Below are 115,343 nucleotides of genomic sequence, written 5' to 3' on the forward strand. Positions count from 1 at the left end.
TTGCTACTTTTGGTAGAGATCAACAGAGTAGTTCTCTTAAAACACTCATTGAAGGCGCCTTGGCAGAGTGGCTATGCAGCGGATTGCAAATCCGTGGACCTCGGTTCGACTCCGGGAGGCGCCTCCATTCTCTTTCTTCTTTTTGTCTAGGCAAAGGGAAGAGTAGAAGAATGACAATGCGATACTAGCTCAGTTGGTAGAGCGCAACCTTGCCAAGGTTGAGGTCATCGGTTCGAACCCGATGTATCGCTCCAAATTATTCAGATATGGTAATTACGATATCTCAGTGTAAAAAGCATCAACTCAAAACCAGCGAAAGCTGGTTTTTTTGTATCTGAAAATTGATAAGTTTATTAATCTTTCTATCTTCAATGGGTTATATCAGTCACTTTTAGGTATGGGGCTAGCCTTGATAGCATCGAAATATGTTATCAAGGCTTAGCTATTTGAGGGAGTGTCGTAGTATTGATAACAGCTAAAAAGATCGTACTGCCGCTGCGGCAATGATTCCTGCTGCGATTGCTGGTAGAGGTTTTTTGACGACGAACATGACGAGTGCTGTAGAAAATAGTGCCGCTCTAGCTCCGTTGTCACCTTCTACGGCAAGAGGTGTTAGAAGGGCGACTAATACAGAACCTGACATCGCTGTAATAAAACGTTGAACACGCTCGCTAATTGGAACAAATGACATGACATACACACCACCCCAGCGTGTTGCTAATGTGACTAATGCCATTGCAATGATTATCAATAATGTACCACCAACATTTGTTTCGATATTCATGATTTCTTCTCCTTCCAACAAGCTCCCAAGATTCCACCTGAGATAGCACCAACTACAACATGGCTGTTTTCAGGTAAATACCAATATGCCAACATTGAAGATGCTGCTGCTGAGGTCCAAATAGTAAAAATTCTTAAACTTTTAGGTCCAACGACGACCATGGAAAGTAAAAAACAACCCATAACCATATCGAGACCAAGGCCGACAGGATCTTGGATTGCGCTACCAAAGTATATGCCAACCCAAGTGCCAATGATCCAAAACGACCAAAGTGCTAAACCACCACCAACGAGCAATCCAAAACCGGGCTCCTTCCTCCCAAATGCATGGAGTGCCATTGCCCAGTTTGCGTCCGAAGCTATCAACATCACACCATATCGTTTTGTCGGAGGAAGTTGACGTAACCAAGGATATAGTGTCGCCCCCATCAAAAGATGACGAGCATTGATCGCGAATACGGTAATAAGAACTGGAATAAGGGGTACTTCTGCTCCCCACATATCCAACGTAGCAAACTGTGAAGCACCTGCAAAAACAAGTGTGCTCATTAACATAGTTGGAAATGCATCTAGTCCAGTCTGTACAGCAGCAACACCGAATGCGAGGCCAAATACGATCACAAACATAGAAAGAGGAAGAAGCTGTGTGAAGCCGTTCCAGACGTCGATACGTGTAAACTCGTGTAACTCAGTCGAGGAGCGTTGAAGGTGTTGAGTATTTTTTGTCATAGAGGTACCTAGCCAGCAGGCAATGGGGCAGATCCATTGAAAGATCTTGTTGTTATTTTGTAAACTGCATGTTTAACATCAATTGGTTAGGCTTTCAAACGTTATGTCGTAGATAAAATACCTGATCGGTGGCGAAGGCCGAATCTAGAAAGCTTAATTTAATCAATAACATGTCCAAACTATTAAATAAGAAATCGAGCACGCGGCTCCCTGTTTCATTCTTCTAGGAAGATCGAATAGTTTTCTTTACCTATACATGAGGGTTTGCACTGTCACAAATTGTGTATAACTCAGGGAAGGCAGTATCTGAGTACGTGATTTAGACCAGATCAAGCTTAGTTTGAAGCGACTCATTACATCTTTGGAAATAGGCAACTGACCTAGATCACGGCAAGTTTGATTCGTTGTTTCAGAACCTTGTGATGCGTCTTGAGTTGTAAAATGTCTCTTCTCAATGTCTACGGTTACTAAGCAAACAAATACACCTGTTAACTGACCGAGATGTATGTAAATGGAGTGGGGGGAGTGTTGGAAAACAGCGGTTGTGATTCGAATCATTAAGTTATTCATATTTATACATAGTTGATCATGAAGCTGTAACCCTTTCATACCATATTACACTTCTTGTGCAATTAAATGAAAATGATTGTCATTCAATTATGTTGTTGCTAATCTATTGTGAAAATTTACAACACAATGATTGATGCACTAAAGTGTATATAAAACCCCGCTAAACCCTATCGAAACTACGGTTATTCGTTTGCTTTGCGTTAAAATTAAGCACATCTACCTCTTTTGTTCTACCCCTTTCGGGTAGTTCGATTTCGTAATTGATTTACATCATATTTTCATTTTCTTTCATAATTCATTATTCGGTTAGTTAAGAAATATATAACCTTCAGGAATTCTTATGAGCAAGATGAAGCTAGTCGTAATCGGTAATGGGATGGTAGGTCATCGCTATATCGAAGATTTAGTCGAGAAGACAGATGTTGCGAACATGGACATTACTGTGTTCTGTGAAGAGCCACGTGTTGCGTACGATCGTGTACACCTTTCTTCTTATTTTTCACACCATACTGCGGATGAACTTTCTTTAGTTAAAGAAGGTTTCTACGAGAAACACGGCATTAACATGCTGATCGGTGAGCGTGCAATTAACGTTAATCGTGAGAAAAAAACAGTTTACTCGAGCACTGGCCGTGAAATTCAATACGACAAACTTGTTCTTGCTACTGGCTCTTTCCCTTTCGTTCCGCCAATTAAAGGCAACGAAGGTAAAGACTGCTTTGTTTACCGTACCATCGAAGATCTGAAAGCTATTGAAGCAACCGCTAAGAATTCAAAATCTGGTGTTGTTGTTGGTGGTGGTTTACTTGGTCTTGAAGCAGCAGGCGCTCTAAAAGCACTTGGCGTGACAACACATGTGGTTGAGTTTGCTCCTAAGTTGATGGCTGAGCAACTTGACCTAGCTGGTGGTAACCAACTTCGTCAAAAAATCGAACGTATGGGCGTAAACGTACATACAAGCAAGAACACGCTTGAAATTGCTCCTGAAGGCACTGAAGCTCGTAACGTAATGCGTTTTGCTGACGGAACAGAACTTGAAACAGATTTCATCGTATTTTCTGCTGGTATTCGTCCACAGGACAAACTTGCTCGTCAAATGGGTTTGGGTATTGCACCTCGTGGCGGTATCGAGATCAACGATCACTGTCAAACAACGGATAAAGATATCTATGCCATCGGCGAGTGTGCGTCTTGGAACCAAACTTTCTATGGCCTAGTGGCTCCAGGTTACAAAATGGCGACTGTTGCAGTCGATCACATTGTAGGTAACGAAAGCACATTTGAAGGTGCTGACATGTCTGCGAAGCTTAAGCTTCTGGGCGTAAAAGTAGGTTCAATCGGCGATGCAAATGGTCGAACTCCAGGTTGTAAGAGCTACGTTTATCAAAACGAAGAGCAGGAAATTTACAAACGCCTAATCGTTTCTGAAGACAACAAGAAGCTTCTTGGTGCAGTAATGGTAGGGGATACTTCTGATTATGGTGATCTTCTTCAACTTATGTTGAACGAAATCGATCTACCAGAACACCCAGATGCATTGATTCTTCCTGCTCATGCGGGTGCAGAAAAACCAACCCTTGGCGCGGATTCTCTACCTGAAACTGCAGTTATCTGTTCTTGTTTCGATGTAACCAAAGGCAAGATTGCACAAGCGGTTGCTGAAGGTCATCACACAATTGGTGATATTAAAGCAGTAACAGGCGCAGGTACTGGCTGTGGTGGTTGTATCCCGTTAGTAACTTCAGTACTAAATGCTGAACTTGCTAAAGCAGGTGTTGAAGTAAAAAATGACGTTTGTGAGCACTTTGCTTACTCTCGCCAAGAGCTTTTCCATCTGATCCGTATAGAAGAAATCAAAACATTCGATGAACTACTAGAAAAATACGGTAAAGGCTACGGCTGTGAGGTGTGCAAACCTCTAGTGGGTTCTATTCTTGCTTCTTGCTGGGGTGAACACATCCTTAAGCCAGAGCTAGTGAAACTGCATGATACCAATGACAATTTCCTGGGTAACATCCAGAAAGACGGTACTTACTCAGTTATTCCTCGCATGGCGGGTGGTGAAGTAACGCCTCAAGCTCTAAGTGTTTTGGCTGATGTTGCGGCTGAGTACAACCTGTATACCAAGATCACAGGTGCACAGCGTATCGGTCTATTTGGTGCTCAGAAAGATGACTTACCAGCAATCTGGAAGAAGCTAATTGCTGCAGGTTACGAAACGGGTCAAGCTTACGCAAAAGCACTACGTATGGCTAAGACGTGTGTAGGCTCAACGTGGTGTCGTTACGGCGTTCAAGATTCAGTTGGCCTAGGCGTGATGATCGAGAACCGTTACAAAGGTATCCGTACGCCTCATAAGATGAAGTTTGGTGTATCTGGCTGTACTCGTGAGTGTGCCGAAGCGCAAGGTAAAGACTTAGGTATCATCGCAACGGATGCTGGTTGGAACATGTATGTATGTGGTAACGGTGGTATGAAGCCTCGTCACGCAGACCTACTAGCAAGCGACCTAGACCAAGAAACGCTGATCAAATACATCGATCGTTTCATGATGTTCTACATCCGCACGGCTGCGCCACTGCAACGTACTTCGGTATGGATGGATAACCTAGAAGGTGGTGTTGAATATTTACGTGAAGTCATTGTTGACGACAAACTTGGCCTTAACGATCAACTTGAAGCTGACATCGCTGGCCTAGTTGATAACTTTGCTTGTGAGTGGACTGATACTATCAACGACGAAGCTCAACTTAAGCGCTTTGCCCACTTCATCAATGCCGATGACCGTGATGAGAACGTTGTATTCGTTGATGATGGCCGTGAACAACACCGCCCAGCAACATTCACAGAAAAACACCCAGAAGCGAAGGGCGACATCCTTCACGTTGAACTGGTTTAATTGGGAGACGACATCATGGCATTTACCAAAGTTTGTAAGATCGAAGATATTATTCCAGGTACCGGTGTTTGTGCATTGGTTGGTGGTGAGCAAGTTGCTATTTTCCGCCCAACTAAAGCCGAAGAAGTGTTTGCTATTAGTAATACTGATCCGTTTTTCCAATCAAACGTTTTATCTCGTGGTTTAACGGTTGAGCACAAAGGTGAGCTTTGGGTGGCGAGCCCACTTAAGAAGCAACGCTTTAATCTCACAACTGGCGTGTGTATGGAAGATGAGAGCTTCAGCGTAAAAGCGTACAAAGTTCGCGTAACTAAAGGTGCGGTTGAAATCGCTGCTTAGTTTAACATCGACCTAGTCAGTTAAATCGCAAGATTCGATAGATCAAGGGTTCTAGTTCCCGGTATTGCCTTAATTCGGCAACTAGAACCTTTTCCTATCCAATTTTTACTTTTAACTTTTTAAGGACAACCTTATGTCTCCTGATTTCAAACCAGCTGAATTCGTTCAAACGATGATCGATGTGGGTGAAGCTAAAACAAAGACAAGTACGCGTGATCTTCTGATTCGAAGTACAATGGCAGGTATCATTCTATCTCTTGCTGTTGTTGTTGCTATTACAACTATCGTACAAACAGGTATTGGTATTGTTGGCGCACTAGTGTTCCCAGTCGGATTTGTTATTTTAAGTGTGATGGGTTACGACTTGGTTACTGGCGTATTTGGCTTGGCACCTCTAGCGAAATTCGACAATCGCCCTGGCATTACTTGGGGTCGTGTTTTACGTTGTTGGGGCCTTGTTGGCCTTGGGAACCTAATCGGTTCTCTAATTGTCGCTTTCCTTGTTGCAGTATCACTAACGGGTAATTTCTCCCTTGAACCAAACGCAGTTGCTCAAAAGTTCATTGCTGCTTCTACTGGTCGTAGCTTAGGTTTTGAAAACATGGGCATGGACGGGTGGATCACGTGTTTCGTGCGCGGCATCTTCTGTAACCTAATGGTATGCCTAGGTGTGATCGGTAACATGACTGCGCGCACAGTGTCTGGCCGTGTAGCGATGATGTGGTTCCCAATCTTCATCTTCTTCGCACTAGTCTTTGAGCACACAGTAGTAAATATGTTCCTATTCCCACTAGGTATGATTCTTGGCGCTGACTTCGGTATCGCAACTTGGTTGAACTTCAACCTTATCCCAACCATCCTAGGTAACATCGTTGGTGGTCTTTTCTTAGCATGTGTTCCTTTGTTCCTAACACACGCTAGAACTGCTCCTTCTCTAGGTGCTAAGTAATTGACTACCTCTGTTGAATAGAGCTAGCAGTTAAAACAAAATTAATCAGCCCCTCGCATCATGTTTGGGGCTTTTTTGATCGTATTTCGAAGTTAAGACTTAGCCTATTGGGAGGCCTAATAACCATCGATGTTAAGGGAATCGATGATCTATTAGGGCCGTAATAGATTGTTTTGTTATATAAACTTCTATCTTGTTTAGAATTAATCGTGAAGTTTTATCGAAACAACTGGTAGTCTAGAGGTAGGGATATTGGTAACTCATAGAATTTTGCTGTGGGTGGCTAAACAGAATTAAGCTTGAAATATAACAAGCTAACTTTCGGAGCAAAGCATGTCAGAAGTATCGCCATCGAATGTTAATACAGGAAACAAAGGATTTGTTTCATTAGTGGGTGCGGGTCCAGGTGATCCCGATTTATTAACGGTTAAAGCGGCGCGTGTTATTCAACAAGCCGATGTTTTGGTTTACGACCGTTTGGTATCAAAAGATATCTTGGCTATGGCAAACTCAGAGGCAGAAATGCTGTATGTGGGCAAAAAGCTAGATCACCACTGTGTACCACAAGATCAGATCAACCAACTACTTGTTACTAAAGCGCAAGAAAATAAGCACGTAGTGCGCCTTAAAGGTGGAGATTCGTTTATCTTTGGGCGTGGTGGTGAGGAGTGTGAAACACTTGCCGAAAATGACGTAAAATTTGAAGTCATTCCTGGCATTACCGCTGCAGCTGGTGCCACTGCCTATGCTGGTATTCCACTGACGCATCGAGATCATGCGCAAAGCGTTCAGTTTATTACGGGCCACCTGAAGAAGGATGGCGAAGATATTGACTGGCGTTCACTTGCTCAACACAACCACACCATCGTGTTTTACATGGGCTTAAAAGAGAGCCCTAATATTCAAAAGAATCTGTTTGAGAATGGTATGCGTGCTGATATGCCTGTTGCCATTATTGAAAATGGTACACGTAAGGAACAGAAGGTGTTTCGCGGTGGGCTAAGTGACTTGGCGAATTTAGCTAGTCAGGCAAAAAGCCCAGCTTTGATTGTTGTAGGCAGTGTCGCTCAACTTCATGAAAAGCTAGCTTGGTTTAAAGAACAAGTTTAGCGTGTAACTGGTAACTGGTAACTGGTAACTGGCTCAATGCTTAATCAAGTCAATAGATAGCCGACTTGCTCTCAGGTTGACTAAAAGCGGATTAAATACTGCAGCGGCTATTTTGTCGCTGCATTTCTTGCTGTCTCATTGGCATCTCGTCAATGAGGTTGGTAAGCAAATTCCAATCTGTTTTTCCATTCCATCTATGTTTTTCTTTTCCGTCTTTTCCTATTAAAACAGCCGTATGTGACCCTTTAGGGATCTGATAGCTGCTGGTAACGGCCTTTAGATTGAACTCTTCATTTAGCCAAGTCGGAACGGTGTAACCACTTTCTGCAATTACCATGACGACGACATCTCGCTCGTCCAATTGACAATTATTAATTAGAACTTCGTTTAAAAAGTCTTTAACCACTGAGTCTTCAGTGGGAGCAAAATAAATCACACTTCGATGTGGTAAAACTTTTGAATGAGAGTAGGCAGGATAAGCAAAGGCCGAGTTGATCGTTAAGCTCATAATTAATACCGTACTGATAGTCAGTAGTGTTAGTAGCGAAAACCACCAACTTGTGTTGTATGAATCGCTTGTTCCTCGCCATCGGCTTGGTAGGACGATGTTTGAGAATGATTTGAGTATCTGTCGTTGTTGCATAGCCAAACTCCATTTAATAAGCCTTTGCTCAAGAGCGAACTAACAACTCTCTCTATAAAGTGTAGAATCCAACACCACTACATTCCAATTCTATCGGGGAACATCGAGCATAGATCGCTTTGGTATAGGTGAACTTACGTTAACGATAGCCAACAGGTTCATTTTATTAAATAAAGCGACTCGCATTTCACAATTGAATAGAATAGGGTATACGGAAAATCTAAAGGTATGAATTTATGGAAAATATAGCAATTTTGGTCGACGTTCAGAACGTTTACTATACGACACGCGATAAATACCGTTCTAACTTCGACTATAACCAGTTTTGGTATGTTGCCACGGAAGGACGTAACGTAATTGCAGCCAATGCCTACGCTATCTCTAGTCAAGATCCTAAACAGCGTCAATTTCACCATATTCTTCGCGGTGTTGGCTTTAATGTGAAGTTAAAACCGTTTATCCAGCGCCGAGACGGCAGCGCAAAAGGGGATTGGGATGTAGGCATTGCGTTAGATGCGATAGAACTTGCCGAGACGGTTGATACAATTGTTTTGGTATCAGGTGATGGTGATTTCGAAATCTTGGTTGAACGAATTAAAGAGCGCTTTGGTAAACCTGTTGAAGTATACGGCGTTCCCGGATTAACGGCTCAAAATCTTATCGATTCTGCCTCAAAATTTGTACCGATTGAAAAAGATTTCTTACTATAAGAGAAATCTCGCATTTTATAATTGAAATCAATAATAACGATAATTAGAATGCAAACTATTATTATTTATCGGTTTGTATGATGTCGCGCGTTTTAGTTGTTGATGATGATATTCAGTTATGTGAATTGTTGGGTGAAGTGTTGGAGAATGAAGGGTATCACGTCGATACCGTTCATTGTGGTGAGTCTGCGCTTGAGTTTATCCAATCTCATCCCGTTGATTTAGTCTTGCTTGATGTAATGCTACCTAACCTCAGTGGGATACAAGTGGCAAGACGCATTTGTCAGCGTTTCGCAACGCCCATTCTCATGTTGACGGCTCTTAATGATGACGCTTCAATGTTAGATGGTTATCAAGCTGGCGCAGACCAATACATAGCCAAACCTTTCAACGTTCCTGAGTTGTTGACTCGCATTAAGGTTATCTTACGAAGAGTAGGATTTGAACGTCAGAGGCAATCTTTGGCTTCATCCAATCAGGGATTAGGCGAGCAGTTGGCTCGTTTACCGTTAACCGGTACTGAAAAAGACTTGCTCGATTATCTCGTTAAAAATGATGGCATCGTTGTCTCCAAATCTGATCTCCAAATCCATGTACTTAAGAAAGAACTGTGTCCTTTTGATCGTAATTTGGACATGCATATCAGCAATATACGCCGAAAGCTTGTGCAGGCGGGCTTGTCAAAACAACATATTAAAACTGTTCGTGGTAAAGGTTACAGTTACCTAGAGTCGTTAGGAGCATGAGTAAAAAACTGCTGCGTTGTCCTGACTTTATCGCCAAGCGTAAAGATGGTTTAACATTCCAACTTTTCTCGTACCTGACGATTATCATTATCAGCATTTTTATTTTCCAAGCTGTAGCTGAGAAGGCCTTGATGAAGGCATTACTAAAAGTCCCAGACTCTGTGAAGCACGAGATGCTAGACCTCGCATATCAAGCTAATGTGTTAATCGAAGAAGGGGACATGGATGAACTTGCCGACTGGGCAAACGCTCAGCAGTATTACCTATTTGTTTTGGGAAAAGACAATCACCCGATCACACATAGGCACATGCACCCACACTTTGAATTCAAGTTGCGTTTCTTAAGAACGTTAGATCATCAATTGGATGCCGTTGTGAATCGGCCGATATTTGGCCTACCTTTAAATGACGGTAAAAGCCTAGTTATCCAATTACCGCACCGGTTCCATCCCGCTAAGTCGTTTGGTTTGTACTCGTCCTTAATGAAGGTCTTTATCGCTTTCATCATCCTGTCTTTGTTCTCTTTAATTATGGCGCGTAGGCTACAACAACCTTTGGATCGTTTGCGAGAAGCGAGTCGACGTTTAGCGGAAGGTGACTTCTCGGTACAAGTCGTCTCTGAATTGAAATCAAATACACGAGAATTTAATGAATTAGCAGTGGATTTTGATCACATGACGTTTGAGATCAAATCTCTCGCAGAGAAGCAGCGTCGATTAATACGAGATGTCTCTCATGAACTCAGGACTCCATTAGCAAGGCAGAACCTCGCATTGCACTTATTGCGTAATAAAGTTGATGAGAAGAGTATAGGCTTACTAGATCGTATGGAAAGCGAAACAGAAGAGATGAATAAGCTGGTGGGCGAAATACTCGAGTTTAGCCGCTTAGAAACCTCTCGTTATGATTCTAAATTTAGCCTGATGCACCTCGAGCACTATTGCTCGATGTTGATCGCGCAGATGCAAAACGACTTAAAACCGAATCAAACTTTGGTTAGTGATCTAACGATGCCTACGCCGATGGTTAACGTTGATGAGCGACTGCTTTTAAGAGTTATTGGAAATTTGGTTGGTAATGCTATTAAGTACGCTGGCGAGAATGCTCATATCGTTATATCAACGCGCGAACTCGTTATCGATAAAAGTTACAGTGTCATATGTGTCGAAGATGATGGCGAAGGCATTCCTCATAGCAAGATTGCAGGCATTTTTGACCCGTTTACACGGATAGAGTCAGCCAGAGATAAACAATCCGGTGGTTACGGCTTAGGCCTTGCGATTGTTAAAGAAGCAATGGGCGTGATGAATGGGCACGTTACTGCTGAGAATAGAGACAGTGGAGGCCTTAGAGTAAACCTGATGTTCCCAATCGCCGATTAGCTGCCCGTCCCTGTAAAACAATACACAATAAAAAACGCCACTGCAGATGCAGTGGCGCTTTATTTTTATCAGCTAAGGCATAGCCATTAATTACGCCTTAACTTAAAAGCAAGAGCATCAAAGAAGCTAGATTATGCCTGTTGGCGTGCTAGTTTAACTTCTTCTTCTTTCTCGCCAGCTGCTGGGTCGTTAAAGCGAGCTTCGTCGAAAGAACCTTCAGACTTCGCAACGATGATCGTTACGGCACTATCACCTGTGATGTTTACTGCTGTACGAATCATGTCAAGAAGACGGTCAACACCCATGATAAGCGCGATACCTTCAAGCGGTAGGCCTACTTGGTTCAATACCATCGCCAGCATAACAAGGCCAACACCTGGAACACCCGCTGTACCAACAGACGCTAATGTCGCCGTTAGGATAACCATCAGGTAGTCACCCATAGTAAGGTCAATGTTGTATGCCTGTGCGATAAACGCTGTCGCAACACCTTGCATGATAGCCGTACCATCCATGTTCACAGTTGCACCTAGGGGTACAGTGAATGATGCTACTTTATTGTCTACACCCATGCGGTTCTTAGCTGTTTCCATTGTTACTGGAATGGTTGCGTTCGAAGAAGCCGTTGAGAATGCAAACATGATTGCATCTTCCATCTTACGTAAGAACGTAATAGGACTTAAACCGGTGAAACCTTTCAACATCGCACTGTAGGTAACCAAACCGTGCAGAAGTAGGGTACCAGCAAGCACTAAGAAGTATTCTGCTAAGTTCCAAATTGCACCTAAGCCAAGACCTGAAAACAGTTTTGCCATTAAGAAGAACACACCGTAAGGAGCTAGGTTCATTAGTAGCGCTACTAGCTTCATGATAACTTCATTCAGATCTGAGAAAACCGCAGCGATACGTTCGCCTGGCTTACCTGCAGCACTAATAGCAATACCAAACAACACGGCAAAAACGATAACTTGCAGTGTTTTTCCTTCAGCCATCGCCTGGATAGGGTTAGTAGGGAACATGTCGATGATGACTTGACCCAAAGATGGTGCGTCCGCTGACTTGAAAGAGCTTGCAGCAGTAAGATCTGCACCTGCTCCTGGCTGGAATAAGTTACCGATAGTCAGAGCCAGTGTGATAGCAACGGCAGTCGTACCGATATAAAGTGCTAACGTCTTACCGCCCATACGACCAAGAGTTGATAGGTCTTTCAGTGAGCTTGTACCACACACTAGTGAAACGAAGACTAGTGGAACAACAAGCATTTTCAAACTGGCGACAAAGATTTGTCCGCCTACTTCAAAGAGTCCGTTAACGATGTAGTTGTTAACAAATCCGCTGTCTGCAAAAAGAGATTGAATGGCAAATCCCGTAAATATACCTACGACCATACCGAGGATAACTCGTCCAGTCAGAGACATAGGTTTCTTGGTATTCATTTAGAACACTCCTTATTATTTATAACTTTGACACCTTTTCAAAGTGAGCAGGAGATTAGCAGTCGGTTGATTAAATCGAAAAACAAAAAATTGCTTAGGCATTATAGATGTGATCAAAATCACTGATAAATTTGTAAAATAAACAAGTGTAATCAAACTTATTCACTATTTATTTACATTTATCGAGGCTTTTATACATAAAAACATCGTTTCAAAGGTAGTAAATAAGATAGAAGGTTTTCTTATCGGTTTTGGGGTTGGATTGATGGAGCAAATAACCTTGTAATAAAGTGTTGTGCACTTATTTGTGAATGAATCATTAAGTCAGAGGATCAAATGATGTGTTGAACGACAATTTCTGGTGGAGAGGACAAAGTCTTTCTAAGCGCTTTACAAAACTTTACGAATGCAAAGAATGTAAATTTAATGCAAATGGTAATAATTATCACTTATATTCACCTCCGAAATGACTCAGTGGTACCGGAAACGGGACAACAACGGACACAACAAAATAAAAAGTGTTCGAATAAAAGAATAAATCGGAGTAAAGGACATGTTTTCAAAGAGCCCATTGGCTTTAGTGATCGGCGCGGTACTAGCTTCACCGGCAGTACTGGCAGAAACAGTAAAAACAGATGAACATATGGTTGTTGAAGGTCGAGATTACGGCTACAAAGCCGACACGAACACAACAGCAATGCGCATGGAGGCGACTCAATTAGAGACTCCGGGACAAGTTTCAGTAATTGATGAGCAAATCATCGATGAACAGCGTGCAACAACCTTAGGTGACGTTCTTAAGAATGACGCGAGTGTCAGTGCTGGTGGTACTAGTCGTAACCGTGAGCGTTTTTCTCTGCGTGGTTTCTCGGTAGAGAGCTCTTCAGGCTTCCTGAAAAATGGCCAACAACACTGGTCTCACTACCGCCAACCAATCGAACTGTTAGAGCGTGTTGAAGTACTTAAAGGACCATCTGGCCTTCTTTACGGTATTTCTGCGCCAGGTGGTTTGATCAACATGGTAAGCAAGAAGCCAACTTACGATACACAAGTAAGTCTTAGCCAAGACATCGGTTCTAATGATCACACTCGCACGACTCTAGATGTAAGTGGCGCATTAAACGATGCTGAAACGTTACGCGGCCGCGCAATTCTATCTAAAGAAAGTTACGGTTCTTGGAGAAAGTACGGAGATGGTACTGAGCCACAAACAGAACGTTTTGTTGGTGGTGTATATGTTGATTACGATGTTACTGAAGACGTAACGGTTTCCGTTCATTACGATAAGACGAACGACGAAGGTAGCGTAGATTCTGGTGCACTATACACACTGGATGGTAACCGAGTTGGTAACGATAAACAGATCTGGGATGCGCAGTGGTCACAGATTGAAAATGATGTTGAAAACGTAGGTTTTGATATTGCTGCTAATCTAACTGATACATGGTCAGTGAAAACAGGTTTCAACTACCAAGATTTCGAACGTATCGATATGGAAAGCTACCCAAGCTTTTCAAATATGAACCCTGACGGTACGGGTACCGTTACTCAAGGCGGTAACTACCGTCATGACAAATGGCGTTTTAGAACGGCTTACGTAGATCTAACGACAACCGCCGATCTTGCGGGCACAGAACACCAATTACTATTCGGTGCTAACTGGTTAGGTTACAGCTACTACCGTGGTATGGATCGCTTCAGCAGTGGTGAATATGCACCAGATGCAACAGTACCAGTACCTTCAGTAGGAGCAACATCGCTAGGTAAGATGAGCACTTACGATACTTGGGGCTTCTACATTCAAGATCTAATTACTATCAACGACGAATGGCAAGTCCTTGCAGGCGCCCGTTTCGATCGTAAAGTAAGTTCTGGCGTTGCAGAAGAAAACGTAGCACCTAAGCTTGGCGTGATTTACCACCCAGTATCAAACGGTAGCATCTACGCTTCATATTCTGAAAGCTTCGAACCACAAGGTGTTGTTTCTAGCGGAAGCCGTAACTACACCAACGATGGTCAACTTCTTGATGCAGCAACAGGTGTATCATATGAAGTAGGTACTAAGTGGGAGCTAATGGATGAGCGTCTATTCGTATCCGGCGCAGTATTCGATATTACGCAAGAAAATATCTCGATGGATGTAGAAGACACTGCATCAGGTGATTGGACTAAGACACAAGGCGGCGAACAACTTCACCGTGGTGCTGAACTAGCTGCACAAGGCTTTATTTCAGAGCGCTTCTCAATGTCTGGTTCTGCAATGTACTTAGATGCGGAAATTGCTAATCATGAAACATACGCGGGCAATCGTCCAGTAGATGTACCTGAATTTGCAGCAAGTGTTTGGTCTACTTATGCCGCAACAAATGAAGTTGATGTAAACCTTGGTCTTATCTATGAAGGCTCTCGTTACGGTGATGATGCGAATACTTTCAAGAAAGATGGTTACGCTCGTGTTGATATGGGCGCAGCATACACACTTAAGTACGACGACTCTCTTGATTTCGTAGCGCGTCTAACAGTAGAGAACGTATTTGATAAAGAATACCTAGCGGGTGGTGGTTCTACTTCTTCAAGTCACCAATTTGCTGAGGACGTAGTTATTGGCGAAGGCCGCAACTACATGGCAACGTTGCAGGTAAAATACTAATTTGTTAGTAGGGTACTATTGTTAGCCTAAATATTAAGGGGAGGGTTTCTACTTTCCCCTTTCGTGATTCTGCTATTTCGTAAAATATCCCTAGTAATGTGAGTGACTTTTAATGATAATGAGACTGCTTATCAATAAAACTCATTTGACCTTCTTCTATAGTAAATGACTACAATTATGAATCTTTTAAAAACTAGCCTAGCACTTGCCATCAGTTTGATTGCAACGTCCTCTATGGCAAACAGCTTGGATCAAGCTCAATCAATTCAAAATAAGACCAATAACGCGTCGGCTTCAAGCCAAAAGGTTATTGATAAAAGTTCGCAAGCGACCTTGATGCTGCAAGCTGAGATTGAGCGTCTGCAAGAAGAAGTGAAGAATCTAGAAATCTATCACGACCATCTTGCAGCATTGGTTGATAGCCAAAACAAAGAAGCTCAGAGCATTGAAGCGCAGATCGACGAAATCAAATACACACGTCAAGGTGTTGTACCTTTGATGTATCAAATGATCGATGGCCTTCAACAGTTAGTCGAGCAAGATATTCCGATTAAGAAAGAGCAGCGTCTAGAAAGAGTTGAAAAGCTACAAGCAATGATGACTCGTGCTGATGTCAGTGATGCAGAGAAATACCGTCGCATCCTAGAGGCATACCAAATCGAGATGGACTACGGCATCAAGCTTGGTGTGTACCAAGGTCGTGTCGCATTGGCGAGTGATAAAACGATCGAGGCAGATGTTCTGCACTTAGGTCGTATCTCTTTGGTTGCTCGTAACCTAAATGGCAGCCAGTACTGGGCTTGGAATCAAACAGATGCTCAGTGGCAAGAACTTGATTCTTCTATGAAATCTGAGCTCGATAAAGCGTATGATATTGCTAGCCAACAAGCAGCCCCAAGCTTGATTACTTTACCTGTTTCTTTAACTGTTGCGGAGGTTAAGTAATGAACTTAAAACCATTAGCAGCATTGCTTTGCATTACGTCACTTTCATTTTCTGCTTTCTCAGCTTCCGACTCAACGGCTCAGCTCGTTAACAAAGCAAAATCAGAGAACCGTACTCAAGCTTCTCACAACGTAGTTCGTGAAGCTGACTTTAAAAAGACTGAACAAGAACTTAAAGCGATCAAAGCGGAGCTTGAAGCGAAACGTACATCGGTTCAAAATGCGACAGACGTTCTTACTCAAACCTTCAGCGACAACGAAAACAAGCTTGCTCGTTTAGAAGAAAAATTGCGTTTAGAAACGGGTAGCCTTGGTGAGTTGTTCGGTGTCGTTCGTCAAAACGCGAAAGAACTAGGTGCAGAGCTTAGTTCAACAGTAAATAGCGTTGATCGCGCTGAGCACACAGCGACCGTTGACCAAATTATCGATGCTAAATCCCTGCCATCAATGCCACAACTTTCTGGTTTGTGGATGAGCATGGTGGAACAGATCCAAGCAAGCTCAGAGCTTAGCAAATCTCAAATTGCATTCATCAATGGCGAAGGCAACACACAGTCTGTCGACGCTTATCGTTTAGGTTCAATTGGCTTAGTGACAGACCAAGGCTATGTTAGCTGGAACACTCAGCGTGAAGATGCAATTGCGTATCTGAAACAGCCATCAAATGGTCCAACGTTAGCGTCACTTTCTTCACTTGCGAATGGTGACATATCTAATGTCGTTGTCGATCCTTCTCGCGGGTTCATGCTCGAGCAATTAGCACTGACGCCAAGCCTAACTGACCGTCTACAAGCGGGTGGTGTGGTTGGTAAAGTGATTCTTGGCCTGCTGGCAATTGGTTTAATCATCGCATTGGTTCGAGGTATTTCTTTGGTTATCGCTCGCCAGAAAATTCGCGCTCAACTTAAGAACCCAGAGCAAGCGGGTGACAACCCACTAGGCCGTGTTCTTGCGGTTTACAACAAAGAACAAAACCAAACGGTTGAAGCTCTAGAGCTGCGACTTTTAGAAGCGGTTGTTGATGAACAGACTCACTTAGAGAAAGGCTTATCGATGCTCAAGCTATTGGCGGCACTAGCACCAATGTTGGGTCTTTTAGGTACAGTAACTGGCATGATCGAAACATTCCAAGTGATCACACAGTTTGGTAATGGTGACCCTAAAGTAATGGCGGGTGGTATTTCGATGGCACTTGTAACTACGGTACTTGGTCTGGTTGCGGCAATGCCTCTTCTACTGGCACATAACATTCTTAGCACTCAAGCAGAAAACATTCGCAATATTCTTGAGAAACAAGGTATTGGTCTTGTTGCTGAGCAGGCTGAAAAGACCGTTGAATCAAACGCTGTTGTTTCACCAGTTGGGACTGCTGCGTAATGGATATTTTGTCGGGTTCTCTATTACCAGCGAGTTGGTTAACGAGTGACTGGCTGCTGTCTTTATCAAGCTTTATGGAGCAGGGCGGTTTCGTCTTGTGGTGGCTAGCGGCTGTTGTCCTAGTGTATTGGGTGCTTGTGGTTGAACGTGTGCTTTATCTTGCGTTCTACTTTCCTAAGCAACGCCAAGCTTGGATAGCGAAATGGCATGAAAGAGAAGATCACTCTTCTTGGCATGCCAAAGCCATTCGTGAAGGTTGGTTAGGGCAAGCGAGTATCTTGCTTAACCAAAACTTGAATTTTATTAAGCTGTTAGTCGCTATTTGTCCAATGTTGGGTTTGCTAGGCACTGTAACCGGTATGATCTCTGTTTTTGATGTTATGGCGACACAAGGCAGCAGTGACCCTAAATTGATGGCTTCAGGTATCTCGTTAGCAACGCTGCCAACCATGGCAGGTATGGTTGCTGCATTAGCGGGCATGTTTGTCCATGCACGTTTAGCGAAAGTGTGTAACCGCTTAGAATTAAAATTAGAAAAATCTTTAAGGAGTCAACGATGAGACTCGGTCGACGTCATTCTAAAAACGAAGAGGCTCAAATAGACCTTACTTCGATGCTTGATATTGTCTTTATCATGCTTATTTTCTTTATTGTGACCAGTTCATTTGTTCGTGAATCAGGGGTAGAAGTCAATCGCCCACAAGCTTCTAACGTAGTTAGCCAAAAGGATGCGGGCATCTTTGTCGCGATTACATCTGCAAATGACATTTTCATTGATAAGCGTGTCGTTGATGTTGAACGTGTACAAGCGACGTTAGAGCACTTGTTGCTAGAACAACCTGATGCTTCTTTGGTTATTCAAGCGGATGAACACGCTTACAACGGTACTGTTGTTAAAGTGATGGATGCCGCGAAAGGTGCAGGTGTTAAAAACATTGCGCTTGCTGCTGATAAGCGATGATCTTGGAGGATCTTCATAAATGATTCGCCTATTTCTTGCTTTACCGTTAGCGGGTGCATTGGGCTTAGCTCTGTTTTCTTTTATGGCCTGGATGGTCGACAATGGCCATCAACGTTCACCAGACGATAGCGAGACGTTAAGTTTCAACATGGTAATGGTGGAACAAGAACAAGAAGTCCAAAGACGACAACGCGCAATCCCTGAAAAACCAGAAATGCCAGAGCCACCACCGGAAGCGCAAACGTCTCAGTCACAGGCTGAAGTTACGCCTCTGAATTCGATGTCTTCGCTGCCTTCATTGGATTTGAATACATCGATTGACGGCCTAGCGATTAACGCACCGACATTTTCTGATTTTGGGTCGAACCAACAGGCAATGCCTCTGTATCGAGTAGAACCTCGTTACCCAGCTAAAGCGTTGAAGCGCGGCGCTGAAGGTTTTGTCAGTTTGTCGTTTACCATAGATGAAACAGGACGCCCAATCGATATTGAAGTGATTGAAGCCAACCCACGTCGCATGTTTGAACGTGAAGCGATACGTGCACTGAAAAAATACAAGTATCAGCCTAAGGTTGTGGATGGAAAATCAACCCCTCAATTTGGTCAAACATTTACCTTTGAATTCAAGTTGGATAAATGATGAAACAGATATGGATATTAATGGGCTTGTTATTATTGCCCCTTACGACACAGGCGCAAGAGCTATCCCAATATACTGCTATTCGTGTTCAAAAAGCGCATAAGCTTGCTCAAGATGAACAGGTTAAACAGGCGATTGAAGTACTTGCAGGTTTAGAGCTTTCTAAAGGATACGACAAAGCATATGTAGCTCGCATGCTGGGGGTGTTTTATTGGCAAGATGGTAAAACTGATAAGGCGATTCAGCAGCTGACTTATGCCGTCGATACTAATTTACTGGTGGATGAACAAGCTTGGGTAACGAAGCGTATGCTTGCTGATTTGTTGCTGAATGATCAGCAGTTCAAACAAGCACTTCCGCACTATTACGAGTTAGTGAAAACAGCGCCAGAAAAGGAAAAGAAAGGCACACTGTGGATGCGAATTGCCCAAGCTGAATACCAAATTGAAAACTGGTCAAAAACCCTAGTTGCAATTGGTAATCGAGACAAATTCAATTCGAAAGTAGAGTTGTCACCTCTATCGTTGAAGTTGGGCGCGCAGCTTCAGTTAAAACAGTGGAAACAGTCTATTCCAACACTAGAAAGCCTCATTGAACTTCAACCAGAGAAAGATAACTGGTGGCGTCAGCTTGTTGGTATCCAGTTAAGACTGGAGCGTAATCGTGATGCATTGAATACGCTGGCGTTGGCTGATCTGCATGGTGTTGAGCTAAAAGATTCAGACCGCAGGCTGCTTGCTCAATTATATGCGAAACGAGGCATTCCTGAGCGTGCTGCTCAAGAGATCGCTAAGTTAGATGGTGCGAACAGTGATGTTCAACTTCTGGCGGAGCAAGCAACTTACTGGCAGCTAGCGAAAGAGTGGGACAACGCGATTGAAGTGTGGACGTTAGCGTCTAAAAAAGACACTCGATACCACTGGAATGTAGCTCAGCTTTTGGTTCAGCAGGGTTATTATGATCGAGCGTTGGTTGTTTTAGACAAAGTGAAAGACAAAAATAAACAGGCCGACGTAGCATTGGCAAAAGTGCGTTCTTGGTATAAGTTGAAAAACTTAGATAACGCACTCGCTCAAGCTAAGCGTGCGAATAACATTGAACCCTCTTCTGAAGCAAAAGGTTGGATTAAATATCTAACTCAACTACGAACAGTAACCGACAATGGAAATGTCTAATAGCTGTAAGCAGAAGATAAGAGATAGTACATAAAAATGAGAAAAGCAAAAGGGTGCCATTTGAACGTTCAAATGCCACCCTTTTTGATATCTTGCGTTAAACTTTTGCGCGCTTGACTGTCCGGGAGGGCAAACAGCGAAAACTAAGTTCTAAGCGTGAGCATTCTAAGCTCAAGGATTGCACATCGTACCGATTGGAATTGCACTTTGAATCACACCACTTTTATCAGCGATCCAGTTTATAGTGCAATCACGATACGGGTCTTTAAAGGCGTGCAAAGTATTGCCATTATCTAAAGGCTTTTTAGTCTCAACCCAAGCATAGTTTCGCGATTCCCAAAAACTGATAGGGCGCGAACGTTCAGTTAGGTACAGTGCTTGTATATCGGTTATGTTTGAGCCGATGTGTTTTTGGAGGCGGTCTTGCTTGCTTGCTATTTGGCTGGTACAAGCCGTCACCAACATGGCAAAAGCTAAAATAATAATACGCATTTTAAAATCCTTTTAAACTTGTGTAACTGTACCTAATTTATAATCAATAAGTTTAATCTACTCTAAACCGCATCACATCAATCGCTGAACACATACACACCTCAATGATGTCTATAGTGATCTCAGTGCAAAACCTCGTAAGTACTCATCCATGCACACTGCGTCCTTTGTCTTAAAGTTGCTCAATCCACCTGTTTAGCTCTTGTTGACCTTCAGCTTTTGTCGAACTTTAAACGGCGACTAAGCACCATGAATACAAGTTAGCAAGAATATGCATACAGTTCGATTACTTCCCGTGTAATGTTATGTAAATTTTCTTCTACCGCTCGGTAAACGTAAACAATGTAAATTGAATGCCAATACGAATGATTATCAACTAAATTGTCGCCATAAAATTTATAGGTATTGGTTTGTATGTCGTTAAAAAGTAGGGCGGTTCAATCATGGGCTCGTCGACTTCATGTTTATATTTCAATGGCGCTTCTGTTCGTTGTTCTTTTCTTTTCAGTGACAGGTATCACCCTGAACCGGCCTGAGTTATTTGAATCAACGCAACCCAATATCCAACGATCGACGTTAACGCTTCCTACTAATTTATTCATGATACAAGAAGGACGATTAAAAGCCGATGAAACGGCCTTTGAAACGTTTCTGTTTAAAGAAGCCAACTTATCTGGCGTTCCTTCAGGTTTAGATATCTACGCAGAGATTGAAGACGGTGAGTTGCTCATCGGCGAAGTGTCTATGGACTTCAAAGGACCAGGCTACAACGCCTCTGTGTTCGTTGACGTGACGTCTGAAATGGTAGAAATCGAAACCACCAATTACGGCGTTATCGCACTGTTGAACGACCTACACAAGGGACGCAACAGCGGTGAAGTATGGAAGTGGTTCATCGATATCACTGCACTGTTGATGATCTTCTTTGTGCTTACTGGCGTGTGCTTATTGTTACCTAAGAAAAAAACACTCAACACCTCCATCAAATGGACGGTATTTGGCTCTGCAATCTCACTTGCTATCTATTTTGTCGCCGTACCTTAATCGCTTGATTCAATTGATGGATTGGATTGAGCAACGAATGAAAGGTTAAACGGATTTAAAAGGTTGTTAAACATGAAAAAAATGAACTGGAGCAAGGCGCTTCTTGCTTTATCTCTTTTGCCAAGTCTCGGTATGGCACAAGCGATTCCTGATACGGCAAAACTTGATGTGAGCTTCGAACTTCCAAAGATCGATACCTCTATGTACGCACGCCCTTATGTGGCGGTTTGGGTAGAGAACAGTGAACGAAAGTCAGTGAAAACTATTGAGCTTTGGATCGGTAAAGACGAATGGCTTAAAGATTTACGCAGCTGGTGGCGAAAGGTTGGTCGTTATGACCGTGAATTGGTTGATGCTGTGACTTCGGCAACGCGTCCTGCTGGCAAATATCGTTTTGCTTGGGATGGTAAAAGCGATGACGGTCAAGTTTTAGAACAAGGTGATTACACGGTTCATATCGAAGTTGTTCGTGAACACGGTGGTCGTAATTATCTTCGTCAAAAAGTATCGCTAACGGATTCAAACGCTTCTTATCAGTTAAAGGCTACAGAAGAGACGGGTGAAATTACTCTGAACTACATCGCTAACTAGTAAGTGAGAACAGTAAAACCAAGCTGAACAGAATAAACAGTCGTCATCGTAGGCTCAGATAGAGCGACACGGCTAACAATTATAAATAATGGAATTGAACATGATGAAACAGACAAAAATCAAAGCACTTGCTCTAGCGGGTGTGATGGCATTCGGCCTAGCAGCAACGACAACGGCACAAGCTCACCCACGTTGGATTTTGCCATCTCACTTCACTGTATCTAAAGAAGGTGGTGATTGGCTAACGTTCGACGTTACTGCGTCTCATGGTACGTTTGTTTTTGATAAGCCTGCTGGTAGCGAAAATGCTCATGTCATCATGCCTGATGGTCGCAGCGAGCGTCCTAACTTTGTTATTCGCGGGAAGCGTCGTTCAATCTTCGATTTCTATTTTGAAGAAGAAGGTACGCACAAAGTTGCGATTAACAACGAGCCTTCTTACTACACGCAATACAAAGCTGGCCGTCGTGATACCGTGAAGTGGATTAAAGCGAACAAGGCTGAACGTGACTCTGTACTTCCTAAAGAATCACGTGACGTGGTAACTCGAATCAGTTTCACTCGTGCAGAGAGCTACATCACTGTTGGTAAACCATCGGATTCAGTGTTCAAAATCGAAGGCAAACTTCTTGAAATGAAGCCAGTAACACACCCTTCGGACATTATTGAGGGTGAACCAGTAACATTCCAATTTTTCTACAACGGTGAAATTCAGAAAGACGTAAAAGCGGAGATCACTCGTGAAGGCACGCTTTACCGTAACCATCAAGAACAGATTGATGTTGTGAGCAATGAAAACGGCGAAATCACTTTCACTCCAACGGTTGCAGGTCGTTATGTAATGAAAGCGAACTACAAAGGTGAGTTGATTGACAACCCATTGGCAGATAAAGCAAGTGCGAACGTTCACCTAACGTTCGAAGCTCTGCTTCAATAATCTGTGATATCGGGGGCTAGCTCCCTGATTAAGCAATCAAATACTTAAGGGCTCATTTGAGCCCTTTATCGCTCAGTTTACTTCTGAGGATTTGCACTGTGGCTAGGGTACGAACCATGACAATAAAAACAAAACTAAAATTAATAATTACTCCATACTTGGCATTGGCGCTTGGTTTCGCTGCATTACCTGCGCAAGCACACTTTCCACTGATGAGCTGCTGGTTCGAAGGCAAAACCGTGGCCTGTGAAGCGGGTTACTCTGATGGTAGTAAAGCGATTGATTACGCGGTTGAGATGTACGATTACGAAGACAACTTGATTGCAAAAGAGATGACAGATAAACGTTCTATCGTTGAATTTCCCAATCCTGGCACTGAGTTTTATCTTGTATTTGATTCAGGCCATGAGTTTCCGGTTGAAGTCGACGTTGTTGAGATCAGCGATAAATGATGATTCAAGGCGTACGTGCTGACACGGGTGGCAGAGAAGGAAAATGGGTAGGGCTGATCATTGTTTTCATTCTGAGCTTTGCCACGGTCACTATCCCGTTTCATCAGGCAGAATCCCACGTAAAAACGGTACTTGATCATCAAATTTTGGTGACGGATGTTGAGCAAGAAAACTTGGCGATGTTGTCAGAGCTACGTTTGGCTCATGAAGAGATTCGCGACCTGCGTATGGACTCAGATGGTGAATGGCCCAGTGTTGTGTCACTTAAAGATGAATGGGTCGCGCCTTTTGTTGAAGACCAGAGTTGGAAGCGAAAAGGTTCTCATGCTTGGTTATTGGACGAACGTGGTTACTACTTTTCTACGCCAAGCGAATACGATGCATCAAGTGAACATGGCTTTGCAGACTCGTTTATTTTGAATGCAAACAGCGTCTCTCCGGAAATCTGGATTTTTCTTGGAGGTGTAACAAGCCAGCCGACTCAGTTTGATGAACAAACTCTAGAATCAACAGGTTGGAAACTGGTTGTGAATGAATCAGAAATTACTGTTCAGCACGATGTTTCTTCTCATTAAGCAATCCGGCTTATAAAAACGCTCACTAATAATAAGAGATTGACTATGCGAATTATGACTCTGTTCATGTCGTTAATGGCGGTGCTATCAACACCCAATGCATTGGCAAAAGAGTACACAGTCGACAGCGAGAAGCTGACGGTTGGTATTACCCTACAACCCTACTACAGCTATGTAAAAGCAGTAGTGGGTGACAAAGTGAACATTCTTCCATTGGTTGATGCTGGGTTTAATCCGCATAACTACTTACCGCAACCCAATGATTTGAAGCGATTGAGCCAGATGGATGCGATCGTGGTAAACGGTATTGGCCATGACGACTTCGCACTAAAAGTAATCTCAGCCGCGCAACGTGATGACTTAGTGGTGATCGAAGCGAACAAAGAAGTGCCCTTACTTCCCGCATTAGGACAGTCTGTGGGTCAAGGCGCCGTGAACCCGCACACGTTTGTTGGACTTTCTACAACCATCCAAAAGGTTTACACCATCGCGAGTGAAGTATCTAAGCTCGACCCAGACAACGCGGCGTTTTATCGTAAAAATGCTCGTAAATATGCAAAAAAATTCCGCTTTATGAAGCGTGATGCGATGTTGTCATTAGGCGAACTCGATACATCAGGTATGAAAGTGGCGACCACGCACAATGCTTATGGTTACATTCTTCAAGAGTTTGGTGTTGATGTGGCGGCAGTAATCGAGCCAGCACACGGCGTTGAACCAAGTGCTAGCCAACTGCAAGAGACGATCGAAAAAATCCGCGCATCGGATATCGATATTCTTTTCTACGAGCTAAACATGCCAAACCGTTTCGTTGACACCATTGAAGCTGAAACAGGTGTACAGCTTTACCGATTTTCTCACATGACGCACGGCGAGTATGAAGACGACAAGGTGGAAGTAGAAATGAAGAAAAACCTAGAAACGTTAATCGAAGCGATGAAATTTGCGGCGGCTAACCAAGCTGAAAGCGGGAATGCATAATGCTAGGTCCATCAATCTCAATTAATAATCTCGGTCTGCAATACGACAATAACGTCATTCTTGATGATATTTCGCTAGAACTTAAAGCAGGTGACTGCCATGTGATCATGGGACCAAACGGTGGTGGAAAAACTTCATTATTACGCTCTGTACTTGGCCTTACCCCTTTTTCTGGGCAAATCGATATTCATTGGCCTGAAAAGCCAAGTATTGGTTACGTTCCTCAAAAAGCGACCTTCGAATCAAGCTTACCTCTAACGGTAATGGATTTCGTGTTGCTTAACCAAACTCGAATTCCTCTATTTTGGCGTCGTAAATCCAAACAGCTGGATCTTGCATTAGCGCAATTGGATCGTGTGGGGATGGCGACTCGTAGCGATCGCCGTATGGGGCAGTTATCGGGCGGTGAGCAGCAACGTGTGTTGTTTGCTCAAGCGTTGTTGGATAACCCAAGCCTATTGGTGTTGGATGAACCGACTACCGGTATGGACGATCAGGGTGTTCGTTATCTTGAATCGCTCATTCGTGAATGTGTTGATGAAGGCCGTACGATTCTTGCGGTACATCACGATGTCACTGCAGTGCGCCGTCTTGAAGCCAATGTACATGTTGTGAATCGATTCTTGGTTGATAGTGGCCCGCACGAACAAGTACTGCACCCAAGTCAAATTGAAAGCTTATTCCAACATTACAGTAGTGGTTCAGCGATGAACAAATCGAAGGAGGTTGCGTAATGGATTGGTTACGACAACTTGCCATAAGTGGCGTTGAAGCGGGTTGGTTATCAGACAGTTTCATGTACGCATTCATGGTGAATGCTTTGGTCGCGGCACTATTGCTTGGCCCTTTGCTAGGTGGCCTGGGTACTTTGGTCATTGCAAAGCGTCTGGCTTTCTTCTCTGAAGCAGTTGGTCACGCGGCTTTGACCGGTATTGCTATTGGTGTTTTACTTGGCGAACCACCAGAGAACCCAATCATTGGTCTGTTCAGCTTCTGTATGATCTTTGCTTTGCTACTTCACTTTGTAAGAAACAGAACCAACGTGCCATACGATACATTAGTGGGCGTTTTCCTTGCGCTCGCTTTAGCGGTTGGTGCGGCATTGCTGATGTACGTGGCACGTAAAATTAATATTCATATGCTTGAGAACGTTCTGTTTGGCTCGATTCTCACGGTAACAGACCAAGATTTAGCAATTCTCGCAGGCAGCTGCGCACTCATCATTTTGCTCTTGATACCAACGTTTAACCGTATTCTGCTAACTTGTATCAGCCCTGATATTGCCAAGGTTCGTGGTTACAACACCAGCTTTTACGATTACTTGTTTGTTATGATGATCACCTTAGTGACAATTGCAGCCGTAAAGATCGTGGGCGCGGTTTTAGTCGGTGCGTTATTGCTTATCCCAGGTGCGACAGCTCGATTGCTGACCAAACGTATGGGAAGCTTTGTATTGCTTTCGGCATTACTTGCAACCATCGCATGTTTGGTTGGAACCGTGTTGCCAATGGAACTTAAATTGCCAGTGCCATCGGGCGCGTCAATCATCATCGTTTCTGCAACGTTTTTCCTAGCAGCAACGCTATACCGAATTGTAAGAAAGGCGTAATCATGACTTGTTTAATGAATCGTATCGCTAGATCAATAAAAGCAACGGCTCAATTGAGTGTGCTTGGTAGTTTGTTAATGGCTGGTTCTGTGCTGTCACTGAACGTGAATGCAGAAGATATTCTAACCAGTACACCTGTGACTTATGCATTGGCGACAGAGCTAACCAAAGGCACCGACATTACGACTGAATACCTTCCACCAAAACGATACGGTATTGATCGCTTGCCTAACTGGTTTGGAACGAAGGGCGAAAGCATAGTCCTTAAGTCAGGAGAGAAGGCGACAGTTGCATTGACGCTGACATCGATTTGGCAAGCTGATCCTACGTTCGTATACGCGAGACAAGGTAACATCCGCTTGGTTGAGGTTGATGTCGCTCAAGCGATTACACCGCGCGCGCAAGGTGTTGCAGCGCTGACGTTATCGAATGGTGAAGTGTCTAAATATGCCTGGTTAAACCCGACTAACCTAACGCGTATGGCGGCAATTGTGGCTGATGACTTTAAGTTATTGTGGCCGGCGCAAGCAGATACGATTGATAGCAACTTACAGCGTGTGATGCTTGATGTTCGAGAACTGATTAACAAGCAACAGGCGGTATTACTGGATAATGATGTAGATTCAGTGTTATTGCTTTCAGAAAGCTTGGAAGATTTTGCTTCGGGTAGCCAGCTGTTTGTTGAAGAACGGATGTTCAAGGCAGAGCTCGAATGGACAGAGCAAGACAAAGCGAAGCTCAAAGCGATGTTTTCGGAAGACGATGCTCTCTGGTTAGTGACCGCAAAGAAGCCAACTAACTTGATTAAGTCGCTGGTACCGAGTGAGCGTATCTTAGTGGTTGATTCTGTTGATCGTTGGGGTAGAGCTGGGATTAACCCAAAAGCGCCGTTTGCCCGTTGGGAAGTACAGCCATTTAAAGGCTAATCAGCGCGATTAAAATGGTAGGATCAAAAAAGCAGCCCAATTTGAGGCTGCTTTTTTTGTTCTTGTCCATTGTCTCTGTTTGGTGAGCTAGACGGGAGGACTGCGAGTTTTAACTTACTCTGCAGCTTTTGTCTCTTCAGCTTCAACAGTTGCTTCGACTGCACCTTTAGCTTGTTCTTCAGCTTCCATTTTTGCGCGGTCAGCTTTAGAAATATAGCGAGGCTTGTTGCTACCATGCAGTTTTGAATTCGCCTGTTTTTGCTTCTTCTTTAGAATTTGATTGATTTTTTTCTTACGGTTCATTGCTGCATAGCCTTGTATTTAGTTTAGGCGGTGGAGGATAATCATTTTAGCTCTAGAACTCAATATTTACATGGTACTCAGCAAGGAAAATATCACTATGCAGGCTATCGAGACCCGACGTTTACGATTAAGAATGATCACGCCTCAAGATGCGGAGTTCATTCAACGATTATATAGCTCAGAAGATTTCCTGCGTTACATTGGAGACAAGGAGATCAGCGATCCAGCCAAGGCCGTTGAATACATCGAAAACAACATTCTTAAGATGCATAAAGAGAAAGGTGTTTGTCTATTGATTGTCGAAATTAAGGACTTCTTAACGCCAATTGGTGTATGCGGATTAATTAAGCGAGATACGCTAGAGTCACATGATATTGGTTATGGTTTTGTCCCTGAAGTCTATGGGCAAGGTTTTGCATTGGAAGCGGCACAAGCGATAATTGAAGAAGCCAAGCATAATGCTGATATTGATCATTTAGTTGCCATCACTACCTCTGATAATATTCGAAGTATCGCATTGCTGACTAAATTAGGTTTTTTGTTCGAGCGAGTCGAAGACGTATTAAGTGAAAGTGTTAATCTCAATCTGTACGGTTTGTCACTGGGTAATTAAACATGTTCAAACATAACAACATTCTAAGAGGTGAGCTCGCGACGGAGTACAAAACTGTTATTGCGATGGTACACATCTACTGTAAAAATCATCACAGTGCACTTCGTCAGAATAACGCGTTATGTGAAGAGTGTGCGCAGTTGTTACGTTATGCCGAAACACGACTCGATAGATGCCCTTATGGCGAAGCAAAACCGACCTGTAATAAGTGTCCGATTCATTGCTATAAACCGGATCCGAAAGAGCAAATGCGATTGGTGATGCGCTATGCCGGGCCAAGAATGCTACTTAAGCATCCTATTTTAGCTATTCGACATCTGATTCATGAAAAACGAAAATTGCCAGAGAAGCCGCTGCCGAATGTGTCGAATCGCCATATCCGTATGAATAAGAAGTAACTGGCGCTTAAAAGTAAGTTCGAAAGAAACGAAAAAAGGTCTGATTTCTCAGACCTTTTTTGATGTAGATACGTTTCTGTATAAGCTTCAATATAGCTAGGTAACTGTAACTTACGCTGCTTGCGGCTCGTCGTAGGTCACCGTCAGGTTGTTGATCCAGCGTCGGCTTAGGTAACGATGGGAACAAATTGCTAGTTTCACCACTTCTTCCACCAACATCAAACCATAGATGTATTTGAAATCCCATCCAGCGACAAACGCGCCGTAAACACATACTGGAATGCCCACCATCCACATCGCGATGAAATCCATACGCAAGCAGAACGCATTATCGCCACCAGCGCGAATGATACCGTTGATGATCACCATGTTCAGCATGCGAATCACGACAGCAAAGCACATGATCATCATTGCAGGTGAAGCGAGCGGGTAGAGCGCATCTGTAGAAAGGTTCAGCCATGTTAAAACATGCTCTTTACTCATAAACAGTAGCAGCCCGACAACTGCGCCGAAGCCAATGACGGCTTTAATGAATGTTAGTCCCATGCTCATAGCGTCATCAAACTCATCACGACCGAGTGAGTGACCAAGCAGCACAGAACACGCGACCGATATACCAAAGAATATTGAGTAACACAGCGACTCAAACGGTGCGAGCATTGAGAACACGGCAAGTTCCGTTGTGCCCATGTGACCGAAGATCATTTGGTACGCCATGGTACCCATTGCCCACAGCACGGCATTCATCGTTAGGGGCAACGCAATACGACGGTAAGACAGCCACAGCGACGGACGATGTGGTGAGCTTGGCGTAGTTAATAACCAGTGCTTACGTATACGCATGTAGCTATACATCAAACCCACTTGAATCAATCGCGCTAAAGTTGTTGCTAGTGCAGCACCAGCAACGCCCATTGCTGGAATACCAAATGCACCCTTAATGAGAACAAAATTAAGTGCAATATTGAGGGCAATAGTCACACCACCAAGCAACAGCGGAGTTACTGTGTCACCAGAGGAACGCATGCTCGCTTCTACCACCACGACTATATGAGTGAGAAGTAGAACAGGGAATCCATACCACAAGTACGTAGCACCAAGCTCAATCACGGTGTGATCGCTGGTTTGCAACATCATTAAAAATTGAGAACCAAGAGTGATGATTGCAGTAACTGGCAGCAGAACTTTTAAGCCAAATACCATCGCGATGGATGATACTGTGCGCGCGCTTTTAGGGTCATTCTTTCCCCAGTATTGAGCGACTAGTGTTCCGTTTGCTGAGGCCAACCCTGCCATAATCATAATGGCGACGAAGTGCCATTTTGATGCAATTCCCACAGCAGCAGCTGCTTCCATGCCAAAATCGCTGACCATTAAGACGTCAGCAAGGGCAAGAATAGCAACAAGCGCACTTTGCAAAGCAACAGGCAAACCAAGTTTGATGATTCGAGGTAAGATGCTCTCTGGCTTGTTATTCATAGATGCGTTAGGGTTGATGTTAGTTGTCATAAGCTCTCCGATTTATGGCAGAACTATAGTGATTTGAGTGACGTAACAACATGTTTAAAAAACAACAAAACCTGTGCGAATCTGTCATTGATTCAATGAATCCAAAATCAACGTGGCAAGATGATGTTTTTCTCGCAGAGCATTGCAAAGAACGTTTTTTGACCGTTGAAGAAATCCCAGAGATGAAAAGTTGTGGTGTCTACATGGGTGGTATGGCGAAGCTGTATGACGCGTATTGGGTTGAACGCGAATCTGTGAATGTCCATACGCTGATTTTTACTCAAGAAGGGGGCGGTATATTGACGACCGAAACCTTCGTACAAGCGATTACGCCATGCACGCTGGTGGTTCTTCCTGCGGAAACGCCATTTCGTTTCGAGCTTGACCCTCAGTACAACTATTGGAAAATGGCTTGGATGCTGACGCCCGATACCTCGCAATGGCAACATATTGCGAGCTTAGGGCAGAGTATTGTACCTTTCGGAGAGTGTGAACAAATTTGGTCCTTGATGAATTTAGTTCATTTTGAAATTGGAGGTCGAGGCAGTTTTAGAAAATTGCTGATGAGCGAGATTATTCGAACTTTGACTGGCTTTGAACCTAAGTCGACTAGCACCACAGCACGTGTTCAAGCGCTCTATAATGAGATTGAAAGTAGTCTGCACCTGCCGTGGACTGTTTCTGGTATGGCATCGCGCGTGTTTATCAGTGAAGAACAGCTAAATCGAGTGACCAAGTCGCTGTTTAACGTTTCTCCTCGCAGCAAATTGATTCAGTTAAGAATGGACAAAGCGACCAGTTTGTTGAAACAGCAAGATTGGTCGGTATCTATGATTGCCAACCGTTTAGGTTATAAAGATCCCTACAACTTCTCACATCGTTTTAAAAAGCACTTTGGTTTATCGCCAAGTCAATATCGCAAGCGTAATCAAACCTCGGATTAGACCTTTGGTCTGCAGTTTCGGGTCTTGGAATCTAAATCAGACATTTGTGCGACTACTATTTTACCCGAGGATATAAGACGGTGTTCAGTATCAGCGTGTAATAATTGATCTAAGCAGTAAAAGTACGGTATTGAGATGTTTATCAGTTTAGTATTTTCACTCTATTATGTAATATCGTAAACATTGAAGGATACGTCTACTTATGCAATACGAGGTATATATGGAACAACTTACCAACGAATTAGGTGATTTTGTGCTGCCGTCCAAACTTGTTTTAAATAATAGAGAGTTTCAATCAGGTACTAAGATTGTTAGAAAACAGGGTTGCGGGTCGATTATTAGGACGCTCTCAGAACCTCACCGTAAAGTATTGTTCTATCTATACCAAAATAAAGGGCAAGTGGTCAGCAAGCAAATTTTGAAGAGTGTTGGTTGGGCTGGTAAAGCTGTCACGTGTGCCTCAGTGCTTGTCGCTATTTATGAGATCAGAAGGATTCTCGATTGTCGCTGCATTCAAACTGTTTCAAATGAAGGTTATGTTATGGAGCAAAGAAATAATCCTCTATTGATATCCTGTTAATATTTTAATAATAAAAATTTAATCTCTTTACCGTACGAGTTCCATTGATTATCGTCATTTTTAAAACGTCCACTTATAAGCGACGTTATATTAAAAATACCGAATCTGACTTTGTCGCTGGCTATATAGTAAGGGAATTATATAAAAATGGACTCTTATCCTGCATTAGAAACGAACCACTCTGAAAATAACGTAGTAATTGAACTCAATGGTAAGATAGTTGAACTCCACACCAAGCTCATTCGAAACGTAGAAAATGGATATGTGTTAGCAACGCTGCCGTTAGCCTATCGAAAAATTATTCTATTTATGAATCGACATCGTGGTGAATTATTCAGCGTTGGCCAATTAAAAAAGATTGGTTGGGAGAACGAAAAAGTGACTAACTCGTCTGTGATTGTCGCAATATCTGAAATTAGATCGTTATTCGGAGACGGTTTGATCATTACGATTACAGGTGAAGGATACGTATTCCAACCTTAACTTTGTTCTATTTTATGATCTTGGTAGTCGATCTTTCCGCCAGATGACCAACGACAAAGGGCCCTTAGTTTAGACGAAAAGTCATAACTCAGAGCCCCAAATTTCACTGTTAATCAACGATGTTTTTTCATACCGAGTTGTCGATTTTATTTCTTATATACAGGGGTTACTCTCCTGCGATCTGAAGTGGAGAACGCTTTAGGCTCGCAATTAACATGTAAATTGTTGTCGCTAACAGAGACGCAAATAGATAAGTGAATAACCCTGCTTGTGAACTCATGAAGGTGTCAGCAATCAATGGGCCAGCAACAGAACCGATGCTGTAGCAAAGCAGCATGATTTGAGTTACGGAAACCAAGTAGCTTGGATCTAAGTTACGACAGCCTAAGTTAATCGCAATAGGGTACAGTGCAAATGTTGCCATGCCCAAAACGAATAGGCTCATACCTAATACGTAGAAATCACGATTCAAAGTTAGCACTGCAATACTTGCTACTCCTAGCAAGCAGAACAAAGCCATCAATAATACTTGTCCGATGTGGTGAGATAACCAAGTCACCATTGGCTGTACAGCCATGCCACCCATGATTACCAAAGCCATCAAACCTCCGATGTCTTCGTGCGCAATGTTACGCTGCGCTAATTCTACTGGCATCAAACCGTAAATAGCACCTAGAGTAAGCCCTGATACGATGCAACCAATTAAAGCGCTGTGGCTCAATTTGCTGATCTGTTTTAAAGACAAAGACTTTGCATCGTGGATCTGTGGAGGTGTCGCTTGGCCGTACATTAATACAATGACCGCACCGAATAAAAGAGTGAACATTGCAATGAACGGCACGCCACCTGTAATTCCAAGGTATCCAATACCAAGCTGACCAACTGCAGAACCGCCGTATAGCGAACACATGTAAACCCCTAAACGTTTCGCACGTTGGGATTCGTCCCCGCTCATTAGCCAAGACTCTACAATCACAAAGATCCCTGCGACAGACACACCCGCAACAAAACGCGCAAGTAGCCATACGGCTTGATGTGGGAGCAATGGCAACACAAGGATCGTTGCGATAAATACGCTAAGCGCCATAACGAATGCATCTTTATGGCCAACACGAGCAATCGTACGTTCGATCAATAGCGTACCCGCGAGAAGACCCGCATAAAAGGCACTCGCCAACCAACTCGATAGGTTACTGTCTAAGCCATACTCAGACAGCATTAATGGTAATGAACTCATTAAGTAGCCTGAAGCGATCGCGTAAAAAGACAATGCAATAACAGGAACAGTTATGCGAGTTGTTGGTTGGATGTTGTCCAATGCAGGAGCCTCTAAATAGTGAAAGAAACGATGAATTTTCCGCGACTATGGGGGAGAAACTGGATTGGGTAAAACGAATAAAAATGGTCGTGAAGATAAAAGAAATTTATCGTGTTTGTTGGCTAAAATACCGTTGTGATATTTCATGTTTTCGCGATATTTTCTGCGGTTAAATAGCCGATAAAGCGTTGTTCAAACGACTATTTAATTTGAAAGACGGAGAGAGGTTCGTTGTATTCATCAGATTTTAATTTAGGGCGTTTAATCGTGTTAGACCACTTCTTTTCGGTATTGTCTGGGCGAGCTTCCACTCCACTTACGAAAGGCATGTCGAAAGTTAGCGCTGTCTGAAAACCCAACGCGCTCAGATATCTCTTCAATGCTCATTTGAGTTGAAGAAAGGTAGTGTCGAGAAAGGTGAAAACGAACGTGGTCAAGTATCTTCTGGTAACTCGTATCGACGGCTTTGAGGTGTCGGCGCAGTGTTCGAGAAGACATCCCCAATTCTGATGAAATAGATTCTATCGAAGGGTAGCATCCGGGTCTCTCTAATAGCATTTGAGAGACTTTTTCTTTTAGGCTGGTGGACGCACTGACTTTTGCCAACATGTCGTCACATGATTTCAGGCACATCTGCAGCGTGATGGTATTGGCGGTAGGAAGAGGCGAGTACAAACTTGTTGCATCAAACTGCCATTCAAGGCGATCACTATTGAATTCAACGGGGCAACGGAAAATCTCTGTGTAGAGGTCGCCGTATTCTGGCTTCGGGTAAGGGAAGCGGATCACTTGGGATGGGAATGGCTGTTGCAGTACTTCTTCACACAGACTTTGAATTGCGGTGAACCAGTATTCACAGCAAAAAGGCAGCAGCGAATCTAAATCGATAAGTTGTTCTGCGCGAAAGTGCCCCACGTTGTCTTCAACAGACATGGTTTTTCTTAGTACTGGGCCTGCAAGCTGTAGGTATTTAAACCCAATCAATAACGCATCTAATAGTGTTTCACTGCTGAACACCGCATAACCCAAAACACCGAAATCACTGAAACGTGCTTGTTGGCCGACTCTGAGCCCGAGACATTCTTCGTTGGTATTTGCTAACGCATTGCTGAATACCGCCAACTTTTGCGCCAAGGTAATGTGCGTGTCTGGCGTGTTGAGTTGAAGATCATTGATGTTACTGCCTTCTAGCAGTTCTTCGATACTGAGAGCGGGCGACATGTAACGATGAAGCAATTGAAGATCAAGAATACCGAATGCTTGCATATCGGGTTCGTAGACTGCGGTGTATTCCATAAGCTGCCTCTTGTTGAATATCGTTATCTTAACCGAACTTTTTACATTTACGCCTGTTGCTTGTTCTCACTTTCCCAAGCTTGTTCAAACTTTTGGTTTATGTTTGCAAGGTTTTACAAGGCCTTATAGATACGTGTCCGAATATCACCGGTTTTTGTCTTTTTGAAACCTGTTCGAAATGTTATCGAAATGTTGTAATTTAGTGAGCTGAACATTGGATCGTCACAAACATTTTGCTCAATAACTACTCTTATCTACATGACACACCAATGTGCAGGCTCTGATAGCAATAAAGACAAAGCTTATTACAACGATTAAAACGGCTAAGGCGAATCTGACCGTTAGGTTTAGCCGAATAAGGAGATCATGGATGCACAATCTTGCTGTTAACTTGGAGCGCAGCGCTTCGCTTTTCCCAAATAAAGTCGCACTGCGAATGGGGACGGAAGAAGTCAGCTTTTCTCAGTTGGAACAACTTTCTGGAAACGTCGCCGCTAATTTAAAGAGGCTGGAGCTCAAGAAAGGCGATAAGGTCGCGTTGTCGTGTCCGAATGTCACGTATTTCCCGATTGCCTATTATGGGATTCTGAAAGCAGGCTGCGTCGTGGTGCCTTTGAACGTGTTATTTAAAGCAAGAGAGATCGCTTACCACCTTAATGACTCGGATGCGAAAGCCTATTTATGCTTTGAGGGTAGTGAAGAGCTGCCCATCGGTCGCTATGGCTTACAAGGTTTCGAACAGGCAAACCATTGTGAACACTTTGTCGAGATGCCCATCCCAACCGGCGCAGACACGACTTCAGTAAGAAACGAGCAGCATGAATCAATCGCTGACTGGTTAGAACAACCTTTGATTCCTTTTGAGTCTATGGCTTGCCATGGTGATGATACCGCTGTGATTCTTTATACGTCAGGTACGACAGGTCAGCCAAAAGGAGCAGAGCTTTCCCACACCAACATGCAAACTAATGCGATGTCGTCACAGTATCTCATGCGACTGGAGTACAGCGACACCACAATGGCCACGCTTCCTCTGTTCCATAGCTTCGGCCAGACAGTGATGATGAATGCGAGTGTGTTAACGGGGTCGACCATGGTGTTGATTCCGCGTTTCGAACCTTCACTGGTGATCGAACAGATCATTAACCATAAAGTAAGCGTATTTGCGGGTGTTCCTACTATGTATATTGCGCTTCTAAAAGCGGGAGAAAAGTCCTCTAGTAGTTTAGAAATAAGCAAACGATCTGAACAGGTTAAACATAGCTTAAGGCTTGGTGTGTCTGGTGGTGCGTCTATGCCTCTTGAGGTTATCCGACAATTTGAATCCCGATTCGAACTTCCGGTATTGGAAGGTTATGGTCTGTCTGAAACTGCGCCAGTTGCGACCTTTAACCATATTGATGGTGACCGCTTGTCTGGCAGTGTGGGTCAACCCTTGTGTGGTCACCTTATTAAGATTACAGACATCCAAGGTAACTCAGTAGCCATGGGCGAATTGGGCGAAGTCTGCATCAAGAGTCCAAGTGTTATGAAAGGCTATTATCAAAAGCCAGAAGCCACGTCAGAAGCCATCCGAGACGGTTGGTTCCTAACCGGAGATATTGGACGCAACGATGAGCACGGCAACTTGTTCATTGTCGATCGCGTTAAAGACATGATCATCCGTGGTGGTTACAACGTGTATCCGCGTGAAATCGAAGAAGTATTGATGTGTCATCCCGATGTCGAAATGGTCGCGGTGGTGGGTGAACATCATGATCGTCTAGGCGAAGAAATTCATGCCCATGTTGTGCTTCATGAACATACACAACCTGATAGCAAGGCGCTGATAGCTTGGTGTCGTGAGCAATTAGCGGATTACAAATACCCTCGTAAGGTGTTTATTCGTAAAGCGCTACCAATGACGGCGACAGGCAAGATTTTGAAGCGAGAGTTACACCCACTAGAAATAGCGGAGGCAACCAATGGATAGTTATGATTTTATTATTGTTGGCGGTGGTTCTGCGGGTTGTGTCATGGCTTCGCGGCTGTCTGAAGACCCGAATATCACGGTTTGCTTATTAGAAGCGGGTGGTAAAGACAGCAGCCCGTTCATTCATACTCCGGTTGGCGTGGTGGCAATGATGCCAACCAAACTCAACAACTGGGCCTTTGAAACCGTTGAACAACCGGGTTTGAATGGTCGTAAAGGTTACCAACCGAGAGGTAAGACACTGGGCGGTTCTAGCTCTATCAATGCCATGATGTATGCTCGTGGGCACCGTTACGACTATGACACATGGGAAAGCTTGGGTAACACTGGCTGGAATTATGAATCGTGTTTGCCTTACTTTAAGAAAGCGGAAAATAACGAAGTTCACCAAGATGAGTACCATGGCCAAGGTGGTCCTTTGAATGTGGCGAACCTTCGATCGCCAAGCCCGATGTTGGAACGTTACTTTACGGGATGTGAGTCGATAGGGGTTCCTCGTAATGAAGACATCAACGGTGCGGCTCAATTTGGTGCGATGCCGACTCAGGTGACTCAGATTAATGGCGAACGATGCAGTGCTGCCAAGGCTTATTTAACACCAAACCTTTCGAGACCAAATCTAACGGTCGTGACCAAGGCAACCACGCATAAGGTCTTGTTTGAAGGCAAGAATGCGGTCGGCGTTGAATATGGCTCTAACGGGCAGCGTTATGAGATCCAATGCAACAAAGAAGTGATTCTATCCGCTGGTGCCTTTGGTTCCCCCCAATTGCTGTTACTGTCGGGTGTTGGCGCTAAAGGTGAACTAGAGACGCATGGCATCGAACAGGTTCATGAATTGTCTGGAGTGGGTAAGAACCTTCAAGACCATATCGACTTAGTCCATTCGTACAAATGCAGTGAAAAGCGTGAAACTTTTGGTATCTCGCTGCAAATGGCCTCTGAAATGAGCAAAGCTTTACCGTTATGGCACAAAGAGCGCCGCGGTAAGATGAGCAGCAATTTTGCAGAAGGGATAGGCTTTCTTTGTTCCGAAGATCATATCGCCGTGCCAGATTTAGAGTTTGTATTTGTGGTCGCTGTGGTTGATGACCATGCCCGAAAAATACATACCAGTCATGGATTTACGTCTCATGTCACCTTGCTATGACCGAAAAGTATAGGCACGGTAACGCTCAATAGTAGTGATCCCTATGATCCGCCTAAGATCGACCCTGCATTTTTCAGTCACCCTGAAGACATGGACGTGATGATTAAAGGCTGGAAGAAGCAGTATCAAATGCTAGAGAGCTCGGCGTTCGATGATATCCGTGGCAATGCTTTTTATCCGGTCGATGCCAATGATGACAAGGCTATTGAGCAAGATATTCGAAATCGTGCGGATACTCAGTATCACCCAGTCGGAACCTGCAAAATGGGAACCGATGATGATTCTCTGGCCGTGGTAGATAACAATCTTAAAGTCTATGGATTGGATAACTTAAGAGTCATTGATGCTTCTGTGATGCCAACATTAGTGGGGGCGAATACCAATGCACCAACCGTTATGATTGCCGAAAAAATAGCAGATCAGATCAAAGAACAGTATGGGTTTAGCAAGCAACAAGACAATGAACAGGCAGAAGACGAGATGGTTGTATAATTAACAGAAACAGATATAACTGATTGTTTTACAGTAGGTTAGGGAGTCTTATTTTCGCAAGGCTCTCTGACCTATTTTTTGTGCGCTTTCTTCAAGCACAAGCTAAATTAAAAGCGATATAAATACGGGTCTATTTGGTCAGAGCTTGATTAAGCCATTGATCAAATTGGCCTTTTGGTAACGCACCGTTAATCGTATCGACACGTTTACCGTCTTTAAACACCATCACCGTGGGAATACTTCTGATTTGGTACATCGCGGCAAGTTGTTGCTGAGCTTCAGTATCAATCTTAACGAATCGAACATCTCCCGAACGTTCTTTTGCGACGTCACTGAACACTGGCGCAAAGCCCACACATGGGTTGCACCATGTCGCCCAAAAATCGACAACCACAGGCTGTGAACTGTTCAAGATAGATTGGAAATTAAGTGACGTTCCCTCGATAGGAGCACCATCGAGCAATGCTGTTTTGCATTTGCCGCAGGTTGGGCTTTCTGAAATTCTTTCTGAAGGAACTCGGTTTACGCCATTACAAGAAGGGCAACGTGTGTTGAATGTAGACATAACTTTCTCTTTTTATTGCAACTCCGTGTCTAACGCGATTTACGAATCGCGCACGGAACGCTTATACTGTTTAAAACAAGAATACGATACTTAAATAAAAACAAACAATAAACAGGTAAATGATGACAAAATTTTACGCCGAAATTACTGGCTGGGGAAAGTGTCTGCCACCAGCCGTGCTGTCCAATGATGATCTAAGCACTTTCATTGATACGTCTGACGAGTGGATTCGAACTCGAACTGGTATCGAAAACCGCCGTATCAGTCATGTAAATACCTCTGAACTTGCGACTGTTGCAGCGAAACATGCAATGGCGTGTGCTGGCCTAACCGCTGAAGATATCGATCTTGTTATCATCGCGACGTGCAGCCCAGATTCTCTTATTCCAAATACTGCGTCTAAGGTTCAACAGAACCTAGGCATTAAAAGTGCAGCGGCTTTCGACCTTAACGCAGCGTGTACTGGCTTCATTTACGGTGTTGAAACCGCGACTCGACTGATTCAAGCGGGTAACTACCGCAATGCTATCGTTGTCGGTGCTGAGCGTCTGTCATTCTTCATCGACTGGACCAAGCGTGATACTGCAGTTCTGTTCGGTGATGGCGCTGGTGCAGTGGTTCTATCTCGCACTGAAGAGCAAGTTGGCTTACAAGAAGCTCAGATCGGTTGTGATGCTGAAGGCCGTGATATTCTAGCGGTACCAAAATTCGGTACTTCTATGGACCGCTTTGCGGCTGATAACGGCTACTGGGACTTTGATTTCGTTGGTAAAGAGATCTTTAAACGTGCAGTGAAAGGCATGGGCGCAGCGGCACACACAGTATTGAGCCGCACAGGTATCTCAACCGACAACATTGACGTTGTGATTCCGCACCAAGCGAACATCCGAATCATTCAAACTCTGTGTGATATGGCGGGTATCGATCGCGAGAAAGCGTTTGTTAATATCCAAAACTACGGCAACACATCCGCAGCGACTGTGCCAATCGCATTGTGTGAATCGCTAGAACAAGGTTTCGTTAAGCCTAACGACAACATTCTTGTTGCGGCATTTGGAGCGGGTTTAACGTGGGGTGCTGGCCACATTAAATGGGGTAGCCGTGTTGAACCACTAGGTCAATCAGATGCTAAGCTTCCAGAAGCCGACAAATCTGCGTTAGAGCTTTTAGAAAGAGCCATTTTACACTGTAAAACACACCCGAATTCAGCGAGCGAATAACGCTGATGGATACAGTAACCAAAGTACGTCTTATGACTAAAGCCGACCTAGATGGGGCGGCTTTAGTCCACCAAGCAACGTTTGTTCGACAACAGAACTCAAAAGATTGGTTACAATGTAACTTAAATGCCGCGCCACGCTTTCTTAACTTTGTTGCAGAGAGTGAAGGTGAGATCGTGGGTTACATCATCTGGGTTCAGAAGAGTGGGTTTAGACCTGAAGCTGTATTAGAGTTAGAACAACTTGCGGTATTACCAAGCGCACAGGGTAAAGGATTGGGCAAAAAGCTGATTCTAGATTCCCTGCCGCAGGTAAAACAGCATTTGGCGGAGCAAGGCTCAACACTAAAGCATGTTTTAGTGACCACCAGAGCGGATAACTTTGCGCTGAAGCTGTATCAGTCGACATTGGGAGCAGAGGTCGAAACCACGATTTCAAACCTGTACTCTGCTGACGAAGTGCTTATGATAGCTCGCAATGTGGGTGAGCGGATCTGATCGCTGAGTTCTTAGAACCAATTATAATCAGCGGTACAAACCGACCGTCATCGATAAACGTTTAATTAGGGACTAATCTAGTCCCTTTTGTTATTTCTTAGGAAGTGTTTTGAAGAAAGTTTTAGCAATTGGCTACGTTTGGCCTGAACCGAATTCATCGGCGGCTGGCAGCCATATGATGTCACTTTTACGATTGTTCAAGAGACAAGGTTGGTCAGTTGAATTTGCAACGCCAGCTCAAGAAACCGAGCACATGATTGATCTCTCTGAAGAGGACATCACAAGCCAATCTATACAGTTGAATTGCGATAGCTTTGACCAGTACATCGAAGAGCTGCAACCCGATGTCGTGATGTTTGACCGTTTCATGATGGAAGAGCAGTTTGGTTGGCGCGTGGAAAAGGTATGCCCGAATGCCTTTAAGTTACTGGATACGGAAGATTTACAGTTCTTACGTAATGCTCGACACGAAGCGGTTAAGAAAGAGACTGAACTGACCAAAGCGCATTTGTACAGTGACTTAGCGAAACGTGAAATTGCTGCGATTCTGCGTTGTGATCTTTCGTTGATCATTTCTAGCTACGAGATGGAACTGCTTCAAGCTGAGTTCAATATCGATCCAAAACTGCTTCATCACTTGCCGTTCATGGTTGATCTCAACAGTCTACCTGAAAGCACGAAAAGCTTTGAAGAACGTAAGCATTTCATGACGATAGGTAACTTTAGACACGCACCGAACTGGGATGCCGTACTTCAGTTACAGAAGATTTGGCCGAAGATTCGCAAGCAGTTGCCAGACACTGAACTTCATATTTATGGATCTTACCCGCCACCGAAAGCGACGGCTTTGCATAACCCTAAAACTGGCTTCCATATCAAAGGTTGGGCGAAAGACGCTCAAGAAGTGATGGAGCAGGCTCGTGTGTGTGTTGCACCTTTACGATTTGGCGCAGGCATTAAAGGCAAGTTACTTGATGCGATGAAGCTACAGACTCCGAACGTGACCAGTGAAATCGGCAGCGAAGGCATGTTGCCACAAGGAGAACTGCAATGGCCAGGTGCGGTTGCTGATGATGTCGACGAATTTGTTGAAGCTGCAGTTGCCCTTTATAAAGATGAAGAGAAGTGGCTTAAGGCACAAAGCCGATGTCATTCAATCCTTGAAGCGCACTACGAGCAGAATAAACTGGGCGACACATTGATTGAGCGATTGATTGCGTTAGAGTCGGATCTTGAATCTCATCGACTGGATAACTTCTTTGGTTCGATGCTCAAACACCACAGCATGGCGAGCACGAAGTATATGTCCCAGTGGATAGCTGAAAAGAACAAGACTAAGTAGCTTACATAGTACAACCAATACAACCGAATTAAATCATAAGCCCTTAGGTTAACGCCTAGGGGCTTTTTTCATGCAGGGCGCTTGTTAATTCCAGACTTACAAAACGACACATACTCGCAGTACATTAGCATTGACTAATTTATATTTATTAGTAAACTCTAATTTATAGGTTGTTATGAGTTTATGATGTTTGTGGATAGGAGAGGTTTGTGCTTAGTTTGATTCCTTGGGATGCTTTTTTCGGTGGCATGTTGTTAGGCGTGTCGGCCATTGTTTTAATGTTGGGGATTGGTCGAGTTGCTGGCATTAGTGGCATTGTCAGCCGATTATTGCCAACTGGCACCAGCAACAAAGAACGTAAAGATACGGATACAGCAAACACCGAAAAACACTGGCGTATCGCCTTTGTTGTGGGAATGGTCGCAAGTGGTTGGCTATTAATTCCGACGGGCTACCAACTTCCGCAGTTAGAAGAGATGAATCTCGCTTTAGTGATTATTGCTGGCCTTCTGGTGGGCTTTGGTACTAAAACAGCGAACGGTTGTACTAGCGGGCATGGCATTGTCGGAATGGCTCGTTTATCTAAACGTTCTATTGTTGCGACCTGTGTATTTATGGGTGTGGCAATCGTAACCGTGTTTATCAAGAATCTGACTGGCTTGGGGGCATAATGAAAAACGCTTCATTTACTATCGTTATCGGTTTGGTCGCAGGTATTCTTTTTGGCTCTGGCATGATCATCTCAGGGATGGTTGATCCTGAGAAGGTACTCGGCTTCTTAAACATTACCGGTAACTGGGACATTAGTTTGGCATTCGTCATGGGTGGCGCGCTATTGGTCTTTGCACCGTTTTATCATCTGGTCATTAAAAAGCGCGCTAAAGCCATCAATGGCGAGCCGTTAGATAGCCGTAACAATCCGTTGATAGACAGAAAGCTGATTCTTGGATCTACAGCGTTTGGCTTAGGCTGGGGGATTGCAGGCTTTTGCCCAGGCCCTGCGGTAACCAGCCTAAGTGGCGGCAACCCGACGGTGTGGGTTTTTATGATAAGCATGCTGGTGGGAATGTGGCTGGCGGATCGTATGAACAAAACGTGTTAGTAGCAAGCTTATCGCTGATTACATTGGCTTTGAAGTTATTCGTTCTGAGCTGATCAAGCATAGAGGCTGACTGGCTTTCTTGCTGAAAGCGAGTCAGCCTCTTTCTATATTTACTGTTTCTATTATTTTCAGTTATCTACAATCTGCTGTTATCTAAAATCTACTATTTAATCGTCGTTGAAACTGGGCAGTGGTCACTGAGTTTCTAGTCCAGCACATCTTGCGTTTCAAATACCTTTTGTTTCGCAGGAGAAGCATTCAAGGACTTGCTCACCACAATATGATCAATCACTGAACGAAACTGATGTGTACGGTGATTATTGCGGTTTGAGCGTACCTTACAATCTGCTCGAGTTTTTCGTGTTGCCAACTGAGCATCGGTATTTTGCGTCATATCTTTCCACATCCAATCTCTTGAATAGGAGAGGTTATGGTTAAAGTCGCCCAGAATCGCGTAGTCTTCGCCTTTACGTTCTCTTTGCTGTATCCACTTATTCAGTTGTTGAGCTTGGTCTTTGAGCCTTGAACAGTCGCGGTTAGACTTATACGCGCCGCTGCAACCCGCCTTTAAATGCACTGACAACATATGAATTGGTTTTGAATCCGTTTCCACAACCATATAACTGGCAAACCTAAGCTTGCTGTTAGCACTCGTTTCCAGAGGAAAGTCAGCGTAGTCAGTGAGAGCGATTTCTTTACGAACCGCGAAGCCCGTATATTGGTTCACTTCTTTGAATTGTCGGTTACTGTTTTTGGGCAATGAACGATCAGACATCAAGATTTTGTATTGATCGCCAGCGATGCGTTGAATGGCATTGATGTCATCGACTTCCTGAAAGGCGACTACATCCGCATCTAAGGATTGAAAGTATTCTTCAAGTTTGTCGAAATCAGATTGATCGCGTTGGGCAGAAAACTTATTCACAGCCTCGTTGGTTGATAACCATTCGATATTCCAACTGGATATGGTCAAAGGTTCAGCAAATGTCTGGCTACTGAGTAAGCAAGCTAACATTATCCACTTTTGAAGTCGTTTCATCCCAAATATCCCTAATTTTGGTGTCCAATATAGTTGAGCCGTTATCCTACAACACTTACCAAAAATTCAACTCTTTTTAGCAGTTTTTTTATTGTTACATTGTTTCTTTTCGACTTGAGAACTCACGTAATAATATTGGATTTATCTTGTTCAGCGTGCGCGTTTTATTGATCCAAATCAATACTCAAAGTTGGTGGTTCTCGTTAAATACGCCACAATATCTAGTGTTAGTTAAACGATAAATCGCTCTATATAGTGTATTTGTGGATAAGTCTGTGAATACCTCAAGAGTAAGGAGAAGTGGTGAAATCAATCGTAATCAAGCGTGATGGCTCAAGAGCTCCATTCAGTAGAGATCGTATCCAAGCTGCAGTGGAAGCAGCATCAGACAAAGCCGATAAGGAAATTGCTATTTATGCTCTGAATGTGGCATTAGCAGTTGAGTTGAAGCTCGAAGACTACGATGAAGTTCATATTTCTGAAATTCAGACTTTGGTCGAGAATGAGCTAATGCAGGGACCGTATAAGTCTCTGGCTCGTGCCTACATTGAATATCGTCATGACCGTGACATCGCACGTGAAAAGCAAAGCGCTTTAACGCGTGAGATCGAAGGCTTGATCGAAGAAAGCAATGTTGATCTGATCAATGAGAATGCCAACAAAGACGGTAAAGTAATCCCTACTCAGCGAGATTTGCTGGCGGGTATCGTGGCTAAACACTATGCAAAAACTCACATTTTGCCGCGTGACATCGTACAAGCTCACGAGTGTGGTGACATTCATTACCACGATCTAGACTACGCACCGTTCTTCCCAATGTTTAACTGTATGCTTATCGATCTGAAAGGCATGTTAACGCATGGCTTCAAGATGGGTAACGCGGAAATCGACACGCCTAAGTCTATTTCTACGGCAACAGCGGTAACAGCGCAGATCATCGCGCAAGTGGCGAGCCACATCTACGGCGGTACTACGATTAACCGTATCGATGAGGTTTTAGAGCCTTACGTAATGGCGAGCTACGAGAAGCATTTATCTCTAGCGAAAGAGTGGGACATTCATAGCCCAGAAGCTTTTGCTATCTCTCGTACAGAGAAAGAGTGTTACGACGCGTTCCAATCTCTGGAGTACGAAGTAAACACGCTGCACACAGCTAACGGTCAAACACCATTCGTAACATTTGGTTTTGGTCTAGGCGAAAGCTGGGGTTCAAAACTTATCCAGCAATCTATCTTGAAAAACCGCATTGCAGGTTTGGGTAAGAACCGCAAAACAGCCGTGTTCCCTAAACTGGTGTTTGCGATTAAAGATGGTTTGAATCACCAGAAGCAAGATCCAAACTACGACATCAAGCAATTAGCGCTTGAGTGTGCGTCTAAGCGTATGTATCCAGACATTCTTAACTACGACAAAGTAGTAGAAGTGACAGGGTCATTTAAAACGCCTATGGGTTGCCGTAGCTTCTTGAATACTTACGAAGAAAACGGTGAGTTGATTCATGAAGGACGTAACAACTTAGGTGTAGTTAGCTTGAACTTGCCACGTATCGCGATTAACGCGAAGCAAGATATGGCTAAGTTCTATGAGCTGCTTGATGAAAAACTGAAGCTGGCTCGTCGTGCTCTAGAAACTCGTATTTCTCGTCTAGAAAACGTGAAAGCGCGTGTTGCCCCAATCCTATATATGGAAGGTGCATGTGGCGTTCGTTTGAAAGCAGACGACTCAATCGCTGATATCTTCAAGAACGGCCGTGCTTCTGTTTCTCTTGGTTACATTGGTATCCACGAAGCGATGACCGCACTTTACGGCACTGACGTTCACCTGTACGACGATGGCGAAATGCGCACTAAAGCGCTTGAGCTGGTGGAGTACATGAAGCGTGAAGTGGAATCTTGGACGAAAGAAACAGGTTACGCGTTCAGCTTATACGGAACACCAAGTGAAAACCTATGCAGCCGTTTCTGCAGCATCGATACCAAAGAGTTTGGTGTGATTGATGGCGTAACAGACCGTGGTTACTACACAAACAGCTTCCACTTAGACGTACAGAAGAAAGTGAACCCATACGACAAGATCGATTTCGAGATGCCTTATCCTGAAATCTCTAGTGGTGGTTTTATCTGTTACGGCGAATTCCCGAACATGCAGAAGAACATCGAAGCGCTAGAAAACGTATGGGATTACAGCTACACACGTGTTCCTTACTACGGCACCAACACGCCGATTGATGAATGTTACGAGTGTGGATATAACGGAGAGTTTGACTGTACAAGTAAAGGCTTTACGTGTCCTAAGTGTGGCAACCATGACTCAACCAAAGTATCCGTAACACGCCGTGTATGTGGTTACCTTGGTAGCCCAGATGCACGACCGTTTAACTTCGGTAAGCAAGAAGAAGTTAAACGCCGCGTGAAGCACCTTTGATCTAACAAAGGATCCTAGTTAAGGTCTGCGATCTTTAGCTCGCTCACTTAGAAGAGCTACGGTTCAAGAAATAAGATTGGTATCGGCTTCATGTCGGTACCAGTTCTTTCGTTTCAGTTCTTACAGCACTGCACTTTAACCTATTAAGTAATAACGAGTTTTCAATACTGTCTTATGAATTATCATCAATATCATCCAATCGACGTTGTAAATGGTCCAGGAACACGCTGCACGTTGTTTGTGTCGGGTTGTGTGCACCAGTGTCGCGGGTGTTATAACCAGTCGACGCAACGATTAGACTCTGGGCATTTGTTTACTCAAGAGCTACAAGACCAAATTATTTCTGACCTCAATGATCCGAGAATTAAGCGTCGTGGTTTATCGCTTTCTGGTGGCGATCCTCTGCATCCGGCAAACGTGTCTGAAGTGCTGAGGCTTGTTCAGCGTGTAAAAGCGGAATGTGAAGGTAAAGATATTTGGATGTGGACGGGTTATGAGTTAGATGAGCTGGATGACAAACAGAAGCAAGTGCTTGAATACGTTGATACCTTGATTGACGGCCGCTTCGAGCAAGACAAAGCGGACCCAATGTTAGATTGGCGTGGTAGTTCAAACCAAATTATTCATCGGTTCCGACTCTAGTAGACTTTCGTTAGTTAACGTCAACCTACATTGGTGCAAATTAGTAGCCTCAGCTTCTCTGTTGAGGCTTTTTTATTTTATGACGTTCTAAATTTGTAAATTGATTGAATATTGAACTATATGGAATAGGGAATATTAGATTGCACCAGTATCAACTAGAGTTATCTCCTAAAAATCAAAACTTTGATGAATTTCTGTTTCTTAAATTGTAAATAAAATGATAACTTGGAGGCCATTACTTGAATTTCAAAGGGTTGTGACTTTCATGTTTTCACATCTACCAAAACCAACTTTAGATCCAATTTTATCTCTTTCTGTCGCTTACCGTGGCGACCCTCGTACTGACAAAGTCGATTTAGGTATTGGCGTTTACAAAAACGACCAAGGCGAAACACCTATCATGAAAGCCGTTTCTATGGCTCAAGATATTGTTGTCGAGACTCAGAAAACCAAAGCTTACGTTGGCCTAGCAGGCTGTGAAGAGTTCAACCAGAGCATGGTTGATCTTTTGCTTAAAGGGACTTCTGCAATGGGTCGTGTTGCTGCGATTCAAACACCAGGTGCAAGTGGTGCACTTCGTATGTTGGGAGACTTAATGAAAGTTTCTCAACCTGACACGACAGTTTGGATTTCAAACCCAAGCTACGTTAACCACAAACCGGTCATGGAAGCGGCTGGCTTGAAAGTTCGCTACTACAATTACTTCAGTCCTCAAACCAAGCAAGTTGATACTGCAAAAATGCTAGAAGACCTATCGAAAGCGGGCCCTTCAGACGTAGTATTGCTGCACGGTTGCTGCCATAACCCAACGGGTGCTGACATCGATTTTGAAGCGTGGCAGGAAATTACTAAGTTATCGCAGAAAAATGGTTTCTTACCGTTTGTTGATATCGCTTACCAGGGATTCGGTGATGGCCTAGAAGAAGATGCAAAAGGTCTTCAGCATATGGCTAACAATGTTGAAGAAATGCTTATCACGACATCTTGCTCGAAAAACTTCGGTTTGTACCGTGAAAGAACAGGTGCTGCGATCGTTATTGGTAAGAACAGCGAACACGTTGGTAACGCAAAAGGTAAACTTCTAACTCTGGCCCGTTCAACTTACACTATGCCGCCAGATCATGGTGCGGCTCTAGTGAAAACAATTCTTCAGAATCAAGAGCTAACAACGATTTGGAAGCAAGAGTTAAGTGAAATGCAACAGCGTTTGTTAAATCTGCGCCAAAGTTTATGCGATGAATTGCGAAATACTTATAACACGTCACAATTTGATTTCATTGAAAGCCATAAAGGTATGTTTACTGTACTAGGCTTTAAAGAAACTCAAATGAATCAATTACGTGAAGAATATGGAATCTACGGTGTTGGTGATGGACGCATCAATATTGCAGGTCTTTCTGAATCTCATATTCCTTATGTAGCGAAAGCGATAGCCAACGTTTCAAAATAGAAGGTGACTGAATGTATAATTGGAAAGCGATTGTAACTCTAATGCTAAGTGGTGGCCTTTTTGCTTGCTCCACGACGACTCAAGTTCCTGTCGAACCAGAGCAAAAGCCTCAAATAGAACAACCTGTTGTGGATGACTCTTCAAAGACTGACGCAACTGAAGGTGAGAAGGTCACGGAACCTACAGAGAAGCCTGAAGAAGTAAAACCAACCGAACCAGAGAAAAAGCCAGTACCGGTTGAGAAACCAGTAGAAAAAGCAACGAAGACAAGCGATGGCAAACTGATTCTTGGAGAAGAAGAATGGGTGTTTGTTCCGGGCTTGAAAGAAGCGTTTAAAGCACGTGTAGATACGGGTGCAACAACATCATCAATCAGTGCGGTTGATATTGTTGATTTTGAACGTGACGGAAAAGATTGGGTTAAGTTCAAGATTGAACATGACGGCATCACAACCGAAGAGATCAGTTTACCAGTAGAACGCTGGGTTAAGATCAAGCAATCAAGCGCTGAAGGTACACAACGACGTGCCGTTGTTGTGGCTGCGATTCAAATCGGTGATCTAAAAGACAAAACCGAGTTTACATTAGCAGACCGAACGCATCTTGCTTTCCCACTTCTGTTGGGTAGAAGCTTCTTTAGAGACGTTGCGGTTGTCGATGTAGGACAAAAATACGTTCAGAAAAAAATAACTAAATAGCGTTAAGCGGTTTTAGTTAAAACGAGATCTGACACTTTTACTTTTGATAAATCGAATCCCTGCTAATGGAATTAGTGGGGATTTTTTCTTTTTATGGCCGAATAACCGACGAAATGCATTTAATTGTGCATTGTTCGCTATCCGTTCACTGTTTAACCTCGACAATGTGATCCTGATCTCTATATAATCCGCGCTTCGTTTTATGTTTAATCCATACTTTCGTACTTCTTATTTAGGCGCGTTAGTCCGTCTAATAATTATCTGTCAGTACACGCTTAGGAATTAGTTCTTTGATATCTACCGCGAACATCACAATGCAATTTGGCGCAGAGCCGCTGTTTGAAAACATCTCTGCTAAATTTGGTAACGGCAACCGCTATGGTTTGATCGGCGCTAATGGTTGCGGCAAATCAACGTTCATGAAAATCCTAAGTGGTGCGTTAACGCCAAGCTCGGGCAATGTTTCTATCACTCCAGGGGAAAAACTGGGTGTTCTAAGCCAAGATCAGTTCGCATTCGAACAATACAGCGTTATCGACGTTGTGATCATGGGTGACAGAAAACTGTGGGAAGTAAAACAAGAACGTGATCGCATTTACTCTTTGCCTGAAATGAGCGAAGACGATGGTATGAAAGTCGCGGAACTTGAAAGTGAGTTCGCGGAAATGGATGGCTACACAGCCGAAAGCCGTGCCGGTGACATTCTAATCCAAGCGGGTATCGAAGAAGAGTTCCATTTCGGCTTAATGCAGCAAGTTGCACCGGGTTGGAAACTACGTGTTCTATTAGCACAAGCATTGTTTGCAAACCCAGACATCCTGCTTCTTGATGAACCAACCAATAACTTGGACATCCACACGATCAACTGGCTTGCTGAAGAGCTAAATCAGCGTAAGTGTACAATGATCATCATTTCGCACGATAGACACTTTCTGAACTCTGTTTGTACGCATATGGCGGATATCGATTACGGTGAGCTACGTGTTTATCCTGGTAATTACGAGTACTTCCTAGAGGCGTCGGGTTTGATTCGTGACCAACTTCTAGCAAGTAACGCGAAGAAAGCTGCTGAGATTAGCGAACTTCAAGATTTCGTTAACCGTTTTGGCGCGAACGCATCTAAAGCGAAACAAGCCAGTTCTCGTGCTAAGAAAATGGACAAAATCACGCTTGATGAAGTGAAATCGTCAAGTCGTATGAGCCCATCAATTGATTTTGGTGAAGGTAAGAAGTTACACCGTCAAGCGCTTGAGATTCAAGACCTTGGCCATGGTTTCGATGGTGAAACTCTGTTTACTGGTGGTAACTTATTACTTGAAGCGGGTACTCGTCTTGCGGTTATCGGTGAGAATGGCGTTGGTAAAACCACATTGCTGAAATGTTTAGTTCAAGAGCTTGAGCAAAACCAAGGTATCGTTAAATGGTCTGAAAATGCGTCTGTAGGTTATTGCCCACAAGACAGTACAGCTGACTTTGATAACGATTTGAGCATTTTCGATTGGATCTCACAGTGGCGTACTGTGAAACATGATGACCTAATGGTACGTGGTATTCTTGGTCGCTTGCTGTTTACCGCTGATGATGCGAACAAAAAGGCTCGTAACTGTTCCGGTGGTGAGAAGAACCGTTTGTTATTCGGCAAGCTAATGATGCAAGACATTAACGTACTTGTGATGGACGAACCAACCAACCACATGGACATGGAAGCGATCCAAGCGCTGAACGATGCACTAAAGGTTTACACTGGCACGCTGATTTTCGTCAGTCATGACCGTGAGTTTGTTTCGTCGTTGGCGACACACATTATTGACGTGAAAGACCAGCAACTGATTAGCTTCCAAGGTACTTACGAAGAGTACTTAGATCATCAGAAAAAGATGCTGATGGTTGCTCTGTAGAAGCAAATTGCTCGCTAAGTGTTAACACAGCTAATAGCGAGCGATAATTGAAAGTAATAAAAAGCCCCGAGCATGATTATGCTCGGGGCTTTTTTAATTCGAGTTGTTACGTATTACTTCTCAAAGTACCAAATTGCTTATCAACGACAGCTACTTATCAACGAGACCTACTTATGGATGGATTATCTCTGAGGTGTAGATTTAAGTAAATGAAGCGAGACCAGATCAGTTAACTCGATAAAGTGATTCAACTGGATAAGGATAATCAACTAGATCAAGGTAACAAATCGAATCTAGCCTAGAAACCGAATCGAGCTGACATCAAAATTTGGTGTCCGTAAGTACCGTTATTACGCATATCTAGACCTACAGAAAGCTGATCTGTTGAGTGAAAACGCGCGCCAACACCAACAATCGAACGTGTGTCATCGTTATCGATCAACTGACCAAGGCGTGCATTGACTTCAACATTCGCCAAAATCCATGCTCTTAAACCGATGTTTACTTCAGTTTTGATGTGGTTGTCGTCATTACGTTCGATGTTATGCAGTAACATTTGACCTGTAACGTCAGCAAATTGACTTATTGGGCCGTGGAATCCCATACCTACCGCTGCGTCCCAATCACTTTCAAATTCTGAATCGATACGAGCAACAAAATGAGAGTTCTGGGTAAACATTGTTGTGACTTCACCACCAAACGTACTCGGGCTCGTACCCATGCGTAGCTCGAATGTGTTGTAGTTAAAGTTGTTTGCAGACGCAGAGAATGAACACAGTGCAGCTAGCCCTAGAAGGACAGTCTTGTTTGCGCGACCTAGCATGGTGACTCCATATAAATTGTATTTTCGGCATTATATACAAAAAAGCCTGCAATATGCAGGCCAATTTATTGAAGCTTATTAATTACAGTGAGTTATTTATGATTGTTGCTTAAAGAACTTGAATGTGATCAACTTCGATTTCAGGAGTTTTGCCACCTTCGTACTCGCCAAAGATACGAATTTTTGTGTCTGCAGTTAGCGGTGCAGCTAGGCGGATGTCATCGTCCAACTCAATTTGAATCTCGCTCTGTCCGTCAGAGAAGATAAACGTATCGCTTTTTAACTGACGAACAATCTTGCCGTCAACAACCGTGTCTTGTTCTGCAAACATACTTGTGTCTGAAAGTAGAGTTGCAACAGAAACTGTCTCTATTGGACCTGTGTAAGCAATAGCGTTCTCGTGTTTGCTATTGCTGTGGTGGTCACCAGCCATTGCGAAAGTAGGTGCAAGAATAATAGTAGATGCGATAGCCAATACAGTTTTTTTCATGATGAATCCTTAAGTGTTGTTTTGTTGAAACGTTTTTCTTAATTTGAAACGTTTCATTTAGTTGATACGCTTCTTTTCGCTTGGAAGCTTTGTTTCGATGGGGCTATTAAACAACACTCGGTTTGAATGCAGAGTGAGTAACACATTCATTTTCCATTCATTTTATTGAGCATCTACTCGGCAATGGCGTTAAGATGGTGGCAGAGAAATATTGCCAACAGATAGCAATTACAAATCAAGAAATTAAGGATTTAGGTACAAATGCGATCACCTTTAAGCGCCCTTATGGTTCAAGGCACAACGTCAGATGCCGGAAAAAGTGTTTTGGTGGCAGGTTTATGCCGTGTCTTGGCAAGGAAAGGAATCAAAGTGGCACCTTTCAAACCACAGAATATGGCCTTAAACAGTGCTGTGACGAAAGATGGCGGTGAAATAGGTCGCGCTCAAGCCGTTCAGGCGCAAGCTTGTAATATTGAGCCGACGGTTCACATGAATCCTGTATTGCTAAAACCCAATTCTGATACAGGCGCGCAAGTGATTCTTCAAGGTCGAGCACTGAGCAACATGGAAGCGACCGGCTACCACGATTATAAAAAAGTTGCGATGAATACGGTAATTGATTCATTCGATCGACTTTCTGCCGAATATGAAAGTGTGATGATTGAAGGTGCAGGTAGCCCGGCTGAAATCAATCTACGTGAAAATGACATCGCCAACATGGGATTTGCTGAGAAAGCGGATATCCCAGTCATTATCGTGGCTGATATCGACCGTGGCGGCGTGTTTGCGCACCTATATGGAACATTGGCTCTATTATCTGAATCTGAACAAGCTCGAGTAAAAGGCTTTGTGATTAACCGCTTTAGAGGCGATATTGCGCTGCTTCAATCGGGTCTAGATTGGTTAGAAGAGAAAACCGGTAAACCAGTAATTGGTGTACTGCCATACCTGCATGGTTTTAACCTTGAAGCGGAAGATGCCATCACATCTGCGCAAGAGTCTGACGGAGAAGCTAAACTTAAAGTCGTGGTTCCGGTGTTAACTAGAATCAGCAATCACACAGACTTTGATGCACTAAGACTCAACCCTTCAATTGATTTACGTTACGTAGGCAAAGACGAGCGCGTAAATAACGCGGATTTGGTTATCTTGCCGGGTACAAAATCAGTAAGATCGGATTTAGATTACCTAAAAGAACAAGGTTGGGATAAAGACATTCAGCGTCATCTTCGCTTAGGCGGCAAGGTGATGGGGATCTGTGGTGGCTATCAGATGTTAGGCAATATCATCCACGATCCAGATGGTGTGGAAGGTGAGCCGGGCAGTAGTAAAGGATTGGGGTATTTAGATACAGAAACGATCTTAACGCAGCAGAAGACCTTAACCAACGTACGCGGCAACATGACACTTGATGGAAAAACAGCACCAGTAAAAGGTTATGAAATTCACGTAGGTAGGACCGATGTCAATGAAACGTCATTCCCAGTTCAGTTAGAATCAGGCAACCTTGATGGCGCTGTGAATCAAGATAACTCGATATTTGGCACATACTTGCATGGCGTATTCGATAACAGTGATGCGTTGTCGCTTATTTGCGGATGGGCGGGAGCCAACGGCGTAAAAGCGATTGACCATGAACAACTTAAAGAGTTGGGTATTAATCGAATCGCTGATGCTATCGAAGAGCATTTAAATCTTGACCTGCTTTGGCCTGAATTAAAGGTTTTGGCCTGAGCCTAGCGTTCTAGGTCATAAATAAAACGAATAATAGATAAGTGATTAAAATGAAAAAACTCGTCACCCTTGTCACCTTAGCATTTGCGACATCGTTGAGTTCGACTCATCTTTTTGCTGCTGAAAAACTACGAGTTTATGCCGCATCATCGATGACGAATGCAGTAAATTTGTTGGTTGAAGAGTTTGAAAAGAATCATTCTGTCGATGTGATTCCTGTTTATGCGAGCACCTCTTCTTTGGTGCGCCAAATTGAAAGAGGCGCGCCAGCAGACATTTTTATCTCGGCCAATGACAAATGGATGACGTATTTAGTCGACCGCCAATTGGTTTATAGTGACAATGTCACAAATTTGTGTGAAAACGAGCTTGTGCTGATTTCTCCGAAAGAGGTGCCAGTATCTTTGAATCTCTCAAAGGGTGAACAATGGGCTAAACTGCTTACCAATGAAAGACTTGCTGTAGGGAACACAATGTCGGTTCCTGCGGGTATCTACGCGAAAGAAGCGTTAGAAGCTTTAGGTGTTTGGGATGATGTTAAAGCTCGATTAGCGCCAAGCAACAATGTTCGTATGGCGTTGGCATTGGTAGAGCGTAGTGAAGCTAAACTTGGCATTGTCTACAAAACAGATGCGCTGCTTTCTAAAGAAGTGAACCTAGTGTCGACATTCCCATCAGACTTACATACCCCGATACGTTACCCTGTAGCGAAATTGAGCGATAAAGTGGTTGCCGAAGAGTTCTATATTTTTCTAAGGAGCAAGAACGCGAAGAACACCTTGAACAGTTTTGGATTTGAAGTGCGCTAAATGATGTATTTATCGGAATACGAATATCAAGCGTTAATGTTGAGCTTGAAAGTTGCTGGGTTTGCGATCTTATGGCTTATTCCTATCGGCATTGGCTTAGCGTGGCTGCTTGCTAAAAAGCAGTTTATTGGCAAAAGTATTATAGAAAGCATCGTGCATCTGCCTTTGGTGCTTCCTCCTGTGGTTATCGGCTATTTGTTGCTGGTGATGATGGGCAGACAAGGGGTAATAGGTGCATGGCTCAATGACGTGTTTGGTATTGTATTCAGCTTTAGCTGGAAGGGTGCATCACTTGCTTGTGTTGTCGTCGCGTTGCCGCTAATGGTTCGCTCTATCAGGCTCAGCTTAGAAACAGTAGACTGTAAACTCGAAGAAGCTGCAGCTACATTGGGCGCTTCTCCGATCCGTGTGTTCTTCACCATAACGTTACCTTTGATGATCCCTGGGATCATCACCGGCACAATGCTTTCTTTTGCAAGAAGCTTAGGTGAATTTGGCGCGACGATAAGCTTTGTTTCCAATATCCCCGGTGAAACACAAACTATTCCATTGGCCATGTATACCTTTATCGAAACCCCTGGTGCAGAAATGGAAGCGGCGCGTTTGTGCGTCATCTCTATTGTGATTGCGCTTAGTTCGTTGATGTTATCTGAATGGCTAAATAGAAAATCATCACAGCGATTGGGAGGAAACGCATGAGTGCATTAGTTCTCCAGTATCAACAACAACTTGGTGAAACCTTTTTCGATATCGACTTGGAGCTGCCAAGTAGCGGTATTACTGCAATTTTTGGTCGTTCTGGCGCGGGAAAAACTTCACTCATTAATGCGATTAGTGGTCTAAAACAGCCAGATAAGGGTTTGATCAGTGTATCTGGAACCACTCTGTTTGATAGCAAGAATGGCGTTAATTTACCGACTCACCAACGCAATGTCGGTTATGTGTTCCAAGAGTCTCGATTGTTCCCGCACATGAAGGTGACGGCGAACCTTAAGTACGGTATGAAAAGATCCGATCAAGCGCATTTTGACCAAATTGTCTCGTTGTTATCTTTGGGTTTGTTACTTGATCGTTATCCAGCTCGCTTATCTGGCGGAGAGAAGCAGCGTGTGGCAATTGGCCGTGCACTGTTATCTAAGCCAAGCATTCTGTTGATGGATGAACCACTTGCGTCTTTGGATCTGCCGCGTAAACGTGAAGTGATGCCGTTTCTGGAAAATTTATCTGAAACTGTTCAGATCCCGATCATCTATGTTACTCACAGTCTTAATGAGATTTTACGCTTAGCCAATCACTTAGTGATTATTGAGCAAGGCAAAGTTATTTCATCGGGAGTAACCGAAGAGGTATGGGCATCAAGAGCAATGCAGCCGTGGCAATCTTTCTCAGAACAAAGTTCGCTTTTTGAAGCGACTTTAGCTGAGCACAATGATGATTATGCGCTGTCTCGCTTAATGCTAGGAAAATCGACATCGTTATGGGTTCAAAAAGTGTCAAGTGAGATTGGTGCTTCGGTAAGGCTGCAAGTTAGGGCAAATGACGTCTCTATCGCACTAGAACAGCCACAAAGGACTTCGATACGTAATATTCTTCCTGTGACCATTCGAAGCGTAGAGACGCATCAGCAGGGCTCTAACAAACAGTCTGTCGCTGTCGAATTGGAACTAGAACCTGGATGTTATCTGTGGGCCACGATCACACTGTGGGCGCTGGATGAGTTAAACCTAGAAATTGGTCAACAAGTTTACGCACAAATCAAAGGTGTGAGTGTCACGCAGCGAGATATTGCGGTTACGCATTAAAGCGGTTTTGATGTTTTAGTTCAGGTTTCTTGGATTTAAGATTCGGCTTATTTTTAGATTGGAATTGTAGCTTAGGTAGTGTGCATCGTTGATACCTTACGTGTTCGTACACTAAAATTCGATCTTGATTCCATGAATGGAAACACGCGTTACGTTTGTACTGTGTTAATGTATTTTTTACGCCAGACTTTATGAGTTTATGAGCATAACAGCGAACGACATGACACGATGGCAGCGCTGATACCATTAGCAAACATAAGATTAATGAAAACAAAAAAGCCGCGTGTTTGAAGCAACATGCGGCTTAGTCAATAAGTAATACTGTTAGCGCTCAGCCTAATCTAGGCTAGCCCCTACTTACTTAGTAAAAACTTCTTTAAAATCACGCTTCAAGATAGCATCACGACGAGCTTTCTTGATTTGTTTAACCATGTCTTTTACACAATTGTGTAGAACTTGGTCTAGCAGTTGAGCTCGGTACTCTTCTTTTTCTTCGTCAGACATATCTTCTGGAAGTTTAAGAGTAGGGAACTCTTCCATCACGTTAACACCAGCGAAAGCTTGGCTAACACTGATTAGAGCGTGGAACTGCTCGAAGTTGTCCAAAACATTTTGTGCGCTTGCTGGAAGACTATTCCATGCTTCACGTACTGCTTCTTCAGACACTTCATGAATAGAAGTAACCATAAAGTGCATCTCTTTTGGCACTTCATCAAATTCGATAACTTGACGAAGCTCTGGCGAGATGGTCGTTAAATCGATTTCTTGTGGTTCGTTGTTTGTAGCGTCTGACATAGTATTTCTCTTTAAAAAGAAACAATGCTAAAAAGATCTGTAAAAAAGTCAATATAATATAGAGATTAGGGCATGATTTAAGCCCAAATTTGAGCTACTTTGAATATTCAACACTAGATAAAGGTGATGTGATGATAGAAAAGGGATCTTCGATGCGCATATTGCTGGTTGATGATGTTCAACTAGACAGAATGCAACTTGCGATTCGGCTTAAGCAACTGGGTCATATTGTTGAAGCTGTAGGCAGCGGCAGAGAAGCCCTGGATGTTTATTCTGACTTTGATCCTGAACTCGTATTACTCGATATTAGCATGCCAGACATGGATGGTTTTGAAGTCGCTAACGAGGTTCGTAGTCGGTTCCCAGAATGGGTTCCTATTATATTTTTGAGTGGTCACGAAGAGCCAGCAATGATCGCTAAGGCTATCGATGCTGGCGGTGACGATTACCTGATTAAGCCAGTTAACAAAGTTGTTCTAAATTCCAAGTTGATTGCGATGCAGCGTATCGCTCATATGCGACGAGAATTAAAGCAGAGTACCGCCAAACTCGAAGAGCTCAACATTCTCCTTCAACAACAGGCCAACGAAGACGGCCTTACCAAATTGTATAATCGTCGATATATGGATACTAAGCTTGAAGAAAGTATTGCATGGCATGGAAGACGTAATATACCTATGACAGTCATACTACTGGATGTAGACTTCTTTAAGCCCTACAACGATAATTACGGCCATATTCAAGGAGATAGTTGCTTACAGGGGCTTGCAAGCACCCTTAAACAGCTCTTTGTCCGTGCGGGTGAGTATGTTGGTCGTTATGGCGGTGAAGAATTTGTTTTAATTCTGAGTGATACGGACAGTGAAGCGGCTAGTCTACAGGCCATGAGAATCAAAGAAGCGCTTCATGAGATGAATTACGCACACGATCATTCAACGGTGTCTGATAGGGTGACAGTGTCACAAGGTGTGTTGTCGTTTATACCGGGAGGCGATGAGTCAATTGCGTCTATCTACGATAAGGTTGACCAAGCGCTTTATCAAGCTAAACAAAGCGGTAGAAATACCTTTATACAGCGCAACATTTTGGAGCTTGCTCGTTAATAGACAAGCTCCTTTCTATGTTTGAATTTAGACTTCTGATAGCAGCCTGCTAGGAAGTTATTTAGTGATAAGAGAAATGCCACACTCAAAGTTATGCCCTTTGGTAAAAACAAACAAGGCGATTGTCCTACCGCTGTTTTGCTCTGTTTTCCCTGCAATAGTGAGTGCCACTACGTTGTCTGATCTAGTTAGAAAGGATATCGAACGCACGTTCGCGACGAGCGTATTGCTTAACGATACGGATGTGTTTACTTTTGGTATTAATAACTTTGATCCCAATAAAGTTTTTCGTTTAGATAACGAAGACATTGGTTCCAATGATTCTGTGAGCCGAAGAAAAGATATTGCTTCGATCAGCTTTCCGTATACGTTTGAACTTCCAGAGTACATTGAAGATAATCATCAAGAAATAACATTACGTCTATCAGCGTTGCGTATCGAGAAAGATGTTGTGTACGCATCGACAACGAAAAGTGATTTTCAAAAAGAATCAGTAGTTTCTGGTTATCTTGAATTTGCCAATGTTACCCAGTTGGATGAACACTGGAGCTTTAGCTCGGCGATTGGTAACCACATCTCTTATTATCGCAATGACTTTGAATATCGCTCATCATTACTTGAGCCTTATAAAGATCAACTGGATGGCGTGTATCTGAATACTGACGCATGGGCATACATCGTAGAACCTAAGGTAAAACTGACCTTTGAAGACAAGCATGACTGGGGAAAATACAAACTAAGCACCAGTTGGCATTACTTTAATGGTATTGGTTGGGGTGAGGCGAATGAAGGCAACATTGGGCACCCTGAAGGCTGGTACATCGCAAACGAAGCCAAGATCTTTTACGACTTAATACGCTGGGATAAAAACATTACTTCGATGTATTCAAGTATCAGAAGAATTGATATCGGGGGCGATACGGTTGCATCTATGGGAACATCGTCCTATTACGAAGGCAGTGTAGGCTGGTTGCTCAATCCTAATCTGTTTAATGATTGGGTGGACAATGTCGGGATTGGATTGACGATTAATTATGGAAGCAGTTTGAAAGGAGGGAGCTTAGTTATCTTCTTTAACCAAGATTGATCTTCCTCTCTGGTATTCATTGATTTTATTCTGATTAATGAATCGAGCTATGAAGCGTTTTAGCCATTCCCGAATAAATTACTTAGTTACTTAGTTACTAACAATCAACTTGTTACGACCCGTTTCTTTGGCTTTATACAGTGCGTTGTCGGCCAATTTTAAAACCTCTTCAGGGTGTTTGGTCGTCGTACTATCAGATACTCCAATACTTACCGTAACATTCACCACTTCTGTCGGGTTACTACTTTGGCCGCGCTTTTTCATACCCACTTCATGATCATCAGGGCGTTCGTGAGTATTACGAATAATCATGTCGTAATTTTGGATATCGGAGATGAGTGCCTGTAGGTCAGCTTTAACTTGGTCAGCGTATTTACCTTTAAAGATGATCGTGAACTCTTCACCGCCATAGCGATAAGCACGTGCGCCGCCACCAGTCTCAGTGATGAGTCGTGCGACTAACTTGAGAACATCGTCACCAATGTCATGTCCGTAGGTATCATTAAACGTCTTGAAGTGATCAATATCGACCATCGCCATCGAGTATTTACGCCCTAAGTGCTTCATATCGACTTCTAAGGCATGTCGGCCAGGAATATTAGTGAGTTGGTCATTAAAAGCCATATCGTGGCTTGCTGACATCACATAGATGATTATCAATGTTCCAGACAAAGAAAACATCGTACTCGAAATATACTGTACATCAAAAAATGTGAAGGTAGATGAAGCAAGCAAGATAGCGCTATAAACCACAACGTCGATAGAGCGGTTATAAACCAAAACCAAAATGGCCGTTAATCCTAATAAACAAAGGCTGTACAACACGAGCACAAATGGCAGCTTAGAAAAATCTCTTACCGTAAACAGTATGCCTTCGCTCCACGACTCAAAACCGCCCGCATGGAAGTGAGAAACAATAAGCTGTGCCCAGACCATAAACAACACCACAACCAACGCATATAAGAACATCGATTTAGAGTTAACGCCATTGTCGGGGAAGGCATAGACTAATAAGCAGGTAACTGGCAGTAGTGTGGCAAGGAGAGACAACTCTAATAATGTAGTGCCTGTGTTTAGCGGTGTTTGCAAACGAACTTGGATAATGAGATATGCGACAAGCATAGTCGAAGAGACCATTGCCATGCGGCCTTGTCTGAATGTATGACACAACAGAACGGCAACGCTCAATAGAATATATGGGAGGTTGCTAGCAAACCCTAAGTTTGACTCCGTCACGAGAATGACGTTGTTCATACCTACGAGTAACATTACTAATAAAAGTAAGGGAAAGCAAAATCGAAACAAGCTCGACGTTACAAAAGAAGATGCCATTTATGTGGAGAGCCTAAAGTGTACTGATGATCTTATAATTTAATTTTATACTTAGGATACGGTTAAACAAGCGATTGCCAAGTTTTTTGCGTAAATTAGAGCAAAAACATGGCCATAGGGCGAGATTGGTGCAACCATATTTATATGTATTTGAGTTGCTATTAACCGTAGAACGAACTACACAGTATATATGAGAAATTAATTCGCTGTTATAGATACTTAACAAAACGTAGGCTGATAGTATCAATTAATGGTTAATCACGAATAAGCGAACCGTAATAACAGGCAAATAGTCACAGTGAACTGATAGCCCTGATAAACAGACAGTTAGGGTAATCAGGCCATTCTGATAAATGGGCAGTTATGAAAAACGGAAGTGACAACAAGCGGTTAGTTATAATAAGTTGTTAAGAGCAATATCATAAAACACTACAAACGGAGATGTAGTATGCAAATCAGTGTGGATGTACACAATTACATGGAAACGCTTGTTGGTCATGTTTTGACTACCGAGGAATATGTGTCTAGTTACACCAACGAACAACTGGCGGATCTCGCGTGTTTGGCGTTAGGCCAACTTAAACCGATTTACATTCGCTTTGATATCGATTTTCTTGCAGCCCTACCAGAAGACAAGTTAGTGCTCTATAAACGAAATAGTGAGATCGCGGTCAAAAATGCAGAAAGCATGATCATTGACGACCGAAGACGCGAACGTGACGACAATGTGCCCGTTATATTTAGTCAACACAATTTTGATGATGACGTAGAATTGCAATGGTATGAAAAGCCATTGTTGAACAGCAAATAGTCATGATAGTTTAGAGTCAGTACGGTCATTTAAGGAGTAAAAACGTGGGATTCTTTTCTAGATTATTTGGTGGCAAAGAAAAAACCGAACAAAAAGTAGACATTGAGCCAGTAGAATACAAAGGGTTTAATATTTACCAAGATGCCATTGCAGAATCTGGTCAATACCGTGTCGCTGGGCGAATCGAGAAAGAAGTCGACGGTGAAATCAAAACTCATCGTTTTATTCGTTCTGATGTTGTTTCAAACAAAGAAGACGCCAACGAATTGATGCTCAAGAAATCGCAGATGTTCATTGATCAAATGGGCGACAATATATTTAGCTAACCAATTGGGGTTAGAATTGATGTTGGTCATCATTTAGAGAGCTTTCAGTGTATATGCTGAAAGCTCTTTTTAGTTTTAGGGATAAAGAACAGCTAGTAGGTTGTTATTTAAAGGATTATCAGAAAGTGGTTTGACCTCTTTGTTTGAGATGGCCAATATTGATTGAAATGAAGCGCCGAAAACTCAACTAAATCGTTATAAGTAATAACTTTTCCTGTTCTTTGAACAAAACGCTTGAAGTATTAGTTCTCGTTAGATACAAACGAATAAGTCATTGTGCCAATAGTCAAGGAATCGCTATGCAAATTGGTGTACCAAGAGAAACACTCGCGGGAGAAACGCGAGTCGCTGCTTCGCCGAAATCGGTAGAACAGCTTCTAAAATTAGGGTTTGAAGTTTGTGTTGAATCACAAGCCGGCGCGTTAGCAAGTTTTGAAGATACAGCTTATGAACAAGCTGGAGCAAAAGTTGTTACCGCCGATGAAGCGTGGAAGTCCGATATTATCTTTAAAGTTAACGCTCCAATCGTTGACGAGTCTAAAAATGAAATCGAATTGCTTAAAGATGGCGCCACATTGGTCAGCTTTATTTGGCCCGCTCAAAACCCAGAATTAATGGAACAACTGTCCACTCGTAACATCAACGTGATGGCGATGGATTCTGTGCCACGTATTTCGAGAGCTCAGGCGCTAGATGCCTTGAGTTCTATGGCAAACATCGCGGGTTATCGTGCTGTTGTTGAAGCGGCGCACGAATTCGGTCGATTCTTCACAGGTCAAATCACGGCAGCAGGTAAAGTTCCACCAGCGAAAGTGTTGGTTGCCGGTGCGGGTGTTGCGGGCCTAGCGGCGATTGGTGCCGCAGGTAGTTTAGGTGCGATTGTTCGTTCGTTCGACGTTCGTCCTGAAGTAAAAGAACAAGTAGAGTCTATGGGCGCTGAATTCTTGGAAGTCGACTTCCAGGAAGACACAGGTGCTGGTGACGGCTACGCAAAAGAGATGTCTGAGGCATTCAATAAGAAAGCTGAAGAACTTTACGCGGCTCAAGCGAAAGACGTCGACATCATTATTACAACCGCTCTTATCCCTGGGCGTCCAGCACCTAAGCTGATTACCAAAGAGATGGTAGACAGCATGAGTGCAGGTAGCGTGATTGTGGATCTTGCTGCTGCAAATGGCGGGAACTGTGAATACACGGTTGCAGATCAAGTGATCACAACGGCGAATGGCGTGAAGGTGGTTGGTTATACAGACATGGTTGGTCGATTGCCGACTCAGTCATCTCAACTGTACGCAACTAACCTAGTTAACCTACTGAAACTACTTTGCAAAGAAAAAGATGGCAACATTAACATTGACTTTGATGATGTTGTACTGCGTGGCGTTACAGTTGTTAAAGAAGGCGAAGTCACATGGCCAGCGCCACCAATTCAAGTTTCAGCTCAACCACAACAACAGGCTAAGCCAAAAGCTGTGAAACCTGAGCCAAAAGTTGAAGAGCCTGTCTCTCCAATCAAAAAAGTGGCCGGTATGGCGGTTGCCGTTGGTGCTTTTGCTTGGATAGCGTCGGTTGCGCCTGCTGCGTTCTTATCTCACTTTACCGTTTTTGTTCTCGCTTGTGTGGTGGGTTATTACGTAGTTTGGAATGTAAGCCATTCTCTGCATACACCTTTGATGTCCGTTACTAACGCTATCTCAGGGATCATTGTAGTAGGTGCACTGTTACAGATAGGACAAGGAAGTGGTGTAGTCACGTTCTTGTCATTTATTGCCGTATTAATTGCAAGTATCAATATCTTTGGTGGCTTTACTGTGACCAAACGTATGCTTGAAATGTTCCGTAAAGACTAAGGAGTAACAGATGTCTGAAGGATTAGTACAAGCAGCTTATATTGTTGCTGCTGTATTCTTTATCATGAGCTTAGCTGGATTATCGAAGCAGGAATCTGCACGTGCAGGTAACTATTACGGTATCACGGGTATGGCAATCGCGTTGATCGCGACGATCTTTGGCCCTCACTCGTCAGGTATTGTGTGGATTATCATTGCAATGGTGATCGGTGGCGGTATTGGTATCCACTACGCAAAGAAAGTAGAAATGACCGAAATGCCTGAGCTGGTGGCTATCTTGCATAGCTTCGTAGGTATGGCGGCGGTACTTGTTGGTTACAACAGTTACATTGATGCTCCTGAAGCGGCAACACATGCAGAACACGTCATCCATCTAGTGGAAGTGTTCCTTGGTGTGTTCATCGGTGCGGTTACCTTCACGGGTTCTATTGTTGCGTTTGGTAAGCTTCGTGGCGTTATCTCTTCGTCAGCATTAAACATTCCTCATAAGCATAAGTGGAACCTAGCAGCTATCGTTGCCTCTACATTGTTAATGATCACGTTTGTTAAAGCCGATGGCAGCATGTTTGCGCTACTGTTAATGACTCTGATCGCATTCGCCTTCGGTTACCACTTAGTGGCATCGATTGGTGGTGCAGATATGCCAGTGGTTGTTTCTATGTTGAACTCTTACTCTGGTTGGGCGGCGGCGGCGGCAGGTTTCATGCTGGCAAACGACCTGTTGATCGTAACGGGTGCATTGGTTGGCTCGTCAGGTGCCATTCTGTCGTACATCATGTGTAAAGCAATGAACCGATCGTTTATTAGCGTTATCGCTGGTGGATTCGGTCAAGAAGTGGTTGTGTCTGATGGTGATGAAGAGCAGGGTGAACATCGTGAAACATCGGCTGAAGATGTTGCGGACATGCTGAAAAACTCTAAGTCAGTTATCATAACTCCAGGATACGGCATGGCAGTAGCTCAAGCTCAATACCCGGTGCATGAGATTACTGAAAAACTAAGAGCACAAGGTATCAATGTTCGCTTTGGTATCCACCCAGTTGCGGGTAGGTTACCGGGTCACATGAACGTACTGCTTGCTGAAGCAAAAGTTCCTTATGATGTCGTTCTTGAAATGGACGAAATCAACGATGACTTCAACGAGACAGATACTGTATTGGTTATTGGTGCAAATGACACTGTTAACCCAGCAGCATTAGAAGATCCAAACAGCCCAATCGCTGGCATGCCTGTATTGGAAGTTTGGAACGCTCAAAATGTTATCGTGTTCAAACGCTCGATGAATACCGGTTACGCTGGCGTTCAAAACCCATTGTTCTTCAAAGAGAACACGCAGATGCTGTTTGGTGATGCTAAACAGAGTTGCTTGGGTATTTTAGAGCACCTATAAAAGTTAGAACATGTTGTAATACTAAGGAGCTCAATTGAGCTCCTTTTTTTTGCTCGTAACGATGTTGTACGTATTTGGAGCTCTTGCTTAACTGATGAAAGGTCCAGTTGCTCTCTTGTAAGTAGGTAGGCAGGTATGTTTCTAAATATCTCGGCGTATTTGTCTACAATCCCGCAAGGCAATCGTTGTCCCTTGAATCAACATTGTTTTTCACGCGGTTAAAAATTTATCTTTGATAGCGAATGGTATATATTTGTTTGATCCATATGAATTTGCGTTGGTTTGTGATCATCAAAAAAACATTGACTCTTCTTATTGCTACGTTATCAGTCTCAGTAAACGCCTTTGCTGACTCTTTGCCTGAGCGTATCGATAACTTTACCAAACTCTTTGATCATGAAACGGCCGTTGAATCTTATGATATTCGACTGCTTCAGGCTGATTATCCAACTCGGTTGATCATGCCATCTTCTATGCTGCCACAAACAGCAGAGTATCCGTTGAAAGACATCCAACGCCTATACCAATTATCTAAAACTTGCAGCGGAAAGTTGCCGTTAAGTCCTTTGATCACAGAGCCTTTAGTTTTCACTCGTGCATTATGTAAGGGAACGAAACTTTCCGACCGTTGGTTTAGTCGCAGTGGCTTGATTCACCCTGGTGGCGGCTCTTATGCTGCAAGGTACGTTGAGAAGTACCCAGAAAAGTTTGATGATTTGAAGCGCTTCATGCACATCCAAGAACGACCAAACACAGAGCATGACGAACTCTTATCGCGTTTACAACAAATGGATAACGAGGCCATAACCGCATTGTTAGCTGGCGCGAGTATGTTTGTTGAGCTTAATGAGATGTGGGTAAAACGTGGTGACCGCTACTATCTATACAAAGAATCGGTGTGGAATGAAAATGCAACGCTAGCTGGGTTGTCTTTCAGTTTGTCGTCAGAAGGCAACAGCTGTTTCGTGCAGCGCGGTAACGTGTGTTGGGAAATCGAAGATCATTCAGAGCTGCTACAAGTCGCAATGTTTATCTTGGTTATCGCCAACATCATGCTGGTTTTAGGCTGGGCGGTTTACCGCTGGAATAGCAAAAAACAAGAAATGAAAAGCCGGATGTTGGTGCTTCAAATTTTAACGCATGAATTAAGAACGCCCATCGCGAGCTTATCTTTGACGGTTGAAGGGTTTAGGCGTGAATTCGAACACTTGCCAGAATCGGTATATGATGAGTTCCGTAGATTGTGTGAAGACACTCGTCGTTTAAGACAGTTGGCGGAAGCTAGTAAAGACTATTTGCAGTCGGATAACCAACCACTAGCCACTGAGTGGGTGCCAAGTGTTGAGGAGTGGTTGCAATATAAAGTTGAAGAAGATTTCGCACCGGGAATTGAGTTACGTGTGAATAAAGACATTGCTGCAAAAGTGAACGTATATTGGTTAGGAACGTGTATCGACAACCTAATCAGAAACGCCGTGAAGTACGGTGTGGCTCCAGTGATACTAGAACTGAATACTTCTGACAAGAAGCTGACATTCAAAGTTATAGATAATGGAGACTTATCCCGCAAAGATTGGGGACAGCTAAGAAAGCCATTCGTTAGTAAGAGTGGACTAGGTTTAGGTCTGACAATAGTTGAATCTATGGTCGGAAAAATGGGCGGTCACATGACGCTTATCGGCCCCCCAACAACATTTATTTTGGAGATACCTTGTGAAACAGACATTGCTTCTCGTTGAAGATGATAAAAATTTAGCTGACGGTTTATTAGTTAGCCTTGAGCAAGCTGGATATGAATGTTTGCATGCTGAGCTGATCTCTGAAGTTGAAGGCTATTGGGAACAAGCGGATCTGGTTATTCTAGACCGTCAACTTCCTGATGGTGACTCAGTAGATTCGCTTCCAAGCTGGAAGAAAAAGAAAGATATCCCGGTTATTTTGTTGACGGCTCTCGTCACAGTAAAGGACAAAGTAGCGGGCCTAGATTCAGGCGCGAACGATTACCTAACTAAGCCATTTGCAGAAGCTGAGCTTTTCGCTCGAATTCGCGCCCAACTTCGCCTACCAGACGCTGAAGAACAAGATGCCTCAAAAGTTATCGCTCAAAATCTTGTTATTGATAAAGCGACTCGTGAAGTGTTCTTTAATGAACAAGAAATTACGCTAACGCGAACAGAGTTTGACCTACTATTGTTCTTAGCAAGTAACCTTGGCCGTGTATTTACACGTGATGAGCTGCTTGACCACGTTTGGGGTTACAACCATTTCCCAACAACGCGTACTGTAGACACACATGTTCTGCAACTAAGACAGAAGCTGCCAGGTCTAGAAATTGAAACGCTACGTGGCGTTGGTTATAAGATGAAAGCATAATGAAAAAAGCCTTACTTCCACTATTAATGCTGTCGAGCGTTATAAACACGGCGTACGCAGCGGATTGGTTTAAGAGCAGTGATGCTCTAACTCAAGTTCACAAACACCTGTTAGATAACGACTTGTCTCAGATGTTTGATTCGTTAGTGGAAGTTTGGCAAATCAACTCTTCTCAATCTCGAGAGGATCACCTCAATGAACTGTTCGCTCAAGCGTTGAACAAAGATTGTGGTAAAACCCTAACCAAGAAGACCTTACCTGATTGGATAAGTTCGGTAGTTGTCAAAAGACACATCATTCAAAGCCCTGGACGTGATACGTTTCGAGTAGCGATTGATGTTGAATCTAAAAACAACATTCAAGACATCACCTTTGAAAAGTGGGTTGATAGAGTTGTTTCGTCTGATAGTGAATTCTCCAAAGACGACGAACTCGTCAATAACGCATCAGCAAGCCTTTACCATAAGCGTTATAATTTAGCGTCTCAACTAGATTCGGGCCTGTATCGTGTAAGCGTTAAAGATGATGCAGGAAACTCGTGGAGCACTTGGGTTATCCTTGGTGAAATTGTCATGCGCCAACAAGTTCGTTGGGCATCAAAAGACACGTGGCGAATCGATAAAAAAGAACTGCTAAATCCATACTGTCCGCTACCTAAGCTTGAAGTCGGTTTGTACGATTATGTCGACGAACACTACGATAAGGTGTGGGGTAAGAGTTACGAATCTGATTATCCAATGAGTTTGACGGGCGAAGAACTGCCTAATGATCGTTATGTATTAGCCGTTTCGATGGTGCATTCTCGCTGGCAAGGTGACATAGCGATAGAACAAGCACAAACTATCAGTAAAACTTATGATATTTCTAGCGAAGAAGAGTTAAAGTAATTTAGAATTGTGCCGTTAACTATGTAAGGGATCTCACAAAGATAAACGGCATGAAAAAAACTACAAAACTACTCGCAGCGTCAATTGCATTCGCCAGTCTTCCTCTTTCAGCAGCAAACTACGCCATTGAAGCGCGTGGTGATGCGATGGGTGGTGTTGGTGTTGTTTCAGCAAACTTCCTAACAGCTCCATTCTATAACCCAGCACTGGTTGCTATATATCGTCGTAATGATGATATGGGTATGATCACGCCAAGTTTTGGTGGTAGCTATAACGACCCCAACGACATGAAATCGAACATTGATAGTGTTGTTGACGCATCAAGCACCGCCGAGTTAGATGCTGCTCTTAATAAACTAGACGGAAACCAAGCCAATGTTGAGCTGGGTGGTGTGGTCGCATTTGCGCTTCCTAATCAATTTGTCGCGGCAAACCTTTTCGCTAAAGCTTACACAGAATCTTTCGCGACGCCGAATGTTTACACCACAGGTTCAGATGCAGATAAAATCGAGTTGTCTACCGTTGAAGCAGTGTCTATTGGTGTAACTGAGGTTGGCCTTTCTTTAGCTAAATACCAAACCTTTATGGGCCAACACATTTCATTTGGTATCACACCAAAGATCCAACGTATATACACATACAACTACGTTGCTTCAGTTAATGATTACGACTTGTCTGATGTGAGAGAGAACAGTGATGGAGAAACTGCCTTTAACATGGATGCTGGTGCACTTTGGTTCTTCGGCCCGTTCCGAGTCGGCGTTGCGGCAACTAACTTAATCTCTAGAGACATTGAAACCAAAGATACAACTAAAACACTGACGAGTACTGGTGGTGCAATGCACCAAGTCGGCGGTAAATACACTTACCAACTTGAGCCAGTTTACACAATTGGTGCGGGTATCGTTTCTGACTACTTTACGTTAAGTGTTGATTACGATTTGAATGAGACTGAAAAATTCACATCGTTTGATGACAACGAACAGATGATTCGTATCGGTACTGAAGTTGATCTGTTGCGTCAGCTAAAGCTAAGGGGAGGGTACTACAAGAACCTCGCTTACTCTGACTCAGAAGGTACTGTCACAGCCGGTATTGGTTTGTCACCGCTAAATTTATTCCAGCTAGACATCAGCGCTAACTACACGAATGAAAACGCTATGGGTGCTTCAATCAATTTCCTTGCTAGTTACTAATACTCCTTATATGATTCTGCTCCTAAACAAAGGAGCAGAGCATGTTAAACGACTTACCAACCCTTTCTCACGAAGAACAACAGAAAGCTGTTGAACGAATTCAAGAAATGATGACTCAGGGCATCAGCACAGCACAAGCTATCAAAATGGTTGCTGAGCAAATTCGTGAAGAAATGAGTAAAAAAGAAGAGTAGGGCATCAGCCCTTCTTTTTTACACCTTAATGCACTATAACTAAATATATTGCCCTCTAGCATATTATCTCGTACATACCCACTCTTTAGTCACCCTAATTTCCAGCCTAATCAAAACCCTTAAATTTAGTCAATTCAGCAAGTTACAGCGGAGTAATTTACTTTACAGGCTTTTCTCGGTTTATATTTGTAATTAAATTACAGCAAGATCTGAAAGTAAAACAATTGCTGTTTTAGGTGTCAGCATTTGTGTCAGTGGTTCAATGTATGGTGTTTTTTAAGACTAGTGACGTTGTGACTTCTGTTTTTAGCGGATACGAGTACATGAATGTTTATAATCAGACAAATGAGGATTTCATATAAGAACAGTGCGAGATAAGTGACGACGGTAATGTTTAAAACCGATACCGCGAGTGACTTACCACCGCTTAGAGCAAGCTTTACTAGCCAAATACGCGTCTTTAAGAGCAAGTGTTTAGGAGACTTAGAGGCGTAGGGAGCTGTTTATAGAGGGATACGTATCAAGCAGAGAATGCTATCGATGACGTGATAACATATGCGTTATTGCAATGCCGATGGTGAAAGCGCGCTTAGAGGTGTCCGAATCGAACGTAGAGAGATTGAGCCCTTTACCTTGGGTCGATATAACGAACTCTAAACTATAGGTCCGTTAAAAGTCACACTGTAACTTAATGCCATCCTCTGACTTATGTAATGAGCCTACGGTACCACCATCGTGGTCTCTGTCTGTGTTAACGCGTATAGGGTATTTGTCTGGTGTAATAACGTAGCTCTTATTCATGAGCGTATTAAAAGAGATCAACGACACTAGAGTGATTGCGAGTCAAAAAATCGAAAGGAATATGTTGAGTTTTCGGAATGCTTTGTCACTCATTATATTACCTGCGCACGTGACGTGAATGTTATGCCGTTGGCGCAGTCCGAGGCTCTATTGATTAGCCTCGGTGGAATCTACATACCCACACTTACTTTATACAGGAAAGAGATAGGTTGAACCTGTAATTAAATCAAATTGAAGCGATATTACATTGATTTTGAATGGAATTTGAGCAAAAAGTGCGGTTTTTACGGGGTGTAACGATTGTACTGTTTATTTATACAGTGCAACTGGCAGCGTATAGCGTTGTGTGAAAATAAAACTAAACACATGTTTATACGGCTAGACTTGATTCAGTATTAGAACATGCAAAGCTAATTACTTTTCAATCTTTGCATGCGCTTTAGTTGCAGTGTCACTTTTATATGGCTGGAGTTATAATTAGGACTTTTATGAGCCTCAACCTTTATCGATATCGACTTAAATCATTGTTATTAAATGGTTTATTGACTAAAACCTGTACCGTACTCGTGCTACAAATTTGATAGTTCTACTTCTCGAAACTTTTTCGGCTAACAACTTAAACAACGTTGTAGAAAAGCGAACCAAAGTTTTAAGAGCCAGTTTATGGGAAGCCTTTAAAATTAACTACAGTCTAATTGCTTATAAAGTTACGTTAAATGAAATAAGTCCTTACTATTCATCGTCTTTACGATTGACTGGCTCCTTTAGTTTTGCAATCACATAGAATATAAGATCTATGGTGGTGTTAGCTTTTTTTAAACTTTCATTAGTAGATGAGCTTTAGAATGACCAGCCGAGGGATAGGCCTGTCCATTTTATGTCCACAGTAGTTAAATTCATCACATCAACGTTTTGCTTCTGTAAGCTAGCGTCAAGGTACAGGCCATGCTTTCCTAGATAGCGTATTCCTAAACCACGGCTGATACCGAAATCCGAAATGTCTACATTTCCATAATCTTCCTTGTAAGAACCAAAACCAAGTTTGATGTAAGGAACTATTTTATATTCACTTTCAGACCACAACGATACAACATCAAATCCAGCATTGAAGTTTAAGTCAACTAATGTTGCGTCGTAATAAGTGTTGGTTGAGTTGTTATAGCTAAATTCACCGCCAAGTAAAAATCCGCTGTTAGGTATTTGGTTCGTATAACCGATCTTAATACCATTGTATTCTGAATACTTATCATCTAAAGCTTGGTAACCTACGTAAATCCTGTCGTATGATGTGTTTTGGTCGGGTGTTGTTTCATTGGAGTAGGCCGACAACGATGAAAATATGCCGAATGTCAAAGGGACAAGTATTTTAGAACGATTTTTCATTAAATATGATAACCAATTTGATTTGTTTGAATAGAGTAAACTAGCGGTTTTCTGCTTGGCTAGATGAGAGGCGGCACATATTACTTAGAGTTAATATGTCATACAAATCGTTTTGCTCATGCTTAAACTTCGGCATTTCCGTGGGTTTAGTTTAAGCACTAACATTACACAATAGCCATCCAGCTACGTATTATGTCTGGTTATATCTAATGGTGCATATCTACTTAACTCAATACAACCTATTGTATTTAAAGCGTTATAATTGAAGTATCGTGAAGTTAATTTTTCGATAGTTTGAGAGTCAAACGACAAAGGAAAAGTCGCTGATAGGGATTCAGTCTTAGTTAGATATTAAGACTTCGACACACTTACTTTTGGTGATAGTCAACGTTAGAAATTGACGGAGTGTCTCTCTAAGACTGATAGATTTGTAGTTCAGTCAATTTTTCTAGTGCGAACGTTGGTGAGAAGTCGCTGTAGTTTTCACGGACAAGGCTTAGCACCGAGTTTCGATAACCACTTGAATAACGATGATTGCTAGGCTTACCGCGAGCGCGATGAGCCAATCCGCTCGCACCGTATTTACGAAGTCGGTTCATCAGGCGTTGGATGTGACGGACACTCAAGCTGAGGATCTCGGCAGCATCGGCCCGACGTATCCGTCGCTGACACACATCTTCAATTACTTTAAAACGATTGATCTCTGAATCACTCATAGTCACCAGCATGTTGTTATGTCCATAGCGTTTACCAATATCAATTAAGCCTAGTGGTGATGAGCTAAAGGGACATTTTAACTTTGGAAAATAGTGACATTACAACTTTGCGCTTACATACTCAGTGCGTATTATGCACGTTATGTTAAATATGATTTGACGTTTATAAGGCAGGTATCTTTGTGTGATGCCCTGCCTTTATTTGGTGTCGGTATTCTCTGATTTATACTGTGTATTTAACCATGTTGGCTATTTACCATAAAATACCTAATAACCAGTGATAATAATCTTCGATTTTATCCCTGGCATTAGTTAGAGCTTAACCGCCAGCAAACTTAACTTTGTAGCCTTTCTTTTCAAGGTGCGCTTTAATCTTGTCGCGAGCGTCGCCTTGAATCTCTATGTTGCCATCTTTTACAGAGCCACCGCAACCACATACTTTTTTAAGTTCTGCAGCCATTAGTTTCAATGGTGCGTCATCTAGATCTAAGCCTGTTACGACAGAAACGCCTTTGCCTTTGCGGCCTTTGGTTTCTTTTTGGATTCGAACGATACCATCGCCTTTAGGACGTTGGACTTTCTCTTCTTCAGGTTTAATGCGACCTGTTTCTGTTGAATATACTAGGCTCATAAATTACTTCTTTTGTTGCTCTGCTTTTTGTTTAGCGAGTAAGTAAGCTTCTATATGACGTTGGATTGCAATTTTGCCGCCTTTAATTAAGCGACCGTTAAACATGCAATACCACGCATTAGGCTCTCCGGTGTCATTCTTTATCTGGTAGCCGTTAAAGTTTTCACTTGCGCCGCCAGCTCCTCTGGACTTACTTAACGCTGTGAACTCTTTTGGATCAATAATAGATGCGGTGTCAATCCACCAATCAATACTCTTCTTCACGGCAGCTAGATTGCCTTGAATAACATTGTTTTTTAACTTCGCACGCCAAACCGTGTTATTTGCATCTATCGACTGAAGATGGACGCTTCGGTAAATTGAATTAGCCATATCTATTAATCATCTTTTTGTTTTCACTGCATTAATCATAAGTATACTTTTAATGATATCAAGCATAATATGGTAAAAACAGCTGTTCAGGTACGGTAATTTGAGAAAAAAAGTCCCTATTTTAACTGACTTTGTGACAATTAATTCATTTGTTGAAAAATTAAACAGCAAAGCGACAATTGAAATTATAGATGAGTTAACAGGACATCAGTACTCTCATAATTCACTGTTAGGTATCTATAGTGATTGGAATCGCTACCATGCGTTCTGTACTAAACATCGTATCAACACACTCCCTGCATCTATTACTGCTGTTCGTCGTTTCCTCGAAACTGAATCCAATGACAGAAAGTACGCCTCTCTAAAACGTTACACTGCAACACTTAGTTTGTTGCATACTGTGCTTAACTTTGCCAACCCGATTAAACATAGGCAAGTTCGCTTTACCCTACTCCAGTTGCAAGCTCAAATGGCCGGTGACGCTAAACAAACTAATGCGATGACATCTGCACACCTGACTGAATTGAACATGTTGCTTTCTCATCAAAAAGCAAACTTAAAAGAGGTTCGTGATATTGCTATCTATAATGTGATGTTCGAGTGTGCGTTAAAACGTTCTGAGCTTAAAGCGTTAAAGATGAATGATATCGAGAGTTACGATGAAGGCTATCAGATAACCATTAAGGATTCGGCTTACAAGCTGTCACAAGTGGCTAGTGTTGCACTACAGCGATGGCTTTCTTTTACTGGTTCAGAAGATGAACTTCCTATGTTTCGTGCAATAGATAAGCACGAAAATATTAGGCTTCAACCTTTGGATGATTCTTCTATATACCGAATATTAAGAAGAGCGAGTGATATACTAGGTTTAGCAGATAACCACCATTTTTCAGGTAACTCGATTCGTGTGGGTGCCGCACAAGAGTTATCAAAACAGGGTCTTAAGGTAAGAGAGATTCAGGATTTTGGACGTTGGCTCAGTCCTGCAATGCCCGCGCAATATGTGGGCTATACCGGTACTGCTGAGAGCGAGAAAATGAAATTTAAAGCGATTGTACCTTGGCAATAAGTTGATAATGCAAAGGTACAACCGCTAACGAGATCAGCAAACGCATAACGATCAAATTATCGCGTGACCCAAGGTATGACTTGTTATAAAACGGCTAGTACCTTGTTCATCAAGCTCAAGGCACTATGCAGATAACCGTTTAGATTCGTTTGGTATAAAGCGAACTAAGCAAGACTGGTTCTTACGCAGTTTTCTAAGAACTGGCTAAATTTATGTCCATCGTGTTCAACCATTTTAGGGAACATAGAAATTGGCGTCATACCTGGGAAAGTATTGACTTCATTTAGGTAGATCTCGTTGTCTTGCGTTAAGAAGAAATCAATACGAGACAAGTGACGTAGCTTCATTTGTGTAAATACTTTGCGTGCACTGTCTGCAATCAATTCACGCTGCTCATCCGTTAGATTACTTGCTTCCACTTCAGTGATTGAGTGACTGTCTGCGCTGTATTTCTCTTCATATGAGTAGAATGCGCCATTTGGTGCAATCACTTCGCCTGGCTTACTAATGTGTAGCTCACCATCGATTTCATATGCGGCAACTTCTAGCTCTCTTGGTACGACTGACTTTTCAATAAGTACTTGATCTGAGAAGGTAAACGCCTTATCGATCGCTTCACTCAGTTCTTCAACTTCATTTACCTGGTAACAACCAACAGAAGAGCCTTGGCGAGCGGCTTTTACGAAGACTTTCCCCCAAGTTTCAAAAGCTTGGGTTGCTTGTGCGTGTGTTTGTTCTGTGTTGTCTGATAGGAACAAGTAAGGTGTGTTTGGGATACCAAGTGCATCGTACCAAAGCTTTGAAGTGATCTTGTTAAAGCTATTGTTACTCGCTTCAGAGCCACAACCTAGATACGGAATCTTAGCCATTTCAAACAATGACTGGATGTCACCTGTTTCGCCAGGAAACCCGTGAATACAAGGTACAATGAATTCGACTTTAGACTCGAAGTTATCGCCACGTAGTGTTTGATCGTTAATATCAAGGTAAACTAATTCACCAGAATCTAGACACCAACCTTCACTCTTAATTTCAACTCTCACAACGTTAAAATCAGCAACGCTGTCGAGCTGTGCAAAAAGATAATTGGCTGAAACTAAAGACACTTCATGCTCTGAAGATCCACCGCCGCAAAGAAGAAGGATGTTTGTGGTGTTCATGGGTAAATTCGGTCCTTGAAACTAGGAATACTGACTTCAATGATAAACAAAAGTCGAAATAGGTACAGTGTTTTGAAAGCTAAAATCGCCATCTAAAGATCGAGCGATTAACTATTAGACAAAACGGCTCGTCATAAAACAAAAGAAGGAGCAATTTGCTCCCTCTTTCTGAATTAAAACTTAGTTTAACTTGTTAAGCGTTGGGTATTCAGAGTTCTTGATGTCATCAATGCTCTTAACGAATGGTTTCAGATTTTGGAAAGTTGCTGGCAGGGTCGAAATTGCTTTCTTAGCTTCTAAGCGTGTCGCGTAGTCACCATAAAGAACTGTGAACCACTTAGTACCGTTAACCATTTTGTAGTTTTCCCAAACGGGTTGTGAAGTCGTTGGTAGCATTTTCACGAAAGAGTCGACCTTGCTCTGGCTGCCAACAGCAACGACTTGAACCGTGTAACCAAAGCGCTGGTTCATATCTTGTTGTTTCTGAGTTGGACCAGTCACTGTTGCTACTGGCTTAGTTCTCGTTGTTTGAGTCACTTTTTGTTCAACAGGCTCTGACTTAATAACGTTGACGACATTCTCTTCTACAACGCCTGTTTGCTCAGACTGAGATACAACTGGAGCTTCAACTTTGGCAGTTTTGTACTCTTCTTGATAGCTATCTGAAGTTACATTTGTAACGTAATCGTCTGATACACATGCAGCCAAGAGCAGTGGCAAAGTCACAATTGCAAATTTTTTCATGGAAAGCTCTATATCCTTAATAATAATTACTATAAATCATGCCGATACGTCGGTTTAGAATCAAGTTAACTTTGATATTATACACCATTAGTGGGTGACCTATTTCACAAACTTTATGCAGTGTTTGCTTATTCATCTTAATTCGGTGAATTTGCCATCAACCCGCAAGGGGAAAGTAAGTTACGATGAACTTACGTGCATTGCTAGGATATGTCTATGAATCATCTTGATCCCCTACTTAAACCCCGTTCGATTGCCGTTGTTGGTGCTTCCCAACAAGAAACACGAGCGGGATATATCGTTATGAACAACCTATTACACGGGGATTTCAAAGGTGCAGTGATGCCTGTTACGCCAAAATACGACTCTGTTGCTGGCGTACTTTCTTACAAGAACATTCTATCGCTTCCTATCGTTCCTGACCTCGCGGTTTTATGTACTAATGCTATGCGAAATGTTGCCATTTTTGAAGAGTTAGCTGAGAAAGGCATTGCCTCCGTGATCGTTCTGTCATCAGACATGCACCAAATAAGTGACAACGGCGAAACAATTGATTCTCGATGCCTAACTATAGCCAAAAAACATAACATCCGAGTGCTTGGCCCAAATAGCCTTGGCATCATTGTTCCGTGGTTAAAGTTGAATGCCTCTTTCTCTCCCGTGACTGCGCTGCCCGGTAAAATTGCTTTTGTTTCTCAATCTGCCGCTGTTTGTACCACCATTCTCGATTGGGCGAACGACAAAGAAATCGGTTTTTCTGCATTTATCTCGATCGGCAACGGCAGTGATATTGAGTTCTCTGAACTGTTGGATTATCTCAGTACTGATTCTCACACTGAAGCCATCTTGCTTTATGTTGACAGCATTAAAGATGCAAGACGCTTTATTTCGGCTGCGCGTGCAGCATCTCGTAACCGACGAATTCTGGTGTTGAAAGGAGGTCGAACAGCGAAAGGTCGAGCCGCTGCCATAGCGCATACTGGTGGTGCTGACACATTAGATATTATCTATGACTCAGCTATTCGACGTAGCGGTATGTTACGAGTTAAGAACTTACATGAGCTGTTTGCCGCGGTAGAAACACTGACTCATTCGGTGCCCTTACGTGGCGAGCGTCTTGCTATTGTTACCAATGGTGGTGGCCCCGCAATTATGGCCGTGGATACTTTATTTGATCGTGGCGGCAAACTCGCTGATTTATCAGAACAAACACTAGAAAAATTAAACAAAGTCTTGCCATCGAGTTGGTCACACAGCAACCCGATTGATATTGTTGGTGATGCGGGTGATCAGCGTTATATCGATACACTAAATGCACTACTCGACGGGGATGAAGCTGACGCGATTCTTATTATGCACAGCCCTTCTGCGATTGCTCATTCAGCCCAGACAGCTGAGCGAATTATTAAAGCAATTAAAAAACACCCTCGACATAAGCGATTTAACATTCTAACCAATTGGTCGGGCGAGCTGACAGCAAGGCCTGCAAGAAAACTTTTTACAGAAGCCGGGATTCCAACGTATCGAACACCAGAAAGTTCAGTCGTTGCTTTCATGCACTTGGTCGAATACAGACGTAACCAACGCCAATTGATGGAAACACCGACCACAGCTGAGAAAGTTCATATTGAAGATTTAGCTGATGCGAGAAATTGGATAGAGCGACAACTACTGGATAAAGAAACAGTTAGTCTTGATACTCACCAAAACAGTCAGTTTTTCAAACACTTCAATCTTGATGTCTTACCAACTTGGATTGCTTCAGACCCAAGTGAAGCGGTACACATTGCTGAAACGATTGGTTACCCAGTTGCCGTTAAACTTCGTTCTCCAGACATTGCGCATAAATCAGATGTGCAAGGTGTAATGCTCAACTTACGAAACAGTAATGAAGTGGCTAATGCTGCTCAAGCGATCCTTGATCGTTCTCAGCTGTCGTACCCTACGGCGCATATACATGGTTTGTTGATTCAAGGAATGGCGAAACTCGCGGGCGGGCAAGAACTACGTGTAAAGGTCACGACCGATGAGACTTTTGGCCCTATTATTTTACTTGGTCAAGGAGGTTCAGAGTGGGATGAATCGATTGATGCGGCAGCTGCATTTCCACCACTTAATATGACACTGGCTCGTTACCTAATCATTCGAGCAATAAAAAGTGGCAAAATTCGTCTGCAAAAGCTTCCTAATCCGATTGATATAGAGGGACTCTCAGAACTGCTGGTTCGTATATCTCAAATGGTGGTTGATTGCCCTGAAATACATGATTTGGATATCCATCCAGTACTAGCCAATGGAGACAAGTTCACAATATTAGACGCAGATATTATCTTGAAAGCTTATGAAGGTGATCCTCAAGAACGGTTGGCAATACGTCCTTATCCTGTAGAGCTCGAAGAAAACATTCAACTCAAGGATGGCACAGAGGTGCTGTTACGCCCTATTCTCCCTGAAGATGAACCACTTCACGCAGACTTCATTAATAGAGTATCGAAAGAAGATCTTTATAAGCGTTTTTTTAGTGATGTGGGTGAATTCAATCATGAGGCATTGGCTAATTTTACTCAGATTGATTTCGACAGAGAAATTGCTTTTGTGGTTGTTCGCAAAGAACAAGGTGTTCCGGCTATTATCGGTGTATCAAGAGCGCTAATTAACCCAGAAAACACAGATGCAGAGTTTGCGATATTAATTAGGTCTGATCTGAAAGGTGTCGGATTAGGTCGAATTCTTCTGACTAAAGTTATCGACTACTGCCGAGCAAAGCAGACCAAGCAAATGTCTGGGATGACGATGCCAACGAACAGAGGCATGCTAACACTAGCTCAAAAGTTGGGGTTTGAGCTAGATATTAGTTTTGAAGACGGTACTGCGGATATGGTGTTGCCGTTACTTGAGTGACCATGTCTTTTTAATGTGCTGAATACACCATGATTTGGCGTCGCCCATTTTATTGCGTCGCCAAGCCATGACGATATCAATAGCTTGGGGTTCCGTTCCTACAATTCGCTGAAGCACACCAGATTCAATCAGTGGTTCCGCGATAACACTCGGTAAAGTGCCTATGCCTAACCCTGTTGTTAGAGCTTCTACTTTTGCTGGGAAACTCGTTACGGTTAAGCGTGGTTGTTTTTCTAATATATTAATACTTAGTGCGGGTTGATCGCGTGCTGTATCGGCAATTGCAATAACCCTGTAACTTTCTCTGGCCTTCTGGTCGAACTCACCAGAACGTTTGTGAACATAATGGTTTGATGCTGCCACCCAAACCATTTCTATTTTACCTATTACGTCACTTTTAATGTCGTTTGGAATCGTATCAAGCTTTGGGCACACAAGTAAGTCAGCTCGGCCATCGGCCAGAGATTCCCAACATCCAGCTAAGATTTCTTCTTGTAAACGAACGCGTGTTTTACTGATTTTACCTAGTTCATCAACCAGTGAGAAAAAATTACTAATCGGAATAATACCATCAAAGGCGATAGTTAGATCTAGCTCCCAACCATTAGCAAGAATACTCGCATCGTTAACGAGTTGTTCAGTCGCACCAAGAATTATCCTGCCTTGTTCTAGTATTAACTGCCCCGCTTCCGTGAAATTTGCACGATGCCCAGACCGATCAAAAATCATGATGTCTAGATCTTGCTCCAACTTCTGAATTTGGTAACTCAATGATGATGGCGCTCGGTCCATTTCATTCGCTGCTGCGGCGAAACTTCCACGACGATCGATAGCATCTAGTATGTGTAATGCTTCAAGTGTTATTGGGCTATGCATAGCTTTCCTACTATAAATTGAGATTTACATCACAAAAACAGAAGCATTCACAAAATGAATGGAACTGAATAAGTCTTTTTAATACAAGTGATTAAGAGCATTAATTATGAATTAGTTGATAAAGTTGAAAATTAATTAAATGCAAATAATAGTAATTATCATTTAGATCCAATATCATCTTCGCAAATCAAGATAATACTATGGAACTAAGGTAACTATCAGATGTATAAGCAATCCCTACTCTCTGCTTCAATCGTTTTAGCGCTTTCATCAACGTCAGCCTTTGCTGAAGATTATGCCCTATTTGATGAGGTTGTTGTATCCTCGACGCGCACGAATCAAACACTTATCAATACAGCGGCTTCTGTTGCAGTCATCTCCGATGAGCAAATCGAAGAGAACATGGCAAAAAATGTTAACGAAATCTTCGAATACACTCCAGGTGTAACGATGAACTCGAGCTCTCGACAAGGTGCACAAACCATCAACATTCGTGGCATGGAAGGTAAGCGCGTAAAGATTTTAGTGGATGGCTCATCGCAACCAGCTTCATTTGATGGTGGCCCTTACGCATTTATTAACTCTAGCGGTATTTCAATCGATCCCGATATGCTGAAAAGTGTCGAAATTATCAAAGGTGCGGCTTCAAGTTTACACGGAAGCGACGCTATTGGTGGTGTTGTCGCCTTTGAAACTAAAGACCCTTCTGATTTCTTAAAAGATGGAGAAGACTTTGGCGGTCAAGCGAAACTGTCTTACTCTTCAGAAGATAACTCTTTCAGTGAGCACGTTGCATTAGCTAATCGATTCGATGACCTAGAAACATTGGTAGCCTACACTCGTCGAGATGGTGAAGAGTTGCAAAATTTCCGTAACCCTAACGACTTAGAGAACTACGCTGTAGAAGGTCAAGATACTTCAGCAGATAATCTTTTGGTTAAGTTGCAATATCAGTTAAACGAAAGTCATCGTATCGAGTTTTTAGCTGAGCTAATCAAAGATACTTCAGACTCTGACATCTACCACTCAAGCTACGATAGCTATACAGGTGCTGATGACACAACGCAAAATCGATTCGCTATTAAGCACATTTGGTTCGCTGATGGCACAATTGCCGATACTGTAACGAGTAAAGTATCGTACATTTCTAAAGAAGAGAATGGTGTAACTAAGCGCTTTAAACCTGCAGGCCCAGGTATGCCACCTTGGGTACCAGCTAACAACGACAACTTACAAACAAAAGACTACGAGTACACTGAAGATAAGCTTGAAATCGAGACTCAGCTAGATAAAGAAATTAACAACCATTACCTAGTGTATGGTGCAACTTATACACATAGTGACATCAGCAACACCAATATGGAGTATAACTCTGATCCTGCTACTGATAACCAACTTTATGTATATACTCCAGATGCTAAGGAGCAAAAATTTGGCTTGTTTATTCAAGACGAAATTAGCTTAGTGAATGACAAACTTATTGTTACCCCTGGTGTACGCTTTGACTATTTCTCAACTGATCCTGGTAACAACACCACTGAGACGTTGAGTGATTTCTCAGATTCTGCGGTAACTAGTCGTTTAGGTTCAACATACAAACTTACAGATACAGGCACTATTTTTGGCCAAATTAGCCAAGGCTTTAGAGCCCCTTCTTTTGATGAACTTTACTATACATATGATAACCCTGGACATGGGTACGTAAATGATCCAAATCCAGATCTTAAATCAGAAACCAGTATTTCATACGAGCTAGGCTATCGTCACAACACTCAAGCTTCATCATCTGAAATCGCGGCCTACTACAGTGACTACGATGACTTTATCGAGACAGTGGTTACGAAAAAGGTTGGTGGAACAACGCACTATTCTAACGTTAACTTGGATTCGGCAACGATAAAGGGGCTTGAATTCTCGAACACGTTACTTTGGGATGTCTTGGTTGGTGCGCCTAAGGGTATTTCAACTCACTTCGTAGCTTCATACACAGAGGGTGAGGACGGAAACGGAAATGCACTAAATAGTGTTAACCCTTGGAATGCGGTGTTAGGTCTTAACTATGATGCGCCAAACCAAAATTGGGGTACTAGCGTTAAGTTAAACTACACAGCTGACAAATCTGGTTCAGACATCAACTTCGATGACGAAAGTGGCGGTAACGCAGGCCAGGCTGAGCTTCCAAGCGCAACAGTTGTTGATTTAACAGCTTACTACAAACCAATGAAGGATCTGACGATTCGTGGTGGTGTGTTCAACTTAACTAACGAAGAGTACTACCGTTGGAATGATATTCGCGGTGATGATGAACTTTACAAAGAGAACACTCAAGCGGAAAGAAACTACGGTATTTCAGCTAAATACGAATTCTAACTCGTTAGAAAACTTAACGACAGAATCTGATACAGCAGAAACTAAAAAGCCAGCTTAATTGCTGGCTTTTAATTTATTTCACTAAAAAATTGTATAAAAAAGGTAATAAGTGAAATTACTTCTCTGCCATCTCTTTTTTAACCATTACTGCAGCAGCAACGATGAAAGTGATGATTAGGCCTAGTTCCATGATTAACTCCAAAGAAAATTAACATTAAACATATAATTTGCGAGCATAATAACACAGCGGATACAGAATGATACTTTTTAACCACTAATTTACTTTTTATTCGATTAAGATCAAAAAAGATGCCCGAAAGCATCTTTTAATTTTTGAATCATTCACGAAACCACTAGGTTAACCAGGGAATCCATTCGGGTTTGTTGACTGCCAGCGCCATGTATCTTCGGTCATTTCAGCCAATGTGCGGCTTGCATTCCAGCCCAGTTCTTTCTGAGCTTTAGCTGGATCTGCCCAACACTCTGCGATGTCACCAGGACGGCGTTCAACTAGCTTGTAAGGGATCTCTTTACCGCTTGCTTGTTCGAATGCTTTAACCATGTCTAACACACTTGAACCGTTACCCGTACCAAGATTGTAGATATGAAGACCATCTTTGCGCCCTACTTTCTCCAGTGCTGCAATGTGCCCATCAGACAGGTCCATAACGTGGATGTAATCACGTACGCCAGTACCGTCTTTTGTTGGGTAATCGCTACCAAATACAGACAGGAATTCACGTCGGCCAACAGCTACTTGAGATACGAATGGCATTAGGTTGTTTGGAATACCTTGTGGATCTTCTCCTAACTCACCACTGGGATGAGAACCAACAGGGTTAAAGTAACGCAACAAAGTGATGCTCCAATCTGGGTTTGCATTTTGGAAATCTGTTAAGCACTCTTCAACCATTAGCTTACTGCGCCCGTAAGGGTTAGTCGCACTTGTTGGGAAGTCTTCAGTAATTGGTACACTTGCAGGATCACCGTAAACGGTCGCTGACGAACTAAAGACCAACGTTTTAACATTAGCCTCGCGCATCGCATCAACAAGAACTAACGTACCATTAACATTGTTGTCGTAGTATTCAAGAGGCTTAGCAACTGATTCACCAACTGCTTTTAAACCCGCAAAGTGAATAACTGCTTCGATGTCGTGTTGTTTCATCGTCTCAGTTAAAAGCGCTTTATTGCGAATATCACCTTCAATGAAGTTAGGGCGAACACCAGACACTTTCTCGATACGTTCTAGAACGCTTGGTTTGCTGTTGTACAAGTTATCAAAAAGCACAGGCGTCATGCCTGCATTGATCATTTGGATACTTGTATGACTACCAATGTAGCCCATGCCACCTGTAACTAAAACATTCATGTTTAGCAGACCTTTTAATTAAAATATTCAACCTATCACTTATGATACAACAACTTACAGTGAGTTCACAAACGCCTAGTTTCATTGATGCTCTTTAAAGAGCATCAACTGGCCACATTCTTTTCATTTGGCTCAATATATCGTGTGATTATGTTGAGTGGTCCAGTCACAAAATTTAGAATCGAACATTCTTTAACCGAACATTAAGCGTTCACTCTGCATTAATAATGAGTGCTAGATTAACAGTAGTAAAAATTTGAATTCGGTCACTGTTTAATTTATTCATATATACGAGTGTCATCAGATACCCAAACCTAAAGGAATAGCGACAAGTGACGACGAAGATTTTGCTTAATTGCGATATGGGAGAGAGTTTCGGCAACTGGAAAATGGGCGATGATGAGTCGGTTATGGAATGGGTCGATATGGCAAACATTGCTTGTGGCTTCCATGCGTCTGACCCTCACGTGATGTCAAAGACAATCAAACTTGCGCAGCATTACCATACTCAAATTGGTGCTCATCCGGGCTACCAAGATTTGGTTGGGTTTGGACGTCGCTCAATCCCGCATACCATGGATGAAATAAGTGAATTAGTTTGTTATCAAGTGGGCGCATTACAAGCGCTTTGCCGCTATCACCATACCTCTATTGGGTATGTGAAACCTCATGGTGCCCTTTATAACGATATGATGGCGAACACCGATGTTTTTAACGCAGTCGCTCAAGCGGTAGCTGAGTTTAATATTCCTCTGATGATTCTCTCTTCTTCTGATAACCAACAGTATTTAGATATTGCTGATGATCAAGACTTACCTCTTTTGTTTGAAGCTTTCGCAGATCGAGCGTACTTGAATAATGGCCAACTTGCGCCGCGAACCCGGAAAGGTTCGGTTTACGTTAATCAAGATGACATCTATAACCAAGTCATGCAAATTGTTAATTATGGTTCAGTAACGACGATTGAGGGTGAAAGACTGCCCATTGAGGCAGATACAATTTGCGTGCATGGTGATAACCCTCAATCCATCGCTCTGATTAGAAAAATCAGACAAGATCTTAATACGTTTAATTAGTACGAAGCGTAAGTCTATCGCACGCTAATTATTAAGTAATGATTGTTAAATCCTATGTGACTTAGGACATGGAAGTTAAAAAGCTAAAGCTAAGTTGAAAAACAAGAATATCAAAATGTATGGAAACGAAATGACGACGAATCCGATTGAATTTAATATAGCGCCGGTTGCCGAATGTAGCGTTTTAATCACGTTAACGTTGCCGCATTTAAAAGGTGATACTAATGCGATCAATGCGCAGTATATGGCTCATTTTGCTGATGCCATTCGCCAGAACTTAACAACCGTATTGATGAATGTGACACCCGCTTACCACACTATATTGGTTGACTACTTACCTTATCGAATCTCAGAGCAACAGTTTATCAAACAGCTTAATTCGCTATTAGCTGCAGCGCTTTCTTCCTTCTCAGAGACTCAAGAAACGCTCAATGTTATTGAACTACCCGCCTATTACTCACCTGAAACCGCGCTTGATTTAGATAGGTATCAGGAGAAAGGCTTATCGATTGAGGATATCATTGAATATCACACCTCTCAGACCTACAGTGTCAGCGCGATAGGATTTATTCCCGGCTTTGCCTTTATGTCGGATGTGGTGAGTAGGCTTGCGTTACCACGTCACTCAACCCCGCGTTTAAGTGTTCCTAAAGGAAGTATCGCAATTGCAGGATCAAAAACGGCGGTTTACCCATCGGAGTCACCAGGTGGTTGGAACATTATTGGCAACTGCCCTTTGTCGCTGTTTGACCACAGCCAATTGAAGAACGCAGATACTACACAAGTTCCGCTATCACTGCTGAATGTAGGTGATACTGTCCGTTTTAAAGCGATATCAAAACATGAGTTTATGGATCTTAGGTTTATAGCGCTTGGTGGAGATATCACATATGGGTAAATTAAATAATAAACCGACGCTTACAGTAGTTAAACCAGGCCCTTTGAGTTTGATTCAAGACTTTGGCCGATTTGGTGTCGCTCACCTTGGGTTGACACAAGGCGGGCCAGTTGATGATTACTCTTATAGTTGGGCTAATTATCTATTAGGAAATGCCGTTAACTTAGCGGCGTTGGAAATTACACTCGGTCAATGTGCGTTAAAAATAGATTTTGATTGTGAGATGGCGTTATGCGGCGGCGATCTACAAGCGAAGTTAGATGGTATGCTTTTAGGGAACTGGAGTACTTTCCAAGCTTTTAAAGGACAAGTCCTCTCATTTGGTCTACCTAAAAATGGATTAAGAGCGTATTTGGCAATTAAAGGAGGCTTCGATGTTCCTTCCACCCTTCATAGCTGTTCGACTGTAACGAGAGAACAGATTGGTGGGCTTGATCAAGATGGAGAACCCTGTAAACAAGGGCAACAAATTGGTTTTTCCAAGCATCGTATTACTCGCCCTTTTAAAGCGTTGAGTGTGACCTTCCGCTATAAACCGGATTACAACCTACCAGTAAATTTAAGAGTTATTGAAGGTTACCAAAGCAACCTCTTCTCAGAACCAGCAAAAGAGACGTTGTATAATACGCAATATAACGTTGACCAGAATTCGAATCGAATGGGCTATCGACTCAATGGCGAGCCAGTCGATTCCCTTGATATTTCTCTATTGTCCGAAGGTATCGCCCTTGGTGCGATTCAAATCCCACGAGATGGGCAACCGATCGTATTGCTCAATGACAGACAGACCATTGGGGGTTATCCAAAGATTGGATGTGTTGCGAGAATCGACTTACCGCGCTTGGCACAAGCCAAACCAGGGCATCCAATTTCGTTTAGTAGAGGCGATCGCTTAGGGCTTCAAGATGTATGGTGTCAGTGGGCGCAGTTTTTTGGTTATTGATCTTTTCTGTTTAGAATGGCTATTCGAAGCTTCCGCGACTATGTTCGCATAAAAAGGCGTTTAAATTATAAACCCAGCTTACTACTTGCTAGTAAGCTGGGTTTGACTTTTGGCATCTTGGTTTGGGTAACAAACAAGGCTGAATAAGCTTTTAGTGGTGCTCTTGCCCTGATATTTTAGCAAGAGCGTCCGGGTAACCACGTTCCTTGGTCAAGTCTATCGCTCTGTTTTCAATATCATTTATGTTAAGTGACATTGTCACTGAGTGTGCGCTTTCAATCGGCATAGTCTCGGTCACACCAAACCAACGTTGAGCAACCTTCTGCGCGGCCTCTAGTGTTGAAGACGCCTTTACGACTTCAAGTCGAGCATAGCGATCACCACAGAATGAAACATCTGAAGCTCTTAGACTCGGATCGGTTCCTGGAATCTGCTGCGCGCCAAACAGAGGTTTGCCACCAACCATTGCAGAACTAAAACTTGGGATGAACTGAGACATATGCGTAATTGCAGCACGAGTTCTTAATTCAAGTTGCTCTTCGCTCCAACCGGATACGATTTTCTTAAGAAGCTTTGAAGGCAACTGTGGCTGGGACGAATCTGTTGATGAAGAAACTAGCCCACCCTCAAACAGAGTAATCCCTTCTGTCATACCGTGAAGTTGGAACACACCATCAGCATACGGCGTTAATTGCGCCATACCTTGCGGGGTGCCTCTCGGGCCATGGAAGATTACCTCTGGCCACTCTTCTTTGCATTCTTGAGAATATGGCCACTCTGTCACGTATGCAGCTTTGAACTCAACAAGTCTTTGTTGTTTCGAACCGACAAAATCATCCACAATACCTGTTTCAAACCCACTAGCATTGATCAAGTAGTCAGTCGTCAGATGTTGGTTTTGGTTTTCATGGTCTGAGTAAGTCAAAGACCAGCCTTGTCCTGTCGATTCAACAGACTTTAAGCGACTGTTGGTCAACACAGTACAATTCGGTTGCTTACCTAAAGACAGTTGAGCCGTCGCCGAAAGTCGAAATACACTCCAGCCATACTCTTGAACCATTGCGACCGGGTATTTAAGCGTATCTAAATTAGTATGCTTAGCAAAAGGAATGCACCAGTCGTCGAGTGAAATCGGTTTTAGAGGCTGAGTTTTTGTAGAAAGGGCTAACAACTCATCTTTGCTATAAAGTTTGTAGTACTCATCCGGGTCACCAAGCACTTGATTGCTGTTATCTTGTTTAACAAGCTCAGCGTAAGCGTTTTTGATTATCTTTAAACGAGGAAGTAGATCCATTGGTTCCCCACCATCACTATGCGGCACAGCAATGATTGTTGGGCGTATATTGATGGTGTGTGGGAATAAACGGACGGTATCAATAGACTGAGTGAGAAGTTGTAGACATTGCTCTACAGAAATATCTCGATACAAATTGCCGCCCGCGTGCAGGTGGCAAATAGGTGGGCCATTAACCAAACTCGGCCCTTTTTCCAAGATAGTGACATTAAAACCCAACTCACTAAAGTGAATCGCACTTGTCGTTCCGGCAATGCCGCCACCAACAATGGCAATAGAAGGTTGATTTGTATCCGTTTTGTTGTGGTTCATCGTGTTCTGTAGAATATGATTAACTGTCTCTATTCTACTTTTGTTCTGCGACGAATTAAAACACATTTTTATCAAGGTCTTAGTTGGGCACTTATTAATATCTATGTAAAAAATATAAATAATCTCTTGACTCAATAACTCCAGATAGAGTTTTAAAGGTTATTCTAACAGTCGAATTTGCCCTAAGTGACGCCACATAAAGGCTGCCTCAATACTTGTAAAACAATGATGTTAACTTATCCCTAAAGTTATCCACCGTTTTTGTGGATAACTGTTGATAACGTTCTTGCTAAGTTGCGCAAACCCTTTGTTTACAGGGACTAACCGTTGTTCATTAAATCGGCATTATTGCTCAATAACTTTTAATTAATGCTAAAAAATGTCGATTTTAAGGTGTGAAATTTTTTACTTATACTACGAGTTGGTCAAATAAAAAACGATCTAAAGCGGTGTATTATAGATAGTGCATGACTAAGTATAAAAAATTCACTTTAGACCGTTTGACTCGATTTCGTTAATTTTTAATCTTTACTTGCCGTCTGTTGGTTTTTAACCAAAATCTTTGTTCATTGGCGCTAACAATCGTTTAATCAAACTATTCACGACAGCAGCTAGCGTGATGAAAGTAAGAATTGGTAAAACAACCCAGAGCATTGGGTGAAGCGATGGTTCTAACTCAAAACCAAAGTTCATTACACCGGCTACGCTAAGTTCTGAACCTAGAGCAGCAATAGAACCCGCGACTAAAGCCATTAAGCCATATTCACACCAAATCGTGTTGAGAATCCGCTTCTTACTTGCCCCTAGAGTTCGATACAAGCGTATTTCTTGTTGTCTTTGGGATAAACTCAACCTTAGTAAGGTAAAAATGAGTAACAGCCCCGCTACAACACCCAAAGCCGCAAGCACGGTAATAGACCAAACAATCTGCTTGAGTAGTTCCTGGATCTTACTACCCATTTTACGAATATCCATCAAACTGACGGTTGGATGCTTTCGGGACAGTTCGTTGAGCATTTGATTGTGTTGCTCTTCGAGCCTGAAGCTCACTAGCCAGGTTGACGGAATCGAACTCAAAACATCAGGAGTAAAGATAAAATAGAAGTTCGGTTTCATTTCGCGCCACTCTACTTCTCGGATGCTATTCACTTTTGCGGAAACGCTTTGGCTATTAATGGTAAACGAAAGTTCATCATCAATCTTCAATCCAAGTTGATCAGCCACATCAGATTCAACAGACACGCCCTGCCCTTGTGTCCAACTGCCTTCTAGCACCTCATTGTATTCAGGCAAACTATCACCCCAAGTGAAATTAATCTCACGACTAAGAGCGTCGGTCTGATCAGATGTATCGCTGTATTCTGCTGCCTCTACGCCATTGATTGTCGTCAATCGTCCACGAATAATTGGAAATGCTTGAGTACGCTCTACTTCATTCGAGTCAATGGTCGCGAGATAACTGTCTTTTTCATAGCTCGCAATATTCAGTGCGAAAGCATTGGGTGCGTTTTCAGGTAAGGTTTGTTGCCAATCGGATAATAAATCGCTTCTTACTAACCAAATAATCGATAACAACATTAAAGACAAAGCCAAAGAGCCAAATTGGATGCCCGTTGCTAATGGTGTTCGATTAATTCGGCTTAACGCCAAGCGCATCGATGTTGACGTTGGCAACTTACTGAATAGGCGAAGAACAACCGTACTCACTATTGCTAGCACTAAGAACAGGCATGCAATACCCACTAAGACTATCCATACCAACAAGTTATCGCCGTACATCAACATCATTGGAATAATAGGAACGAGCAATAACAAGTACTTCTTATAACTTTCGTTTGACTGGTGGCTCGATTGAATCACGCTGATTGCTGAGGTCGAGACCAAGCCAATCAATGGAATTCCGAGTGCAGGAACACCAATCAAAAGACTAGATAAAATGGCCAAAATAGCAGGTTCTGCACCATAGCTAGGAAGCGGCGTTGGCAGTAAGTCTCCGAGCGGAATTCGAAGCAAAAACTCTAGGCCTATACCTATAGCGATGCCTAATACTGCACCAATAACCACAAGTAGAAAGACCTGTACTGACAGCCATTTAATGATCCATTGCTTACTCGCCCCCAAGCTTTTAAGCATCGCGATGGTTTTACGACGACTCGCCACATAGTGCTGGCAAGTTAAAACTAAAGTCGTTGCAGCCATAATCACCACGATGGCAACGGTCAGTGACAGGTATTGCGTGGTGCTTTCAAACATCTCATTGGTGCGGCTTGCTGAATCTTGCGTGCGCCATCGATCGCTTGGTGTTAATTCGATACTGTCTTGAGCGGATTTAAGCTGTGTTTCATCGCCGTTCAAAAACAATCTAAAGCTAACGCGACTGCCCGGTTGAATTGCACCCGTGGCATCGATATCACTTTCGTGTATCAATACTGCAGGCATCTGTTGGAATGGGTTAAAGCTCAACCCAGGCTCTTGGGTGATTCGCCCTGTTATCGTTAAATCCGCATCGCCAATCGTGACATTGTCACCAATTTCAACTTCAAGTTGAGCAAATATACGTTCATCCAGCCAAAGTTCCCCCGGCTCTACGTGATTTCTAAACGTATCATTAGCTTGCTGAAGTATCATTTCGCCGCGTAATGGATAATTGCTTTCAACAGCCTTAACCGTGACTAACTGCATTGAGTGGTCACTAAATGCCATGGTTGAAAAACGGGTTAATTGGGAGCTTTCTAACTGCTCAGCTTCAGTGAGTTCGAGTAAGAGCTGTGGGATTGGGTTCGCCGAAATAAACACACTGTCCGCTGTTAAAGCATCCTTTCCCTGCTTAACAATGACTTGTTCCATACGCTCCGCCAACGCTGACAACGCGAATACACAGGCAATAATTAGCGTTAAAGCGATCGATACTGGCCACAGTTGTCCGTGTCGAATCTCTTCTATACTCCATGAAAACAGGCGTTTGTTGAGTCCCTTTGATGAATTCAATTTAGACTTCCTCTATATTACCGACGTGCATTTTCAAAGTTCGCTGGCAACGTTGTGCAAGCTTAGGATCATGTGTCACTAAGACTAACGTTGTTCCGTGGGAAGAGTTGAGCTCAAACAACAGCTCGATAATTTTTGCTGCCGTCTGTTGGTCTAGGTTGCCGGTAGGTTCATCGGCAAACAAGATTTTTGGTTTGATCATAAAGGCACGGGCTAAAGCTACTCTTTGTTGCTCGCCGCCAGATAGTTGAGATGGTAAGTGATCGAGCCTGTCTTTTAATCCGACAGACTCTAATAAAGCGGTCGCACGTTCGATGTCTTCGTCTTCACCTTTAAGCAAACAAGGTAGTGTGACATTTTGCAGTGCAGATAAACTTGGGATTAACAAAAAGCTCTGAAATACAAACCCGACAGATTCACTGCGGATTTTTGCTCTAGCTTCATCATCAAGTTGTGATAGAGGCTGACCTAATAAACTGATTTCGCCCATTGTTGGTACATCAAGACCCGCAAGCAAAGTCATTAAGGTCGATTTACCAGCACCGGATGTCCCCACAATCGCCACAGTTTCGCCTTCACGAATATCGATATCGACGTGTTCTAAGATTGTTAAATGTTCTTGATTAGTAGACACTGTCTTGGAAACAGCTTCTGCTTTTATGATGGATGTATGCATGACTCGACTAATTTCCTTTTTATTTTTTATTTTATTTTCAACCGCTTCGTTGGCTCAAAATACTGAGCTAGTTCGAAATCCTACGTTAGCTCCAAGCGCTACTTTATTGATACTTGGCGATAGTTTGAGTGCTGGCTACAACATGGATATCAAACAGAGTTGGCCAAGTTTGCTGCCGGACGCTCTTACGAAGCATGATAAAGCGATTACCGTGGTTAATGGTAGTATCTCTGGTGACACAACAGGCAACGGTTTAGCACGTTTACCGCAGCTACTTGAAGAGCATGCGCCTGACACCGTTCTTATTGAGCTAGGAGCGAATGACGGACTTCGTGGCTTCCCACCTAAGCTTATGTCTGCAAATTTAGACCAAATCATTGAGCAGATAAAAGCCTCGGGCGCCATACCAATCATGATGCAGATAAAAATCCCACCTAACTACGGTAAGCGTTATAACCAACAATTTGAATACGTTTTCACGTCACTTGCTGATCAAAAAAATGTACCGCTTTTGCCATTTTTCCTGGAGCATATCATCCTTAAACCTGAGTGGATGATGAACGATGGATTGCATCCAAAACCTGAAGCTCAACCTTGGATCGCTGAATTTGTCGCCGAAGAATTATATCAGTATCTTTAGGTTTTAATGGTCTAGCTCAATAAATTTTACACAGCTTTACGTTAGCCTGAGTGCATATCGCCGTTAACTGTAAGGTTATTTATGCTGATCGAACCTATTATCAAGGGTGTGGTAGCCAAAAGCGCTCATCCTCTTGGCTGTCAAGAAGCTGTCAAGCAACAAATTAAATTTGTTAAGAGTGCGCCGCAAATCAAAAATGGCCCTAAACGAGTACTGATTCTCGGCGCTTCCTCGGGCTTCGGACTCGCCTCTCGTATCGCCCTTACTTTTGGCGGGGCTAAAGCAGACACCATCGGTGTTTCATTTGAACGTGGTCCTAATGAAAAATCGCTAGGGACCGCCGGTTGGTACAACAACATCTATTTCAAAAAAGAAGCCGAACGTGAACAACGTACTGCGATAAACATCGTTGGAGATGCTTTTTCAAAAGAAACACGTGCACAAGTTGTCGAAGCCATTGAAACTTACTTCGAAGGTGAAGTCGATCTCATTGTATACAGCTTAGCTGCTGGCGTTAGACCTAAACCCGATTCCGATGAATTCTGGCGCTCCGCGATTAAACCTATTGGCGAAAGCGTTACTGGCGCCACCATCTCTCTTCAACATGACAACTGGGTGACCAATACGCTTGAAGCTGCGACGGAAGAAGAAGCCGAAAGTACACTCAAGGTAATGGGCGGAGAAGATTGGGAAAACTGGATAGATGAGCTCATTAACGCAGAATCTATTGCCCCAGGGTGTAAGACAATTGCGTTTTCTTATGTTGGCCCAGAAGTGACACACCCTATTTATCTAGACGGCACTTTAGGTCGTGCCAAGATAGATCTTCACCAAACCAGCCACGCGCTCAACCTTGAGTTGGCAAACTTTGATGGTAACGCTTACGCGACGGTTTGTAAGGCATTGGTGACTAAGGCAAGCGTATTCATTCCAGGATTAAGTCCTTACCTACTTGCTCTGTATAAAGTAATGAAAGAAAAGGAGACACACGAAGGTTGTATCCAGCAGATGCAGCGTCTTTTTAGCAGCAAATTATATGGCCAATCAAAAGTACCACTTGATGGTGAACGCCTGATAAGAATGGATGATTGGGAGTTAGATCCTGAGACACAAGCGCATGTTGCAGAGTTACTTGATGTTATGGATGGAAATAACTTCCAAACCCTGGGTGACTACAAAGGGTTTAAAGAGGAGTTTCTGCAGTTAAATGGATTTGCTCAGCCATCCGTAGACTATAATCAGAAACTTAACACTGAAGATTTTATAAAGTTAAAGCCTTAATTGAAACTTATCTCATTACTGAGACCCAGATTCATATTTGAAAACCTCTGTGAAATTGCAGAGGTTTTTTTCTATAACATTTCTTATACTTAGTTTACGTAAGATTCACAGTTTTTGGTTCATCATAATTGACACAGGATGTGTTGATGCATTTAGCATAATAGACTCGGAGTCATATGAAGAAAATCAAAACTCTAGATTTAGACATCCCAGACGATATGGAGTCTAGTTGGCAAAATATTGTTGACCTTTTAGCTCAAATCACTCAAGTGCCCGCTGCACTCATCATGCGTGTTCACACCAATTACCTTGAAGTATTCTCTACTAGCAGCAGTGAAAACAACCCATATAAGAAAGGCGATACAGAAATATTGGGAAACGGGCTTTATTGTGAAAGCGTTATGGAGTCTCAACAACAGCTCGTTGTGCCCAACGCTTTGGCCGATCCAAAATGGAAAAACAACCCAGATGTCGAGCTCGGCTTAGTTTCTTACTGTGGTATTCCGCTGCTATGGCCTAATGGTGAGCTTTTCGGCACCATATGTATTTTAGATTCTAAAGAAAACCATTACACACCTACCTACATCAAGCTGTTAGAAAGCTTTCGAATCTCTATAGAATCTCAGCTAAAAACCCTGTTTCAACACGCTAAGCTGACTCAAATGAATCGAGACTTGAAAAATCGCGTTTATACTCGAACCAAGGATCTCGCAAGCCTCAACTATTCCTTAAATCAAGAAATTGATAAACGAAAAGCCGCTGAGCAAAAGATCAATTTCCAAAAGAATCATGATTTAGGAACCGGTTTTTTAAACCGCAATGCGTTTGAATCCCGCTTAAACAACAAACTTTCAGCCAAAACAACGCTAACTGGCCGTTCATTCGCTGTCGTCCATATTGGATTTACTAACGGAAGACGCATCCAAGCACGCTATGGTTACAACGCATTAGATCAAGTGCTCGTAGAATATCGACAACGAATCGACAGCATAGCCGATCTTGAGGTATTAACCGCGCGCCCTACTTCGATTGACCTCGTACTTGCGTTCAGTGTTAAAGATTTAGACCATCGCCTTGAAGAGCTTTGTCAAACTTTGGTTAGAGTGGGACATTCCGAGTTCGATATTGAAAACGATAAAATTCACTTACATGCATTTATTGGGATTGCGGTAACGGATAGTGAAGACGATGCGGAAAGTGTATTGCAAAAGTCATCAGAAGCGATGCTTGCTTGTAAAGATTCAGGACAAAAATTTGCTTACTACTCGCAAACCCATGCCGAAGAACAAAGTCACATCAATAAGATTGAGAGTTACCTACTACAGGCCGTTCGTAATGATGACCTCATGCTCTATTTTCAACCCAAAGTCTGTCCATTAACTCATCGCTGGGTTGGTGCAGAGGCTCTACTACGTTGGCGTCACCCAGTTTTGGGAGACATCTCCAACGAAACTTTGATACACATGGCTGAGCAAAACGGTTTGATTTTTGAAGTCGGTAGCTTTGTTCTACGTCATGCGATCGAAAAAGCCAAAGAATGGTCGGAACACGTTCAAGACTTCAAAATGGCTGTTAATGTGTCAGCAGTCCAACTCAAGAACGTCCACTTTGCAGAACAAGTCGTTCACCTATTAGAAACTTACCACCTTGAGCCCTATTTATTAGAACTGGAAGTCACTGAAAGTGGACTGATTGCAGATGAAGTTGTTGCCAAGAATACATTGGAATCACTACACGACATTGGCGTTACATTGTCACTAGATGATTTTGGTACCGGTTACGCATCATTCAGTTACCTTAAGAAATTTCCGTTTGATGTTATTAAGATTGATAAGAGTTTCATCGACCAAATGCTCAACTCAAATGAAGACTCAGAAATTGTCCGATCTATTGTTCAAATAGCCAAAAAGCTCGACTTAAAAGTGACGATTGAAGGAGTAGAATCTGAAGTTCAAGAGAAGTTTATTATTGATGAGGGTTGTGATGTGGCTCAAGGATATCTTTACGGTAGACCAATGCCGAGCCAAGAATTCGAACACAGCTTAATCAATCAAAACTATTTAGGGACAACTTGTTACGCTTAAAGCGAAAAAGATCAGTTAGTTTTGGATTTAGGACTACTTTCTCTTTACTCTAAAGGTGGTGATTTTTATAATCGCCGCCTTTCTGTTTTTATCTTCCCTTTATATAGGCATTCCTCGTTATGGATCAGTTGACTGCAAAGCTTAAAAAGCTCGAAAAACAAAACTTCCGCGCATATCAACAAATTAAAGGTCAATACGACTTTGCTGATTTCGAATTACACATCGACCACGTTCAAGGTGACCCGTATGCATCATCTTCACGTTTTCGCGCAACACGCGCCTGGTCGTTAACAGGGTTAGATTGGCTTAAAGAAAAATCTTATGAATACCAAGTAGCAGCTCGTGATTTTATTGCACGCAGCTTCTCTGAGTTTGCTAAGCAAGAAGCGACGGTCTCTATTGCACTGACAGGTCAAACCGTTTTAGACAATACTGCTGTTGTTTTCACTGATCACGGTATCGAAATTCGTTTTCGTATCAACCTACCTGCTGATGGTCGCAGTATTCTTGCAAAGAAAGCAATTAACATCATTACATTCTATTTGCCTAAGTTTATTCGTCGCGCAACGCTTGAACGCGAACTCAACATTGAAGCGATGATTAAACATTGTGAAGCTGTTGAAGACCAAGACGCATTACGTGCTCAATTAGAAGAAAACAACCTAGCGGCATTCGTTGCAAATGGCAGTGTATTACCTCGTATTGCAGGTAACTGTGACCTGCCAATGAAAGGTGCGGTTCCTTTCCTAGCACCAGAGTCTTTGAGTGTGACGCTAAACACACCAAACCAAGGTGATGTGACAGGCCTAGGTATTCCAAAAGGTATCACACTGATTGTTGGTGGTGGTTTCCATGGTAAATCTACACTATTGAACGCCGTAGAACGTTCTATCTACAACCATATTCCTGGTGATGGTCGTGAAGGCATTGTTACTGCTACGGATACAATGAAGATCCGAGCGGAAGATGGCCGATGCGTACATAACTTGAACTTATCTAACTACATCAACCATTTACCGATGCAAAAAGATACGTCTGATTTTAGTACTCAAGATGCTTCTGGCTCTACATCTCAAGCTGCTTGGTTACAAGAATCGATTGAAGCGGGTGTACAAACGCTCCTTATCGATGAAGATACGTCAGCGACTAATTTCATGATTCGTGACGAGCGTATGCAAGCGCTGGTATCAAAAGGGGCTGAGCCTATCACTCCACTTGTTGACCGTATTGGTCAACTTCGCGAAGAGATGGACATATCAACTATCGTAGTAATGGGTGGTTCTGGCGATTACTTAGATGTGGCAGATACTGTGATTCAAATGCACGACTACCAAGCCGTAGACGTCACTGAAAAAGCTCAAGAAGTGATCGCTCAACATCCTACTCAGCGAACTAACGAATGTGAGACTGCATTAGAAACGTTTGTTCCTCGCTCGTTAAACCGCGCTGCACTAATGAACATTCTTACTGACGGAAAATTCCGAGTTAACGCGAAAGGCAAAGAGTCACTGCGTTTTGGTAAGGAATTTGCAGACCTTTCAGCATTAGAGCAATTAGAGTCGACTTCAGAAGTGAACGCGATTGGTTGGGCTTGGTTCCAGTTTGCACAAACGCCGGGTTGGTCAAACAACCCTGCAAAAGAATTCAACGCAATTCTAAGTGATGAATGGTACGCAAACATGCCGAAATATGGTGACTTAGCAAAACCAAGAATACTCGATGTAATGGCGGCTCTAAACCGTATGCGTAAATCTCAGTTCAAACCTTCGAACTAGATATACCCAACAGCACTAATACATATCTTCGGCTCTCACTCATGAGGGCCATTTTTTCGCGTGTATTCTCTAAATTTCTCGTGGATCCCCGTCTAATTTAATTCAGTTTTCTTTATTGCATTCGTAATATCAGACAATCTTGTAAATAATGACACAGCTTTTACAAAGCCATGGTGATATTCAGATAAAGTCCTGCCTCGACAAATGTAACTAAATGTAACTGACTGAGGTTTTGATGAACCACAAACGCGTAAAAATGCGTGATCATAAAAGCGAAGTAAATTTATTCAGAAATCGTGTCATCGTGGCATTTCTCGGGATTGTGATCTTCACCCTCGTCTTGATTGGAAATCTTTATAGACTCCAAGTCCAAAATTTTGAGAGCTACCAAACTCGCGCCGATGGTAATCGAATCAAAGTACTGCCAATCGCTCCGACTCGTGGGCTGATATACGACCGCAATGGTGTGCTATTGGCTGAAAACCAACTCGTCTATGATTTGACAATGATTCCTGAACAAACGGATGACGTTGAGTTGATGATCGAAAAGCTCAATAAGTTTATTCCTCTAAATGAGGAACAAATCGCTCGTTTCACAAAGCGCTTTAAGAACACTCGCCGTTTTAAGTCGGTAACAATACTGGAAAACCTCACAGAAGAAGAAATCGCTAAGTTTTCTGTTCATCAATATCAATTTCCGGGTTTATCCATCAATACCAGCCTAAAACGTTTTTACCCTAGCGGTGAAATACTAACTCATGTTTTAGGGTATGTTGCTCATATCAATGATAGCGATCTAAAAAAGCTAGAAGAACAAGGTAAAGACGCTAACTATCAAGCCACTACCACCATAGGTAAACTCGGCGTGGAGCGATATTACGAAGACTTACTCCACGGACAAAAAGGTTATCAAGAAGTTGAAGTCAATAGCCGTGGTCGTGTTGTGAGAACAATCCAATACGTCCCCCCCGTCGCAGGTAAAGACATCGTTCTCAACATCGATATCGAGTTACAAAAGTACGTGTTCGAGCAACTCGAAAATCGCACTGGTAGTGCTGTGATTCTTGATCCGAAAGACAACAGCGTTTTAGCGATGGCATCCAGTCCTAGTTATGACCCAAATCTGTTTGTTGATGGTATATCGAGTAAAAACTATCAAGTATTACTGAACGATCCTGCTCATCCCTTGGTGAATCGCACAACGTTAGGCGTGTACCCGCCCGCCTCTACAGTTAAACCATTTATGGCCGTTGCTGGGCTACAAGAGCATGTCATTTCAGAAAATACCGTTCGTAATGATCATGGTATATGGCGAATTCCAGGTTCTAAATCCAATTCGAAAGCATGGCGAGATTGGAAGCGTTGGGGACATGGTCCTGTCGATGTGACACAAGCGATTGAAGAATCGGTTGATTCATTCTTTTATCAAACCGCTTTTGATCTGGGCATCGATCGTATTTCAACTTGGATGAATCGCTTTGGCTTTGGCAAACCAACAGGAATTGATATCTATGAAGAGAGTAACGCCAATATGCCGACACGTGAGTGGAAAATGATGCGCTATCGTACGCCTTGGTATCAAGGTGATACAGTTCCAATCGGTATTGGCCAGGGCTACTGGACTTCTACACCTCTACAATTAGCTAAAGCAACGTCAGTTTTGGTTAATCACGGTAAAGTCATGCCTCCCCATATTTTACGAGCAACGTTAGATCACGGAGAAGATTTTGACACGCAACAACTTGTTAAATCTGATTCAATGCCGTCTATCACTGAGGTGCCAGATAATATATGGGATGTGCCGATCAACGCAATGCGACTCGTAAACCACGGTAGTAGAGGCAGCGGCAGACGTGCATTTAAGGGAACTAATTATACTAGTGGTGGGAAATCAGGGACGGCACAGGTGTTTGATCTGGCGAAGGATCAAGTTTACAACTCTAAAAAGCTCGCAACGCACCTACTCGACCACGCTCTTTACACAGCCTTTGCACCTTATGAACACCCTGAATATGTCGCAACTGTTGTAATTGAACATGGTAACGGTGGTTCAAAAGTAGGTGCGCCTTATATCCGCAAAGTTCTGGATTATGCTTTTGAGCATAAAAGTGGTCAGAACAAAGATCACTCCTAGTACTAACACATAAAATAGCACCAACACATAACGTATGTTAAAGCACATAGACGTAATGACGACAAAGCCCTACTTGTTTCACTCACTAGGTAGGGCCTTCTATTTTGGGCTTCAAATCAACTAGGTATCAAAAAGTTACGTTCGATTACGAGCTTCGCAATACATGCCACGCTTCACAGAGCGTTTGAAATTTTGCCGTGTTGCCTTCGTCTCTGTCTGGATGCCATCTCAACGCCAGTTGTCTCCATCGTTTTCTAATCTCATGGTGAGTGGCGTCTAAAGGTAACTCAAATAAGCTCAACGCTCGGTTTCGATCCATATCGAGCTCATCACCACCAACAAACTTCCTGTATCGAGTCCAAAATTCGTTCAACAGCCTTTTGACTTCGCCTTCATCAGCTTCATAGTTAACCCAGTTAATGTAGTAGTCTCTAAGTGGGTCTTGATGATCGATGCAGTGACTGCTTTCGTGATAACGACCATTCATCAATTCGATATCCATCGCTTGGACTTGCAGCCAGCTATCAGGGTGTAAGGTTTCTTGAAGCTGATAAAGCGCATTCATGATGAGGAAGTTCTTTTTGAACAACTCTTTCTCAGCCACAGCATCTAACACTGGAACAAGCCCAAGGTCATTGAGGTGCGCTGCTAGTGTATGCACTTTCCAGCCACTTGGCTTATGTTTGAGTACTTCCATAATTGGCCAAAGCAAAGGGTTTTCCATATGAGCTTGGAAACTACAGCTTATGTCTTGATTGCTCGATGTATTTAGCTTGTCTAGCATAATGAATGGGCCCGTGGCCAAGTACCTGAAGTTCTTTAATTGAAAGCGATTTATGGAAATTTGTCGAGTTTCAAATAAAAAAAATTCAAACAGTTAAACGTATATAAGCAAAAGGACCAGCATTACGCTGGCCCTTTAGAGAATAAAACTTATTTAATTAGATAACGCCAAGCTCTCGTAGACGTTCCATTAAATATTCATTCGCAGTGTATTTTTCTGATAATACCACTTCTGGTTTCGGGTGTAAGAATAGCGGAAGAGAGATACGTGACTTCTCTTGGCGCTCGCCCGATGGGTTAATCACGCGATGTGTCGTTGATGGGAAGTAACCTCCTGACGCTTCTTGAAGCATGTCGCCGATGTTGATGATCATGTTACCGAAGTCACATGGAACATCTAACCACTCGTCATTTTGAGCTTTAACTTGAAGGCCCGGCTCGTTTGCAGCAGGAAGAACAGTCAGTAGGTTGATATCTTCGTGTGCTGCTGCACGGATAGCGCCTGGCTCTTCGTCACCTTGCATTGGTGGGTAGTGAAGTACGCGAAGTAATGTTTGCTCGCTACCGTTAATCATTTCAGACAGAGCAATTGAAAATTTCTCTTGTACTTCTTTAGGAGCATGCGCTTCAACCCAACCCAATAGCTCTTGAGCAAAAGTGTTAGCACGTTGGTAGTAATCTAGAATCTGTTCTTTCAACTGATCAGGAATCTGACCCCAAGGGTATACGTGAAAGTACTCTTTGATATCTTTTACAGTGTGGCCCTTTGCAACTTCAGACACTGAAGGTGGAAAATATCCATCTTGTGTTTCAACATTAAAGTGGAAGTTCTCTTTCTCTTCAGAGATGAAAAATTGGTACCAGTTTTCGTAAATAGACTCAACAAGCTCTTTCGGAATTGGGTGGTTTTTTAGTACGCCAAATCCAGTTTCACGTAGAGAGCGAACAAATTGTTCTGCTGCGTCGTCAGCAAGATAATCGACAGTTTCCAGTTTCATGACTTTCTTTCTTGTTATGTAGTGATTGAGAGATTTTATGGTTCGCTTTGTTGTAAATCAAACTTTTGTGAAACTCTCGCAATCGTTTGTCTAGATACTGGGCTACAACACTAATTTTCAACAAATTTGGTAATACACCCCAATTGAACAGTGTTCAAAACTGTGTAACTATTAATGAAACTTATATTGGGATCTGATGATGACAACTACACCACTTGTTCAAAATAGACCTTTACTTACGTTAACCGCCTTCTATTTGGTTATCTTTCTATTCTCTGCATTTTCGCCTTCTTCGAGAGCTGTGTGGATAGCGGAAATTGTACCTGCATTATGTATTCTCGTTGGTATTTGGTGGCTTTCGACTAAGCTTACTTTCTCAAAAACGTCTTATGCTCTAATGTTTATCTGGCTTATCTTGCATACGATTGGCGCGAAATATACTTTCGCAGAAGTGCCATTTGATTGGTTCAATAACATGATAGGTTCTGAACGTAACAACTTTGACCGCGTGGCGCACTTCTCTATTGGTCTTTATGCTTACCCACTCGCTGAGTACTTGATTCGTAAAAAGCTGGCTCAACCGATATTGGCCTGTTTCTTTGCGCTATTTGCGATCATGAGTGTGGCTGCAGGTTATGAAATTATAGAGTGGTGGTACGCGGAGATTGCAGGTGGTGATGAAGGTATCTCGTTCCTTGGTTCACAAGGTGATATTTGGGATGCACAGAAAGACATGCTGTGTGATACCACGGGTGCAATTGTTTCACTACTGCTTCTTAAGCTTCAAGGGATTGTCAGAGCTTATTGAGCTCAATCTTTTATTCTGAGTATCAAAAGCAACGTTGAAATGCCAAACACAAACAGTGTTTTGGCATTTTTAGTGGGTCATCATACTTGGTATTTGATAATGACTGTTTATTTCATTGTGACCTTTCCACCAACAAATTTGTAAGCAGGCGTCCCTCGAACCAAGGTGTCTCGCGCAAATTCAACCCCGCATTCAGGGCACACACATGGCTCTGTCGTGAAGTCTTCAACAATACGCTCCTTAAAACACTTCACGAGTGCACCTTTGCCACCTTTGCGATACTTAAAAAGTTGCGTTTTACATTTCGCACAGAAAATGTGAACCGTTTTGATCGGTTGTTTCTTATTTGGTTTAGCCATAGAAGTTAATGATTCAACTCTTTATTTCTTAAGTTTAGGTGCGACAAGAACCAAGCTGATCCCAAGTAAAATAACCGTAGATGAAACAACAAACTGCATGGTTACTGGTTCAGATAGTAATAATACGCCTCCAAGCGTTGCTATTACTGGCACAGAAAGCTGCGCGATCGACGCAACCACAGTATTGAGCTTTTTCACGACGTAATACCACACGCTATAACCCACTCCCGAAGCAACAGAACCTGACATAACCGCGTAAATCATGCCTTGTTCGGTGATAGATATTTGAGGTAACACGCTAGGTAGAACAACAAATATACTTAACACTACGATAATGGCTAGTGAACCGAATGCAAAATTGGCAGTCGTTGATTGAAGAGCGTCTGTGGATTTTTTACCTGCTAACGTGTAAATACCCCACGCGATTCCTGCTAATGACATCAATACAATAGAGAGCAAATCTGGTGAACGAGCAGATCCTGTCGGCATCAATAAGTAAGCGAGACCTGCGACAGACAATAGACATCCCCCCCACTCAAGTGATGACATTCTATTTCCTGACAACAAGTGTGCCGCAATCATAGTAAATTGCACAGCGACAAAGAGCACGAGAGCACCAAGCCCGGCTCCAAGTTCCAAGTAAGCAAACGAGAAACCAAACATATAAACGAGCAGCGACAATATTGAAGTCAATTGAAATTGAGACCTAAGCTTTGTGAGAGCGGATGCACTTGTTTTTGACTCCACAAGCTTAGGTTCAGATGTCGATTTAGATTGGGAAGATAAGGTTAATAAAATCAGAAGTGTCGCCGCACCAGACAAGATACGCACGATCGAAAAACTCAAAGGATCAATCGTTTGATCCATTAATGCCCAGCGACACAAGACTGAATTGGCAGCAAAGGCCACCAGCGTAATAAGTGTGATCATCGCAGTTTGCATTGTTTTGTCCTAATTGCATTTTCTAGTATTTCAATCAACTTCAGGCTTAACCCAAACTTGGCTAAAGTCGAACCAACCAAGTGCATTGCACTTGGCATTTTGCAGCGTACCGCATTGATCTTTATTAACACCTAACCAGCAATGGAACATAGGTATCAATTGATTACTTTGTACGAGTTGTTTACCAAGTTGTCTTGCAGGGAATTGCTCAAATTCACCGGACCGCCAACGATCAATCATATGACACCACTGGTCAAAATCGTCCGCTGGGCTAGATTCATCGAGAAAACTGTAATCCATCAACCAACCCGCCAACGCATCGTCTCGATTATTAGCAATACCCATTGGGTTGATCCAAATATCAACGTCATCGGCATGTGGTGGTTCTGTTTTGTAACCGTGAAGTTCAACATCAACATTGTATTGCTTTAATACTGTGACAATCGCTTTTGCTAACGTTGGAAACATTGGATGCTGGCATTGGTACGCCAGTCTTATAGTCGGTTTACTGTTTGCTGGTGGACAAACTGGAGTCTTCAATTTGATGTCATACCAACCAGGCTTGATTCCATATGCGTGAAGTACGCCCAGGTCTATGACAGTTTCTTTGGGAATATGCACAAACAGATCAGCCGCATTCAAGGTGTTCGATAAAAACTCTGCCCACGCCGGATCTTTTGCAATCCCCTTTTTTCTGTTCAGTAACAAATACGTACAACCAGGATCAAGTTCAACTTCATCACTGTCGCCACGGTCTGCCATCACAGGCTTAGAAAGACTTGGATAAACCATTGATGAATACGCCTCATCGACAACCCAAACTTCAACACGGTCTATCAGAGGCCTAAAACCAAAGTATCCATTAAAAGCATTTAACACGAGTTGCTTTTCGTCGTTCTTCTCTACGCGATACGGGCCGGTGCCGATAGGTCTAATATCATAATCTTCGCCACGTAAAGTCATCGGTAACGTGACTTTAGCAACCGATTCAGTGAGAGCGAGGGGGAAATGCCTATCCGGACGCGTTAAAAAAACATCGACGACGCAATTTGCTGGCGATGAGACATCTTTAATATGAGAGAACATATTGAGCGGCTCAAGTTGTAAAAGCGTATCCACTACATGATTAGTTAATAGCGGTTCTCCGTTATGAAAGCGGACCCCCGGTCTCAAGAAAAATCGCCATTGATAGTCATTTATTTTTTGCCAAGAGTGAGCTAAATCCGGCTGTAGTTGATCATTTTCGTCTAGGCGGGTTAAACCACTAAAAACCTGACAAGCAATGTGTTGTTCAGAACGGCGCATTGATTTGGTAGGGTTGAGCATTGATAGTGGACGATAATAAGGTAAACGTATGACCTGTTCACCCTCTTGATACTGTACACCTAAATAGTTCTGTATAACTTGAGTGAGTTTTGCAGCATTGTGGTCGAGCACTGAAAGTGCCTGTCCAATTTTGCCTTCTTGTAAATAGCGCGTAGCTAAGTTTTCGCTTACATCACAACGATTCTGCTTAAAGATAAGTTGAGATAATTTACCCCGCCCCGCAGCAGGTAACCACTCTACCCACCCTTCTTCTTCGAGCTTGTTGAGAACCATTCGGGCATTTCGGCGCGTACAACAAAGGACATCTGTGATGTCGTCTAACTGAACATCAGAATCTTTACCGTCAAAATGTTCAAATAGAGTTTCAAATTGAACACGAAGTCTTGGGCTACTCATAAAGAGGAAAACTTATTCAAAGGATATTGAATTCAGTTTCCCTATTTTACGAGTCAAAATCAATCGAACTTATGATTTATTACGAAGAGATTATGAATGTGAGTCGGTTTAGTATCCTTAACAGAAAGCGAAAGGTTTGAATAAACGCTGTCATAGCCAGTAATTACATCACATCGCAGCCAATTTCATTGGCGATGTCACGGAGCTGTTGTTCATTGTCTAATTTAATCGACCATTTACATTCTGAACCGTTGGCAGAAATAACGTTTGCCCCTTTTCCGATCAGTTGAATCGCATCAACTTGCGCTTGCAGTGTGACTCTATGCTCACCATTCAGACGAACAACTAGCTCATGTGCTGTTGCGATGACTTTTCCACTTTTAAACGTTATGACCATGGATTTCTCTAACTAAAATAAACAGTTTATATGAGGTTAATAAGCTGAGGATGGATTGATTCCTGTCCCCAGCCTTTCTTATCGAATTAACGTTTGTGCTTCTTCACTGCAATAGTTAGCCGGCTTGTACAGACTAAGCGTTGACGCTCATCAGTAATGTTTATCTGCCATACTTGGGTAGACACGCCAAGGTGAATAGGCTCGGCAGTGCCGATAACATGGCCCTCACGCATTGAACGAACGTGGTTGGCATTAATGTCTAATCCAACGCAATAGTAACCATCAGGAACGCAGAAGTTTGCTGCGAGTGAACCTAGCGTTTCGGCTAAAACTACCGATGCACCGCCATGAAGCATGCCCAGCGGTTGGTGCGTAAAGTGACAAACCGGCATCGTCGCCACTAAAGAACGATCGTTAACTTCAGTGTAAACAATGTCGAGGTGCTCAATTAAGGTATTCTTTGAGGTCGCGTTGAAAATATCGAGGTCAACGGGCTTTTTCCAGATCGTCATGTTGGGTCCTTAATTATTGATTTTGCTATCGCGTGAGCCGCTTTTTTTGTCTTAAAGCTATAAGTTATCTTACAACTATTAGTTATTACGCAAGTTGATGTTAACATGCATAAAAACCGAATATACAGAGGATATTGTATGACGTCATGGATGAAGTTTGCCTCGCTTCTCACACTTGCAGGCCTAACCGCATGTAGCGCTTCTCCGACAGGAAGAAACCAATTGCTGCTTTTTTCAGATCAAGACATGTCTCAGCTTGGAGCACAGTCTTTTGAACAAATGAAGAAAGAACAACCAATCAGTAACGATGCAAAAACCAACGCGTACGTTCAATGTGTAGCGAACAGTATTACTCAACACATTCCTAAACAAGGCTTTAGTGAATGGGAAGTCGTTGTTTTTGATAGCGACCAAGTGAACGCCTTTGCGCTACCTGGCGGAAAAATTGGCGTATACACGGGTTTGCTCAATGTTGCGGTTAACCAAGACCAATTGGCGACAGTTATCGGCCACGAAGTTGCACACGTATTAGCGGATCACAGTAATGAGCGTCTTTCTCAGTCTCAAATAGCTAATACAGGTTTATCTATCACTAGCGTCGCCTTGGGAGCTTCGGAGTACAAACAGTACCAAGGGATGACGATGGCAGCCCTAGGTTTAGGAGTTCAATACGGTGTTATTCTACCTTATGGCCGAACTCAAGAGTCAGAAGCCGATGTCGTAGGTTTAGAGTATATGGCTCAGGCTGGCTTCGATCCTAACCAGAGCGTCGACTTGTGGCAAAACATGGCAAAAGCATCAGGTGGAAGTCAACCGCCAGAACTGTTGTCTACGCACCCTTCTCACAGCACGCGTATCAAGGATCTGCAAGCAACCATCAAAACGTTACCTCAGTCTGGTGCCACGAAACCAAATTGCAAAGCATAATTTACCCATCAGTAACATGGCTTAATACAAAAGCGCCCTATCCATTTTGGTTAGGGCGTTTTTGTTGGTTTCATGAGCTATTCGAACTGGTTCAACTCACAGATTAAGTGCCTAGAATTTGTAACGGAAGGCTTAGTAGTTCATCACCTGTTGACGCGAAATACCAAATAACGCCAATCAAGCTACTCACCAAACCAACATACCAGACGAATGACACTACTTGTCCATACCTATCTAACGGCAGCAAGTGACTGTGATGACGCCCTTTCCATTCGAACAGAATCTCAACACTACCCATAATTAATAGGAAACCAAACAGGGTTAAGTTCAATTGGTAACTCAACACGACACCTGCAACGGCGGCTGCGACACAGAGTACAATACCCAACACGCTGTTCATCGAAAAGCTGATACTTTTCAACACGTGGCCGCCATCAAGAGGCAAGATCGGTAGCAGATTGAATAAGTTTAACAAGGCATTAAATACTGCAAGCCCGGCAAAGAACATCTCACCAGTTGCCCAATACAACACCATAAATACCAACGACAATATCAACCCAAACAGTGGTCCCATAATCGAGATCACCACGTCTTGCCAGCGTGTATTAATCTTTTCGTCAGAGAGCGCCAAGCCACCGAGGAATGGTATTAAATAGATGCCTTTAGTCTTCATACCAAAGTACTTCATCGCTCTGATATGACCATATTCATGAAACATTAGACAAGCGATCAAGGCCAAAGCGAACTGAATAGAAAACAACCATGAATAAGCCGCTAAACTTGCAGAGGCTAAAACTACTTTAATCAACTTAGCGCTTTTGAGCGCTTTCATACCAAGTGATACTAAACCGATTAAGCTAAAACGCTTCTCTGGTTTAGGTGCTACAACGGGTGTTTGTTGCTCGATATCTTTAGTATTACGAGTGCCTTCAGTAATGGTTTGGCCATTAACTGACGCTTTATACGTCATCTCAAACGGTTGCCATTGAACCAAGGCTTCAACGTGACACTGCAACGTATCTTCACCAGCACGTAGCGTAAATGTATGAATTCGAGCGTTATCTAACTCCGTAGTTGCATCAAGTTGCGACACTAACGTATTGTCCCAAAATAATTGCTGCCATCCTGCCATTGACCCTTCTAAACGAAGTGGCTTCCCAAGAAATTCTACAGCGAGTAATTCCAAATTTAAATTCCAATCTAATGACTTTCAAAACGAATCAACATTATGCCGATTTAGTGATAAACGGTAAACATAAACAAAACTGTTACATATTGAGCAATTGGACACTATTTATGCCGATAGTGCGCATAAACATTCTGGTCACACCTCCAACCACGAATAAATCATTGATTTTATACATATTATTGATGTTAAAGTCCCGCTCCCTAAAAATATAACTTCACAAAATGACAACTCATTCTTTGACTTTACATGAAACATGAATTTAACATGTTATTTACATTAGAGCATCGTTCACAAGAATGCTCCCTGTGTTTTCAACAATAAGAATGAGATTTGATGCCCTAGGAGGGTCAAGGATGAAAACAATACAACGCTCTCTCGTTTCACTTTCTGTGCTATTTGCATGTAACTCACTTGCGGCTGGTTTCCAAGTTGCTGAGCACTCTGCCTCAGGTCTTGGTCGCGCATTTTCAGGTGAAGGCGCGGTAGCGGACAACGCAAGTGTACTAGCGAGAAACCCCGCCGCGATGACCCTATTTGATACAGCCCAATTTTCAGGCGCGGTTTCTATCGTTGATCCAGAGGTAAATATTACTCAAAACAACGTCCCAGGTTCTGGTGGTCAAAGTCAAACTTCAAAAGATGTGGCCCCTCTCCAGGTTGTTCCAGCAGCTTACTACATCAGCCCGATTAACGATAAGTGGGCTTGGGGTATTGGCATGTTTTCAAATTACGGAGTTGCAACTGACTATCCTGACGATATATATGCAGGAGACTTGGCGGGTGATACTTCTCTTGTGTCTGTGAGCCTTAACCCAAATGTAGCTTACAAAATTAATGATCAGTTCAGCATCGGTGGTGGTGTAAACCTAGTTTACGCTGAAGCTGAATTAAATCGTCACCAAGGTTCTATTTCAAATATTACGGGGGATCCAGCTTCTACAAAACTGATCAGCATGACCGGTGAAACATTCGCTTTTGGTTGGAACGTGGGAGGTTTATACGAACTGAACGAAAATAACCGATTTTCTATCGCTTATCGTTCAGAGGTAGATCTTGACTTTGACGATGGCGACTTTACTGATTATACAGGCGGCATAGTACAAGGTAACGCGACAACGACAACAGGTCGCCTTAAAATCACCTTGCCTTCAATTATAGAAATCTCAGCTTTCCATCAACTCACAGACCAATGGGCTATTCATTACGGATGGCAACAAACTGGTTGGAGCAGCTTTAAAGAGCTTAAAGCAACAAGCCCAGATTGTACCAATGGGGAGTGTTTCAAAAAAACAGAGCATTACGATGACAACAACCGATACTCGCTAGGTGCTACTTATCAGTTGAATAAACAATGGACATTAAGAGCAGGTTTGGCTTATGACGAACAAGCTGGTGAAGCTACGTTGAGTATCCCAGACAGTGACCGTTACTGGTACAGCGCTGGCTTTACTTACCAATACAGCCCTGACCTTTCTATCGACGCCGGCTTCGCACTTGTACAAAGTAAAGATGGTGACTTCACTGAGACTAATCAGCTAGGTCAAAAACTTGAGTTCTCTGGTGATGCCGTAGCTTACTTATCTGCAATTCAAATGAACTACACCTTCAACTAAACGGACTATAAACATGAAAAAGTTATTTAATATTTCGCTGCTTGCTTCAGCAATGTTTCTTGCCGGTTGTGGTGATGACACATCTAGCTCCGGGGCTTCAACAACAATTCAATATGAGCAATATATTCAAGATTCACTTGCACGAGCAACGAACATCAAGTTTCAACTAACCGGTGCTGATATTGCTGTTCCTCTTCCTAGCTTCGCATTAATGGATGCAACCGATGGGACACTTGGTTTACCGACTGGTGATGATGACTCATTAACTAACCCTATCGCAGCAATGAATACAATGGATGGCTGGTCAACTTCAATGCCAATCATCATGGATTTTGAAGGTACTGGCTTAGCTGACGGTGTAGCTACTGGCGGGGTTTACCTATTAAAGCTTAGCGACTCACTCACCTCTGAGACGGCACCAACTGTTACTGGCGTATTGGAACAAGGCACTCATTTTAATGTTCTGTCTAGTGCTTCAACCGACACCTTTACGATAGTTTTCAACGATTCACTCGCTGCTTCGAGCGAATACGTGTTGGCGCTATCAAATGAACTCACGGATGTTAATGGTGATCCTGTTGGCATGTCGGCAAGTTATGCTGCACTAAAATCTAGTGCGGTAACGTATACTGAAGGTAGCCTAGCTCAAGCACAACAAGTCACTCAAGGTGTTGAAAAGATCTTCGCCGGAGCGACTGCAGCAGGTGCGATTAACCTTGATACTGAAAACATCATTTACTCTACGTGGTTTACTACAGAGTCTGTCGGCGATTCTCTTTTCGCTACCAAAGCGGCTACAGCAACTGGATTGGCCTCAGCAAATCTTAATGGTGTCTGGAAAGGCGGTGCGAACCCTAACTCTGTTGACCTGACAACAGCTTATGTGATGCAATTTGGCACTACAGAACTGTTCACAACAGCTTTAGCAAACGATACTGACTTTGATAAGTATGTTGCAGGTAACGATGCAACAACGATCGCAACCCTTAAAGGCGCGATTAATGGATTGTATGGCGCTACTGACAACGTTGATGTAACCCAAGGTTTTGTTCAATTACCCTATTATCTAGAAACTAGTGCTACTGAATGGAACTCACAGCCATTCGAATCGGGCATGCCTAGCTTAGCAAAAATTTCAAGTGCTTTAAGTCATAGTGCCGAGCAAGCAAATATGGCTACTCAGTTAGCTGCTGCTGGTATCGACACAAGCATATTAGCGACAGAGCAAACCGAACAACTAAAGTTAATCGGATTAAACTTAACGATGGCCGATGGTTCTCCACTTGATAGCGAAAGAGTTATTACGAAATACTCTCCAGTTCCTCAAGTTAAATCATTAGAATCTGTCGAATTCTTGCTATTTACGCCTAATGGTACAGATCCTACTGATATAGTCATTTACCAACACGGTATCACCTCTGCAAAAGAAAATGCTTACGCGTTCGCTTACAACCTAGCGAGAGCTGGAGTTGCTGTCTTAGCTATTGACTTACCAATACACGGTACTCGTAGTTTGGATGACCAACGTTCTGCAAATGCCGATGTCTTAGCTTATTTAAATCTTACTAACTTGCCTGTAGCGCGTGATAACGTTCGTCAAAGTGCACTAGATATTATGGGTTTGAGAACTTCATTAACAGCATCTTTGAAAGCTGGTTTACTTACTAGTTCACCTTTGAAGGGATTTAACATAGCTACTGGCTCACAAGTTAAGTTTCTAGGTCATTCGTTAGGAGGTATTGTCGGAACGACAGCTGTTGCGTCTTCTAACCGTACGTTAGGTAGTACAACTGCTGATGCTCTTTATTCATTCAGCGCTGCTGCTATCGAAAACTCTGGTGGCCAAATATCTAACCTTCTGTTGGGTTCACCTTTCTTTGGCCCACAAGTTAAGCACAACGTAGCCTTGGGGGCTTCGACAGAGTACGCAAGCTATGCGGCTGCTAGCTGTACAAACAGCTCGGATAAACTGTGCTACGAAATGTTTGAAGGCAGTGCAACCACAGCACAACTGGCAACAATGGCCGCAGCATTCCAACAGTTCGCGTATGCAGCTCAAACCGTGTTAGATACTATTGACCCTTACACAAATGCTGATTACTTGTTGGATGCTACTACTCCTATGCCAATCTACATGGGTCAAGTGCAAGGTGACGAAACAGTACCAAACACCGTTGCGAATGCTCCTTTTGCTGGAACAACACCGCTTGCTACAAAACTTGGCTTAACAGTTGTAGATGCAAGCAATACAATGCCAAACGGTACTAGCGACTTTGTTAAATTTGGCAAAGATGCTGTTCACAGCACATTCGTGGCACCGCAAGATGATACTACGCCTCTACCATTAGATTTAAACCATCACGTAAGTATGCAGACGCAAGCTGTAGACTTCTTAATAGATAATGCTTTAACTGCAGCGTCTATTACTGGTTCCGTATTGGAATAACAACGAGTTTTAAATGAAACCAATGCCAGCTTAACCGCTGGCATTTTTGTATCTGTCGTTCGAACAATCTCCCTCGTTAACCGTTTGCATAGAACCTTAAAACACAAATGGTTGATCTCAGCTAAAATTAATCAAGACAGAATACCGTACGACCTCTTTCTTTATTGTAAATAAAGTGGATAATAGCCTCGTAATTTAATACCTAATAAATGTGAGTCCATTATGTCTTCTGAAGCTACTATGCTAGAACGCTGCCAATCTAAATGTGAACTATGTGGTTCTGATTCTTCTCTTACTGCATACGCAGTGCCGCCACACAGCCACGTAACAGTGGATCACGGCATCATGGTATGTGATAAATGCCTTGGTGAGATTGACGATCCTAAAGACATCAACCACTGGCGTTGCCTAAGCGACAGCATGTGGAGCCAAGAAGCGCCAGTTCAAGTAATGGCGTGGCGTCAACTAACACGTCTGAACTCTGAAAGCTGGGCTCAAGACGCGCTAGATATGATGTACCTTGAAGAAGAAACATCAGTTTGGGCACAAATCGGTATGTCTGCTGATGACAAGCCTCTTGATGTGAACGGCGTTGAACTAAAAAAAGGTGACGACGTAACAGTAATTAAAGATCTGCCAATCAAAGGTACTAACCAAGTGATTAAGCAAGGTACTGTTATCCGTGGTATCAGCGTTGGTGACGATCCTAAGCTTGTTTCTGGTAAAACAAACGGCGGTCAATCAATGTACGTAATCGCTGAGTTCTGCCGTAAAAAGTAATTATTCTTTTAGCTGAACAAAATCTAAAAAGGCGCTAATGAATAATTAGCGCCTTTTTTATTAGAAAAAATCAAACCGATTTAGTAGTTCTAGAAACCACTGCCTATATTAAAGTAGATAGCGCGTTCTTCATGGCTTTGCGCGTAGTCCATACCAAGGTGTAAACCATAACGTCTCGCAATTTGATATCTGAAGCCCACTCCACCCGCATTCACCTTGTTACTTTGATCAGCTCGCTCCGTTGCTTTTCCTGAACCATAGAAGCCTGATACTTTCCAACGATGATTGATACTGTAACTCAGCTGCCCTTGAAGGGTTTCAACTTCATCCCCTTGATAGCGAAATGAAGACACACCTCTTAATTCAACATAGGGCTTAGCTGTGGGAGACACAAATCCATCACCTTGCTCATAATTTTGATAGTTACCCGCTAACCCAAGTGTCCACTTTTCTGACACTGGAATGTAACCTTCCCCTTCAATATTTAAGTTTCGATAGTTTGAATCACTACCAATCACCTCGTCAAATACCATGTAGTCTGCAGAAAATCGATATCCTTTTGTTGGATAAAACAAATTGTTCCTTGTATCGAACTCAGCTTCAATACCTAAACCAGATGTCACTGATTCAGTGCCTAGGGTAAACTCCATGAGTTTGTCGACCAAACGATTATCAGATTCAACTTTAGACTTGGCGAATAACTATTTCAAACCTATCATCCAAGGTGTATCACCGATTCTAAATTGCACCTTTTGTGAAAGTACCGCGACCGACGTTGATGTGC

The 115,343-nt window shown here is 42.8% G+C and carries 104 protein-coding genes, 2 tRNA genes and 3 pseudogenes (1 of these 109 running past the window's edge); 73 read left to right on the forward strand and 36 right to left on the reverse strand.

What is annotated here, in order from left to right; translation table 11 throughout:
• Window positions 1-53: 53 nt before the first annotated feature.
• Both L8S15_RS07320 and L8S15_RS07325 read left to right on the forward strand, forming a co-directional pair.
• Window positions 54-127, forward strand: a tRNA-Cys gene (locus L8S15_RS07320).
• Between the two features lie 51 nt (window positions 128-178).
• Window positions 179-254: transfer RNA gene (locus L8S15_RS07325), tRNA-Gly, on the forward strand.
• A 221-nt stretch (window positions 255-475) separates the two neighbouring features.
• On the opposite strand, the gene L8S15_RS07330 is transcribed toward L8S15_RS07325, so the two are convergent.
• Window positions 476-784 (reverse strand): AzlD domain-containing protein, encoded by a 309-nt coding sequence (locus L8S15_RS07330; RefSeq protein ID WP_010429877.1) that lies wholly within the window; start codon window positions 782-784, stop codon window positions 476-478.
• Window positions 781-1,512, reverse strand: a complete 732-nt coding sequence (locus tag L8S15_RS07335) for an AzlC family ABC transporter permease (RefSeq protein ID WP_010429875.1) — start codon at window positions 1,510-1,512, stop codon at window positions 781-783. Before L8S15_RS07335 ends, L8S15_RS07330 begins: the two co-directional genes overlap by 4 nt.
• A gap of 910 nt (window positions 1,513-2,422) precedes the next feature.
• Here L8S15_RS07335 and nirB point away from each other — a divergent pair.
• From nirB to cobA, 4 genes are all read left to right on the forward strand, one after another.
• Window positions 2,423-4,981, forward strand: coding sequence for a nitrite reductase large subunit NirB (gene nirB / locus L8S15_RS07340; protein ID WP_016799333.1), 2,559 nt, complete (start codon window positions 2,423-2,425; stop codon window positions 4,979-4,981).
• A gap of 15 nt (window positions 4,982-4,996) precedes the next feature.
• Window positions 4,997-5,320: a nitrite reductase small subunit NirD gene (nirD, locus tag L8S15_RS07345; protein ID WP_016792855.1), complete on the forward strand. Its 324-nt coding sequence runs from the start codon at window positions 4,997-4,999 to the stop codon at window positions 5,318-5,320.
• Window positions 5,321-5,453: 133 nt separating this feature from the next.
• On the forward strand, window positions 5,454-6,269 hold the full coding sequence (locus tag L8S15_RS07350; RefSeq protein ID WP_280572315.1) for a formate/nitrite transporter family protein: 816 nt from the start codon (window positions 5,454-5,456) through the stop codon (window positions 6,267-6,269).
• Between the two features lie 333 nt (window positions 6,270-6,602).
• Window positions 6,603-7,379: a uroporphyrinogen-III C-methyltransferase gene (gene cobA / locus L8S15_RS07355; protein ID WP_016767164.1), complete on the forward strand. Its 777-nt coding sequence runs from the start codon at window positions 6,603-6,605 to the stop codon at window positions 7,377-7,379.
• A 91-nt stretch (window positions 7,380-7,470) separates the two neighbouring features.
• Here the strand turns inward: cobA and L8S15_RS07360 are convergent, their stop codons facing one another.
• Window positions 7,471-8,022, reverse strand: coding sequence for a DUF4174 domain-containing protein (locus tag L8S15_RS07360; RefSeq protein ID WP_016789134.1), 552 nt, complete (start codon window positions 8,020-8,022; stop codon window positions 7,471-7,473).
• Window positions 8,023-8,258: 236 nt separating this feature from the next.
• On the opposite strand from L8S15_RS07360, the gene L8S15_RS07365 reads away from it, so the two are divergent.
• The 3 genes from L8S15_RS07365 to L8S15_RS07375 all read left to right on the forward strand — a co-directional run bounded on the left by L8S15_RS07365 (window position 8,259) and on the right by L8S15_RS07375 (window position 10,860).
• Window positions 8,259-8,732, forward strand: a complete 474-nt coding sequence (locus L8S15_RS07365) for an NYN domain-containing protein (protein WP_010429860.1) — start codon at window positions 8,259-8,261, stop codon at window positions 8,730-8,732.
• Window positions 8,733-8,812: 80 nt separating this feature from the next.
• Window positions 8,813-9,478 (forward strand): response regulator transcription factor, encoded by a 666-nt coding sequence (locus L8S15_RS07370; RefSeq protein ID WP_016785287.1) that lies wholly within the window; start codon window positions 8,813-8,815, stop codon window positions 9,476-9,478.
• Window positions 9,475-10,860 (forward strand): sensor histidine kinase, encoded by a 1,386-nt coding sequence (locus L8S15_RS07375; RefSeq protein ID WP_010429856.1) that lies wholly within the window; start codon window positions 9,475-9,477, stop codon window positions 10,858-10,860. The genes L8S15_RS07370 and L8S15_RS07375 overlap by 4 nt, the downstream gene beginning before the upstream one ends.
• A gap of 131 nt (window positions 10,861-10,991) precedes the next feature.
• Here the strand turns inward: L8S15_RS07375 and L8S15_RS07380 are convergent, their stop codons facing one another.
• The gene (locus tag L8S15_RS07380) at window positions 10,992-12,296 is read right to left on the reverse strand and encodes a dicarboxylate/amino acid:cation symporter (protein WP_010429854.1); all 1,305 of its coding nucleotides are present in this window, start codon (window positions 12,294-12,296) and stop codon (window positions 10,992-10,994) included.
• Window positions 12,297-12,849: 553 nt separating this feature from the next.
• Between L8S15_RS07380 and L8S15_RS07385 the strand changes: the two genes are divergently transcribed.
• The 7 genes from L8S15_RS07385 to L8S15_RS07415 all read left to right on the forward strand — a co-directional run bounded on the left by L8S15_RS07385 (window position 12,850) and on the right by L8S15_RS07415 (window position 20,043).
• Window positions 12,850-14,946: a TonB-dependent siderophore receptor gene (locus tag L8S15_RS07385; protein ID WP_016785286.1), complete on the forward strand. Its 2,097-nt coding sequence runs from the start codon at window positions 12,850-12,852 to the stop codon at window positions 14,944-14,946.
• Window positions 14,947-15,123: 177 nt separating this feature from the next.
• On the forward strand, window positions 15,124-15,891 hold the full coding sequence (locus L8S15_RS07390) for a DUF3450 domain-containing protein (RefSeq protein ID WP_280572322.1): 768 nt from the start codon (window positions 15,124-15,126) through the stop codon (window positions 15,889-15,891).
• Window positions 15,891-17,267, forward strand: a complete 1,377-nt coding sequence (locus L8S15_RS07395; protein WP_065101030.1) for a MotA/TolQ/ExbB proton channel family protein — start codon at window positions 15,891-15,893, stop codon at window positions 17,265-17,267. The genes L8S15_RS07390 and L8S15_RS07395 overlap by 1 nt, the downstream gene beginning before the upstream one ends.
• On the forward strand, window positions 17,267-17,827 hold the full coding sequence (locus L8S15_RS07400) for a MotA/TolQ/ExbB proton channel family protein (RefSeq protein ID WP_010429842.1): 561 nt from the start codon (window positions 17,267-17,269) through the stop codon (window positions 17,825-17,827). The genes L8S15_RS07395 and L8S15_RS07400 overlap by 1 nt, the downstream gene beginning before the upstream one ends.
• Window positions 17,824-18,228, forward strand: a complete 405-nt coding sequence (locus tag L8S15_RS07405) for a biopolymer transporter ExbD (protein WP_004739212.1) — start codon at window positions 17,824-17,826, stop codon at window positions 18,226-18,228. Before L8S15_RS07400 ends, L8S15_RS07405 begins: the two co-directional genes overlap by 4 nt.
• A 19-nt stretch (window positions 18,229-18,247) precedes the next feature.
• Window positions 18,248-18,868 (forward strand): energy transducer TonB, encoded by a 621-nt coding sequence (locus L8S15_RS07410; RefSeq protein ID WP_016767170.1) that lies wholly within the window; start codon window positions 18,248-18,250, stop codon window positions 18,866-18,868.
• A 20-nt stretch (window positions 18,869-18,888) separates the two neighbouring features.
• Window positions 18,889-20,043 carry a hypothetical protein gene (locus tag L8S15_RS07415; RefSeq protein ID WP_016787641.1) on the forward strand — a complete coding sequence of 385 codons (1,155 nt, stop codon included), beginning with the start codon at window positions 18,889-18,891 and terminating at the stop codon, window positions 20,041-20,043.
• Between the two features lie 171 nt (window positions 20,044-20,214).
• On the opposite strand, the gene L8S15_RS07420 is transcribed toward L8S15_RS07415, so the two are convergent.
• Entirely contained in the window at window positions 20,215-20,535 is a 321-nt protein-coding gene (locus L8S15_RS07420; RefSeq protein ID WP_010429815.1) for a hypothetical protein, read from the reverse strand.
• Between the two features lie 414 nt (window positions 20,536-20,949).
• Here L8S15_RS07420 and L8S15_RS07425 point away from each other — a divergent pair, with 414 nt between their 5' ends.
• From L8S15_RS07425 to L8S15_RS07465, 9 genes are all read left to right on the forward strand, one after another.
• Entirely contained in the window at window positions 20,950-21,579 is a 630-nt protein-coding gene (locus L8S15_RS07425) for a PepSY-associated TM helix domain-containing protein (protein WP_010429812.1), read from the forward strand.
• A 72-nt stretch (window positions 21,580-21,651) separates the two neighbouring features.
• Window positions 21,652-22,170 carry a DUF2271 domain-containing protein gene (locus L8S15_RS07430; RefSeq protein ID WP_016767173.1) on the forward strand — a complete coding sequence of 173 codons (519 nt, stop codon included), beginning with the start codon at window positions 21,652-21,654 and terminating at the stop codon, window positions 22,168-22,170.
• Window positions 22,171-22,270: 100 nt separating this feature from the next.
• A complete protein-coding gene (locus L8S15_RS07435) occupies window positions 22,271-23,107 on the forward strand; it encodes a DUF4198 domain-containing protein (RefSeq protein WP_010429807.1) in 837 nt (278 codons plus the stop codon).
• Between the two features lie 116 nt (window positions 23,108-23,223).
• Window positions 23,224-23,559: a hypothetical protein gene (locus L8S15_RS07440; protein ID WP_280572332.1), complete on the forward strand. Its 336-nt coding sequence runs from the start codon at window positions 23,224-23,226 to the stop codon at window positions 23,557-23,559.
• On the forward strand, window positions 23,556-24,134 hold the full coding sequence (locus L8S15_RS07445) for a hypothetical protein (protein WP_010429803.1): 579 nt from the start codon (window positions 23,556-23,558) through the stop codon (window positions 24,132-24,134). Before L8S15_RS07440 ends, L8S15_RS07445 begins: the two co-directional genes overlap by 4 nt.
• A 45-nt stretch (window positions 24,135-24,179) precedes the next feature.
• A complete protein-coding gene (locus L8S15_RS07450; RefSeq protein WP_010429801.1) occupies window positions 24,180-25,115 on the forward strand; it encodes a zinc ABC transporter substrate-binding protein in 936 nt (311 codons plus the stop codon).
• The gene (locus tag L8S15_RS07455) at window positions 25,115-25,849 is read left to right on the forward strand and encodes a metal ABC transporter ATP-binding protein (protein ID WP_010429799.1); all 735 of its coding nucleotides are present in this window, start codon (window positions 25,115-25,117) and stop codon (window positions 25,847-25,849) included. The genes L8S15_RS07450 and L8S15_RS07455 overlap by 1 nt, the downstream gene beginning before the upstream one ends.
• On the forward strand, window positions 25,849-26,724 hold the full coding sequence (locus L8S15_RS07460) for a metal ABC transporter permease (RefSeq protein ID WP_016767176.1): 876 nt from the start codon (window positions 25,849-25,851) through the stop codon (window positions 26,722-26,724). The genes L8S15_RS07455 and L8S15_RS07460 overlap by 1 nt, the downstream gene beginning before the upstream one ends.
• A gap of 2 nt (window positions 26,725-26,726) precedes the next feature.
• Window positions 26,727-27,650: an ABC transporter substrate-binding protein gene (locus L8S15_RS07465; RefSeq protein ID WP_280572335.1), complete on the forward strand. Its 924-nt coding sequence runs from the start codon at window positions 26,727-26,729 to the stop codon at window positions 27,648-27,650.
• Window positions 27,651-27,764: 114 nt separating this feature from the next.
• On the opposite strand, the gene L8S15_RS07470 is transcribed toward L8S15_RS07465, so the two are convergent.
• Window positions 27,765-27,953, reverse strand: coding sequence for a DUF2986 domain-containing protein (locus L8S15_RS07470; RefSeq protein WP_010429789.1), 189 nt, complete (start codon window positions 27,951-27,953; stop codon window positions 27,765-27,767).
• A gap of 97 nt (window positions 27,954-28,050) precedes the next feature.
• On the opposite strand from L8S15_RS07470, the gene L8S15_RS07475 reads away from it, so the two are divergent.
• Both L8S15_RS07475 and L8S15_RS07480 read left to right on the forward strand, forming a co-directional pair.
• On the forward strand, window positions 28,051-28,566 hold the full coding sequence (locus L8S15_RS07475; RefSeq protein ID WP_280572340.1) for a GNAT family N-acetyltransferase: 516 nt from the start codon (window positions 28,051-28,053) through the stop codon (window positions 28,564-28,566).
• A 2-nt stretch (window positions 28,567-28,568) separates the two neighbouring features.
• Window positions 28,569-28,964, forward strand: a complete 396-nt coding sequence (locus tag L8S15_RS07480) for a nitrous oxide-stimulated promoter family protein (protein WP_280572342.1) — start codon at window positions 28,569-28,571, stop codon at window positions 28,962-28,964.
• Between the two features lie 111 nt (window positions 28,965-29,075).
• On the opposite strand, the gene L8S15_RS07485 is transcribed toward L8S15_RS07480, so the two are convergent.
• Entirely contained in the window at window positions 29,076-30,473 is a 1,398-nt protein-coding gene (locus L8S15_RS07485) for an MATE family efflux transporter (RefSeq protein WP_171387334.1), read from the reverse strand.
• A gap of 50 nt (window positions 30,474-30,523) precedes the next feature.
• Between L8S15_RS07485 and L8S15_RS07490 the strand changes: the two genes are divergently transcribed.
• From L8S15_RS07490 to L8S15_RS07500, 3 genes are all read left to right on the forward strand, one after another.
• Window positions 30,524-31,417, forward strand: coding sequence for an AraC family transcriptional regulator (locus L8S15_RS07490; RefSeq protein WP_010429778.1), 894 nt, complete (start codon window positions 30,524-30,526; stop codon window positions 31,415-31,417).
• 220 nt (window positions 31,418-31,637) lie between these two features.
• Window positions 31,638-31,997 (forward strand): winged helix-turn-helix domain-containing protein, encoded by a 360-nt coding sequence (locus tag L8S15_RS07495; RefSeq protein WP_280572348.1) that lies wholly within the window; start codon window positions 31,638-31,640, stop codon window positions 31,995-31,997.
• Window positions 31,998-32,144: 147 nt separating this feature from the next.
• Entirely contained in the window at window positions 32,145-32,480 is a 336-nt protein-coding gene (locus tag L8S15_RS07500) for a winged helix-turn-helix domain-containing protein (RefSeq protein ID WP_010429772.1), read from the forward strand.
• Window positions 32,481-32,646: 166 nt separating this feature from the next.
• On the opposite strand, the gene L8S15_RS07505 is transcribed toward L8S15_RS07500, so the two are convergent.
• Complete coding sequence (locus L8S15_RS07505) at window positions 32,647-33,798, reverse strand: MFS transporter (protein WP_010429769.1); 1,152 nt, start codon at window positions 33,796-33,798, stop codon at window positions 32,647-32,649.
• Between the two features lie 270 nt (window positions 33,799-34,068).
• On the reverse strand, window positions 34,069-35,094 hold the full coding sequence (locus tag L8S15_RS07510; protein WP_102392811.1) for an AraC family transcriptional regulator: 1,026 nt from the start codon (window positions 35,092-35,094) through the stop codon (window positions 34,069-34,071).
• 370 nt (window positions 35,095-35,464) lie between these two features.
• Between L8S15_RS07510 and L8S15_RS07515 the strand changes: the two genes are divergently transcribed.
• Both L8S15_RS07515 and L8S15_RS07520 read left to right on the forward strand, forming a co-directional pair.
• Window positions 35,465-37,066 carry a long-chain fatty acid--CoA ligase gene (locus L8S15_RS07515; RefSeq protein WP_261896438.1) on the forward strand — a complete coding sequence of 534 codons (1,602 nt, stop codon included), beginning with the start codon at window positions 35,465-35,467 and terminating at the stop codon, window positions 37,064-37,066.
• Window positions 37,059-38,708, forward strand: a pseudogene (locus tag L8S15_RS07520) (GMC family oxidoreductase N-terminal domain-containing protein). The gene L8S15_RS07515 and the pseudogene L8S15_RS07520 overlap by 8 nt, the downstream one beginning before the upstream one ends.
• Before the next feature lie 130 nt (window positions 38,709-38,838).
• On the opposite strand, the gene trxC reads toward L8S15_RS07520, so the two are convergent.
• On the reverse strand, window positions 38,839-39,273 hold the full coding sequence (gene trxC, locus L8S15_RS07525) for a thioredoxin TrxC (protein ID WP_004731082.1): 435 nt from the start codon (window positions 39,271-39,273) through the stop codon (window positions 38,839-38,841).
• A gap of 122 nt (window positions 39,274-39,395) precedes the next feature.
• On the opposite strand from trxC, the gene L8S15_RS07530 reads away from it, so the two are divergent.
• The 5 genes from L8S15_RS07530 to L8S15_RS07550 all read left to right on the forward strand — a co-directional run bounded on the left by L8S15_RS07530 (window position 39,396) and on the right by L8S15_RS07550 (window position 43,434).
• Window positions 39,396-40,493, forward strand: coding sequence for a ketoacyl-ACP synthase III (locus L8S15_RS07530; RefSeq protein ID WP_016785269.1), 1,098 nt, complete (start codon window positions 39,396-39,398; stop codon window positions 40,491-40,493).
• 32 nt (window positions 40,494-40,525) lie between these two features.
• A complete protein-coding gene (locus L8S15_RS07535; RefSeq protein WP_016785268.1) occupies window positions 40,526-40,990 on the forward strand; it encodes a GNAT family N-acetyltransferase in 465 nt (154 codons plus the stop codon).
• A 109-nt stretch (window positions 40,991-41,099) separates the two neighbouring features.
• The gene (locus L8S15_RS07540) at window positions 41,100-42,332 is read left to right on the forward strand and encodes a glycosyltransferase (protein ID WP_016789145.1); all 1,233 of its coding nucleotides are present in this window, start codon (window positions 41,100-41,102) and stop codon (window positions 42,330-42,332) included.
• A gap of 209 nt (window positions 42,333-42,541) precedes the next feature.
• A complete protein-coding gene (locus L8S15_RS07545; RefSeq protein ID WP_280572359.1) occupies window positions 42,542-43,003 on the forward strand; it encodes a YeeE/YedE family protein in 462 nt (153 codons plus the stop codon).
• Window positions 43,003-43,434, forward strand: a complete 432-nt coding sequence (locus L8S15_RS07550) for a YeeE/YedE family protein (RefSeq protein ID WP_016798419.1) — start codon at window positions 43,003-43,005, stop codon at window positions 43,432-43,434. The genes L8S15_RS07545 and L8S15_RS07550 overlap by 1 nt, the downstream gene beginning before the upstream one ends.
• A gap of 205 nt (window positions 43,435-43,639) precedes the next feature.
• Here the strand turns inward: L8S15_RS07550 and L8S15_RS07555 are convergent, their stop codons facing one another.
• Window positions 43,640-44,473 (reverse strand): endonuclease/exonuclease/phosphatase family protein, encoded by an 834-nt coding sequence (locus tag L8S15_RS07555; protein WP_280572364.1) that lies wholly within the window; start codon window positions 44,471-44,473, stop codon window positions 43,640-43,642.
• A gap of 303 nt (window positions 44,474-44,776) precedes the next feature.
• Here L8S15_RS07555 and nrdD point away from each other — a divergent pair, with 303 nt between their 5' ends.
• The 5 genes from nrdD (at window position 44,777) to L8S15_RS07580 (ending at window position 51,585) form a co-directional block, all read left to right on the forward strand.
• Window positions 44,777-46,897 (forward strand): anaerobic ribonucleoside-triphosphate reductase, encoded by a 2,121-nt coding sequence (gene nrdD, locus L8S15_RS07560; protein ID WP_016767188.1) that lies wholly within the window; start codon window positions 44,777-44,779, stop codon window positions 46,895-46,897.
• Window positions 46,898-47,071: 174 nt separating this feature from the next.
• Window positions 47,072-47,539, forward strand: coding sequence for an anaerobic ribonucleoside-triphosphate reductase-activating protein (nrdG, locus tag L8S15_RS07565; protein WP_016785262.1), 468 nt, complete (start codon window positions 47,072-47,074; stop codon window positions 47,537-47,539).
• A gap of 265 nt (window positions 47,540-47,804) precedes the next feature.
• Window positions 47,805-48,989 (forward strand): amino acid aminotransferase, encoded by a 1,185-nt coding sequence (locus L8S15_RS07570; RefSeq protein ID WP_010429732.1) that lies wholly within the window; start codon window positions 47,805-47,807, stop codon window positions 48,987-48,989.
• A gap of 11 nt (window positions 48,990-49,000) precedes the next feature.
• A complete protein-coding gene (locus tag L8S15_RS07575; RefSeq protein ID WP_010429729.1) occupies window positions 49,001-49,687 on the forward strand; it encodes a RimK/LysX family protein in 687 nt (228 codons plus the stop codon).
• 290 nt (window positions 49,688-49,977) lie between these two features.
• The gene (locus L8S15_RS07580) at window positions 49,978-51,585 is read left to right on the forward strand and encodes an ABC-F family ATPase (protein WP_010429727.1); all 1,608 of its coding nucleotides are present in this window, start codon (window positions 49,978-49,980) and stop codon (window positions 51,583-51,585) included.
• A gap of 298 nt (window positions 51,586-51,883) precedes the next feature.
• Here the strand turns inward: L8S15_RS07580 and L8S15_RS07585 are convergent, their stop codons facing one another.
• Both L8S15_RS07585 and L8S15_RS07590 read right to left on the reverse strand, forming a co-directional pair.
• The gene (locus L8S15_RS07585) at window positions 51,884-52,408 is read right to left on the reverse strand and encodes a hypothetical protein (protein ID WP_010429725.1); all 525 of its coding nucleotides are present in this window, start codon (window positions 52,406-52,408) and stop codon (window positions 51,884-51,886) included.
• Window positions 52,409-52,517: 109 nt separating this feature from the next.
• Window positions 52,518-52,898, reverse strand: coding sequence for a NirD/YgiW/YdeI family stress tolerance protein (locus tag L8S15_RS07590; RefSeq protein WP_010429722.1), 381 nt, complete (start codon window positions 52,896-52,898; stop codon window positions 52,518-52,520).
• Between the two features lie 261 nt (window positions 52,899-53,159).
• Between L8S15_RS07590 and L8S15_RS07595 the strand changes: the two genes are divergently transcribed.
• Genes L8S15_RS07595 through modC form a run of 4 tightly spaced genes read left to right on the forward strand, consistent with a single transcriptional unit; the run spans window position 53,160 to window position 57,243 of the window.
• Window positions 53,160-54,632, forward strand: a complete 1,473-nt coding sequence (locus L8S15_RS07595; protein WP_016792866.1) for a cobyric acid synthase — start codon at window positions 53,160-53,162, stop codon at window positions 54,630-54,632.
• A gap of 50 nt (window positions 54,633-54,682) precedes the next feature.
• On the forward strand, window positions 54,683-55,441 hold the full coding sequence (gene modA, locus L8S15_RS07600) for a molybdate ABC transporter substrate-binding protein (RefSeq protein WP_016787656.1): 759 nt from the start codon (window positions 54,683-54,685) through the stop codon (window positions 55,439-55,441).
• Window positions 55,442-56,140: a molybdate ABC transporter permease subunit gene (gene modB, locus L8S15_RS07605; RefSeq protein WP_016767194.1), complete on the forward strand. Its 699-nt coding sequence runs from the start codon at window positions 55,442-55,444 to the stop codon at window positions 56,138-56,140.
• Window positions 56,137-57,243: a molybdenum ABC transporter ATP-binding protein ModC gene (gene modC, locus L8S15_RS07610; protein WP_046208970.1), complete on the forward strand. Its 1,107-nt coding sequence runs from the start codon at window positions 56,137-56,139 to the stop codon at window positions 57,241-57,243. Before modB ends, modC begins: the two co-directional genes overlap by 4 nt.
• A 357-nt stretch (window positions 57,244-57,600) precedes the next feature.
• On the opposite strand, the gene L8S15_RS07615 is transcribed toward modC, so the two are convergent.
• Entirely contained in the window at window positions 57,601-58,038 is a 438-nt protein-coding gene (locus tag L8S15_RS07615) for a DUF3069 domain-containing protein (protein WP_010429711.1), read from the reverse strand.
• 131 nt (window positions 58,039-58,169) lie between these two features.
• On the opposite strand from L8S15_RS07615, the gene L8S15_RS07620 reads away from it, so the two are divergent.
• The gene (locus L8S15_RS07620) at window positions 58,170-59,141 is read left to right on the forward strand and encodes a diguanylate cyclase (protein ID WP_016795356.1); all 972 of its coding nucleotides are present in this window, start codon (window positions 58,170-58,172) and stop codon (window positions 59,139-59,141) included.
• A 76-nt stretch (window positions 59,142-59,217) separates the two neighbouring features.
• A complete protein-coding gene (locus tag L8S15_RS07625; protein WP_010429705.1) occupies window positions 59,218-60,228 on the forward strand; it encodes a Solitary outer membrane autotransporter beta-barrel domain in 1,011 nt (336 codons plus the stop codon).
• Window positions 60,229-60,318: 90 nt separating this feature from the next.
• Here the strand turns inward: L8S15_RS07625 and L8S15_RS07630 are convergent, their stop codons facing one another.
• The gene (locus tag L8S15_RS07630) at window positions 60,319-61,560 is read right to left on the reverse strand and encodes a GGDEF domain-containing protein (RefSeq protein ID WP_171342274.1); all 1,242 of its coding nucleotides are present in this window, start codon (window positions 61,558-61,560) and stop codon (window positions 60,319-60,321) included.
• 448 nt (window positions 61,561-62,008) lie between these two features.
• Between L8S15_RS07630 and L8S15_RS07635 the strand changes: the two genes are divergently transcribed.
• From L8S15_RS07635 to L8S15_RS07675, 9 genes are all read left to right on the forward strand, one after another.
• Window positions 62,009-62,371, forward strand: coding sequence for a late competence development ComFB family protein (locus L8S15_RS07635; RefSeq protein WP_010429701.1), 363 nt, complete (start codon window positions 62,009-62,011; stop codon window positions 62,369-62,371).
• Between the two features lie 44 nt (window positions 62,372-62,415).
• Window positions 62,416-62,697, forward strand: a complete 282-nt coding sequence (locus L8S15_RS07640; RefSeq protein WP_010429698.1) for an HlyU family transcriptional regulator — start codon at window positions 62,416-62,418, stop codon at window positions 62,695-62,697.
• A 299-nt stretch (window positions 62,698-62,996) separates the two neighbouring features.
• Window positions 62,997-64,547, forward strand: a complete 1,551-nt coding sequence (gene pntA / locus L8S15_RS07645) for a Re/Si-specific NAD(P)(+) transhydrogenase subunit alpha (RefSeq protein WP_010429694.1) — start codon at window positions 62,997-62,999, stop codon at window positions 64,545-64,547.
• Window positions 64,548-64,557: 10 nt separating this feature from the next.
• Complete coding sequence (pntB, locus tag L8S15_RS07650; RefSeq protein ID WP_146532009.1) at window positions 64,558-65,937, forward strand: Re/Si-specific NAD(P)(+) transhydrogenase subunit beta; 1,380 nt, start codon at window positions 64,558-64,560, stop codon at window positions 65,935-65,937.
• 266 nt (window positions 65,938-66,203) lie between these two features.
• Entirely contained in the window at window positions 66,204-67,676 is a 1,473-nt protein-coding gene (gene vxrA / locus L8S15_RS07655; protein WP_010429689.1) for a sensor histidine kinase VxrA, read from the forward strand.
• Window positions 67,651-68,310 carry a response regulator transcription factor VxrB gene (vxrB, locus tag L8S15_RS07660; protein WP_010429687.1) on the forward strand — a complete coding sequence of 220 codons (660 nt, stop codon included), beginning with the start codon at window positions 67,651-67,653 and terminating at the stop codon, window positions 68,308-68,310. Before vxrA ends, vxrB begins: the two co-directional genes overlap by 26 nt.
• Window positions 68,310-69,197 (forward strand): DUF2861 family protein, encoded by an 888-nt coding sequence (locus L8S15_RS07665; protein WP_016785253.1) that lies wholly within the window; start codon window positions 68,310-68,312, stop codon window positions 69,195-69,197. The genes vxrB and L8S15_RS07665 overlap by 1 nt, the downstream gene beginning before the upstream one ends.
• Window positions 69,198-69,247: 50 nt before the next feature.
• Window positions 69,248-70,393 (forward strand): conjugal transfer protein TraF, encoded by a 1,146-nt coding sequence (locus L8S15_RS07670; protein WP_010429683.1) that lies wholly within the window; start codon window positions 69,248-69,250, stop codon window positions 70,391-70,393.
• 41 nt (window positions 70,394-70,434) lie between these two features.
• Window positions 70,435-70,587: a YoaH family protein gene (locus tag L8S15_RS07675; RefSeq protein WP_010429681.1), complete on the forward strand. Its 153-nt coding sequence runs from the start codon at window positions 70,435-70,437 to the stop codon at window positions 70,585-70,587.
• 594 nt (window positions 70,588-71,181) lie between these two features.
• On the opposite strand, the pseudogene L8S15_RS07680 reads toward L8S15_RS07675, so the two are convergent.
• The 5 genes and pseudogenes from L8S15_RS07680 to L8S15_RS07700 form a co-directional block, all read right to left on the reverse strand.
• Window positions 71,182-71,424 (reverse strand): annotated as a pseudogene (locus L8S15_RS07680) (hypothetical protein); the annotation flags it as partial.
• An 804-nt stretch (window positions 71,425-72,228) separates the two neighbouring features.
• Window positions 72,229-72,771, reverse strand: coding sequence for a hypothetical protein (locus tag L8S15_RS07685; RefSeq protein ID WP_280572387.1), 543 nt, complete (start codon window positions 72,769-72,771; stop codon window positions 72,229-72,231).
• Between the two features lie 413 nt (window positions 72,772-73,184).
• Complete coding sequence (locus tag L8S15_RS07690; protein ID WP_016785952.1) at window positions 73,185-73,499, reverse strand: helix-turn-helix domain-containing protein; 315 nt, start codon at window positions 73,497-73,499, stop codon at window positions 73,185-73,187.
• A 307-nt stretch (window positions 73,500-73,806) separates the two neighbouring features.
• Window positions 73,807-74,118 carry a stress response translation initiation inhibitor YciH gene (gene yciH / locus L8S15_RS07695; protein WP_008221404.1) on the reverse strand — a complete coding sequence of 104 codons (312 nt, stop codon included), beginning with the start codon at window positions 74,116-74,118 and terminating at the stop codon, window positions 73,807-73,809.
• Window positions 74,119-74,121: 3 nt separating this feature from the next.
• The gene (locus L8S15_RS07700; RefSeq protein WP_010429671.1) at window positions 74,122-74,490 is read right to left on the reverse strand and encodes a DUF3319 domain-containing protein; all 369 of its coding nucleotides are present in this window, start codon (window positions 74,488-74,490) and stop codon (window positions 74,122-74,124) included.
• A gap of 100 nt (window positions 74,491-74,590) precedes the next feature.
• On the opposite strand from L8S15_RS07700, the gene L8S15_RS07705 reads away from it, so the two are divergent.
• On the forward strand, window positions 74,591-75,559 hold the full coding sequence (locus L8S15_RS07705; RefSeq protein ID WP_102363280.1) for a tyrosine-type recombinase/integrase: 969 nt from the start codon (window positions 74,591-74,593) through the stop codon (window positions 75,557-75,559).
• Between the two features lie 164 nt (window positions 75,560-75,723).
• Here the strand turns inward: L8S15_RS07705 and L8S15_RS07710 are convergent, their stop codons facing one another.
• The gene (locus L8S15_RS07710) at window positions 75,724-76,719 is read right to left on the reverse strand and encodes a D-alanine--D-alanine ligase (RefSeq protein WP_010429666.1); all 996 of its coding nucleotides are present in this window, start codon (window positions 76,717-76,719) and stop codon (window positions 75,724-75,726) included.
• Between the two features lie 180 nt (window positions 76,720-76,899).
• Window positions 76,900-77,463, reverse strand: a complete 564-nt coding sequence (locus L8S15_RS07715; protein ID WP_010429664.1) for an SPOR domain-containing protein — start codon at window positions 77,461-77,463, stop codon at window positions 76,900-76,902.
• A gap of 216 nt (window positions 77,464-77,679) precedes the next feature.
• Between L8S15_RS07715 and L8S15_RS07720 the strand changes: the two genes are divergently transcribed.
• Complete coding sequence (locus L8S15_RS07720) at window positions 77,680-80,364, forward strand: bifunctional acetate--CoA ligase family protein/GNAT family N-acetyltransferase (RefSeq protein WP_010429661.1); 2,685 nt, start codon at window positions 77,680-77,682, stop codon at window positions 80,362-80,364.
• Here the strand turns inward: L8S15_RS07720 and L8S15_RS07725 are convergent.
• Window positions 80,353-81,240, reverse strand: coding sequence for a LysR family transcriptional regulator (locus tag L8S15_RS07725; RefSeq protein ID WP_010429659.1), 888 nt, complete (start codon window positions 81,238-81,240; stop codon window positions 80,353-80,355). The genes L8S15_RS07720 and L8S15_RS07725 overlap by 12 nt on opposite strands.
• Before the next feature lie 222 nt (window positions 81,241-81,462).
• On the opposite strand from L8S15_RS07725, the gene L8S15_RS07730 reads away from it, so the two are divergent.
• Window positions 81,463-83,610 carry a TonB-dependent hemoglobin/transferrin/lactoferrin family receptor gene (locus L8S15_RS07730; RefSeq protein ID WP_280572398.1) on the forward strand — a complete coding sequence of 716 codons (2,148 nt, stop codon included), beginning with the start codon at window positions 81,463-81,465 and terminating at the stop codon, window positions 83,608-83,610.
• Between the two features lie 358 nt (window positions 83,611-83,968).
• Here L8S15_RS07730 and galE read toward each other — a convergent pair whose 3' ends face one another.
• A complete protein-coding gene (galE, locus tag L8S15_RS07735; RefSeq protein ID WP_010429653.1) occupies window positions 83,969-84,982 on the reverse strand; it encodes a UDP-glucose 4-epimerase GalE in 1,014 nt (337 codons plus the stop codon).
• A gap of 332 nt (window positions 84,983-85,314) precedes the next feature.
• On the opposite strand from galE, the gene L8S15_RS07740 reads away from it, so the two are divergent.
• The 3 genes from L8S15_RS07740 to L8S15_RS07750 all read left to right on the forward strand — a co-directional run bounded on the left by L8S15_RS07740 (window position 85,315) and on the right by L8S15_RS07750 (window position 87,899).
• Entirely contained in the window at window positions 85,315-86,058 is a 744-nt protein-coding gene (locus L8S15_RS07740; protein ID WP_010429651.1) for a 5-oxoprolinase subunit PxpA, read from the forward strand.
• A 130-nt stretch (window positions 86,059-86,188) separates the two neighbouring features.
• Window positions 86,189-86,956, forward strand: coding sequence for an allophanate hydrolase subunit 1 (locus L8S15_RS07745; RefSeq protein WP_010429648.1), 768 nt, complete (start codon window positions 86,189-86,191; stop codon window positions 86,954-86,956).
• Window positions 86,949-87,899, forward strand: a complete 951-nt coding sequence (locus tag L8S15_RS07750; RefSeq protein ID WP_280572401.1) for a biotin-dependent carboxyltransferase family protein — start codon at window positions 86,949-86,951, stop codon at window positions 87,897-87,899. Before L8S15_RS07745 ends, L8S15_RS07750 begins: the two co-directional genes overlap by 8 nt.
• 151 nt (window positions 87,900-88,050) lie before the next feature.
• Here L8S15_RS07750 and L8S15_RS07755 read toward each other — a convergent pair whose 3' ends face one another.
• The 3 genes from L8S15_RS07755 to L8S15_RS07765 all read right to left on the reverse strand — a co-directional run bounded on the left by L8S15_RS07755 (window position 88,051) and on the right by L8S15_RS07765 (window position 93,169).
• Window positions 88,051-89,505, reverse strand: coding sequence for an NAD(P)-binding protein (locus L8S15_RS07755; protein ID WP_010429644.1), 1,455 nt, complete (start codon window positions 89,503-89,505; stop codon window positions 88,051-88,053).
• 549 nt (window positions 89,506-90,054) lie between these two features.
• The gene (locus tag L8S15_RS07760; protein ID WP_029189175.1) at window positions 90,055-92,493 is read right to left on the reverse strand and encodes an ABC transporter permease; all 2,439 of its coding nucleotides are present in this window, start codon (window positions 92,491-92,493) and stop codon (window positions 90,055-90,057) included.
• A 1-nt stretch (window position 92,494) separates the two neighbouring features.
• Window positions 92,495-93,169, reverse strand: a complete 675-nt coding sequence (locus L8S15_RS07765; protein ID WP_016788252.1) for an ABC transporter ATP-binding protein — start codon at window positions 93,167-93,169, stop codon at window positions 92,495-92,497.
• Between L8S15_RS07765 and L8S15_RS07770 the strand changes: the two genes are divergently transcribed.
• The 5 genes from L8S15_RS07770 to mrdA all read left to right on the forward strand — a co-directional run bounded on the left by L8S15_RS07770 (window position 93,168) and on the right by mrdA (window position 101,083).
• The gene (locus tag L8S15_RS07770) at window positions 93,168-93,809 is read left to right on the forward strand and encodes an arylesterase (RefSeq protein ID WP_016788251.1); all 642 of its coding nucleotides are present in this window, start codon (window positions 93,168-93,170) and stop codon (window positions 93,807-93,809) included. The two genes, L8S15_RS07765 and L8S15_RS07770, sit on opposite strands and share 2 nt — an antisense overlap.
• Window positions 93,810-93,890: 81 nt before the next feature.
• Entirely contained in the window at window positions 93,891-95,090 is a 1,200-nt protein-coding gene (gene fabV / locus L8S15_RS07775) for an enoyl-ACP reductase FabV (RefSeq protein WP_016794766.1), read from the forward strand.
• A gap of 176 nt (window positions 95,091-95,266) precedes the next feature.
• The gene (locus tag L8S15_RS07780; protein ID WP_280572405.1) at window positions 95,267-97,174 is read left to right on the forward strand and encodes a GGDEF and EAL domain-containing protein; all 1,908 of its coding nucleotides are present in this window, start codon (window positions 95,267-95,269) and stop codon (window positions 97,172-97,174) included.
• Window positions 97,175-97,293: 119 nt separating this feature from the next.
• On the forward strand, window positions 97,294-98,949 hold the full coding sequence (locus L8S15_RS07785) for an ABC-ATPase domain-containing protein (RefSeq protein ID WP_010429631.1): 1,656 nt from the start codon (window positions 97,294-97,296) through the stop codon (window positions 98,947-98,949).
• A 235-nt stretch (window positions 98,950-99,184) separates the two neighbouring features.
• A complete protein-coding gene (gene mrdA / locus L8S15_RS07790; RefSeq protein WP_010429629.1) occupies window positions 99,185-101,083 on the forward strand; it encodes a penicillin-binding protein 2 in 1,899 nt (632 codons plus the stop codon).
• Window positions 101,084-101,228: 145 nt separating this feature from the next.
• On the opposite strand, the gene L8S15_RS07795 is transcribed toward mrdA, so the two are convergent.
• Window positions 101,229-101,867 (reverse strand): DNA-J related domain-containing protein, encoded by a 639-nt coding sequence (locus tag L8S15_RS07795; protein ID WP_016767430.1) that lies wholly within the window; start codon window positions 101,865-101,867, stop codon window positions 101,229-101,231.
• 157 nt (window positions 101,868-102,024) lie between these two features.
• Entirely contained in the window at window positions 102,025-102,864 is an 840-nt protein-coding gene (locus L8S15_RS07800) for a 2OG-Fe(II) oxygenase family protein (protein WP_016785231.1), read from the reverse strand.
• Between the two features lie 199 nt (window positions 102,865-103,063).
• On the opposite strand from L8S15_RS07800, the gene L8S15_RS07805 reads away from it, so the two are divergent.
• Window positions 103,064-103,672: a DUF2238 domain-containing protein gene (locus L8S15_RS07805; RefSeq protein WP_016785230.1), complete on the forward strand. Its 609-nt coding sequence runs from the start codon at window positions 103,064-103,066 to the stop codon at window positions 103,670-103,672.
• A 107-nt stretch (window positions 103,673-103,779) separates the two neighbouring features.
• On the opposite strand, the gene L8S15_RS07810 is transcribed toward L8S15_RS07805, so the two are convergent.
• From L8S15_RS07810 to L8S15_RS07830, 5 genes are all read right to left on the reverse strand, one after another.
• A complete protein-coding gene (locus tag L8S15_RS07810) occupies window positions 103,780-104,031 on the reverse strand; it encodes a hypothetical protein (RefSeq protein ID WP_016789834.1) in 252 nt (83 codons plus the stop codon).
• A 21-nt stretch (window positions 104,032-104,052) separates the two neighbouring features.
• On the reverse strand, window positions 104,053-104,973 hold the full coding sequence (locus L8S15_RS07815) for a DMT family transporter (protein ID WP_016788246.1): 921 nt from the start codon (window positions 104,971-104,973) through the stop codon (window positions 104,053-104,055).
• A gap of 30 nt (window positions 104,974-105,003) precedes the next feature.
• Complete coding sequence (locus tag L8S15_RS07820; RefSeq protein ID WP_010429613.1) at window positions 105,004-106,695, reverse strand: SgrR family transcriptional regulator; 1,692 nt, start codon at window positions 106,693-106,695, stop codon at window positions 105,004-105,006.
• Between the two features lie 163 nt (window positions 106,696-106,858).
• Entirely contained in the window at window positions 106,859-107,092 is a 234-nt protein-coding gene (locus L8S15_RS07825; RefSeq protein WP_010429612.1) for a DUF3389 domain-containing protein, read from the reverse strand.
• Between the two features lie 86 nt (window positions 107,093-107,178).
• The gene (locus L8S15_RS07830; protein WP_010429610.1) at window positions 107,179-107,604 is read right to left on the reverse strand and encodes a hotdog fold thioesterase; all 426 of its coding nucleotides are present in this window, start codon (window positions 107,602-107,604) and stop codon (window positions 107,179-107,181) included.
• 138 nt (window positions 107,605-107,742) lie between these two features.
• On the opposite strand from L8S15_RS07830, the gene L8S15_RS07835 reads away from it, so the two are divergent.
• Complete coding sequence (locus tag L8S15_RS07835; RefSeq protein ID WP_102392807.1) at window positions 107,743-108,531, forward strand: M48 family metallopeptidase; 789 nt, start codon at window positions 107,743-107,745, stop codon at window positions 108,529-108,531.
• 103 nt (window positions 108,532-108,634) lie between these two features.
• Here the strand turns inward: L8S15_RS07835 and L8S15_RS07840 are convergent, their stop codons facing one another.
• Window positions 108,635-109,717: a site-2 protease family protein gene (locus L8S15_RS07840; protein ID WP_010429606.1), complete on the reverse strand. Its 1,083-nt coding sequence runs from the start codon at window positions 109,715-109,717 to the stop codon at window positions 108,635-108,637.
• A gap of 356 nt (window positions 109,718-110,073) precedes the next feature.
• Here L8S15_RS07840 and L8S15_RS07845 point away from each other — a divergent pair, with 356 nt between their 5' ends.
• The 3 genes from L8S15_RS07845 to L8S15_RS07855 all read left to right on the forward strand — a co-directional run bounded on the left by L8S15_RS07845 (window position 110,074) and on the right by L8S15_RS07855 (window position 114,559).
• Window positions 110,074-111,333, forward strand: coding sequence for a porin (locus tag L8S15_RS07845; protein WP_016767434.1), 1,260 nt, complete (start codon window positions 110,074-110,076; stop codon window positions 111,331-111,333).
• Window positions 111,334-111,346: 13 nt separating this feature from the next.
• On the forward strand, window positions 111,347-113,779 hold the full coding sequence (locus L8S15_RS07850) for a VolA/Pla-1 family phospholipase (RefSeq protein ID WP_280572419.1): 2,433 nt from the start codon (window positions 111,347-111,349) through the stop codon (window positions 113,777-113,779).
• 222 nt (window positions 113,780-114,001) lie between these two features.
• Window positions 114,002-114,559: a PhnA domain-containing protein gene (locus L8S15_RS07855; protein WP_004730927.1), complete on the forward strand. Its 558-nt coding sequence runs from the start codon at window positions 114,002-114,004 to the stop codon at window positions 114,557-114,559.
• Window positions 114,560-114,648: 89 nt separating this feature from the next.
• Here the strand turns inward: L8S15_RS07855 and L8S15_RS07860 are convergent.
• Window positions 114,649-115,343: pseudogene (locus L8S15_RS07860) on the reverse strand (BamA/TamA family outer membrane protein) (it continues 466 nt past the right edge of the window).

Origin of the sequence: Vibrio sp. S/42/10, assembly GCF_029890535.1 — a bacterium.
In the GTDB taxonomy this organism is placed as follows: Bacteria; Pseudomonadota; Gammaproteobacteria; order Enterobacterales; family Vibrionaceae; genus Vibrio; species Vibrio cyclitrophicus.

Excerpts from the sequence above, each read along its gene's own strand:
- L8S15_RS07685 (WP_280572387.1), bottom strand. The coding sequence starts at position 72,771 with ATGAAAAATCGTTCTAAAATACTTGTCCCTTTGACATTCGGCATATTT.
- L8S15_RS07380 (WP_010429854.1), bottom strand. The coding sequence starts at position 12,296 with ATGAATACCAAGAAACCTATGTCTCTGACTGGACGAGTTATCCTCGGT.
- L8S15_RS07730 (WP_280572398.1), top strand. The coding sequence starts at position 81,463 with ATGTATAAGCAATCCCTACTCTCTGCTTCAATCGTTTTAGCGCTTTCA.
- L8S15_RS07755 (WP_010429644.1), bottom strand. The coding sequence starts at position 89,505 with ATGAACCACAACAAAACGGATACAAATCAACCTTCTATTGCCATTGTT.
- L8S15_RS07475 (WP_280572340.1), top strand. The coding sequence starts at position 28,051 with ATGCAGGCTATCGAGACCCGACGTTTACGATTAAGAATGATCACGCCT.
- L8S15_RS07450 (WP_010429801.1), top strand. The coding sequence starts at position 24,180 with ATGCGAATTATGACTCTGTTCATGTCGTTAATGGCGGTGCTATCAACA.
- L8S15_RS07515 (WP_261896438.1), top strand. The coding sequence starts at position 35,465 with ATGCACAATCTTGCTGTTAACTTGGAGCGCAGCGCTTCGCTTTTCCCA.
- L8S15_RS07635 (WP_010429701.1), top strand. The coding sequence starts at position 62,009 with ATGCAAATCAGTGTGGATGTACACAATTACATGGAAACGCTTGTTGGT.
- L8S15_RS07490 (WP_010429778.1), top strand. The coding sequence starts at position 30,524 with ATGTTTAAAAAACAACAAAACCTGTGCGAATCTGTCATTGATTCAATG.
- L8S15_RS07615 (WP_010429711.1), bottom strand. The coding sequence starts at position 58,038 with ATGTCAGACGCTACAAACAACGAACCACAAGAAATCGATTTAACGACC.
- L8S15_RS07745 (WP_010429648.1), top strand. The coding sequence starts at position 86,189 with ATGACGACGAATCCGATTGAATTTAATATAGCGCCGGTTGCCGAATGT.
- L8S15_RS07330 (WP_010429877.1), bottom strand. The coding sequence starts at position 784 with ATGAATATCGAAACAAATGTTGGTGGTACATTATTGATAATCATTGCA.
- cobA (WP_016767164.1), top strand. The coding sequence starts at position 6,603 with ATGTCAGAAGTATCGCCATCGAATGTTAATACAGGAAACAAAGGATTT.
- L8S15_RS07595 (WP_016792866.1), top strand. The coding sequence starts at position 53,160 with ATGCGATCACCTTTAAGCGCCCTTATGGTTCAAGGCACAACGTCAGAT.
- L8S15_RS07480 (WP_280572342.1), top strand. The coding sequence starts at position 28,569 with ATGTTCAAACATAACAACATTCTAAGAGGTGAGCTCGCGACGGAGTAC.
- L8S15_RS07500 (WP_010429772.1), top strand. The coding sequence starts at position 32,145 with ATGGACTCTTATCCTGCATTAGAAACGAACCACTCTGAAAATAACGTA.
- L8S15_RS07750 (WP_280572401.1), top strand. The coding sequence starts at position 86,949 with ATGGGTAAATTAAATAATAAACCGACGCTTACAGTAGTTAAACCAGGC.
- pntA (WP_010429694.1), top strand. The coding sequence starts at position 62,997 with ATGCAAATTGGTGTACCAAGAGAAACACTCGCGGGAGAAACGCGAGTC.
- L8S15_RS07800 (WP_016785231.1), bottom strand. The coding sequence starts at position 102,864 with ATGAAACTGGAAACTGTCGATTATCTTGCTGACGACGCAGCAGAACAA.
- nrdG (WP_016785262.1), top strand. The coding sequence starts at position 47,072 with ATGAATTATCATCAATATCATCCAATCGACGTTGTAAATGGTCCAGGA.
- L8S15_RS07435 (WP_010429807.1), top strand. The coding sequence starts at position 22,271 with ATGATGAAACAGACAAAAATCAAAGCACTTGCTCTAGCGGGTGTGATG.
- L8S15_RS07670 (WP_010429683.1), top strand. The coding sequence starts at position 69,248 with ATGAAAAAAACTACAAAACTACTCGCAGCGTCAATTGCATTCGCCAGT.
- L8S15_RS07665 (WP_016785253.1), top strand. The coding sequence starts at position 68,310 with ATGAAAAAAGCCTTACTTCCACTATTAATGCTGTCGAGCGTTATAAAC.
- L8S15_RS07425 (WP_010429812.1), top strand. The coding sequence starts at position 20,950 with ATGTCGTTAAAAAGTAGGGCGGTTCAATCATGGGCTCGTCGACTTCAT.
- L8S15_RS07400 (WP_010429842.1), top strand. The coding sequence starts at position 17,267 with ATGGATATTTTGTCGGGTTCTCTATTACCAGCGAGTTGGTTAACGAGT.
- L8S15_RS07810 (WP_016789834.1), bottom strand. The coding sequence starts at position 104,031 with ATGGCTAAACCAAATAAGAAACAACCGATCAAAACGGTTCACATTTTC.
- L8S15_RS07430 (WP_016767173.1), top strand. The coding sequence starts at position 21,652 with ATGAAAAAAATGAACTGGAGCAAGGCGCTTCTTGCTTTATCTCTTTTG.
- L8S15_RS07845 (WP_016767434.1), top strand. The coding sequence starts at position 110,074 with ATGAAAACAATACAACGCTCTCTCGTTTCACTTTCTGTGCTATTTGCA.
- L8S15_RS07795 (WP_016767430.1), bottom strand. The coding sequence starts at position 101,867 with ATGCTAGACAAGCTAAATACATCGAGCAATCAAGACATAAGCTGTAGT.
- L8S15_RS07835 (WP_102392807.1), top strand. The coding sequence starts at position 107,743 with ATGACGTCATGGATGAAGTTTGCCTCGCTTCTCACACTTGCAGGCCTA.
- L8S15_RS07820 (WP_010429613.1), bottom strand. The coding sequence starts at position 106,695 with ATGAGTAGCCCAAGACTTCGTGTTCAATTTGAAACTCTATTTGAACAT.
- L8S15_RS07455 (WP_010429799.1), top strand. The coding sequence starts at position 25,115 with ATGCTAGGTCCATCAATCTCAATTAATAATCTCGGTCTGCAATACGAC.
- L8S15_RS07625 (WP_010429705.1), top strand. The coding sequence starts at position 59,218 with ATGCCACACTCAAAGTTATGCCCTTTGGTAAAAACAAACAAGGCGATT.
- L8S15_RS07715 (WP_010429664.1), bottom strand. The coding sequence starts at position 77,463 with ATGAAAAAATTTGCAATTGTGACTTTGCCACTGCTCTTGGCTGCATGT.
- yciH (WP_008221404.1), bottom strand. The coding sequence starts at position 74,118 with ATGAGCCTAGTATATTCAACAGAAACAGGTCGCATTAAACCTGAAGAA.
- L8S15_RS07570 (WP_010429732.1), top strand. The coding sequence starts at position 47,805 with ATGTTTTCACATCTACCAAAACCAACTTTAGATCCAATTTTATCTCTT.
- L8S15_RS07405 (WP_004739212.1), top strand. The coding sequence starts at position 17,824 with ATGAGACTCGGTCGACGTCATTCTAAAAACGAAGAGGCTCAAATAGAC.
- L8S15_RS07485 (WP_171387334.1), bottom strand. The coding sequence starts at position 30,473 with ATGACAACTAACATCAACCCTAACGCATCTATGAATAACAAGCCAGAG.
- L8S15_RS07700 (WP_010429671.1), bottom strand. The coding sequence starts at position 74,490 with ATGGCTAATTCAATTTACCGAAGCGTCCATCTTCAGTCGATAGATGCA.
- nirB (WP_016799333.1), top strand. The coding sequence starts at position 2,423 with ATGAGCAAGATGAAGCTAGTCGTAATCGGTAATGGGATGGTAGGTCAT.
- L8S15_RS07470 (WP_010429789.1), bottom strand. The coding sequence starts at position 27,953 with ATGAACCGTAAGAAAAAAATCAATCAAATTCTAAAGAAGAAGCAAAAA.
- L8S15_RS07510 (WP_102392811.1), bottom strand. The coding sequence starts at position 35,094 with ATGGAATACACCGCAGTCTACGAACCCGATATGCAAGCATTCGGTATT.
- L8S15_RS07690 (WP_016785952.1), bottom strand. The coding sequence starts at position 73,499 with ATGCTGGTGACTATGAGTGATTCAGAGATCAATCGTTTTAAAGTAATT.
- L8S15_RS07535 (WP_016785268.1), top strand. The coding sequence starts at position 40,526 with ATGACTAAAGCCGACCTAGATGGGGCGGCTTTAGTCCACCAAGCAACG.
- L8S15_RS07370 (WP_016785287.1), top strand. The coding sequence starts at position 8,813 with ATGTCGCGCGTTTTAGTTGTTGATGATGATATTCAGTTATGTGAATTG.
- pntB (WP_146532009.1), top strand. The coding sequence starts at position 64,558 with ATGTCTGAAGGATTAGTACAAGCAGCTTATATTGTTGCTGCTGTATTC.
- L8S15_RS07620 (WP_016795356.1), top strand. The coding sequence starts at position 58,170 with ATGATAGAAAAGGGATCTTCGATGCGCATATTGCTGGTTGATGATGTT.
- nirD (WP_016792855.1), top strand. The coding sequence starts at position 4,997 with ATGGCATTTACCAAAGTTTGTAAGATCGAAGATATTATTCCAGGTACC.
- L8S15_RS07675 (WP_010429681.1), top strand. The coding sequence starts at position 70,435 with ATGTTAAACGACTTACCAACCCTTTCTCACGAAGAACAACAGAAAGCT.
- L8S15_RS07855 (WP_004730927.1), top strand. The coding sequence starts at position 114,002 with ATGTCTTCTGAAGCTACTATGCTAGAACGCTGCCAATCTAAATGTGAA.
- L8S15_RS07720 (WP_010429661.1), top strand. The coding sequence starts at position 77,680 with ATGAATCATCTTGATCCCCTACTTAAACCCCGTTCGATTGCCGTTGTT.
- L8S15_RS07765 (WP_016788252.1), bottom strand. The coding sequence starts at position 93,169 with ATGCATACATCCATCATAAAAGCAGAAGCTGTTTCCAAGACAGTGTCT.
- L8S15_RS07335 (WP_010429875.1), bottom strand. The coding sequence starts at position 1,512 with ATGACAAAAAATACTCAACACCTTCAACGCTCCTCGACTGAGTTACAC.
- L8S15_RS07375 (WP_010429856.1), top strand. The coding sequence starts at position 9,475 with ATGAGTAAAAAACTGCTGCGTTGTCCTGACTTTATCGCCAAGCGTAAA.
- modC (WP_046208970.1), top strand. The coding sequence starts at position 56,137 with ATGAGTGCATTAGTTCTCCAGTATCAACAACAACTTGGTGAAACCTTT.
- L8S15_RS07495 (WP_280572348.1), top strand. The coding sequence starts at position 31,638 with ATGGAACAACTTACCAACGAATTAGGTGATTTTGTGCTGCCGTCCAAA.
- L8S15_RS07460 (WP_016767176.1), top strand. The coding sequence starts at position 25,849 with ATGGATTGGTTACGACAACTTGCCATAAGTGGCGTTGAAGCGGGTTGG.
- L8S15_RS07360 (WP_016789134.1), bottom strand. The coding sequence starts at position 8,022 with ATGCAACAACGACAGATACTCAAATCATTCTCAAACATCGTCCTACCA.
- L8S15_RS07350 (WP_280572315.1), top strand. The coding sequence starts at position 5,454 with ATGTCTCCTGATTTCAAACCAGCTGAATTCGTTCAAACGATGATCGAT.
- L8S15_RS07420 (WP_010429815.1), bottom strand. The coding sequence starts at position 20,535 with ATGCGTATTATTATTTTAGCTTTTGCCATGTTGGTGACGGCTTGTACC.
- L8S15_RS07555 (WP_280572364.1), bottom strand. The coding sequence starts at position 44,473 with ATGAAACGACTTCAAAAGTGGATAATGTTAGCTTGCTTACTCAGTAGC.
- L8S15_RS07850 (WP_280572419.1), top strand. The coding sequence starts at position 111,347 with ATGAAAAAGTTATTTAATATTTCGCTGCTTGCTTCAGCAATGTTTCTT.
- L8S15_RS07365 (WP_010429860.1), top strand. The coding sequence starts at position 8,259 with ATGGAAAATATAGCAATTTTGGTCGACGTTCAGAACGTTTACTATACG.
- fabV (WP_016794766.1), top strand. The coding sequence starts at position 93,891 with ATGCTGATCGAACCTATTATCAAGGGTGTGGTAGCCAAAAGCGCTCAT.
- mrdA (WP_010429629.1), top strand. The coding sequence starts at position 99,185 with ATGAACCACAAACGCGTAAAAATGCGTGATCATAAAAGCGAAGTAAAT.
- L8S15_RS07575 (WP_010429729.1), top strand. The coding sequence starts at position 49,001 with ATGTATAATTGGAAAGCGATTGTAACTCTAATGCTAAGTGGTGGCCTT.
- L8S15_RS07785 (WP_010429631.1), top strand. The coding sequence starts at position 97,294 with ATGGATCAGTTGACTGCAAAGCTTAAAAAGCTCGAAAAACAAAACTTC.
- L8S15_RS07550 (WP_016798419.1), top strand. The coding sequence starts at position 43,003 with ATGAAAAACGCTTCATTTACTATCGTTATCGGTTTGGTCGCAGGTATT.
- L8S15_RS07445 (WP_010429803.1), top strand. The coding sequence starts at position 23,556 with ATGATGATTCAAGGCGTACGTGCTGACACGGGTGGCAGAGAAGGAAAA.
- L8S15_RS07410 (WP_016767170.1), top strand. The coding sequence starts at position 18,248 with ATGATTCGCCTATTTCTTGCTTTACCGTTAGCGGGTGCATTGGGCTTA.
- L8S15_RS07585 (WP_010429725.1), bottom strand. The coding sequence starts at position 52,408 with ATGCTAGGTCGCGCAAACAAGACTGTCCTTCTAGGGCTAGCTGCACTG.
- L8S15_RS07590 (WP_010429722.1), bottom strand. The coding sequence starts at position 52,898 with ATGAAAAAAACTGTATTGGCTATCGCATCTACTATTATTCTTGCACCT.
- L8S15_RS07710 (WP_010429666.1), bottom strand. The coding sequence starts at position 76,719 with ATGAACACCACAAACATCCTTCTTCTTTGCGGCGGTGGATCTTCAGAG.
- L8S15_RS07530 (WP_016785269.1), top strand. The coding sequence starts at position 39,396 with ATGACAAAATTTTACGCCGAAATTACTGGCTGGGGAAAGTGTCTGCCA.
- L8S15_RS07385 (WP_016785286.1), top strand. The coding sequence starts at position 12,850 with ATGTTTTCAAAGAGCCCATTGGCTTTAGTGATCGGCGCGGTACTAGCT.
- L8S15_RS07440 (WP_280572332.1), top strand. The coding sequence starts at position 23,224 with ATGACAATAAAAACAAAACTAAAATTAATAATTACTCCATACTTGGCA.
- L8S15_RS07830 (WP_010429610.1), bottom strand. The coding sequence starts at position 107,604 with ATGACGATCTGGAAAAAGCCCGTTGACCTCGATATTTTCAACGCGACC.
- L8S15_RS07770 (WP_016788251.1), top strand. The coding sequence starts at position 93,168 with ATGACTCGACTAATTTCCTTTTTATTTTTTATTTTATTTTCAACCGCT.
- vxrA (WP_010429689.1), top strand. The coding sequence starts at position 66,204 with ATGAATTTGCGTTGGTTTGTGATCATCAAAAAAACATTGACTCTTCTT.
- L8S15_RS07465 (WP_280572335.1), top strand. The coding sequence starts at position 26,727 with ATGACTTGTTTAATGAATCGTATCGCTAGATCAATAAAAGCAACGGCT.
- L8S15_RS07415 (WP_016787641.1), top strand. The coding sequence starts at position 18,889 with ATGGGCTTGTTATTATTGCCCCTTACGACACAGGCGCAAGAGCTATCC.
- modA (WP_016787656.1), top strand. The coding sequence starts at position 54,683 with ATGAAAAAACTCGTCACCCTTGTCACCTTAGCATTTGCGACATCGTTG.
- L8S15_RS07390 (WP_280572322.1), top strand. The coding sequence starts at position 15,124 with ATGAATCTTTTAAAAACTAGCCTAGCACTTGCCATCAGTTTGATTGCA.
- L8S15_RS07780 (WP_280572405.1), top strand. The coding sequence starts at position 95,267 with ATGAAGAAAATCAAAACTCTAGATTTAGACATCCCAGACGATATGGAG.
- L8S15_RS07395 (WP_065101030.1), top strand. The coding sequence starts at position 15,891 with ATGAACTTAAAACCATTAGCAGCATTGCTTTGCATTACGTCACTTTCA.
- L8S15_RS07805 (WP_016785230.1), top strand. The coding sequence starts at position 103,064 with ATGACAACTACACCACTTGTTCAAAATAGACCTTTACTTACGTTAACC.
- L8S15_RS07825 (WP_010429612.1), bottom strand. The coding sequence starts at position 107,092 with ATGGTCATAACGTTTAAAAGTGGAAAAGTCATCGCAACAGCACATGAG.
- L8S15_RS07815 (WP_016788246.1), bottom strand. The coding sequence starts at position 104,973 with ATGCAAACTGCGATGATCACACTTATTACGCTGGTGGCCTTTGCTGCC.
- galE (WP_010429653.1), bottom strand. The coding sequence starts at position 84,982 with ATGAATGTTTTAGTTACAGGTGGCATGGGCTACATTGGTAGTCATACA.
- L8S15_RS07725 (WP_010429659.1), bottom strand. The coding sequence starts at position 81,240 with ATGCATAGCCCAATAACACTTGAAGCATTACACATACTAGATGCTATC.
- trxC (WP_004731082.1), bottom strand. The coding sequence starts at position 39,273 with ATGTCTACATTCAACACACGTTGCCCTTCTTGTAATGGCGTAAACCGA.
- modB (WP_016767194.1), top strand. The coding sequence starts at position 55,442 with ATGATGTATTTATCGGAATACGAATATCAAGCGTTAATGTTGAGCTTG.
- L8S15_RS07630 (WP_171342274.1), bottom strand. The coding sequence starts at position 61,560 with ATGGCATCTTCTTTTGTAACGTCGAGCTTGTTTCGATTTTGCTTTCCC.